The organism is Bacillus multifaciens, assembly GCF_030756675.1.
Classification (GTDB): domain Bacteria; phylum Bacillota; class Bacilli; order Bacillales; family Bacillaceae_G; genus Bacillus_A; species Bacillus_A multifaciens.
Genome location: NZ_JAVBXD010000004.1, coordinates 57,672 through 173,014 on the forward strand (window position 1 = coordinate 57,672; position 115,343 = coordinate 173,014).

Genomic DNA, 115,343 nt, shown 5'->3' on the forward strand with positions numbered 1-115,343 from the left:
GATAAATTTCTTTGAAATATCCTTCTGCTCTGCCTGCTACATAATTTTCTGGCTCTGGATACGTTGTAATCACACCTTCAAAGTTACGAAGAACAACTTTATCAGCGCTTTGTGAAATAATGTAGTTTGGCTGAACGGCAATTTTCCCGCCGCCGCCCGGTGCATCTACAACAAATGTTGGAACTGCATAACCAGATGTATGTCCGCGTAATCCTTCAATAATTTCAAGACCTTTTGATACTGGCGCACGGAAATGGCCAATTCCTTCTGATAAGTCACATTGATAAATATAGTAAGGACGCACACGAATTTTTACTAAATCGTGCATCAATTTTTTCATAATCGGTACGCTATCATTAATACCTGCTAAAATAACAGCTTGGTTTCCAAGCGGTACACCTGCATTTGCAAGCATTTCACATGCAAGTTTAGATTCTTCAGTAATCTCAATAGACGTATTAAAATGTGTATTTAACCAAACTGGATGATATTTCTTAATAATATTGCAAAGGTTTTCCGTAATACGCTGCGGAAATACAACAGGAGCTCTTGTTCCAATACGGATAATTTCCACATGTGGAATTGCACGTAAGTTCTTTAAAATATACTCTAAAATGTTATCGTTAATTAAAAGTCCGTCACCGCCAGAGATTAATACGTCACGAACTTGCGGCGTTTCGCGAATATAAGCAATCGCTTCGTCTAATTGCTTCTTCGGAACACCCATTCCAATTTGTCCACTAAAACGACGACGTGTACAGTAGCGGCAATACATAGAACATTGATTTGTTACTAGGAAAAGAACACGGTCTGGATAACGGTGTGTTAACCCTGGAACGGGTGAATCTTCATCTTCATGAAGCGGGTCTTCTAAATCATACTTCGTTTTATATAATTCCTCTGAAATCGGTACAGATTGCATGCGAATTGGGCAACGTGGATCATCTGGATTCATTAGGGATGCATAATATGGTGTAATGTTTAATGGGATTGTTTTTGTTGAAATTTTAACACCTTCTTCTTCTTCTGGTGTTAAATTAATGACTTTCTTTAAATCATCTAATGTTTTAATTGTATTTGTTAATTGCCAAATCCAATCGTTCCATTGCTCCTCTGTAACATCTTTCCATAGTTCAATCTCTTTCCAATGACGTTCTGGTTTATATACGTCGTGTAACATTGCCATTCCCCCTTTTTCAAACGCTCACTAATTATTAAAGCAATAATCATGCCAACTTTAACAGTTACATCTAAATTTTGATCCTCTTCTATTCGTACCACCTTGGCTATTACAAGCTTCTTTACTATAAAAATATCGTTTTATACGAAAATAAAATAAAAACACCTCTCAAAAAAAACAGAATTTTCTTTACTTTTATATATGTAAGCGCTCATTTATTGGTGCAAATGCACAAAATATGCCAATTATTCGGCATATTTTGTATATTTATTTAATTTATACTGCAAAGTTTGTCTTGGAATACATAACAACTTTGCAGCTTGCAAAACATTTCCTTTCGCTTCTAACATTGCCTGTTCAATCAACTCTTTTTCCGTTTTATACAGCGCCTCCCGAAGCGGTAATATCGACCTTTTCTGCAGATGCGGCGTTTGTCGAAACGAACGTGGTAAACAAGATAGCGTTAGCATTTTCCCTTCTGCTACAATGACCGCGTGTTCAATCATATGCTTTAATTCACGTACATTACCTGGCCAATTGTATTGAAGCAATTGCTGCTTTGCATCTTCGTCTATACCAATCACATTCTTTTTATATTCCTTGTTATAAGCCTTCAAAAAGTGCGGAGCTAACAATACAATATCTTCCTTTCGCTCACGAAGCGGCGGAATAAATAAAGAAAACACATTTAATCGATAATATAAATCAGTACGAATTTTATTTTCACGAAGGCACTCATCTGGAGGCTGATTCATCGCGGTAATCACACGCACATCAACTTTTCTCGTTTTATTATCACCGATGCGGCGAATAACACCATCTTCTAGTACGCGAAGCATTTTTGCTTGTAAATCTAACGGCATCGAATTCAGTTCATCTAAAAATAATGTACCACCGTCTGCAAGCTCAAATAAACCCGCGCGCTCTATTGCACCTGTATAGCTTCCTTTAGTCGTTCCAAACAGTAAACTTTCAAGTAATGATTCTGGCAAAGCAGCACAATTTTGAGCGATAAACGCGTTTTTTCTTCTTTTCGATGCCTCATGTATCGCTTGTACAAATAACTCTTTTCCCGTACCTGTTTCCCCGTAAATCAGTACGTTTGCATTCGTGGTTGCAACCTTTAGCGCCAATTGTTTCGTCTGTAAAAAACGCAAATCATTCGTTATAATCGTATCGAATGCTATATGTCTGTATGGTACTTTTTTCGGTGACGACCGCTTCATTTTCGACTGCAAGTCAGCAATTTTTTCCGTCAACTGCTGAATAGTAGAATAATCTTTCGCAATTTCAACAGCACCAGCAATGCGTCCTTCTATAAAAATCGGAAGCGTTGTATTCACCGTATATACATCTTCTCCCCTTTGATTTTGATATCGCTGCACTTGGTGTAGAATTGGCTTTTTCATTTGCAATACCTTTAACAATGTACTCGTTTCTGGCGTTAACGAAGGAAATGCTTCTAATAAATATTTACCAAGTACATCTTCTACATTCGATCCATCATGTTTTGCTGCTACTGAATTATAAAAAATCGTAACCCCATTTTCATCTACTGCATGAATGGCTTCATCAATGCTACTTAAAATCGCTTCAATCACTTCTTGTGTTGAAATCGCCAGCAACGCATTCCCCTCCTTCGCTCAAAAATCAGCAATTATGGTGCCAAATTTTGAGCACCTACGACTAAAACGAAACTCCCATCAGCGAAGATTTTTTCTTCTACGCTTATGGAAGTTAAACGAATTGATACTTAATGAATCATTATCTACTATATAAATACGAATTAAAAAACCGACATAAAACCATCTTTTTATAGGTGGGCGAGAGCATCTGTCCATGCATAGAAGCGGTCAGTTCCTTTTCCTGCCACATGAGAAGTGAAAACAAAGGGAGAAAGCGAGTGGAAGCTCCTTTTTTTCTGCATAGCAGCAATCTATATGCCGGAAAATCAAAATGAATTCATATAGATAAATCCTTCACCCAAACATTCATATCTTCTAACTTATCAAAAATATAACAGTTATTCGCAAGTCTTCCTGTGTACGTATACCCAAGCTGATAAAACGCTGCGTTCATACCAAATGATAGTGACCGTGCAATTGTATACGAACAAAAAACACCTCTCTCTTGCAGTTCTTCTTCTAACTTCATAAGTAAACTTTTCATAAAACCATGCTTACGATACTCTGGTAATGTAGCACAATTTGTTAATTCTGCATTTCCTTCTTTTACGTTTATTTCTGCTGAAGCAGTGCTTATAATCTTTCCTTCCGTTTCATACACGTAATAAATTGTATCTTCTTTCATCGTTTTCACAATGTAATCGAATTCATTTAAAGGTGTAGGATAAATCTCAAATACTTTTCCGAATACGTCTGCAAGCTGCTTTGCATCTTCTTCTGTTGCTTTTCGCAACACAAACTGTGCTGGTATCTCCTTTTCCACTACTTGCTTAGCAATTACACCACTCACAATCTCATCTTCCTTCACCCACTGCACACTATTCCGGCGCTCATCATCCCGATATTTCACCATAAAATACGCATCATGACCTTGAAAGTACTGTGGAATACTCGCTTCTAGCATATAACCAAGAGAAAGCCACGCCGAAACATGCTCTCTCTTTCCTTTTATAATTAATTTCGTGAAAGAATGAGAATTTGCGAGTTCTTCAACTCTATGCATTACTTGTTCGGCATTTCCCTTATAATGGTCAACTCGAATACGTTTATTAAAATAATCTAATGTACCTTCTACCGTATAGTACTTCGTCTGTTCTGCAAATTCTTCGTAATATCTCATTTGTCCACCTCGCACCAATCTAGCAGTGTGCATGCAATAATCTTTGCTGCTGCAATCATTTTATCAATTTCAATATATTCATTTGGATAATGTGCGACTTTCGTTTCACCTGGACCAAACACGATTGTTGGAATATTTGCGATCTGTGTAAATAATCCTCCATCTGTTCCCCACGGCGATGCCTCAATAATTGGCTCTGTACCTTCAATATGTACAAAATTGTCCTTTAACGTCGTGATAAGCGGATGGTTTTCTTCTAATTCACCTGGAACCCACCTTGCGCCAAACCATTCTACTTCTACTGGATGTTCTGTAAACCATGGATCTACCTGATTTAACTGTCCTACCCAATTTTCAAATTCTTTTTTTGCCTCTTCCATACTTTCATTTGGCGCTACCCCATATCTTCCTTCTAAAGTAAGAAAATCAGGTACAGAACTTGGCCAGCTGCCACCTTCAATTTTCCCAATATTAATCGGAATTGGAATTGGGATTCCTTTATATAATGGATCTGTGATCCGTTCATTTCGTTTTTCTTCTAACTTCCTTATATGCTCTATAGCAAACATACTTTTTTCAATAGCACTTACGCCTTCATAGCGTGTCCCACCATGCGCAGCTTTCCCTTTTACGAATAAACGAAACCACATTGAACCTTGTTGTTTCGAGAAAAATTTCATATTCGTCGGCTCTGGGATAATTACACCATCTGCCTCGTAGCCTCGTAAAAGTGTCGCAAGCGTACCTGCGCCGCCACTCTCTTCTTCTATTACACTTTGAAAATATACATCTCCCTTTAAAGAAATGCCTGTTGCTACAATGGCTTCTATCGCCAACATAAGCGATACATTACCACCTTTCATATCAGTTGTGCCGCGCCCGTATACACGATTCCCAATTTTTTCTCCTGCATATGGATTATGCTCCCACTGCTTTAAATCTCCTTCAGGCACAACATCAATATGACCATTTAAAATCATCGACTTTCCGCCGCCACTTCCCTTTAATGTTGCTACTATATTAGGACTATCGTTAAAACTTGTACGTGGTGAGACGAAATACGGATGATCTTTCATTTTCGTAAATGACGGTTCCCAAATATCTAAATCTAAACCAAGCTCACGCAACTTTTCAATTACAACTGCCTGTGCACCGCTTTCATCTCCACTCGTACTTTTTTCTTGAATTAAACGTTTTAATAATTTCACACTCATATTTTCATGACTTTCAATATATTCACATACATGTTTTTTATATTGCTCCAATTGTTACCTCTCCTTTCAGTCAATCACTAATAAAGACGGACTTACATGAAAAGCAGCTTCTGTACATTTTTTTACATCTTCTACTGTGTATGGACTCATTAATTCTTGCAGCACTAATCCTTCCGACGTTACTTCCATTACTGCCATATCTGTAATAATTACGTCTACACATCGTTTTGATGTAAGCGGAAGTGTACATTCTGAAACAATTTTTGATTTCCCGTATTTATCGACATGATTCATGACAACAACAACACGTTTTGCTTTTTGCGCTAAATCCATTGCGCCACCTATTCCTGGTACACGCTTACCTGGTACAATCCAGTTTGCTAAGTCACCTTTTGCACTTACTTGCAGTGACCCGAGAATAGTAATATCAAGTAATCCTTTTCGAATCATCCCAAATGCTGTGCTGCTATCAAAATAACTAGCTCCGGCAATAATTGATGTTGGCAGGCCAGCCGCATTACATAAATTTTCATCCTCTTCCCCTTTTACAGGTGTTGGTCCCATACCAACAATGCCGTTTTCCGCATGAAACATAACATGCATATCATCTGGCAAATGATTCGGAATTAGAGATGGGATACCGATTCCTAAATTCACAATCATTCCATTTTGAATTTCCTTTGCTGCGCGCTTTGCAATTTTGTTGCGAACATCTACTCCCATGCCCATTTCCAGTTCACTCCTTCCGATGGAACGATATAATCAACAAATACACCAGGCGTAATAATTTCTTCTGGATCGAGTTCCCCAAGAGGAACAATTTCTTCAGCCTCGACAATCGTGATATCACCAGCCATCGCGACATGTGGATTCATATTGCGCGCACTTTTATCAAACACAAGGTTTCCAAACGGGTCTGCTTGTTTCGCAAACACGATAGACACTTCTGCTGTTAATGCTGTTTCAACCAAATATGTTTTCCCGCTTATTTCAACAGTTCGTTTTCCTTCTTCTATAATCGTATCCATCCCAACATCAACAAGAACACCACCAAGTCCGACTCCTCCAGCTCGAATTCGTTCTGCTAATGTACCTTGAGGGGAAAATTCAATCTTCAATTTCCCTTCATTTAATTGCCGTCCTGCATTTGGATTTGAACCAATATGTGATGTAATTAACGACTTTACACGCTCGTTTGTTACAAGGCGACCAATTCCTACATCAGGAAAACCTGTATCATTTCCGATTAAATGTAAATCATGAATTCCTTTATCTAAGATCGCTTGAATTAAAGAGGGAGGAGAACCAATTCCTCCAAACCCTCCAAACATAAGTGTCATTCCATCATGAAAACATGGCATAACATCTTGTATTGTTTTTAATTTTCCAAATGTATTTGTAATAGTTGTCATGCGATACTATGCCCTCCTTTTTGCGTCATTTCCTCTACACTTTTCGCAAAAATATGAAGTAGTTCATCAAGCTCTGCATATGTAGTCGTAAGCGGAGGCGCAACTAACAATGCACTATCTTCCTTACCTGCTTGCCCTGATACAGCTTGGTATAAGAGAAGACCATTTTTCGCCGCAACCGAAATAAGTTCAGATGCCTTTGTAAACGGTTGCAATTCTATCCCAATTAGAAAACCTTTCCCGCGTACATCAGCAATAATTGTCGATTGTTGTTGCACCTTTTGCAAACCTGCAATTAAATATTCCCCTTTTTCAGCAGTTTCTTCTGGCAAACGGTGCTTCTCTGTATACTCAATTACTGCTAAAGCTGTTGCTGAAGAAAGTGGATTTGCACTCAATGTATGCCCACTCATCACAGAACGAGACCCTCTTAAAATCGGTTCCATCACACGATCGCTTACCATTGTTGCAGCAATTGGCGCATAACCAGCTGCTAACCCTTTTCCGAGCGTCATAATATCTGGCTGGACCCCCCAATGTTCCATCGCAAACCATGCTCCCGTGCGGCCAAGCCCTGTCATCACTTCATCAGCAATAAATAAAATATCATAATGCTCACAAATATCCTTAATCACCTTATAATAATCTTTCGGTGGTACAACTGCTCCCCCAGCTGCACCGATAATCGGCTCCGCAATAAACGCTGCAATATGCTCTGCTCCAATACGTTCAATGGATCGCTCTAACTCAGTTGCGCACGAAAGTTGACATGTCGGATACACCTTTTGTACTGGACAACGGAAACAATACGGTGCTGGTAATGTCGGATAATCTTCCAATATAGAAACAAAACGTTGTCTACGTAGCGGATGCCCAGACATGGATAATGCTCCCATTGTAATTCCGTGATAACTCATCCAACGCGATAAAATTTTATGTTTCCCTTGGATACCACGCTCTTGAAAATGTTGAATTGCTATTTTCATTGCCGTTTCATTTGCCTCTGTACCACTATTCACGAAAAAGCTCCAATTTAAATCTCCCATATTTAAATCGCTCAGCTTCTTTGCGAGCTTCTCTGCCGGTTCACTCGTAAACTGCGAACGATATACAAAAGCAATTTCCTCTGCTTGCTGCTTAATAACTTCTGCAATCTCCATTACGCCATGACCAATACTTGCTGTTATCGCTCCTGACGAACCATCAAAATATTTATTACCATTTTGATCATATAAATAAACACCTTTCCCATGTGAAATCATCGGATACGGTTGACCAACAAGTGGCTTAATTAAGTAATCGCGCATGACGTTCCCCCCGTTTCTTCAACTCATATATAAATATGTAGAAAACCAATTCTTCTTTCATAAAAAAAAGAACTCTCCGCCTAAGCAGTGAATCTATTAAAAGCCATTATTATAAAATATAAAAATAAGTGCATAAAAATAAAATAGAAAGAAATTTCAGAAATAGCAATTTGCAATTTAACTACTCTCTCTACATCCCTCCCTATCTAAACGAAAACAGTAACTAAAAATTTCCTTACTCCTCTCTTCACATATATCATTTGAGGTGAAAACATGTTGCTAATGTGTAAACTTCGACAACACTCCAGGGATATTCCTTCTTGCTTCTTCATTTTATTTCATATACTTTCAAACAAATTTAGACAAATTTTTCACAAAAAGAAACTCGTCCTATGATAAGACGAGTTTCTTCTATTATATATTATCCCTCTACAACTTCTTCTCTTTTTTCTATTTTCGTTGTTAAGTATTCCACAATATTACGAGCAATATGAACACCGCATGCGCTTGCTTGTGCGAGACCGCGTGTGACTCCAGCACCGTCTCCTCCTAAGTATAATCCGGAAATTTCAGATTCAAAATGTTCATTTAGCTTTGGTCTTGCGGAATAGAATTTCGCTTCTACACCGTAAAATAATGTATGTTCAGATGCAATACCTGGTGTGACGTGATTTAATGCTTCTGTCATTTCAATTAAGCTTTTCATTGTATTGTATGGCAATACAAGACCTAAGTCTCCTGGTACTGCTTCTTTTAATGTCGGCTCAAGAAACCCTTCTTGAATACGCTTCGGCGTAGAACGGCGGCCTTTTAAAATGTCTCCATACTTTTGTACCGTAACACCTCCCATTGAAATACGATTTGCTAAGCGTGATACTTCATGTGCGTATTCGTTCGGCTGATCAAACGGTTCAGAAAATTGGTGTGATACTAAGAGCGCAAAGTTCGTATTATCACTTCCTAGTGCAGGGTCTTTGTATGCATGACCATTCGCTGTCATAATACCAGAATGATTTTCAACAACAACATGACCAGACGGGTTACTACAGAATGTGCGTACTCGCGTTCCTACAGATGTATTGAATACAAATTTACCTTCATAGAGATGCTTATTTATTTCTTCCATCACGATATTTGAAGTTTCAACGCGAACACCGATGTCTACTTGATTCGTGCTCATTTTCAAACGACGTTTTTTCATAATTTTTGTGAGCCAAACAGACCCATCACGACCTGGTACAATGACTACTTTTTTCGCAGATAGCATTGTTCCATCTTTTAAAACAATTCCGCGTACAGTATGCTCATTCTCTGCCTTTTCAGTAACAATGTCCTCTACTTCCACTTTAAATTTCATGTCAATTTTTTCTTTTAAATATTCAAAAATACTTTTTAAAATTTCTAAGTTTTGTTCTGTTCCTAAGTGACGAACTTGTGCACGCAATAGTTTTAATCCCGCTGCATAAGCACATTTTTCAATATCACGAACTTCATCCGTTAACGGATCTGTAATTGATGTAGTTGCGCCATGTGCTAAGTTAATTTCATCTACATATTTGATTAAGTCCATTACTGTCGATGGAGATAGATAATCTGTCATCCAACCACCGAATTCACTTGTAATGTTAAATTTACCATCTGAATATGCACCTGCTCCGCCAAAGCCATTTGTGATTGAGCATGCTGGTAAACATCCTGCAAACTCTTTCTTTCCAGCAGCAGGCGGACATTTCGTTATTTTCTTCTGAAGAATCGGACAATTACGCCGATAAATATCATGTCCTTTATCAATTAAAAGCACTTTTGCATCTGGCATTTTACCAATTGTTTCATAGCAAGCAAAAATTCCCGCAGGACCCGCACCTACAACAATTACATCATAGTTCGTATTCATATATTCATTCCCCCATTGCATTCCTTAGAAAATCCTTACTAAAGGTATCATGTTCCATTTGGAATGTCAACAGATTACACGAATTATATAGACCGATAAGCTTATAATGTTCGTGAAAATCGATATTACTTTATATTTTTTGGTTCAAAAAGGGTTTCTCACAAGAAAGAACCGATTAATCTATGATTAACCGGTTCACCATGACGCTCTTTCTGAATAACTAGAAGCGTACGCAAGTAGCTCCAATAATAATTAATAAAATAAATAACACAACGACAATCGCAAAGCCATATCCACAGCCTCCAGCGCCATAACCACCGTAGCCATATCCACAGCCTCCAGCGCCATAACCTGGATATCCTCCACCGTAACCCCACATAGTTTTTCACTCCTTACATCCATTTAAAATAGTTTACATTGACAAAATATGTCGGACAAACATCTTTTTGTATGTGTGTTTGCCTAGAAATAAAAAAAATCTCCATTTTATCTAGAGATTCCATCTCCTTAAAAGATCAGCAAGACTTTTTTTGCATATCTTCTCTTTGTACATGCATATAGTTGTAATAATGATAATAGAGGAGGCAAATCAATGAATACATCAGAAGTAGGAAAATATGTGCAGAAAGCTGCAATATATGAGCAACTTGCTTGTTATTACAAATATACAAATCCGCAAAAATATATAGAAGCATACTTAAAACACTATGAGGCGATGAAACAATTTGTACAAGCTTATGAGAATAGCCGTGTATCACCACCACATTCAAGTGAGCAATCCTTACCTTCTTACGTTCGAATCTTACACGGTTCTCCTGATTCATCTGCTGTAGATATCGTTATAAATGGTCAAAAAGTAGTAAAGAACATTTCATTTAAGCAATATAGTCCATATCTTTCACTTACACAAGGGCAATACCGCGTTGATATCGTACCTGCTGGCGGAGAAACTCCTATCTTTTCAACTCTCGTTCCTATAATGGGAAATCATGCATATACTCTTGCTGCAATTGGTAATGCTGATAAACTGCAACTGTTAACTTTAACTGATAATACACCGCTTCCATTTGGACAAGCAAAAATACGATTCGTTCAATTATCACCTGATGCACCTCAAGTAGATGTATCTTTAAAGGATGGGGAAAAACTGTTTGAAAAGGTTTCATTCAAACAAGCAACAGATTATTTACAAGTGAGTTCTGGCGTAGCAGATATTGAAATAACTGCTACTGGAACAAAAAACGTTATATTAACAATACCTGAAGTAAAAATTGAAGCAAATAAAATTTATACGATTGTTGCACTTGGTTATGTAAATAAATCTCCAAAACTGGAGAGTTTATTTGTGACAAATTAAATTTTTCTCAAACAAAAAACAGAATAGAAAAAATATTTAGTTTTGTTTATAATTATAGATGAATCTATATTTTCCCAGGAGGTTACACATGACTCAATTCGAAGAAAACTTAAAAAAATACGCGCAATTAGCTATACAAGTTGGGATTAATATTCAAGAAGGACAAACTCTCGTTATCTTTGCACCTATTACATCTTCTCGCCTAGTTCGTGAATTATCAAAGCAGGCCTATCAATCTGGAGCAAAAAATGTCCATGTTGAATACTCAGATGAGGAATTAACGCTAATTAAATACTTACATTCACCATTAGAAGGGTTGAAGGAATTCCCTCATTGGAAAGCAAAAGGACTTGTTGAATTAGCAAAAAACAATGCTGCTTTTTTATATATTGATGCGTCTAACCCTACACTTCTTCAAGATATTGATGCCGAAAGACTTGCAATTGCGATGAAAACAAATGTCTCGGGTATGAAGGAACTTACCGAATACCGAGTTAATAGTCAATGTAGCTGGTCAATTATCTCTGTCCCAACCATTGAATGGGCCTCACAAATCTTTCCTGAACTGGATGCTATAGAATGTGTCAATAAGCTATGGGAACTTATCTTTAAAATGACAAGAATAACTGATGATAACCCAATAGAGGCATGGAAAAATCATATTCAATTATTAAATAGTAAAGCACATCATTTAAATGAGAGAAATTATAAAAAGCTATATTATAAATCTGACAAAACAGATTTAACGATTGAACTTCCAGATAACCACAAATGGTTAAGTGCACAATTTCAAAATAAATTACATACACCGTTTATACCGAACATGCCTACAGAAGAAGTATTTACTGTCCCATTAAAAACAGGGGTAAACGGTGTTGTAGGAAGTACAAAACCCTTAAATTATGGCGGTACATTAATCAATAATTTCTCTCTGACTTTCCGTGAAGGAAAAATTGTTAATTATTCAGCTGAAACTGGCTATGAAAATTTGAAAAAATTGTTAGAAACAGATGAAGGAGCACTTCATTTAGGTGAAGTTGCTCTTGTTCCGCACAATTCCCCTATTTCTAATACTAACGTTGTCTTTTTCAACACATTATTTGATGAAAATGCATCCTGTCATCTTGCATTAGGCAGCGCACTCCCAATGTGTATTCAAGATGGTATTCATATGAGTAAAGAAGATCTTCAAAAAAGTGGATTAAATGATAGTATTACACATGTTGACTTTATGATTGGATCTGCCAACCTTGATATTGATGGTGAAACATCGGATGGAAAACTTGAGCCTATTTTTAGAAAAGGGAACTGGGCATTTTAATTTTTGTTTCAAAACATGAATTCTTTCATAAAAAACACACCGTTCAAAATGAGAACGGTGTGTTTTAAAATTTAACAGACGATCACACTCTGCTACTTCATAAAAAAATATATGAATTCATTTTAATTTTCCGACATACAAATCACTGCTACGCATGGCCAAATACTCTCGCCCTCTTAAATGAAAGACGTTTTACTTTTTATTATCATCGATACAATTATCCACAACTCTACTATTATTTCATTGTATTCTATATTCCTTTTTCAAATGAAATATGAAATTCTGTCCATTCTTCTGTTGACTTACATGTAATAGACCCTTTATGCTTTTCCACAATTTGTTTACAAACAAACAAACCAATTCCAGTTCCTAACTTCTTTGTAGTTACAAATGGTTCAAATATTGTTTCTATATTTTCTGCTGGAATCATCGGTCCATTATTTTTAATAAAAATATGTATTAATTCTTCATCTTCACACACATCAATAACAATTCTCTTACTTTCTTCCATTCCTTCAAGTGCGTCAATTGAGTTCATTAAAATATTTAAAAACACTTGCCTAACTTCACTTCGATACCCCGTAAACGATATTGGATGCGGCAAATTTTTCTCAATAGAAACATTTGCATTTACTAAACTCGGATATAGGAAGTGAATAATATCATGAAATAAATCATTCACCCAAAATCTCTCTGCTTCATTCCATATTTCTTTTTTTGAAACAAGTAAAAATTGAGAAATTCTAAAATTTAATTGATCAAGCTCATGTGAAATAATATCTAAATACGGGAGATGCGGCTGATCTGATTTTAACAACTTTACAAATCCCATAATAGATGTTAATGGATTACGAAATTCATGAACGAAACTTGCTGACATTTGACCTAATATTGTCAATCTCTCTTTATGTGTTTCGTTAATGAATTTTTGCTTTTCTTCCAAATTTTCCGATATAATTTCTGAGTATTTCAAAACCGTATAATAAATTAAACGATCAAAACAAATATGTATCTTTCCCATAATTGGTTTTAGTTCACGAGCACTTACATCTAATTCACACATTGCTTCAAATAATTCATTCCGTCCTACATTCGCATTATAGACAAAATCGCCAATATTTGCGTCCGTCCCCGCACGTTCAATAGCAATTTTTTCACATAATGGTCTAATGAGTTCAATATCTTCCTCACTCATAATAAGCTTAATCATTAAAGATAACAATTTTTCTCCGTTCTCAAAAATTTCTTGTTTAAAAGGATCATTTTCTGAAATAATAATTTTGTTTTTCCAGTTCTCTACAAATTGCTGATTATTCTTTTCTAAATACGTGCAAAACATTTTACTAATATCTTTATCGATCGGAAAAACCCCCATTCCCTCCATCTCCATACGAAAAATACCCTATATATTTTGAATATTAACACAAAAAACATTTTTCGTTAAGAGATTATTGTCACATTTTGTTATTTCATGTTGATAAAATTTTTCAATAAAGTATGTGAAATTATTTTTTTGCATACTTTTTATTTTTTTCATACAATAGAAACAGGAAAGGTGTGAAAAAAATGACAAATAAAAATGTGGAAGACTACCTTCAAGAAGGCATTCACGGACAAAAACAAAACAAACCTGAAGAGCGTAACATGTTTTTAAGCACATTGCGTGAACGTGTGGAAATTGCGTTAACGATTGGACAAGTCATGCAAACGAACGTATATCCAGAAATAAAAAAATCAATGAGTTCTTCTCAAGGGTTAACATTGTATGTGAACGGAAACATCGCTTACCCACATTTATCCAAATACATTAAATTAGCAAATGAAAAACAAGTACCTTTTACAATTGTACAAAATAAAGATGCACATACACCAATTGGACTTGTTCTCGCACATGATACAGCGGTAGAAGCAGAACATATTTATGTAGAAGATGAAATTTACAAGCAAGAGATGAACTGACAAAATACGCCCGACCTCTAAACGGGCGTATTTTTGTGAATTCTTTACGATAAAATGGACATTCCATCAACGGATTCCCTCTCTGAATCTTGAGGTGGGACAAATAGCGGGATAAACTAAACCGTTAAGGTAAAGGTTATGAACTAACTTGTTCTTGAAATGAAACCGGTTGTTCTACTACTTCTACAGGCTGGATTGCAGGTTGCTTTGTCACTTCAATTTGTTTAATATAATGTCCATCTAATTCAACAATACGAAACTTATAATTTTCAATATCAATACTATCACCTTGTTCAATTTCCAGATGTTCTGTTAAAATCCAACCCCCAATTGTATCAACGTCTTCATCGTCAATTGAAAGTCCTAATAATGCATTAACTTCACTTACAAGCACTTTTCCTTCTAAAATTGTTTTTGTTTCACTAATGCGCTGAATTTCTGGCTTTTCATCCGTATCAAATTCATCTTGAATGTCACCAACAATTTCTTCTAATATATCTTCAACTGTTACAAGTCCAGACGTTCCGCCGTACTCATTCACTAAAATTGCCATATGTGTACGCTCCCGTTGCATTTTTACAAATAAATCATGGATAGCGATGGATTCAATAATTTGAATAACCGGACGGGCATACTGTGCGACAGTTTCTTTTTTTGTGCCATCATGTTTCACAAAATCTGTGAAAATATCTTTAAAGTTTACAAAACCAATAACATGATCTTTATCACCGTCAATGACAGGATATCGCGTATATTTCTCATTTGACATCATTTTCATTGCTTCCATTACAGATTGCTCTTTCTCTAAAATTACCATTTCTGTACGTGGAACCATTATTTCTTTCGCAATTCGATCGTCAAATTCGAAAATGTTATTCACATATTTATATTCTGATTGATTAATTTCACCGTTTTTGTAACTTTCTGATACAAGTATACGTAACTCTTCTTCTGAATGTACTGCTTCATGCTTTTGCATTGGTTTTAAGCCAAACATTCTCGTAACAATGCGTGCTGAACCATTCAATGTCCAAATAAGAGGATACGCAAGTCGATAGAAAAAGATAAGCGGTCTTGCAACTGATAAGCTAATCCATTCCGCCTTCTGAATCGCCAATGTTTTCGGAGCTAGTTCGCCTACGACAACGTGAAGAAAGGTAATGAACATAAAAGCTAGAAAAACAGATAAAATGGATGTCACCGAGGGAGGCACTTCCAATTTTGTAAAAATCGGATCCAGCATACGTTTCACTGTCGGTTCTCCTAACCATCCAAGGCCGAGCGCTGTCACTGTAATCCCTAACTGACATGCTGATAAATACTCGTCTAAGTTTGTAATGACTGTTTTCGCGGCAGTTGCACGTTTGTTTCCTTCTGCAATTAAATAATCGATGCGTGAGCTCCTAACCTTAACAATTGCAAATTCAGACGCAACGAAAAAAGCAGTTAAGGCAATTAAAACAATCACCATACTTATACTAAATATGTCCAAATACATTTCCTTACCCACTTCGTAAGTAAGGAAGCCACCTCCTAATTATTTTATTCTAAAAACAGCTTCTCTAACAATCTTACAAGTTTCTACACTAGTAATTCCCTTTTATACATTATATGCATACATCAAAAAGATATTTACGTTTAATGATAACGAAACTTATACTCTCCGTCAAATAAGAGAAACGACTGGATTTAGACAACTTTTTTTCATTTTCGCGATGTTTTTTACGAAAAAAATATTTTTGTCAAAAAGCACTTTCTTTGCCGATTTCTCACTTCTTTTGTCAGTCATGCAGGGAACGAACGAGTTATCACGAAACCTTCTAACTAATGAGACATAGGAGGGGTTATTGTGGAGTATAAAACGCCGATGATTGCTAAAACGTTAGGTATTAGTCCAAAAGCTGTTATCCGTCTTGCACAACAAATCGGATTAGAATTGAAAAAAAATAAATTGGGCCACTATGTTTTTTACGAAAATGATTTACAACAACTGCTTGAGTTTCAACGCTCTGCACCAAGTCAAAAACATGAATCATCTTCCTATCATGCTGCTGAAGCAGCACCGCCAAATGAAATGCAGCAATTTATTAAAGAATTACAACAAGTTTCCTTACGCTTAGATCGGCTAGAAGAAAAGCTACAAGACAAAGCAGATGACGTCGTAAGTTATCAGTTGTTACAACACCGTAATGAAATGGAAGAAATGCACGCAAAAATTGCCCAATTAGAAACAGCACTTAAACGAAAAGAATCCATCTATATTACACCAGAAGTAGCGGCAGCAAAACAAGAAGAAAAACCAAAGCGTCGTAAAATGATTTTAAGCATTTTTGGATTTTAATATATGTAATGAAAAAGGTGATGTTCATCGAACATCACCTTTTTCATTATGATAACATCGCTTTCATATCTTCTGCTGCTGTTGTAATGAGTTGTAAACGAAATGCGTCTTGTAACACCTGTAGTACACCTGGTGATATAAACTCTGGTGCTTTCGGACCGATACGAATATCTTGAATACCAAGACTAAATAATCCAAGTAAAATAGCTACAGCCTTTTGCTCAAACCAAGACAATACAATGCTGACTGGTAGCTCATTCACTTCACATTGAAATGCTTCCGCTAAAGCGGCTGCAATTTTCACTGTTGAAATCGAATTATTACATTGACCGAGATCAATATAACGCGGTATATTCGTTCCTGGCACAACGCCATAATCTACGTCATTAAAGCGGAATTTCCCGCAAGACGTCGTGAGAATAACTGTTTCTGGTGGTAAAGATGTTGCTAATTCCCGATAATATTCTCCGCCCTTTCCAGGTGCATCACAACCAGCGATGACAAAGAAACGTTGAATTTTACCAGCTTTTACCGCATCAATAATTTCTGGTGCAAGCGATAATACGGTTTCATGGTGAAATCCTGTTGTTAACTGTTCTTCTGATTCCATTTGGACATCTGGAAGCTCCAACGCCGTTTCAATAAGCGATGTAAAATCATTATTTTCAATTTTACGTACTCCCTCTAGTCCTGCAACATCATAGGAAAAGAAACGATTTGCATATGTTCCTTTAATTGGCATCACACAATTTGTCGTTGCTAATATAGCCCCTGAAAATTTTTCGAATAAACGGCGCTGATCATACCAAGCCTTTCCGATATTCCCCTTTAAATGCACATATTTTTTTAACTGCGGATAACCATGTGCTGGCAGCATTTCAGAATGTGTATAAATATTGATACCTGTTCCTTCTGTTTGCTTTAATAACTCTTCTAGTGCAAATAAATTATGTCCTGTAACAACAATTGCTTTTCCATAAGCACGATTTTGTGTAATTTGTACTGGCTCCGGCACTCCGAAATGATCAGTATGTGCCTTATCAAGTAATTCCATCACGCGAATCGCGGCTTTCCCAACTTTCATTGCCATTTCTAAGTGTTCTTGTTCATTAAAGTTTGAATTTGTTAACGTCATATATAACGCTTCATGCGTTACTGCATCTACAAAAGGGTCTGTATATCCAAGCTGCGCTGCATGAGTACGATATGCAGCAATTCCTTTTAAAGCAAAGACAATAATATCTTGTAAGCTTGCAATGCTTTCATCTTTTCCACAAACTCCGATAATTTTACATCCTCCGGTAGGCGTTTGTTCACATTGATGACAAAACATCATTCCCATCCCCTCTCTAGCGATTTTTATAGTGTAAGCGTAATACAAATCACTATTGAAAGATGTGATGATAATCACATGGAATGATGCAATTTTGTGACAACATTCATCTTGTTAACATAATGTTTTTACTGCTTTCTTTAATCAATGTTTGTGCATGTGCATTTCCTTGAATCACATCACGAAATTCTTTCAAAGAATACATATGTGTCAATCCTTTCATAACATGAATACAAACTGGTACACCTTGTAGTGCATCATTAACAGCAAATGCATCATCGATAGGCTCTATTGGGAACCCTAATGAACGTAAGTACATATACATACGCTTTGTTACAACTGCAATATACCACTCTGCTTTTACTTCTAATGCATGTATAAATAAAATCGTCGCTAGTTGCTTAAATTGTCCTCGACCGCGAGATGTTTTTGCAATACTTAACTTTCCAATTTCATATACGTTTTTTAATCCTTTTATATATTCATTTTCAGAAAACGGATAAAAAAACTCGGAATTTGATTGTTCAGGTGCTAAATAATGTATGCATTCAACAGTTCCGATATAATGATTATCCTCTATCAATAAAAATCTTGAAGGTGTTAAATTTCGTTCTACAAACATTATGTTTCGTTCTTCACAAAAATCTCCCCATAATTGCTCGAACCAAAAATGTTCTTCCTTTGTTTGAACACGTTGGAACATACTTCCCCGCCTTTCCTATCACCCTTTACTTATTTGTTAGCGCTTTCATCATCTATCATATAAAAAGAAAACTTGCTATGCAAGAAAAACTATTTTACTAATTCATAATTCCTGTATTACTTTTATATTTATACAAAAAAAATCCAAAAAAACATGACAATATTTACAAAAAATCGTTACATTTTGAAAATTTTCTCTTCATCTCAAAATTTTAAAAACACAAGAAGAAAAATATGAAACCCCCATTGATGGAAGTTTCACTTTATCCCTGCTAACCAGTGCTGTAAAATATTTATTAATTCTTTTTTTCCTGCCACCCTCTCTTCTCCTTTTTTTGTTTTATACGGGTACAATTGTAAAAATACACCGCAACCTGCTTCAATTTTTTTAGCATGCATATTACTACCTGGATATACACATATAACTTCATAAATTGCTCGGCGGTGAAATAGGCATTTTCCATTTTTCTCTTCTACATATTTAATTGACCAATATTTGTACATCTGCTCGGTTGCTTTCGTATTCCCAACTGGTTGAAAAATGTTATACATCGGACTATATTTCACCTCAACTATAATAGATGATTGATATTTATAAGCAGTTTCCTCTCGCTTATAACAATCAATACGAATATCCGGTTTTTTTGTATCCTCTCCATTATAAAAATGACTTTGTTTACTGAGCGCAATAAGCGGGTGCGTTTCAATTAAATCATTAAATACTACATGCAACTGCAAATCTTTGTCTTCCAACACAATTGTTGTACCATCTTGTAAACCATCTAAATAAAAATACGATTGAATTTGCTCTGCAATTGACAGATAATCATTAAAACCAAGTTCTTGTAAAATTGCCACAACAGTAAAATAGGCATAATACTCATAAATTAAAAATGTCGGCTTATAAACAAATAAAAATAATGGTTCTAATTCATTGTGCTGCACCGAAAATTCAAGCTGATGTAATAATTGATGGTAAACAGGAGGCAACGAATGTGTCGTAAGTGTACTTTCTTCCCGAACCTCCCTCAAAAACGGTGTATATAAAAGGCTTGAAAAATACGTTAGTGTACTTTGCAAAATTGTATAAAGTACCTTATATTCTTGAATTTTCATAGCCATTTTGCGTAAGTCTGTGTCTTTTAACAAGTGAATGTTACGATATTTTTGTTTGTCTCGCTCCGTTACAGAACCATTTCGCTCAATCGTTTGTAAAATCGTATGCACTGCTTTTTTCTCGTCTCTTCGCGTTTGCTGTGCCCTCTCTAATTTCTGAATCGTTTCGCGCAAAAATAAATCAATTTCTAATAGCTGATTATAAAACAACTTCGTTTTATATTTTACATAGCCGTTCACTTTATCATTCTTTTTCTCCGTAAAACGGCGATTATACCACTTTTCATACGGTTTTTTCTCGCGTATAATGGTGCTTTTTCTTCCCTGCTTTCTCTCTCGCATTTCCCATATATATTCCACTTCAAAATTTACTTTTTGCTGCACTTCATAATATAACTGCTTTATTTTTTTCATTTTTTGCGGCAACATCCGGAGCATACGCATATATGAATAATCTTCAATATCTGCAAATGTAACAAATGTCTTTTTATAGTATCCTCGATCTAAAATGATCCCACTTAGCACAGACTTTACATATTGCTGAATTAACTCTAATTGATCATCAAAAAAATTTTTCGGAACAATTTGAAATGCGCCGTAAAACAACTCTTCTCCAATCTGCACTTCAAAATGATATACACCACAGCGCCATGGATATAAATAATCCGTTTTCCCATGCTCATACAGTAAAATAGTACGTTGTTTTTCATGCAGTTCATATTTCCATTCCATATGTTGCTTTTGTCCTTCATATACTTTATTCCAAGTAAACGTAATCTTTATTGGATATTGTGATTGTATATGTAGCCGAAGCGGTTTTAATTCTTGTACTTTGTACACACACGACGAAATCGTAACAGGTGATACGCAAAGTTTATTTAATACAATATGTTCACCCTTCTCTTCTGCTCCTACTATCAATTTCAATACAAACGGAAGCCTCTCTCCTGTTTCTATAATTTCTGTCTCATACATACTTTCATTTGACATAACCGTATAACTCCAATTCCCGCCGTTTTTGTTTCAAATACAACAACGAGTGCTCAAAAGTTGATACACGATTTGCAAATGATGATTGTAATAATTGTACAAGAGACACTTCTTTTTTCCCCTCTTCCCGAAGCAATGTCCCTATTGTAGCTTCTGTACCACGTAACTTCGTTAAAATACGTTGTTTGATTTGTAAGTCAAATGCTTCTTCACGGCTTATTAATAAAGTTCCCTCTTCATCGCATGGTATATTTTGCAAATAACAAGCGATTCCTGACGCAACGCGAAAAGAAATTCCTTTTGACGCATCGTGAAGAAATAACAGCTGATGCATTTTATCTAACAACTCCACTTCTTCTTCTGTAAACACATTAAGCATTGCCTTATGATGAACCCAGTTTATTCGAAATTCTAGAGCTGGAATAGAAAATGCAAACGGACGAGGTAGCACTTTTCTCTCAATCATACTCATCTCACAAAATGGAATTTTTTGAAGGAATACAACATTTACACGATCCAATAAACGGTCGGATAACTCTTTTGTTGTTTCATCAAAATTAACTGTACCAACAAAAATAATATTATCACCAATTTCTATTTGTGATGGCACATCCTGTTCTTTTCCATTATCCGCTGCATACAAAGATAAAATACGATTTTTCCGCTCCAACTGTAAGAGTGATAAAAAAGGAGTAAACCAATGTTCAATATATGACAAGTTCATTTCATCGAATGCAATAATATATAATTGATTTGGATTTTCATATGCTTCTAAAAGCGTTCGAACAAGTTTTGTTTCACTTTCCATATATGTTCCGTTTGAATGGAGATAACCTAGCACATCATGCGGTTCTTGATAGGACGGTGAGACTGGAACCCAAATGAACTCTTTCCCAAATGCTAATCCGAGTGCTTCCGCATAGGCTTGCACAAACTGTGATTTCCCGATTCCAGGCATACCACCTACTATTGTTAATAAATTTGTCTTTACACAAATATGAAAATTGTAAATATCGCTTTCATCAATATATAATTCTTTTTCTGCGAGAATTTGCTTCACATATTGTATAAAAGAATATTCACGTTCATTCCATTCCTTTTCTTTTTCTTGTCTGCTTGTATCGATAATTTCAATTGTTTTGCCGTTCTCTTTTATTTGTTTTTCTAATTGTTCATATACTTCTGTTCGAACAAAAAATAAGCTATTCTCAACATTCATATCGACATACTGCACCCAATCATCAATATCAAGGTAACGGGCATCCCTTCCCTGTTCTCGATATGCAATGGCACTAATAGAAGGCTTTAAAGTTACATTTCCATATATCCGTCCTTCATACCATAACAACTCTGGTGCACCCAAATCATGAGGGAATTTTGGTACTAGAAATGAAACATATCCTTTCCCAAGCTTTCTTTCAAATACTTCTCTTTCCTTTAAAACTGATAGTTTAGGTGAAGGAATCATTTTATAGGAATTTGCTATGTCTCGTTCTTCACAACGTATTAGTTCTGCATATAAATTGCCACTTGTATATGAAAGCCGGAATAATAACAATTGTTTCTCTCGGTTTCTTTCTTTTATACTCGCAAAAAATTTTTCATTTTGTTTATTTTTATTTAGACCCTCAAAGATATTACAACCTTCTCCAAAAGCTGCCTCAATTATATTTGGAATTGGTGAAAGACAAACGACAAAAAATGATCCCTCCTTCTGTTCTTCTGCGAATTTTCCGACAAAACGCATATGCTGCAATCTCTTTACAAAACTTGGATGAAGAGGTTTCTCTAATTTCATCTTTTTCACCTTCTTTTTCCGATGCTTTTATCATTGTATGAATTATAAAAGTAAACTAGAAACAAAAAACCTGACACATATTGTCAGGTTAAATGAAAGCCCTCTTTTTCTTGAGAAATTGCATTATGTGCAATCTTCATTTTCGTTAGGACATAACGTAATGTATCTTCTGCATTCTCATCTTCTTGGATATGCATATTAGCTAAAACTTCTACAGAACATGCTAAATTTTCTACCGCTCCACGTAGTTCGGGATGTCGATTAAAGAACGATTCTTGCACTAATAATTTTCGGACGTCTTTTGCTAATTCTACAATTCGCATTAATTTTTCCTGTTCTTCCATAACAATCCCCTCCTACATACCTTATACATTTAAATATTCTGCTAATTATTAGAAATACCTGCTAACGCTTTATATATTAACAAGTAAAATATTTTGCACATCAATAAAAAAGGATTTATGCTCATATTTTCGCATAAATCCTTTTTTGTATATTAATATCTTTACATCCCAATATTTCCAGAAACTAACATATAAATAGAAGTAGCGGCTGCAAGTAAGATAATTATCATCACATACCGTTCAGCACGAGTAAAGCAGCGATTTCCTTTCTCTTTTCTTGCTGCTACATAAACGATTAGACCGATGCCATATACTAAAGAAACAAGTAATAAATTTTTCAATCCAGCTGCATACACAAGCCAAACACCATATACAGCTGCCATTAGAGCAAGTATCCCATCTTTCCATCTGTTTCCTTCATATGCTTCTGTAATCACTAATTTCAACTGATATAGTGCTGAAAATACATATGGGAGTAAAATTGATGTTGATGCTATAAAATACATGATCTGATATGTTGATTCTGAAAATAACACAATAATAAATAATGTTTGGGCAACACAATTTGAAATCCATAACGCTGCATGCGGCGTATGATTTTTGTTCGTTTTTGTAAATATTTTCGGAAACACACCGTCTTTTCCAGCAACGTGAGAAATTTCCGAAACAAGTAAGAACCAACCAATTAAGGTACCAATAAGCGAGACGATTAACCCTAAGTTAATAATATATGCTCCCCATGAACCAACGACATGTTCTAATACATGTCCCATTGACGGCGTTTCAAGTGCCGCTAATTCCTCTCGTGGCATCGCTCCTAGCGATAAAACAGAAATTAGTATATAAACACTCATTACTAACAGTAAACCAAATACAGTTGCTTTTCCAACATCACGACTACGTTTTGCTCGTCCTGATAAAACGACGGCTCCTTCTACGCCAATAAATACCCAAAGCGTAACAAGCATCGTGTTCTTCACTTGTCCAAATACAGAAGATAATGAGACCGTACCTTTTCCCCAAAAGTCATGCGTAAATGTATCCCAACGAAACGCCGCAATCATAATTACAATAAACAGCATAATTGGAACAAACTTACCAATTGTCGCGATAAAATTCATAATAGAGGCTTCACGAATTCCAAGTAAAATAAGAAAATGAAGCGTCCACAATACAAGTGATGCACCAATGATAGCCGGGACATTATTACCGCCTTTAAAAATTGGAAAAAAGTATGCTAATGAATTAAATAACATCATAATTGTTGCAACGTTGCCTAATATTCCAGCAATCCAATATCCCCATGCACTGTTAAATCCAATATATTCCCCAAACCCAGCGCGTGCGTAGCTATAAATACCCCCCTCAAGTTCAGGCTTTCGATATGCCAACGATTGATATACGAGAGTAAGCGGAATCATTCCTAGTCCTGTAATACACCAACCAATTAAAATAGCACCGCTGTTTGCCCCTGCTGCTAAATCGTGCGGTAAACTAAATACACCGCCTCCAACCATTGTTCCTACTACAAGTGCGATTAATGGAAAAAATCCTAGTTTCTTTTCTATTGGTATCACCCCGTCTGCAATTTCTTGATGTGCTCATTCCGTTCTACCAGGCATTCATATTATTTGTAATGTATATATAAAATACGTACCTCGAAAATAACGAACTGTTTCACTTTATATTCTTTCAGAAAAACATTACTTATTCTAAAAGAAAACGAACAAAAATGGAATACTTTTTCGAAAAAAAGTATAAGTATGCATAAAAAAAGGTCGTTTATTTTGATATAAACGACCTTTTTTATGCATTTGTAAATGAATTCTATTTTAATAATCCTTCTTTTTCTAAAAACTCTCTTGCTACTTTCTCTGCTTTTTCCCCTTCTACGTTCACTTCATAATTCATTTTTCGCATTTCTTCGTCAGTAATTTTCCCCGCAAGTTTATTTAATATTTTTTCAATTTCTGGATATTTCTTCAATGTTTCTTCCCGTAATAATGGTGCTCCTTGATATGGTGGAAACAGCCCTTTATCATCTTCTAGTACTTGCAGACCGTATTGCTGTAATTCACTATCTGTTGAATAGGCATCAATGAGATTCACATCGCCAGATTGAATGGCGCTATATCTAAGCTTCGGTTCCATCGTTTTTAAATTAGGAAACTGTATATGATATAGTGTTTGTATTCCTTTATATCCATCTTCACGATCTCCAAATTCAAGTGTAAATCCCGCTTTTATATGAGAAGAAACATTTTTCAAATCAGAAATTGTTTTGATGTTATACTGCTGCGCTATTTGTTTTGGTACTGCTAATGCGTACGTGTTGTTATACTGCATTGGCTTTAACAGCTTCATATTAAATTTCTGCTCCATCCCAATTCGTGCCTGCTCATATACTTCTTGACGATCTGTACTTTTTGGCGCTTCCTTTACAAAAGTCGATAATGCCGTTCCTGAAAATTCTGGATAAATATCGATTTCTTTAGATTTTAACGCTTCAAATACAAAAGATGTTTTTCCGAATCCTGGTTTTACCTCTACTTTTAAATCGGTATCCTGTTCGATTAACTGTTTATACATCTGAATTAAAATTTCCGGTTCTGAACCAAGCTTACCCGCAATAATAATATCTTTCTTTTGCGTACTCCAAAGAAATGGTGCGATGATGATTCCAACTACAACGACAATTGTAACAATCGTTCGCTTTGGTGAACGTCTTACATGCAAGGTCATACGCAGCACACCATCAAAAAATAATGCTAATAATGCAGCTGGAATAGCACCTAACAAAATAAGAGCATGGTCATTTCGATCAATCCCAAGCAGAATAAGCTTTCCTAACCCTCCTGCTCCAATTAAAGCAGCCAATGTCGCTGTACCAACAATTAGTACCATTGCCGTTCGAATCCCTGCCATAATAATAGGCCAAGCAAGTGGTATTTCTACCTTCCATAAACGTCTCCAATTGTTCATCCCCATCGCTTTTGCTGCTTCAATAAGCGATGGATCTAGTTCACGAATCCCTGTGTATGTATTTCTTAAAATAGGAAGCAGTGCATAAATCACAAGGGCAATTATAGCTGGGACCTTCCCGATACCAACTAACGGAATTAATAACCCAAGAAGCGCCAAAGAAGGAATTGTCTGCATCACAGCAGAAGTACCAATTACCCATTCAGCAATACGTTCTTTTCTTGTTAACAAAATTCCAAGCGGCACTGCGATAAGAATTGCAAAAAGTAAAGCAATCAATGAAATTTGCAAATGTTCCAAAAGGGCACTTAACAATTCTTGTTTACGCTCTTGCATCGTTTGTAAAAAGGTTGTCACTTTCTATGCCCTCACTTTCATTTGCTCTACTATGTATTGAACGATATGCTCACTTGTTAAAGTACCGATATATGTACCATTTTCTTCGATAGGTATTTCTTTTTCCTGTTCTAAACGAAGTAAAGCATCATAAAGGGCAACTTCAGTCGAAAGTGGATGACCATCACCTTGTTTTTCTTCTTGTGCTAATATTGATACTATATCTTCTACTTTTCTATGATCATACCAAGATAATCGCGGACTCCCAATAAATTCTTCTACAAATCTATTTGCAGGATTTTGTAAAATGACTTCTGGCGTATCAAGTTGGACAACTTTTCCATCTTTCATTATACAAATACGATCACCAAGCGCTAACGCTTCTTGCATATCATGGGTTACGAAAACAATTGTTTTTTGAATCTTTTTTTGCAAGTCTACTAAATCACGCTGCAGCTGTTCACGGCTTAAAGGGTCCAGCGCACTAAACGGTTCATCCATTAAAACAATTTTCGGATTGGCAGCAAGTGCCCGCACAACACCAACTCGTTGCTTTTGGCCGCCAGATAATTCATCTGGCATACGTCCCCTATATATATGAGGATCCAAACCAACCATTTCTAATAATTCATCAACACGCTTTTCGATTTTTGCTTTACTCCATTTACGCATTTCTGGTACAATCGCAATGTTTTCTGCAATTGTCATATGCGGAAATAGCGCAATTTGTTGCAAAACATACCCAATATCCCATCGTAATTCATGAATGTTATAATCCCGAATGTTCTTCCCATCAATAAAAATTGAACCTTCTGTTGTTTCAATCAATCGATTGATCATTTTCATCGTTGTTGTTTTGCCACATCCACTCGGGCCAATCAGAACAAAAAATTCCCCTTTATGAATCTCTAGCTGCAAGGAATCTACCGCCTTTGTTTTATCATCAAACGTTTTTGAAACGTGTTCAAATCGAATCACATACACAACTCCTTTTTCATTCTTTCCTCTATTCTCATAGAAATTCGAGCTATTTTCAAATGATTTGTCCTCTCAAAATAAAAAGAGCTCTATTTTGAGCTCTAATAATCTTTTAAAATTGTCTTTATGATTGCCGCATACTCACGTATATATGCCTTTTTCCGCGAACGCTTTGGCGTCGGTGCAGCAAGTGCCTCCATCTTCATACCTAAGCGGTCTGCTATGATTTTCGTCCGGTATAAATGATAAGTGTTACTTACTACAACCGCATGCTTCACATCATATATCTCCTTAGAAAACTTTATATTTTCATATGTACTTGTAGAACGATCTTCAAGTAAAATTCTTTCTTTTCCTATACCGTTTTCCATTAAATATCGACTCATACTAAGAGCCTCTGAAATATCTTCATCGTCCCCTTGTCCACCAGATACAACTACTTTTACTTTTGGATGCGAATGTAAATAGCCTAGCGCTACATCTAATCGATTTTGTAGTGATAACGATGGTTTATCGCCAAATAGTTTTGCACCTAAAATTAAAACATACGGTGCTGTATGACTTACTTTTTCATTAGCAATTTTCTTCATGCAGTATGTCATATAAACAACATATACTGGCGGCATTAACAACAGTAATAATAACCATTTATTCATATAGCAGTTCTCTCCCTTTTTTATATTATATAAAAGAAAGGGATGCTACAGAAGTATTTTACCTACATTTGTTAAATTTCAAAAAAATAGCGAGGAGTCAATCCTCGCCACTTTCCCTATCCTTGACGCTGTCCTGCATTTTGAGCATTGCGTGCTTTCTTTGAAGACGTATGGTCTTGCGTTTGATTACCTTTATGCTTCGCTGAACCTAATGCTTTTGTTTTTCCCATATCTTTTCACACCTTTTTTAAATGTTACATTTATAGGATGTGTTTTAGATTCGTTACTATACAACCGTTTTATTGGTAATATGAATTCTTTCTTGCCGCTGCATTTTCACATATGAAAAACCAATACATGTTGCACCGATTAATAATAGGCTGAGTGCATAAAACGGAACCATAACACCGATTTGAGACACAAACGTTGTAAAGACAATAAGAAGAATAACTCTTACACCTGTTCCAACAAATCGAAATAGACTGTCAACACGCCCAATTATTTCATTTGGAACCCCTTCCATCATAAGCACACTTCGCGCAACACGTGTTCCAGCATTTCCCATCGCCATAAAAATAGCAAAGCCGTATATCAAGTAAACAGATGGTTGTATAACCATTACGGTAATTGAAATTGTATATATGAGCATCGTGAATACAATAGATACTTCCGTTTTTACATATTTCATAAGAATTGGAATACCAATTCCCGCAAACATTGCACCGATACCGTACATCATTCCTTGCGTACCATATACCGATCCATTAGCCTTCAATACGTCTGAAATGTACACGGGCATTAAGTAGTTCGTCATCATTACACCGATAAACGGCATATACGTTGCAAATAAAAACCAAAATAATTGCTTTCTTTTCTTCATAAAATGAACGCCTTCAAAAATTTGTTTTGCAAATGGTTGCTTTCCTAGTTTTGTTCTCTGTTTTGTATATGGAATAAACGATAGCAGTAAAAATGCACCGACATACGCTAACATATTAATAAATAAAATCCATTTGACAGCAACAATTGTAATCATAAAGCTAGCAACGGCACCAGCAATAACTTGTGTCAATTGTCCCTGTATTTCCATCGTTCCACTAAGTGATTTATAATGCTCTGGTGCAAACACTTCTTGGTTGAATGCGAAAATATTCGGATAAAATACTAAATAATAAAATGAACCTGCTATATACAGCACAATGTAATGGACTGTTTCATAGGAGTGACCTGTAAACCCCCAACATACCATAATAAAGACAGCGATTGCTCCGATGGCTTCATTCACTAAGAGTAACGTTTTACGAGAAAAGCGATCAATACAATGTCCGATAAACGGTGTACACAAAAACATAACAAGTGTAGACATAATCGAAATATAACCAAACGTTGCATTGCCACCAGGCGCCGTTACAAGCAGCCACGAAATTGTAATCATCGTAATCCCAGAGCCAATCGCTGATAGGCTATTGGCTCCAAGAATATAGTACAACCGAGAATCACGGTAAAGAGATGACATATTAATCAGCTCCTAACTGTTTTTTCAGTTCTGGAAAAATGCTCATGTACCCTCTCAATTCTTTTAACAAATCCGCAATTAGCGGTTTCGCATCTTCCCCTAATTCTCCGTTCTGTATATGGAGACTATCAATAACAACTTGTTTTGGAATCACATTTGCATATACTCCTCTCGCCACGAGGCGCATATTATTTAATGCATTTATACCACCTTTACCTCCGCCTGCAACTGCAAGAAGCCCAACTGGCTTATGCATAAACTCACTGCTTCCAAGAAAATCAAATGCATTTTTCAACGCCCCGCTCATCGCATTATGATATTCCGGCGTGCATAGTACTACACCATCTGCTTCTTTAACAAGTTTCTTTAATTTTGCTACTGCTTGTAATTCATATTGAGAATTTTCTCCGTTATATAATGGGAGTGCCTCAACAGCCAAATCATATAATTCTCCGCTATAAGTTTGTGCAATATGCTTTGCAATGACGCGAGTTTTACCAAATTTACGTGGTGTACCATTAACGACAACTAGTTTCATGAATATTTCTCTCCCTTGTTTGAATTTCTATATTAATCTTATCAGAAAATTCTCTCTTATAAACCGTAAGAAAGATGGAAACCGCTTGAAAAAATAGTATGAAAAAACAAAATAAAAACTCATACGAAAGTATGAGTTTCTATTTACTCTTCCTATACAACACCATGTTTCACAGCATACAAGGCTGCTTGCGTTCGATCTTCTACATGTAATTTAGCAAGGACATTTGAAACATGTGTTTTCACAGTTTGTTCTGTAATATGTAGCGCTACTGCAATTTCTTTATTACTTCTTCCTTTGGAAATTTCTCGCAACACTTCTTTTTCACGCTTCGTTAACATAGATAAATGATCTTGTTTTATCTCAGCAGTTGCTTGGCGCCCTAATAAAGCAGGCGTTACTTTCGGATGAAAATTCGCATTTCCTTGATAAACTGCAATAATGGAAGCTACAAGTTGATCCGGTTGTACTTCTTTTAATTGATATCCATCTGCACCTGCTTCGAGTGCTGGAAGAACATAACCTTGTTCTGAAAAACTGCTCAACATAAGTACCTTAATAGATGAATCATATTGTTTTATACGCTTCGTTGCTTCGATTCCATCCATTTTCGGCATCGATACATCCATTAATACAACATCAGGTCGTTCTGTTTTTATAAATTGAAGCGCTTCTTCTCCATCTCCCACCTCGCCAATAATATCAAATTCTTCTTTTGTTTTTAAAAAGAAAACAAGTCCTCTTCGGACAATATGATGATCTTCTACAAGCAGTAATTTAATTTTCAATACATGTCTCCCCTTTAAACCGGTAACAGAATCTCAATCTTTGTTCCTTCACCTAATTTAGTTTGAATATGAAACTTTCCTTTCAATAACTCAATACGTTCCTTCATATTTTTTAAACCAAGCGCACAATCTCTTACTTTCTCTTTCATAAATCCTACTCCGTTATCCTCAATTTGAAACTTCAACATATTGTTTTCTATTTTTAAATGTACACATACCTTTTCACACGAAGCATGTTTTTTACAATTATGAAGCGCTTCTTGACTAACACGCCAAAGCATTTCTTCTATTTCATCATCTATCGAAATTACCCCATCAATTCGCATAATTACATGAATTCCAAGGAGCTCCCCATAACTTTGAATCGCTTCAGCAAGCCCTTTTTCTAAACCTTCCGGCCGTAACTGCCAAATTAACAATGTCATCTCTTGCAGCGCCTCTTGTGATAACTCTCCTATATACGTTAACATCTCCTTTAATTCTGGATTTTTCGTCATATCCATTGTTCCTCTAGCTGTTAACATTATTGAAAAGAGAAGTTGCTTAACAGAATCATGTAAGTCACGTGCTAGTCGATTTCTTTCTGCAACGACTACATATTTCCGTTCCTTCTCCACTAGCCTAATCCGTTGAATCGTTGTTCCAATTTGAAAAGCAATCGCTTCTAATAAAGCTAATTCTTCTTCTGTAAAATGCGTTTTATAAGGAGAAGCAACATTTAATAATCCAAATTTTTCTTCTCCTGCCTGAAGCGGGATCGTCGCATGATGCGTAATGCCCTCTGTTTCTCCCCATTCATATTCAATCGCATCTTCTATTCGCTTGCACTCAATAATATTTGTTGCTTTTTGCAAACGTCCATCAACAAATCGATCAATGCACCAACAATCGCCTTCGCACATCGGTTTTTTTTCTTCCCATGTAAGAGCTGGTGGTAAATTCGTATCAACAAGCATTTGGTGGGTTCCTTTTTCATCAATAAAGAATATCCAGCCTGTCTGTAAATTCATCACTTGTAAGAGAGTATGTAGAACTTTTTCTAACATTTGCTGCAAATCTATTGCTTCATTTAATAACTCTGCAATTTCTTTTAACGCTTGCAATCGATGCATTTGTCTTTCATTTTCATTCATGTTCATCACCATTTCCTATTATAACATTATGAAATTTCTAAATACTACAAATGAAGCAAAAGAAGATATAGAAACATTACTAAAAGAAACTGGATTTAGAAACATAGTATTTCATGAGTATAAAGGGGCAATTTGTATAATTGTAAGAAAATGATGAAACCGCCAGAATTTCTATTTTTCTGGCGGTTTTTTCTTCTTACTTTACTGCAGCTTGTAGACAAGACTTTACATGCTGCAGTGCAAACTCATGCCCTTGTTCATTAAATGATGCAACTGCTTTTTCGTATACTACAATGCGAAACCCTTTATTATAAGCATCGATTGCCGTATGTAACACACAAATGTCCGTACAAACTCCAACAAGATGCACTTCTTGTATTCCTCTTTCTCGAAGTTTAATTTCTAAATCTGTTCCAGCAAAGGCGCTGTACCTTGTTTTATCCATATAATAAACATTTTCATCATCTTTATGTGTATTATATAAAGTTTGTAATTCACCGTATAACTCTCTCCCGTTTGTTCCCGCTATATTATGAGGTGGATATAATTGTCTCTCTGGATGATAAAAATCATTTTCTACATGTTTATCAACAGCAAATACAACATAATCTCCATTTCCAATACACTGCTTCGTAATTTCTACAATGTTCTTTTCTATATCTTGCCCAGGTTTACCGCATGTTAAAGCCCCACCTTCTGCGACGAAATCATATGTATAATCAATATTTATAAGTGCTCGTTTCATCTTTTTCATCCCTTTCGTTTCACAGTAAACAATAGAAAACGCGTTATAACGACGTTTTCTTACATATTCGACATGTATAATGAAAATCCCTATAAAAAAAGAAACCTGCTTATAAAGCAGATTTCCTCTTACTGTGCTGGTTTATTTTCAAGCTGCGCCTGGACAAAGTTAATTACTTTTCCGTTTGGATCATTGTTTTCATACTGAATTGCTGTTACGGTATGGATACCAGGTTGTAGTGTCTCTTCTTTTAACGCGATTGTCGTTTGCGCTAATTTATTTACTTCATGTTTGTCTTCAAATTGCTTATCGACGTATACAAATATTTCTTTATCCTCTTGGAAATTTGCAACTTCAATTTCTACTTGTTGGATAAGCGTATCTTTTTTTATAAATACGACAGGTATATTCCCATTTTCCGATGTACCATCTGGTGTAACAACTTTGACTTTTCCTTCACCAACTGAAGTTACCCCTTCTGGGAATGAATATTTTATTTCTTGCTGTGCATTTACAGCTCGTTCTTGTTGCTTTTCTTCCTTGACGTTCTTTTCTTCTGTTACTCCACAACCTACTAACAACATAACAGATAATCCAGTGATTATGAATTTTTTCAAAATCCATTCCCCCTGTATCTCAATGTATAATTTATTATACAAGAATAATTCTTAAATATATACACATATTACTTTCAAAAATAAATTCACTCATTACACCATTAACTGTACCACACTTATTCCCTGTTTATCACCATTATTTCTTCAAGAAATTTTTAGTAAATTTTTTATTACTAAAAATTCCCATAAAAAATAATCTTAGCACTATAACTAAGATTATTTCAATCTTTCTCTCCTTACTTATGAAGAGATCATATTATCGAATAAATTTTGTAATTTCCGCTACTGCTTTTCGAGCTAGTTTTTTCGACTGTTCTTTCGGATGTCCTAATGCAATTACCATATTAACTTGTTTATCAGTTTCAATTTGTAAATAGTTTCTTAGCTCGTTTTGCGCTAATAACACCGGTCCTGTCATCGGGCATGTACCGAGACCTTTGGCATGAGCTGCAAGCATTAAGTTTTGTGAAGCTAAGCAACTACTTTTAATACCTTCTTCTTCCCAAACAGACTCTGGAACAAATTCAATTGGATCAAAAATCTTTTCCCGAAATTTAGATTGATATGGCGTTGCTAAGCAAATGATTAAAACTGGTGCATCTGAAAATGCTGTTGCATATGGTCCGAAAGAGCGTGTCAATAATTTCCCTGCTTTTTCCTCGCCTTTTTTTGCCGCTTCTTCAGCTCGCGTATGTAGCGCATTCCATGTCATTTCTTCTATATCTTTAATTTTGTCACGATTCATAATAACGACAAATTCCCATGTTTGTGAATTTGTATCACTCGGTGCATATCTCGCACAATCAATAATTTCTTCTATATCTTCTACAGAAACGTCTTGGTCTGTAAATTTCCGAACACTGCGACGGCCATGAATAATATCTTTAAATGCTTGATAATCCATATGATTCAAAATCCCCTTTTATAACGTTTTCAAAATCTCTACCTGACTGATTATATCATATAATGAAAAAAGCCGAAGTTATTCAGCCTTTTTCATATTTACTCGTTTGTAGTATCTTAAAAACCTAGTATTATTTTATCTCCACACTATACACACTCGTCTTATATGCCGCTTGTAGCTTTCTTGTAACTCGTTGTTCTCCTGTTTGATGCCAAGCTTCCCCAATTTGTGTCACGGGTACAATTTCAATTGGTGTAGCTGTAAAGAAGCATTCATCTGCTTCATATACCTCATGAAGAGAAAATTGACGTTCTTCTACCGGAATATGCAATTGTTTTGCTAAAGAAATAACATGATGGCGTGTAATGCCATACAAAATAAACTGGTTCGCAGGGTGTGTAATCAGAGTTCCATTTTTAACAATAAAAAAATTAGAATGACACCCTTCTGTTACAATGCCATTGCGAACTAAAATCGCTTCGTAATAACCTTCTTTTGCAATTTTATTTTTAATCATAATATTCGGAAGTAAATTTAGAGATTTTATATGACAAAAATGCCAACGTATATCCTCGGCAACTGTTGCTTTAATTCCGTTTTCTATTAAAGTATCTGGCCTTGGAAATGGTACAATATTTGCATAGTATGTGGGCTGAAGATTGGATTCAAACAAATGGTTTCTAGGTTGAACACCTCTTGAAACTTGAATATATACATTTCCATCCTCTTTAAATTGATTTTTCTCAATCAATTGCTGCAACTGAGAAATTAGTTCTTCCTTTGTAAAGGGCGGTTCTAATTCAATTGCTTTCATAGATTGGAAAAAACGATCTAAATGGAGATCTAATAAATGAGGTTTTCCATCATATAAACGAAATACTTCATATACTCCATCTCCAAACTGTAAGCCTCGCTCATCTAATGAAATCATTGGTTCTTTCTCTCTCGTATTTATAATACTTCCATTAAATAAAATCCAATCTTTATAAGCACTGTGCATTGTTACTCGCCTCCTCTTCATATATATTCCCATTGTACAACCTAATTTATTTAAAGAGAAACAATATTCTAACTTTTAAGCAACAAAAAATATTTTCTCCATCTCTTATCGGCTAACGCCACTTGAAGTGAGGGATTCTAGAACCCCTTGCTCCGATGCCAACAAGCTCTAGAACCTCCTCCGTTCAACAAGAAAAGTTCTCTATACCGCCAATCCGAAGTATCTATAGATGACCCATTTCTGCCCCTGCGCAAGCAGACAGAAAAAGGAGCAGCAAGAGCCCACATTCATCCCCTCCTTACCACAGGGCTCTGCCTTTCACCTGTTTGAAGAAGGGGGCTTCTGAGGTAAAATGATAAAAAACATCATACAAATTCGAAATTACTAGATTTTCTAATTTATCTACAGTGAATTTTGTTTTATAATAATATCGTTATGTTAAAATATTCAAAAGGAGAACCCATGTGCATATCCAAAATTTATCTATTCAAACAACCTATGACTGCTTAACTTATGAACAATTAGAATCAGAAGCGTCTAAGCTTCCAGCAAATATGCAGCAATTCTATATACATTCGATTACAACATTAAAGAGAGAATTGGCACCTAACGAATGCTTCTATTATTTATCGACAGGCGCATTTCGTCATACAGCAATTGGCTTTTTATTCTTTACGGATAGACAAATTATTATGGGGGAACAACAAGGTTTAAGCGTGAAATGTCATACCCTACACTACCGTGATTTTACAAGTTGCACCGCTCGTACTGGTCATATTTTAGGGATAAAAACAAATGTAATTTATCTCGAAGAACCTCTTTCTCCTTCAGTAAAAGAAGAGCGTGTTACCCATATTCCAGACGAACAATTTCAAATCATATATAAATTTGTACAAGATAAAATTACAATGAATTAAATTATTCCTACATACTAATAACCAATGTTATTAGTAATTAAATTCTTCAAAAAGACTTGCTCATATTGGATATAAAAGCATAAAATATTAGACGCAAACTATTGATGTTCATTGTTTTCCCTCTCCTAAAAGGAGGAAATAAGTTGGGGTTATTGGAAGGGTATAATAATTTCAGTGGAGCATTTTCTCCCCTAATAGTTCGTTCAATTCATTTTTATAGCCAGCGGTGGAAGAAAAAAGTTCACAAAAAACAACGCTTAATTCTGCGAACAAATAAAAGAAGACGGTATTTGCTGAAGAATTTGCCATAATGAAAAGTCACAAGAAAAAACTCTCTACCCCCAAAAAACACCTAGAGTTTCTTGCATTTTACAAGAAACTCTAGGTGTTTTTTATACGTCTCACTTCATTTTGCAATGTTAAAAACCAGAAGAATTCTTAGGATGCGGATTCTTTCCTTCTAGCTTAATATGAAATGTACTTAATATAAGAGAGGCGTTATAATAAACAAAAACCATTTTATGAAAGATGGTTTCCGTCATCTCGATTCAACCAATTTAAAATCAAAATATAACTTTGATAGTGGACATACCTCATACAAAATAGACCACATAAGATTCCCATTCCAATGCAGCTATATAGTAAACCAAATTTCAAGAAAATTTCAATGGTTGGTGGAAAAAATGTCACTTTTTGCAAAATATATAGCATAAGAAACAACATTAAAAATAGTGGAAAATACTGCAATTCATATGGTGTACGTCTGTTGCTTAATATTTTTCTTATAAAAAATTGAAAGATCTCTGCAAATAAAAAGCAACTAAGAACTACAATAAGCGCTAGTGTCATCCCCATACACCTACCACCTTATTTTAGGATATGTTGATAAAATAAAACATCTTGCCACTCATTAAACTTATAGCCAACTTCCCGAAAACATCCTACATATGTAAATCCCATCTGTTCATGCAGTTTCACACTAATATCATTTCCCTTTGTAATCCCAGCAATAATAGCGTGGTGCTCTGCTTCTTCTGCCAATTGAAGTATGCGTCCTATCAATTTCTTTGCTATCCCTTTCCCACGTGCATGTTGGTCCACATATACTGAAATTTCTACCGTTTTCTTATATGCTTCTTTCTCGCGAAATGGTGATAAAGAACAATACCCAAGTATGCTACCCTCTTCTTCTGCAACAATGACTGGATACATTTCATTATGTGCATCAAACCATACCTTCATTTCTGCTAACGTCTTTTCTTGTAAATCAAATGTAGCGGTTGTATGTATAACTGCATCATTATATATGTTTACAATACTTCTTACATCTTCTCTATTTGCATTGCGAATTTTCATTGCTTTGTCTCCCCTATTACAATTTCTTTATATAAACATCATTATTTTTTTGAAAACCGAGTTGTCCAAGAAACGATTCTATTCTTTCGTTTTTATCCATACATATAATTTGAATTTCCTTCATGTGTTCATTTTTTACTATTTCTTCAAACGTATAATAAGCATTCGTTCCATACCCGTATCCTTCATAATCATGGTGAATAAGAAGATACGATAATAGTGCTTTCTCGTGTTGCACAGTGTAATCAATGATACCTATATATGTATCATCTGCTTTTATACAATAGGCTACATCTCTAACTGGTAAATCATAAGAAGAAAACATTTCTTCTACTACTAACTTTGTTTCGTCTGTTACTTTTTCAAACGTTAACATATGTATGTCACTCCTTATTATTATTGTATCGGGCAGGACAAGTATTTATGAAAAAAACCTTAAGATAGTCATACTATCTTAAGGTTTCCTCTTTATCCCGCTATTAACGGGCAGTGGGGGGAACCCCCCACTGATTAAAGTTTCACTTTATACTAAGCTATAAGCGCGCTTTGTTTCTTCATGAAACGCATTTGTATCATATTTATGTTCAACAAAAATTTGGTGCCATACCATAAATGCTAGGACTGTCCAAATTTTACGGCTGTAATCGCCTTTATCTGCACAATGTGCTTCTAATAAGTCTAATACGTACTGCTTATCGATTAAATGCTCTGTTTTGCTTTCTTTAATGATGTTTACAGCCCAATCATGCATTTCATCTTTTAACCAGTGACGGATAGGTACTGGGAAGCCTAACTTTTTACGATCTAATACGTGATCCGGTACAATGCCGCGTACCGCTTCACGTAAAATCGCTTTTGTTGTACCATTTGCAATCTTTAATTCTGTTGGAATTTTAGATGCAACATCAAATACTTCTTTATCTAAAAACGGTACACGCAGTTCTAACGAATGTGCCATTGTCATTTTATCAGCTTTTAATAAAATGTCACCGCGTAGCCATGTAAACATATCGATGTATTGCATTTTACTTACATCATCATAGTTTTTGATATCATCGTACAATGGCTTCGTGATATCCATGTAATTTACACTTTCATTATAATGTTTCATAAGCGCTGCTTTTTCTTCTTCACGGAAGATTTTCGCATTTCCATAATAACGCTCTTCAATTGGTGTACAGCCGCGCTCTAAGAAGCTTTTCCCTTTGAATCCTTCTTTTAACGCACCACTTAACGCTTTTAATACACGTTTTCCTGGGCTAGGGATGTAAGAGAACATTTTTAAAGAGTTTGGCTCACGATAAATGTTATATCCGCCAAACAATTCATCTGAACCTTCACCAGAAAGAACAACTGTTACATGCTTACGCGCTTCTTTTGCAACGAAGTACAATGGTACAGCTGCTGGATCCGCTAACGGGTCATCCATATGCCACATAATTTTTGGGAATTCATCCATAAATTCTTGTGGTGTTACGAATACACTATAGTTTTTCACGTCTAATTTTTCTGCTGTTTCTTTCGCTACGTCGACTTCACTGAAACCACGACGTTCAAAACCTACAGAGAAAGTCAATAGATTTGGATTCATTTCTTTGGCGATAGATGCGATAATCGATGAATCGATACCACCAGATAAGAATGATCCTACTGGTACATCACTGCGCATATGCATTTTTACTGAATCGTATAATACGTCACGAATTGCTTGAATATGCTCTTCTTTCGTCGCATCAGATGCATTGAAATATGGTTGCCAATAACGACGGATTTCCATCTCTTTTCCAAGTTCTTTTACGAAGTAATGACCTGGCTCAATTTTGTTAATATCAACTGTTAACGTTTCAGGCTCTGGAGCATATTGATACGTAAAATAGTGTTGTAAAGAAGCTGGATTTACCCCTTTATCTTCCATCACATGTAAGATACTTTTCTTTTCAGATGCAAAAAATGTTGTATCCTCGTGCTGCGCAACGTAAAGTGGTTTAATACCGAAATGATCACGTGCACCGAAAAGCTTTTTCTCTTCACGATCCCAAATCATAAATGCAAACATACCGCGAAGGTAGTCTACACATTTTTCTTTCATATGAGCATATAATGCAATGATTACTTCTGTATCAGATTGTGTCGCAAATGTTGCCCCTTTTTCAAGAAGCATTTCGCGAAGTTCTACATAGTTATAAATTTCACCATTAAAAATAATTACATAACGATCGTTTTCATACGTTAACGGCTGATGTCCTGCCTCTAAGTCAATAATACTTAAACGGCGGAAGCCAAATTGTACATGTTCATCACGGAAGTACCCTTCATCGTCTGGACCACGGTGAAAGATAATCGTATTCATATTTTCAAATTGATGTTTTTCTTCTGCCGAAAACCCTCTAGGGTTTTCACATAAACATCCTACAAAACCACACATACTTTCTTACCCTCTTTCGGTTTTCATTCTGTTTCTATACTACTATATCAACCCTACTTATACTAGCATAATCATAACAATATGGCGACAAAAAGTACATAAATCCACTTTGTTTTTTCACCATTTTCATCACTGTTATGCAAAATAAAACATAATTTGTTTGTTTTTCCCCTTTCATTTTAAAAAATGTCTTTGACCGCTCCTATATATGGTCAGCTGCTCCCGCTCACCTAAAAAGAAAAGATATTTTTTGTCATTTTTTCAATTTTCATTTATATATAAATCAATTCTATTCTTATCCTTCATCAATTTTCAATTTTTTCCTTAACCGAAAAAACCATTTTCACATTTAGGCGTTTTTGTCATATGATATTTTAGATTTATCTTTAGGAGGAGAAATTATGAGTGATGAAAGAAAACCTTCACGTCCACAATTTCGAAGTTACTTAAAACAAATTGATGATTTTTTCGAACAAACTCCGCTTCGTGACGTTATTGCAGATATGAACCACTTTTTCCAAAAAGGAAACCGTCTCGTAACATTTCCCGTTGATTTGTTTGAAGTAGAAGATGACCTAATTATAAAAGCTGAACTTCCTGGTATCCAAAAAGAACAACTTCAAGTTGAAATACAAGGTGAATACTTAAAAATTGCCGTAAAAGAAGATATTTTAGGCGAAGAAGCAAATGAATCGCCTAATTATTACCGGCGCGAACGCACAATGTCGGAAGCTTCTCGCGTTATCAAATTACCTTATCCAATTAACAAAAAACAAGCAAAGGCTTCCTATCAAAATGGCATTTTAGAAATTCGTGCACCTAAACTACCGCAGCAACACGATATTTTATCGATTGAATAAGAAAAGGATGCTCGTTCGCATCCTTTTTTCATTGTGTTAAGCGCCTAATATCACGTAATATATCATCGTATGGTGTATTTTTCATACCGCTATATTCCTTCATCACTTTCCCATTTTGATCCACTAAGTAAAATTTTGTACCATGTATAACTTGATCCTGATTTTCTGGTTTATCAACTAACGTTTTAAAATTGTCTTTCGCAAATTTTTCAATTTCATCTTGCGAATAACCAGTTAACAAATTCCAATTCTTCGTATCATCTGTAAATTTCTGCACAAATTCTTTTAGCTTTTCCGGCTTATCTACCTCTGGATCAACACTAAATGATACAAATTGAACATCTAGTTTTTCTTCTTTCGCCATTCTTTGCAACTTCGCCAAATTCGCTGTCATCGGCGGACATACTGTTTGACAATTTGTAAATACAAGATCTGCGACCCACACTTTTCCTTTTAAATCTTTTGTACCAAATTTTTCGCCATTTTGATTTATGTATTGAAAACTTTGAACATCCCAATTTAACGGATCGCGAAGCTTTGATCCTGAACCGCACCCGGCTAAGACTAACAAACAAAAGGCAGTAAGAAGTCCCATCCATTTTTGAAATCGCTTCATTTTAAAACACCCTTCTCTCCTTCAAAATATAACCAACTCTTCTTTCCCATACTAATAGAAGATTCACTTTATTGTAACAAAGGTAAACACTATGAGAAAACCGTTTACTTCACTTGTTCACTAAATCGTACTAATTTTTCCAGCGCTTCTTCTTTATGAAATGTGCTAAACCATCTGCAATTTTCATCGTCTAAAATCCGATAATGTTGGCTAACAATATTTTGTTGTAAACAAAAATCTCCTCTTTTCTCAATTTCCTTCCACCATATATGTCCACCCATCGTTTTTTCTTTTTTATACTCCATTTTATGGTGAGCAATTGTTTGAACAACTTCAAGTGCAGACCCTCCAAATACAGACTCCAATACTTCGCTGCTTTGAAACAAGGCACATATCGCAACAACAGTCGTCCAAGAAGGCAAAATACGCTCTTTTTCAATTTGAACAAGCGTCTTTTTGGAAAGACCTAAAATCTCTGCCATTTCTTCTTGTGTATAATTATGTTCTGTTCGAACTAACTTCATTTTTTTCGCAATTATTTGTACTACTTCGTCTTTATTCATTTGAACACCCCTTCTTACTAAAAAAAATCATATCAAATTGTATTTTTACACTTTTTTAATACTTAGTCAATTCCACTTACTTCTTTCGTCGTTTCACAAATATTGGTAACACTTTTCAATCGATATTCCCCGCATATTAATTAAGTTTAAGGGCCTGAATGATTTATGAAAACACATCATATTTATCCAGCACAAAAAGAGCTACTTGAATATAATCAAGTAGCTCTTTTCTATTCTGCAAAATACGAAAACCCAATTGCTCCAGCACCCGTATGTGTACTTATAACAGGTGTTGTAAAGAAGATTTCTGATTGTGTAAATCCACTAATTTTTTCAACTGCTTCTTTCATTTTCTGCGCCAATGGTAATGCCTTTGCATGCGGAATCGCAACTGCTTTTACTGTTTTACCAGCTATATCCTCTTCAAATATTTTCATTAATGTTTTTACAATTTGTCCTTGGCTACGTACCTTTGCAATCGGATTGTAAACTCCGTCCTCAATACCAGCAATTGGCTTAATATTTAATAGAGATCCAATCATCGCTTTACCTTTACCAATACGACCGCCTTTCACAAGGTTTTCTAACGTATCAACAACAACGAATAGACGTGTGTTTTTTCTAACTTCTTCAAGACGTTTTAAAATTTCTTCTAAAGAAGAACCTTCTTGTACCATTTTCGCTGCTTCAATTACTTGATAAGCTAAAGCGTGACTAATAAATAAAGAATCCACAACTGTTACTTTGGTATCTGTCATTGTTGCTGCACTATTTGCCGTTGCTACTGATCCACTTAATCCATTCGTTAAGTGAATCGAAAGAACTTGACTGCCGTCCTCTCCTAAGCGATCATACATTTCTACAAATGAACCCACTGCTGGTTGCGATGTTTTCGGTAATTCTTCTGATTTTTGCATTTCTTCAATAAATTCATCTGGTTGCAAATCTACACGATCTAAGTAAGTTTGTCCATTCACAGAAATTGATAATGGAATAACATGAATATCATATTTCTCAATCACATCTGGTGATAAATCCGCCGTTGAGTCTGTGACAATTTTAATTTTTTGCATGGTTTATTTCTTCCCTTTCCACTACGCTCTCCCTGTTATTATACTAGTATTCCTACTCCTTTCAACAGTTTAAGGTAATTTTCTGACGAAATTATTGTTTTTTATGTCTAAAAAGAAAGCGGCAGAGCACTTTTGCTCTGCCGCGATTTTTTCCTATGCATTTTTTTCTAACGTATTTATTTCATATACATTTGAATAATCATTCCATTTCAAGCAACTCTGCAAATATTCTCGAAATGAGTACGAAAACCTTGGTTGTTTTTGTTTTTGAATTTTAGAAATAAAGAGCTGAAGACGCGACTGAATTTGAAACGCTAATGGGTGCTGTGTTTGTAGCACAGGGATTTCAACCACCTTTACGCATTTTCCTGTTGGATGAGTGAAATAAAAACTCTTCATTATCACGATATCAATCCTCTTTTTTTTTGATTTATAATGTTAGTATAAACCGACAAAGCCAAAAAGTTTGTCTAAATTTTGGAGAAGCATTATTTTTTTCTTCTTTATATTGTATACGCTTACACTAATAGTATAACAAAGAAATAAAAAAAGTGCCCGTCATAAAGAGGCACTTTTCGATGAAGATTGTAATTCTCGTTTTACCTTTCTTTTATATACAATTTTTGACATCGCAATACTTAATTCATAAATTACTAACAGTGGAATTGCTACGGAAAAATCCGAAATAAAGTCAGGTGGTGTAATACAAACCGCAATGACAATTAATATAAAGTACGCATATCTTCTAATCTTTTGTAGAGCTACTGGATTTAAAATCCCAATGCTCGTTAAAAACATTGTTACAACAGGTAATTCAAAAATCACAGCGAATGGTACAGTCATGTTCATAACAAAAGAAAAATACTTGTCTGTTGTAAACATCGTTTGAAACATTTCATCACCAAGACTAACTAAAAAATTCAGTACAAATGGTAGAATAATAAAATATCCAAAACATAGTCCACCAATAAATAATATAAATAATCCAGGTACGTATAAAAGCGTCATTTTCTGCTCATGCGGAAGCAACGCCGGCTTGACGAATAACCAAAGCTGCAGGGCAGCGATTGGAATGGTACATACAATTGAAAACACAGCCGCAATAACAAAATAAATCCACAAAATATCGCTCGGTCCAAGAACTGTTAATTTCATATGTAAATCTTTCACAATAAAACTATAAATCTCTTTCGTATAAGAAAAGCCAATAATAAGGAAAAATATAAATGCCATCGCTGTAATTATAAGTCGTTTTCGTAACTCACCAAGATGATCTACTATACTCATTTCCTGATCGTTCATATTCTCCCCCATTTCTCTCGTAACTGGAAAAAAGATGCAAGCTCCTCTTACACCTTTTTCCCCTCACAAACGGACGTAGACATCCGCTTAATTTAGCTAATAATAAACAGGAGCTTCTTCCTACTGATACATACTTCATTTTTTCTCATCTATATCATCATGCAAACCTTTTGCAGATTTTTTAAACTCTTTTAAGGTTTCTCCAAATGCTCGTCCAATTTCCGGTAATTTTTTTGGTCCAAAAATAATTAATGCTAAAATTAAAATTAAAATTAATCCTGGAAACCCAATATTCGGCATACTGCTTCCCCCTTATTTTCAATTAATTTCATTTTGTCAAAAAAGTTTGTAAACGTCAATGTATCCGCTGTCTTTTGTCAAAAAAATTTGAAAATACAATCTTTATACAATTTTCATTTCCTATTCCCGTTGTATATGATATGGTGATAGAAACTACACTCTTTATTTTACTTATGAGAAAGAGGTCGAAACATGACTCAAAAAATGACACGAATGACTCAGTTTGTTAAAGAAGAAATCGCAAATGCAATTACCCATGGCATCGGTGCCATTTTAAGCATTCCCGCGTTAATTATTTTAATTATTCACGCATCAAAACATGGAACTGCATCAGCAATTGTAGGATTTACTGTATATGGTGTGAGCATGTTTTTACTGTATTTATGTTCAACACTATTGCATAGCATCCATCATCCAAAAGTGGAAAAATTATTCACTATTTTAGATCACTCAGCCATCTATTTACTAATTGCTGGCACATATACACCGTTCTTACTTGTTACACTGCGCGGGCCACTTGGCTGGACATTACTTGCGATTATTTGGACACTTGCAATTGCAGGAATCATTTTTAAAATCTTTTTTGTACGTCGCTTTATTAAACTATCAACTTTATTTTACGTCCTGATGGGATGGCTCATTATTGTTGCCATTAAACCATTATATGAGAATTTAACAGGTAGCGGTTTCTCATTATTATTAATTGGCGGAATTTTATACTCTGTCGGTGCTATCTTCTTCCTATGGGAGAGGCTCCCATTTAACCATGCAATTTGGCACCTCTTTGTATTAGGCGGAAGCACGATGATGTTTTTCTGCGTTTTATTTTATGTATTACCTGTAGCATAAAGTGAAACTTCCATCAGCGGGGGCTTTATCCCCTGCTGATGGTTAGTTGAACCAATCGGGCTTTTACGGACAGTTATCCCCGGCCTATCTTCTTCGCTTTTCTCTGAATCTTGAGGTAGAGGAGCTTACTGCCCGTTAATGCGGGATAAAAAAGGTCTCAGCTTTTATATTAAAGCTGAGACCTTTTTTACTTATTTTTCTAACTGACTTACAATAATATCTTGCGTATATTTCGCTAATTCTTTAATATCCATATTTTCATATTGTTCTGCAGTAATTGGTTTCGAAATTGTGACTGTTGCATGCGCCGGCTTCATTCGATTACCGTTTGCTTCAAACATTTTATACGTTCCGTCCAATGTTACAGGTAAAATCGCTACACCTGCTTTTACAGCAAGATGGAAACTACCAGCCTTAAATTCTACCATTTCCCCCCCCTTACTACGAGTACCTTCAGGGAAAATCACGATAGAATGCCCTTGTTTTAACATTTCAATCCCATCTTTAATAGCTTGCAACGATTGACGTCGATTTTTACGATCCATAAATACACAATTCATCATTTCCATCCATGTTGATACAAGTGGAAACTTTTTAATTTCTGCTTTCGAAACAAAACCAATTGGCTTATTTAAATATCCTAGTAAAACAGGAATATCCATATCACTTTGATGATTACTTACAACTAGTACTGGCTTATCTTTTGGCACGTTCTCCAGTCCATTCACTTGTACTGTTGATCCAACTACCCGAATCATCTTCTTGCCAAACCAATTTGTTGTTTTATACACTAGCTGATCTTTTTCTTGTGCTGATAGTGTATGTATCTTTCGTTTTAAACGCCACATTCTTGGTGTAATACCAATTACAATTAAAATTAAGTACAAAATCTTAAAAAACGTCTGAATCATATAGAACCCCCACATATTGTCATTCCGTTCTTCATTATACTAGACAAACGAAGGAAAAAGAAGAAAAAATGTCCAAACGACAAGCGTTTGGACATTTTTCATACTATAATAGATTAAAATTGCTTTGCTAACTCTTGTGCTTTTTCAATAGCTCGTTCTTTAATTTCAGGTGCTTGTGCAGGATTTACACTCATACCTTCAACAGCAAGATATCCAACATCCGCTACACCCATAAAGCCTAACATTGCTTTTAAGTGGCTGCGTCCAAAGTCCACTTCTGCATACGGTCCTTCAGAATACACACCGCCTGTCGCTTGGATATGAAGTGCTTTTTTACCTTCTAATAAACCAATCGGACCATTTTCAGTATATTTAAATGTTTTACCTGCAATTGATAGGTTATCTAGGTATGCTTTTATAACTGGTGGATAGCTTAAATTCCACATTGGTGTTACAAATACATATTTATCTGCATGCATAAATGTTTCTAAGTTTCCGTTCATAGCTGCAATTTTTTGTTGTTGGCTTTCACTTAATGTTTCAAAGCCTTCTCCTGCCCCAAGTTTTCCCCAAGCAGCAAGCACTTCACCATCAATTGCAGGTACATTTGTATGGAATAAATCAATTATTAAAATTTCATCTTGTGGATTCGCTTGTTTGTATGCTTCAATAAATGCTTCTCCTACCGCCATACCGAATGATACTTCTGCTGGATTTGGATTTGCTGTAATAAATAATACTTTTGTCATGTTCATTTCTCTCCCTTATATATATCTTCAATTCGAGACTTTTAACGAAAAAGTAAATCGCTTACCTTATGTAAGTAATAATACCTAATTATTGTTTTATTGTCAATAAAAATAGCTACTGTTTTTTAGTAAGCAAATAACTATATAGAAAAGGAGCTATCTCGCTTATGAACGAGATAGCTCCTTTTCTATTATTTTTGAAATACATGCTTTACTTTCTCAGCTGGAATACTACTTCCGCCTCTTCCTTTTACATCTTCAATCATCATTGAGATAATCATATTTGGAGAATTTGCATCAAATGCTACAAACCATCCTAACTCTTTACCATCGGCTTCTTTTGATTCTTTTAATTCAGCTGTTCCTGTTTTTCCAGCAAGTGTAATACCATCTAATTTTGCAATCTTACCTGTTCCTTCTGAATCATTCACAACTTTTATTAGAGAGTTTTTCAAAATATCACCGTTCTCTTTGGATACCACTTTTTCTTTCCACGCTTTTATCAGTTTATCGTCTTTTAAAAGATGCGGAGATGGAATATTTCCTTCATTCACAATTGGCGCATACGATAATGCAACATGAAGTGATGACATTAAAACTTGCCCTTGACCATATCCAGTATCAGCAAGTTGAATATCACCTTTTATACCATCTTTTGCGATTTGCGACGTTGCAAATCCATATTCAATTGGTAACTTTTCACCTAGTCCGAATTTCTTCGCTTCTTCTGTAAATTTATCTTTACCAATTTTCAACGCTTCCTGCGCAAAATAAATGTTATCAGAATACATCATTGCTTTTTCAAAATCTACTGGATTTGCATCTTTAACACGCGTTACATAATAGTTACCCCAAGAAGAATCTTTTGCCCATTTTAAACCATCAATTTTAAGAGATTCTTTCGGATCAAGTGCTTTTGTTTCTAGACCAATTGCCCCTGTAATCGGTTTGAAAACAGAACCTGGTGCGTATACTTGCGTAAATCGATTTGTCATCGGCTTTTTCGGGTCATTATTCAAAGCCTCTCGCTCTGCTTTCGCTGACTCTCGCATCACAACATTCGGGTTGTATGATGGACTACTTACGAGCGCTAATGTTTCCCCTGTTTTCGGATGGACTGCTGCACTTGAACCTGCTTCATCCTTCATTTCTGCATAAATTTTTTGTTGCAAGTTCCCATCAATCGTTAATGTAACATTTTCTCCATCTTTCGCTTGTTTTTTCGCAAGCTCTTTTAATTCTTTTCCTTTTGCATCGGCAACATAAACACGTCCGCCTTTTTCACCGCGAAGTTTATCTTCAAAGACACTTTCAAGGCCTGTTCTTCCAATCGGCTCATCAGCCTTATATCCTTTTCCCTCTAATTTCTTCAAATCCTCTGCATTTACTTTTCCCATATAGCCAGTTAAATGAGCGGCAGCTTCTCCTAGAGGATATGTCCGAGCATTTACAGAGCTCGTTTTGACACCAGGCATAGAGATGTAATCATTTTCATTTGCACCTTCTGGTAAAGTAGAAAGTGGCACATAGTAACTTGGTTGTACCCACTTCGCTGTTAATTTTTTTTCGATATCTTCAACTGGCATTTGTAATAATTTTGCTAACGTTTCTTTCGTTTGCTGTGCCGATTCGCCTAACTTCCCAGGGACAACTCCAACTTCTGCCGCTTTCCCATTTGTCGCCAATCCGTTTCCATTCCTATCATAAATTTCACCGCGCTTTGGCGAAAATGATTGAACAAGTACTTTATCATCTTGTTTCATAGTTGGAAAAATAAATGATGGATTCCAATCAACTTTCCAGACGTCCTTATCTCCGTCCTTTTCTTTCACAAGTTTTGCTTCATTTTCAAACGAAATCTTTCCACCGATTGTATCCATACTTACTTTAAACGGTACATTCGCATTATTTTTTTCATCTTTTTTATCTTCTTTTTTCGTTTCTGCTGCTACTTTTAAATTTTTCACTGCAATTCCTGTATAAACGTTTTCATATTTCTTTACAAAATCATCTTTTGAAATCGACTGCTTTGCTTCTTTCGATAACTGCTCATACATTTTATCAAACTTTTTTTCGTTCCATGCTTTTACATATGTATCCATTGCTTGTTCTGGCTTCTCTTCTTTCCCACAGCCTACTACTAGTAGCAATGAAAAAACAAGAAGCATTCCCCATAACTTTTTCACATTTTTTCCTCCTTTATTTCTCGAATCTATCATACTATAAAAATCCAATTTCACAAAATTAATCCAATAAAAAAAACGACGCAATATGCGCCGTTCTTTTTATTATCATTATAACATTCAGAAAATTTTTATATAAGACTTTGATTTTATTTTTTCTATTAAGTGTTCCTTCTCCATTTCTTAGCATTATTGCTACCTTTTTGCTTGGCATTACCTTTAATCTAAGTGTTGTGTTGGCACAAATCTATATTCAACATTCATGCGAAGAGCAGTATTTAGGCCGGGTATTTGCGACGTGGACGTTACTCGCTGTTCTAGGCGGAGGAATAGGAGCTTATTTATCTGGACTGCTACATGATAAATTTGACTTAAAAACAGCCTTTTTTGTAACCGGACTCTGTATGCTGCTTCCTCTCTTTATCAATTTACTAATGACATTTCACCGCCGCCAACAGCAAAAGAAGATTGGTATGTAACACACCAATCTTCTCTCTTCTTACTTTCTTTTACCATACACATGATAAGCATATGTATATGGATTTTTCTCATCTGTCACGCCTTGTGTTACAGATATTTCTTCCCACTCATTGTCGTTTATTTCTGGGAAAAATGTGTCACCTTCAAATACCTCTTCGATTTGTGTAATATACAAGCGATCAGCAAAAGGAAGCACTTCTTTAAAAATTTCTGCACCGCCAATCACAAAGAGTTCTTCATTCATTTGCTCGTCCATTTTCTTCACATCATCAATAGAATGAATGACTTCACAGCCTTCCACTTCGTAATTTTGATTACGAGTTAAAATGATATTCGTTCTGCCGGGTAACGGTCTACCAATAGATTCAAACGTTTTTCTCCCCATAATAATCGGATGACCCATCGTTACTTTTTTAAAGTACGCCAAATCTGCCGGAAGATGCCATGGCAATTGATTGTCTTTACCAATTAATCGATTTTTATCCATTGCAACAAGTAATGAAATCATATATATATCCCCCTATTTTTATTTACACAGCTACTGGTGCTTTAATTGCTGGATGTGGATCGTATCCTTCTAACTCAAGATCATTCATTTCAAAATCAAAGATAGACTTCACATCTGTATTTAGTTTCAACGTCGGGAATGAACGTGGTTCACGTGCTAATTGCTTTTCCACTTGCTCAAAATGGTTCGTGTAAATATGAGCATCACCAATTGTATGAACGAACTCTCCTACTTCTAAGCCGCATTCATGGGCAATTAAATGTGTTAATAAAGAATAGCTTGCTATATTAAACGGAATACCTAGGAAAATGTCGCCGCTGCGTTGATATAACTGACAAGATAATTTTCCGTCTGCCACATAAAACTGGAATAACGTATGACAAGGCGGCAATGCCATACTTGGTATATCTTCTGGATTCCATGCAGACACAATAAGGCGGCGGGAATCAGGATTTTTCTTAATCATATCAATTACATCTTGTAATTGGTCAAGCGTTTCTCCAGCAGCCGTTTTCCATGCACGCCACTGCTTCCCATACACATCACCTAAATTACCGTAACGCTTCGCAAATTCATCATCTTCAAGCACCTTTGTTTTAAATAAATCCATTTGCTCATTGTATTGCTTATTAAACTCTTCATCTTGCTGGGAACGAAGTCCAAAATCCTTCATATCTGGACCTGTATATGCATCGCTCTCTACCCAGTTCTTAAACGCCCATTCGTTCCAAATATTATTATTATGCTGCAGCAAATAACGAATGTTTGTATCACCTTTCATAAACCAAAGAAGTTCGCTCGCTACTAAACGAAACGGCACACGTTTTGTCGTAAGTAACGGAAAACCTTGACTTAAATCAAAGCGCATTTGATACCCAAATACAGATACTGTTCCTGTACCAGTGCGGTCTTCTTTTCTCGTACCGTTTTCCATAACATGACGGCACATATTTAAATATTCATACTCTGCGTGTTTCATCAAGTAACCTTCTTTCACAATTGCTTTATGTAACATTATTTTTCCTATATGGAGTTTATCATATATGACTTAGAATTTCACATGACCTATTAAAAAATCTCTCCTATATTTAAAACACACGCAAAAACTCGGTATTTAAAAATTATTTAGTCTTTAATATCTGACATACTTTCGTCAATCTTTCTTCTAAAAAGAAAAAGGGATTTTCTACTTGTTTCAAGAAGCTATAATGCGGAAGTAAATAATATATGAGTGGAGGTTTTACTATGCAAAAAACTGAAATGCCTCTTACAAGTAAATTACATACGACAATCCAAAACATGATGAAAGATTTAAAGGTCCCTGGAGCGGCAGTAGCCATCGTAAAAAATGGAGAAGTAATACTCTCAGAAGGTTATGGGTACCGTGATACAAGAAATAAAAAACCCGTTACACCAAAAACATTATTTGCAATCGGTTCCGCAACAAAAGCATTTGGTACTTTTTCTTTAAGTTTACTTGATCAGCAGCAAAAATTTAATTGGGATACACAAGTACAATCGTATATTCCAACTTTTTCACTTCACGATCCACTAGCAAGCATACAAACAACAGCTCGCGACCTAGCATCTCACCGCACCGGTGTCAGTCGCCACGATTTACTATGGCGCGCAGACTCCTTAAGTAGAAAAAATATCGTGGAAAACATTCGCCACTTAGAACTAGATGCACCGTTCCGCTCCGCATTTTTATATAATAACTTAATGTATGCCACTATTAGCTCAATCGTCGAAAACATTACAAATGAAACATGGGAACAATATACAACAGAACAAATTTTAAACCCGCTTCAAATGGAACATACAAACTTCTCAGTTGCCACTTCACAAAAATCAAATGACCATGCACTTCCTTACATCGAGAAAGACGGAAACATAACAGAAGTACCTTTTTGCAACCTTACTACAATTGGTGCCGCTGGATGTATGAACTCTAATATTGAGGATATAGCAAAATGGGTGTTACTGCATTTAAATAAAGGAAAAGTTGGCGAAAATGAACTTCTTACGCAAAATCTGCTTGAGCAAATGTATACACCGCATATCCCGATTCCAGATGCACCAATGTTCACTATGCCAGAAACTCTAGTAAACAGTTACGGTCTTGGCTGGTTTATTACTGCCTATCGCGGCCATAAGGAAATCTATCACGGAGGGAATATCGATGGATTTTCAGCATTTGTCTCCTTTATGCCAGAACATAATATTGGTCTTGTCATATTAACGAACCGTGGTAACACGTTACTCCCTCCATATCTTGCACATCAAATTTATGATGAATTGCTTGAATTAGAACCAATTGACTGGCACAAACGTTCGATAGAAGATACGGAAAAGTTTCAAGAAATGATGAAAGAAATGAACAAACCGCTACCACAAGTAAAGGAAACTGTTCTTTCCCATCCGTTAAAAGATTATACAGGAACGTTCGAACACCCTGCTTATGGCACAATTGAAGTACACAAACGAAATGAATCATTAAATTTAAAATTTGCGTCATTCGACATTGAAATGAACCATCACCACTATGATATGTTCAATACGAAATGGAATGTTTTCCAAGTAGAAATGGACATATTAATTTCTTATGAAATGAATCCAGCAGGTGGACTGCACGAACTGAAAGTACACCTCCCAGCAACGTTAAGCACAAAGCCACTTCTGTTTACGAAAACTAAAAAATAGCGTTTTCATTAGTCAAGAAAACGCAGGGATTCCGAACCCCCTGCGTTTTTTATTACATGCTTTTCTTCTTTAACTTATATACCGTTAGTCGAAAACAAAAGTCTCATGTTATTCACTTACTTTCATTTCCTGTGCAAACCACAAGTTAACACTTTCGAAAAACTTTGCACCGTTTTCAATCATGCCCAAAGCATCATCTACCAAATTTTCATCTGGATAATATCTTTCAGCACACTTATAAAATTGAATCGCAAATTGTTTCATTTCTTCATCTGGTAATAGATGTATTGCTTCATTTTTTGGCATTTTCCATACCTCGACAGCATCTTGATTTACGACCGATAAGACGTGAAATATCGTTGGGGAAACTTGTGTACTGAGTAAACGAACAACTCTTGTTAATCTTTCTTTACCGTGGTCTAAAAGTGTAGAAAAATACTTCGGTACAGCTGTTATATTATGTAATCCTTTTATTGCGCTTTCTTTCAGTTGCTCACTAGTTGCCTCCTCGACCGGCAGCCTACCCGCTACAATTTGATAAGCACCAGGAATTGGGCCAACAAATCCCTCTGGTAAGTTTCTCCACTTAAATCCCTCCTCCCTTATTCCTATCAAATTTTAATTTCACTATATTCTGTATATTCCTCGTATGATTTCACCAATAATACCCTTCATTTGATGAACCTCTAAATCGGTATTTGTCATAATAACCACACCTGTTTCTAAATATGGATAAGCCACGAGCATACTTTGAAATCCGATTCCCCAGCCAAGTGAAGAAATTTCAACATCTTGTCCTGAACCATCAAGAAAAACCCCTAAACCAGCCCATTCTTTACAACCTTGCGAAGTAATGAGTTCTTTTGTCTTGCTTTCAGAAAGACCAATTTTACTTGCACCTTTTAACACATTCATGACTTCAATTACTAAAATTGCTAAATCGGTTGGTGTTGTCCAAAGTCCGGCAGCTGCTGGATATGGATAAATCGGATATTCACTCAAAACGACTTCTCCTTTCTTATTATGACCACAAGAAAATTTCACATTGCTTACTGGTAATGTTGTTTGTTCGAATGTACTGTTTTTCATTTGTAACGGTTCAAATATAAGCTCGTCCATTAACACTTCAAAAGGTTTACCACAAACATCTTCTAATACTTGCTGTATAATACAAAAACCTGCATCGGAATATTGAAAGTCACTTTCAGGTTCATATTTCACTTCAATACATTCTTTACAATACGGTGTTTTTCCTTCTAATAATTCAACCATTGTAGGTTTGCCTAGAGTGGAATTAAATTCGCAAAAACTCCCTTCAGTATCGATTATTCCAGATTGATGGCTAAGTAATGTTCGTAACGTAACTTTTTTATTTTGGGTATATTCATTTTCAGGAACCTTCCAAAATATAAGTCTATTATTTATATCCTCATCTAAATGAAGGATTTCTTGGTCGGCTAACTTTAAAACTAGCATTGCTGTTAAAAACTTACTAATCGAACAGGCATTAAAAATAGAATTACTGTTTACATTTCTATTCGTTCCCGCTTTCATGACACCAAATTCTTTTGTCATATGCACCTCACCATTTTCAATGAAAGCAATGCTTATACCAGATACATTATAATGCGCCATGCGTTCGGAAATATTTATATTCTTTAATTTCATATATAAGCCTCCATTCCCCCCCCCATTTACAGACGTAAGTCCTACTAATGGAAGTTTCGCTTTTTCTTTTATCCCATTTATCTACTTCACTCGTTTAATCAAAAAATAAAATCCTGTATTCATAATACATACAGGATTTTTATTAATTCTTTTACAACTTGTGTTACTAATTTAAAAATACTTGAATCATATTTTTAGAAATTCAATTTACATCTCCATATTCGGCGCATACACAACTTCTACTATGTAACCGTTTGGATCATAAAAATCTACCGTATAATATCCTTCCGAATACTCCTTCACTTCAATCGGTCCGCGAATGATTTCAGCTTGAACATTATGTAAAAAACTCGCCACTTCATCAACTACAGAACAATTCATTGCTTGATAACAAATATGTCTTGGGCCTAATGTTCGTACAAGTTCCGCATCAATCTCTTTAAAATATATCTCTGTATTTCCTGTACTAAAAGCTGTTTCATTGAGTTGTTTCCAGCCAATAATCGGAAATAATTGACGATAAAATTTAATTGACTCCTCTAAATTTCCTACCCAAAATTCAATATGATGAATACCTGGCTCAAACGTTTTCTCCAACATACTCCCCTTGCTCCCTTTCCCACTTCACATTATTGTGAATGTACAACACTTACAATCTCTTCTGGTACATTCACAATGTAGTTCGGTGATTCAGCCTGTACCGTTTCTATCACATCATATCCCCAGCTTACCCAAATCACTTCTACACCAATTTTTTTACAAGATACAATGTCTCGAAGTTCGTCTCCTACGTAAATCACATCGGAACTTTTTAGTTTCCTTTCTTTTAGAAATTTCTTTATCATTTTATCTTTTCCGAATATATTATGAGAACAAAACACCTCATGAATATAATCAATTTCATTCTGACGTAAAAATTCCCGAATATGCTCCTCAGCATTCGATGATACAATGACAATTTCATAGCCGCTCTCTTTTAGCGTCTGCAAAACATCTCTAATTCCATCAAACAAAGTAAGGCTTTGAATCGATGGCTGATATAATTTATAGAACTCTAGTGCGATCATAGGGATTTTATATAAAGGCACGTGAAGCAATTTACATCTCTCTGGAATTGATAACTTCCGCAATGCTTCAACATCCTCTTCTTTTACTTGTTTAAAACGGTGTTTCTCTGCTATTTCATTGAAAATAGGGATAAAAATGTCTTTAGAATCTACTAAGGTACCGTCAAAATCAAACATAACATATTTACTCATTGCCAATGCTCCTTGTTATCATTTTTCTTTATACTTAAGAATTCTCTTTCAATATAGATATAACCTTTTATTTACAAAAAAAGAACAAGGTATCTCTCCTTGTTCTCCTTTTTCTATGATAGCCATTGCGGCGGTGTATTCGTATTCCAATAAATATCCCCAAGCTCATAATGTGCTGTAAAGTCATCATCATAACGATGGTAATGAAAATTAAAATAATAGCCATCTTGCGGCGGATGATCTCGTCTTACGTGAAAACGGAGTAAGTCATCACCAGTTTTTGTATCATAAACATGAAAAATCTTTTCATGTTTCCCGCCGGCTGGTTTTTGTGATATTGCCAAAGACTGTAACGATTCTTCTGATGTATGATTCGCAAGATCCGCAAGCGCTTCTTCTATTTTCGGCAATATCACACCTTTAAACTCATCTTCAATTACCGGGCCAATTTTCGATCCGAATTTCTCCATCGATTGCCGCTCAGCTTCCTGCATCGCATAAGAAAGAAATACTTCTGAACCTATTTCATTTGACTTTTCATCCAGTGTATACGGCGGTTGCTCTAGATTTTGTTGTTTTGCAGGCTTGTCCGCTTTGGCAGAATCAAGCAGTACAGAAGGAGGTGTTACTAATCCAAATGTAAATACAGTAATTAACGTGACGAGTGTCTTTTTCATCCATTTTGGCATGTTGTATCCCTCCCTTTCTTTATATATATTTATAACTATTTCTTCTATTATACAAAATGATGCCAATTTTTGCACTTTACAAATTTATTAACATTAGCATGATTTGAATATGGAATAGTAAGATTTCATATAATAAGTATTATTCTTTGATTTGACTAGGAGGTTTTCCATTTGAACCTTGACCTTCTGTTTTCAGCCGTAAGCATTTGTGTTCTCGTCTATTTTATGTATGTGTCGATTACTGATTAACAAAAAAAAGAGCTATCCAGCTCTTTTTTTGTTAGAAATAAAGTGAAACTTCCATCAGTGGGGGTTTTCTTCATCCCCACTGACGGTTAGTTGAACGAATCGGGCTTTTACGGGCAGTTATCCCCCACCTTTCTTCTTAAGAAAAGCAGAAGTGGCTCGTTCAGAATGTGAGGGGGATGGAGCTTCTGACGTAGAGGTGCTTTTTACCTCGTAGGAAGAAGCGAAGCCACCGAACATTCTAGCCACTGGAGCTGGACAATGTTTCTCTCCCAATCTTGAGGTAGAGTTCTTACTGCCCGTTAATGCGGGATAAATAGAATCCACACTGTTAGTCCAATTGCAATCCCTGCACAAACTACAGCAGGAATCATATAAAAATGAGCTAGTACTGCAATGCCATATACACATAAAGCTGGTATAAGGAGATATGCTTTTGCTTTCTGTGACAGCCATATTTTCTTTCCTTCTGAACAATATAACTGTAAAAATAATTTCCCTGAAAAAACCTTCCATTTTCCGTTCGAATAACGATCTATTGCAAATAACGCAAACGAAATAACGATTGCAGCAATCCACCACGGCGCACGCCAAATAGCAATTGCGCTTACAATGATAATCTGAATGTAAAAACCACTCGCATCACCCGAGCGAAAATATTCCTTTAGAAAAGCTTCAATGATTCTAGCATCATTGCTCTTTCCTAATAATATACGTTTAGAACGCGGAAATAACCACGGCTTCGCTATGTTTGTAGGTTTTTGTACCTGTCCCCCAATTGTCATTATTTGCGTTGTCCATCTCATTGCTTCTCCTTTTTCTTTTTCAGTTTCTTTAAAGAAAAAGCGATGGTACTCCATTTTTTCTTTTACTAAGAAGAAACTTATGATAAAGAGAAGGACAAAAAACAAAATCGTATAAAAAGACTGTTGTAATATATACCTATATGTCATACTTACATATACAACGCCTACAAAAAAGAGAATATTTTTAATAATGATCACTTGCCACTGTTTATGAAACCGAACATCAATGTACCGTTGTAGCAAAGAAAGTGTGAAACGAAAGCAAGTCAAAAATACAAAGCAGAAAAAAGCTTGTATTCCTGTTCCATGTAAAACTTTCAAAAAGATGGGTAGGAATAGTATTGTTACAAATGCACTTGTGAAGCAAATACGACAAAAAGAATATATCATTCCATATTTCATCATTTGTTTAATCCGATTTGGAAATTGAATTAAAAACAAACTATCTGCTTGTTCCAAAAATGAACGTACACTTCTTGAAAACGTTGTGCTGTAAAAAACAAAAAGCCCGATAAACCAATAAATTATATCTTCATCTTTTGGTCCATTTTTCCAAAGTGAAGCATAGTATATCCAACTAAATACAAGTGCTGGAACAACTCCATATAATGCAATCGTCCAATCGACAACAGAACGCACTGCTTTCCATTTTCGTTTTAATTCATAAAATAGTCTCTTATAAAATAATTTTCTAATCATGTTGCTCCCGCCTTACAATCACATCAAAACAATCTAACAACGTCCCTTCTGGCATGTTAGCAAGCGTTTGAATACTACGTAAATCTCCATTTGCAAATAACGTTCCTTCTGAAATTAATAAGAAACGCTCACATATTCTTTCTGCTGTATCTAACACATGTGTGCAAAGTAAAATGCCAGCCCCGCGCTCCTTTTCTTTATACAAAAAGTTGAGAAAATCACGAGTTGCGGTCGGATCTAACCCAATAAACGGTTCATCAATAATATAAAAATCAGGCTCTGTTAAAAAAGCTAAAATAAGCATTGACTTTTGTTTCATTCCTTTTGAAAACTTCGACAGATATTCATGCTTATGCTTGTCCATCCGAAACGTACGCAACAACTCTTCCGCTTTTATTTCCCAGCTGCCTGATTTAACATCTCTAGCAGCCATCAAAAGTTCAATATGTTCCCATAATGTTAAATAATCGTAATACGTTGGATGTTCTGGTACATAGGCATACGGATTCTTTTTCTCTCCAAATGAGACTTCTCCGTCCATATGCGCCAATAATCCAAGAATCGCTTTTATCGTTGTACTCTTTCCTGCTCCGTTTGCGCCAATTAAAGCAACGAGTTCACCTTGTTCAATTGAAAAGGCAATGTTATGTATCGTTTGTTCTCCAGCATCGTATCCAGCTGAATTTATATTTACTTGCAGCAACTACATCCCTCTCTCTATATGTACTTACAATAAATCCCTATGAAAATAATAACATATTTTTCAATAAAACGACTTTTCAATCTATATAAATACAAATTAAAAAAACGACATAAAACCATCTTTTTTTAAGTGGGCGAGAGCATCTGTCCATGCATAGAAACGGTCAGTGCATTTTCCTGCCACATGCTAAGTTTAAACAAAGGGAGAAAGCGAGTGGAAGCTCCTTTTTTTCTGCATAGCAGCAATCTATATGTCGGAAAATCAAAATGGATTCATATGATACGTAGTGAAGATACCATTCATATGCAGGAAAATAATCTCAATAGTAGAATACTTTATATTCTGAGTTCAAAATATTTTTTTGTTATTCCATACACACCTTTTTATAAAACATTTCTAACAAACGACAAGAAAGGATATTTACTATGACAAATAAACGGAACATCGAAGCTATTTTCATCGACCGTGACGGTACAATCGGTGGCGATACGACGATTCATTATCCTGGAGAGTTTCAGTTATTCCCATTTACTGAGATGGCTCTACATAAACTCAAAAAACAAAACATACAACTATTTTCCTTTACAAACCAACCGGGCATTGCGGATGGCAAAGCAACAACTGAAGACTTTATTCAAGAATTAGAGGCATTTGGTTTTGACGACATCTATCTTTGTCCGCACCGACATAGTGATGGCTGCAATTGTCGTAAGCCAGAAACAGGAATGCTTCTTCAAGCAGCGAAAAAACATCATCTTGATTTAACAAAATGTGTGGTAATCGGCGATCGGTGGAGCGATATTGTTGCAGGTATACAAGTCGGTGCCACAACAATTTTAGTGCAAACAGGTGCTGGACACGATGCACTGCACACGTACCGTCATAAATGGGCGAGTATGAATGCTGATTATATTGCAAAAAACCTAGAGGATGCTGTTTCATGGCTCCTTTCACATGCTAAATAAAAATAAAACAGCAATGCCATGTAAAACGGCATTGCTGTTTAGTCATTCCACTCGCTTTGCATACCTCATCTGCATAAATACGAAAACTATCTCTTTATGAAAAGCCTGTCCTTACATATCCATATGTTATGAAACGATATTGCAATATGCTTGGATATATATCACTAGTTATATATGGATTTTTATAATGTTAATTCATAATGGAAATAGCGATCATCTCTTATATAACCATTCCCTACATATAAACGCTGTGCTGTTGCATTATCTACTTCCGTTTGGAGCTTTAATCCTTTTGCCCCTGTCTCGACTGCAAATTGCTTCGCCTTTTCTAACAACTCTTTCCCTACTCCAGTTCCTCTTGCCTCACTTCGTACAAATAAATCATTTAAAATCCATAGCTTTTTCATCGAAATAGAAGAAAAAGAAGGATACAGTTGCGTAAATCCAACGTATTTCCCATCTTTTATTGCTACAAAGATAATGGATTCTTTTCGTTCTATACGTTCACGTAAAAATTGCTCTGCTCCTTCCATATTAGAATCTTGTCTATAAAACATGCGGTACTCATTAAATAATGATGCTACTCCTTGTATGTCTTCCATAGTTGCTTGATATATTTTCACTTTTCTTCGCTTCCTTTCCAATAGTTCTTCATTAACTCCGTTGCCCAGTCTGGCTGCTTAATTTCTTCTTTTGGCAAAAATTCTTTCATAACTGGCTTCATATCTAAAATGGGGGTTCCATCAATCGCATCTAAACCTTGCACAACTAAGCGCTTTCCTTCTCTTCGTACTACTTTTACAATCGTAGCACCTAATCGATTCGGACGATTTTTCCCCCGCTGTGCAAAAATACCTACTTTCGGATACTCTTCATTATTTCGAGGATGTCTTGCTGTGTGCTGAATGTTCTCTTCTTTCACTCTATTAAAATAAAAAATCACTTCAATATGTGAAAATTGTTCAATCCCTTGCAAACTCTCTTCTGTATAAAAATCTGTCAACTCAATAACAGATTCAATTTCTCCCCACAAATCATCTTCTACATTGATTCGTTCATTATGTACAAAAGCGATTGGTTGTAACGAAAACATCGTATTCCCCCCTTTTTGTAACCACTTACATTATAATATATTTTCTGAATATTTTCCACGAATAATAATTTAGTTTACATAACAATATTATAAACAAAAAGAAGAGAGAACTTCCGCTCTCCTCTATCTTATCGTTATACGAGACCTGTTAAGCTATACATGCCAATTACAACAAATACAGCTGCCGTTTTAATAATTGTAATTGCAAAAATATCCCGATACGATTGTTTATGAGTTAACCCTGTTACAGCAAGTAATGTAATAACAGCTCCGTTATGCGGCAATGTATCCATCCCGCCTGATGCCATTGCAATAATACGATGCATCACTTCTAATGGAATATGAAATTGCTCTGCAGCTGCAATATACTTATCTGCCATTGCACTTAAGGCAATTCCCATGCCCCCAGATGCAGACCCTGTTATCCCCGCAAGTACATTTGTCGTAACTGCTCCGTTAATAAGTGGATTTGTAAAAGTTGTTGAAATACCATCACGAATTACGCTAAATCCTGGAAGAGATGCGATTACACCACCAAACCCATATTCTGCACCGGTATTCATTGCTGCTAGTAACGCTCCGCCAATACTTACATTTAATCCCGTTTGAAAATCTACAAATACACGCTTCCAATTTAAAAGGAGTGTTGCAATAATCCCCATGATAAGTGCTAATTCTACTGACCATATTCCAAGTACTCCAGACAATTCTACTTTCCCAAAACTTTTTAAACCAATTGACGCAAAATCAAACCCATTTGGATACCATTTTGGAATAGCAATTGTAAAAATCTTGTTCATGACACCAACTAAAATAAGCGGTACGAAGGCAAGCACTTGACGAAGTGGTGTAATTTCAGTCGTTGGGAATGGCTGTTTTACGCCTTGTTCCGCTTCGATAGATGCTGCCATTTCCGTATGTCCATTGTCAAATCCATAATACCCTTCCCCTTGCGCTTCTGCCCTGCGACGTCGACTTTCTAAATACACCATACCGACAATAAATATAAAAATTGCTCCTGTAACTCCTAGTAATGGTCCAGCATAAATATCTGTCTTGAAAAATGTTGTCGGAATAACATTTTGAATTTGCGGTGTTCCTGGAAGTGCATCCATTGTAAATGTAAGCACTCCAAGTGCAATTGTACCAGGAATGAGTCGTTTCGGTATATTTGCCTCACGAAACAAATTAGCTGCAAATGGAAAGATAGCAAATGCCACAACAAATACACTGACACCACTATATGTTAAAATCGCTCCCATTAATACAATCGCCAGTATCGTTCGTTTTACCCCAACAATTTGGATAATCGTTTTTGCGATAGATTCTGCGATTCCTGACATCTCAACTACCTTTCCAAAAATCGCTCCTAGTAAAAACACAGGGAAATATAATTTAATAAAGCCAACCATTTTCTCCATAAAAATATTTGAGAAAAAAGGTAATACATAAGTCGGCTCTGTTAATAAAACAGCAAACAGAGCACAAATAGGTGCAAACAAAATAACAGAAAATCCGCGATATGCTACAAACATTAGCATACTAAGTGCCAGTAAAATAATGACTAATTCCATGAGCTCATCCTTTCTAATTTCCAAGGAAATATTTAAAGAATTTTCAGTCTTTTTTGTAAAATTCCATTTTATAATTTAAATTCCTTTACCAATCTCAAAATATAGTAATTTTTTTACAACATTCCTATACAAAAAAAAGACAAGGTGACAACCTTATCTTTTCCGTCAATTATTTTTCTACCACATAATGAAACTTCTTTATATTTTCTACACCTTTAATAATATGAGTAGCTCCCGCCGCCGATAATTCTTCCTTACTACCGTACCCATACATGACTCCGATAGAATCGATACCAACTTGACGCGCGCCGATTATATCGTGCTCTCGATCACCTACCATAACTACATGTTCTTTCTCTAAATCGTCATATGTATGTAAAATATGCTGAATGATGTCCGCTTTGGCAATGCGTGTTCCATCTAAATTACTACCGACAATCTCTTCAAAATAATGTGCCATCTGAAAGTGTTCTAAAATTTGTTTTGCAAATACAGTTGGCTTTGATGTTGCCACAAATAGCCGCTTCCCTTCATCCTTTAGCTCTTGTAAAACATTAGGAATATCCTCATATACATGATTTTCAAACATCCCCTTCGTTTTAAAATATTCACGGTAATACGTTACTGCATCTGTTACTTGTTTTTCATTCATTCCATATATATTCGCAAATGAATATTGAAGCGGAGGACCGATAAAAGTAAGTAATTTGTTATGATCCTGCTCATCTATTCCCATTTTTCGCAGGGCATATACGACTGAATTTACAATACCTTCTTTTGGATCTGTTAATGTGCCATCTAAATCGAATAAAAAAGTTGTATACATATATTCTCCTCCACTCACTTTACTTTATATGTTACGATCCAAAAACATGTATTCATATGAATCTCTAAATCTACTGCAAATGGTTCAAAAATAGTTGTAAGTTCTTCTTTCGAGTAATAATTTTTTATAATTTCATATTGCTGCCCACTAGCTAATAAACGGATTTTATATGTATTTTCATCATTCGGCTTAGAAATAAGTGTTCCACCAATTCCTTCGTTATACATATTATCTACCATGCATACAATCGAACCTGATTCTAAAACCTCATGAAACTGTTCTAAAAAGGAAAAAATATTTTCTTTCGGAATATGAGAAAACCAAAAATTTGCGTATGCTCCATTAAATGTTTTTGCTAATTGATTTAATCTATACGCATTTCCTTGTACAAAAGAAACTTTAGATGGCAAAAGCTTCTTTTCTTTCGCTATCGCAAGTACTTCTTCCGAATAATCAATTGCAGTAATGTACTTAGCCGTTTCAGCAACATATTGCGTCCAGTATCCTGTACCACAAGCAACCTCAAGTACATTCCTTCCTATAAACTTTTCTTTCAAAAGATCTTCTATTTGTAACAGTTCTGCTTGTCTAATAGGTTCTTCTCGAAAATATACTTCTTCATAATTCTTCGCTCGGTTACTGTAATATGCTTTCATCCCCATCCCCCTTAAATTTCTAGCCACAACCTTCACTATTTTACAAAAGAATCATTCAAATGTAAATATTCAGTCAATAAGACGCTATAAGTCACCATCAAAACAAAATTCAAGATGTACAAAACCCTTCTCATCATGTATGATTAGATTTATTTTCCAATTTATAATAGATGGTGAATACACATGACAACAAAATTAATTTTCATAGTAGTTTTTACAATTATCATTCATGCTGTGGAAACAAGTTCCTATAGTATCCGACTTGCAGGAATTCGTTTAAAAAAGATTGCTGTTTCCTTATCTGTAGTTGGAATCGTGTTACTTGTTGCGAGAACATCTAATTTACTGCAAGCCTTTTTACTTGGCGGTATCGTCGATCAAGCAAAGCAAGACACTTCCATCAATTTAGAAGGAACGATTCGTCTAATTTTATTAGCGGCTTCCATCGGTACATTACTAGCCATCTTTTTATATCCGACTCTAACAAAACTATTTGGCTATGTGATTCAAAACTTTGAAACAGACGGTTCTTTCATTCGCATGATGAAAACAAATAACATTCAAAAACTAAAATACACAAAAAAATATGTCCGTTTCCCAAAATTGGAAATGATTCATCGAATACGAGTTGGCGGTATTCCAAAGCGAATTATGCTCATTAATATGTTTGCTACCGCTATTTACACAGCAGGCGTTCTTTCTGCTTTATACGCTTCTTTTTTAAATCCTGCTTACGCAACAAATGCAAGTACAGCTTCCGGTCTCGTTAATGGATTTGCGACAATTTTACTAACTGTCCTATTAGACCCACGAATCGCTCTCTTAACAGAACGAGCCCTCCAAAAAGAAAACGGTACAGAAACAATGGGGAAAATGTACGGATGGCTTATGATTTCTAGATTTTTAGGAACATTACTAGCTCAGCTTCTTTTTATGCCAGGAGCTCATTGGATATTGTGGATTATTTCGATTACGAATTGAAAATAGATTCTCATAACAAATCCCCGGTACACTTACCGGGGATTATTTCACTTTATCTCGCTATTCGTGGGCAGTAAGACCCGCACCTCAAGATTTAGAGAGAAGCGAAGAAGAGAGATGGAGGACAACTGCCCGTTTTCCATCAGTGGGGAATGAAGCCCTCCACTGATGAAAGTTTCACTTTACATTACGGTACTAACCTTGTACAGTCTCTCGGAAATGCGTTTGCTTCACGAACGTTCGATAAGTTTAAAAATTTATATACAAGTCGTTCTAACCCAATCGCGAACCCACCATGCGGCGGGCATCCATATCGGAACGTATCAATATACGATTGAAAGTTTTCTACATTCAATCTCTTTTCTTCAAAAGAACGAACTAACATACCGTAGTTATGAATACGCTGCGCCCCCGATGTAATTTCCAATCCCTTATACAATAAATCAAAAGAGTCTGTGATAGAAGGATTCTCTTGGTTTGGCATTGTATACATCGGACGTGTTTCTTTCGGATAATGAGTGATAAAGACAAAATTGCTATTGTATGTTTCTTTTACATACTTCCCAAGCAATTTTTCTCCTTCTGAATCTAAATCGCCTATCGGTGATTCTTTTCGATACTCTTTTTGTAAAATATTTTGTGCTTCCGTCACCGTTAGTTTTGGAATGTTTGTAATAACTGGAATTTCAATTTTGAGCAACTGTAACTCTTTTGCACAATATTGCTGTACTTTTTCAAACATATACCGAAGTACATCCGTTTCAAGCTTCATTACCTCATAAAAGTCTTCAATAAATGCAAGTTCGACGTCTAATGAAATGTATTCGTTTAAATGACGAGATGAATTGTGATGTTCAGCGCGGTACACAGGTGCCACTTCAAAAACACGTTCTAATCCACCCGCTACCATCATTTGTTTATAAAACTGCGGTGATTGTGCTAAATATGCTTCTTTTTCAAAATATTGAAACTGAAATACATTTGCTCCGCCTTCCGCCCCTTGTGAAACAATTTTCGGTGTGAAAATTCTTGTAAAACCATGCTGCAGTAAATACTCGCTAAAGGCATGTGCAAACATTGATTTAATTGTAAAAATCGCTTGCACTTGTTCATGCCGAAGTGATAACGTTCGTGAATGTAACATTTGATCTAAACCGACCTGCAGTTTCTTTTTATTCACTTCAAATGGAATTGGCTCAGCACCATTTATAAGCTGCATATCCTCTACTAATAACTCTACTCCAAGTTCTGTTTTTTCTGTTTCGATCACTTTTCCTGTAACTTGCACAACACTTTCTACTTCTACTTTATATCCAGACCATTCTTTTTCAAGTACACATTGCATGACGCCTGTTCGATCACGAAGTAATAAAAAGCTAATATTCCCTAAATGACGAATTTTCTTCACCCATCCTTGTAATACAACGGTTTCATGCGGTGTACATTCGCTAATAAGCGACCGCTTCATTTGTTGACTCATACATTCCGCCTCCTACTATTAATTGTATGATTGTAAATTTATCATTATCGTTGTCATCATCATCCACGGCCGCTCACCCCTTTCAAAGAATACAAAAATCCGCCCCTATAAAAGGGACGGATTTCACCGCGGTACCACCCAAATTGTCATATTGACCACTTTTCGCCTGATAACGGTAGGTTCCGTTTACTTTTACTAGTTCTTCACGTTCAAAATAACACTCACAGGTGTCTTTCCATCACGCTGTATCGCAATCTTCTCAGCTACCGATTGCTCTCTGTAGATCAGTTCACGATGTACTTTTCCTGCTCATCGCTTTTTATATTTACGGAATATTCTATCCTTTCGAACAACGAAATGCAAGTTATTTTTTAAATAATTCGGAAAGTTATTTCTCTTACTTCTTCAGTTCATCCGATATATATGAATTCATTTTGATTTTCCGACATATAGATTACTGCTATGCAGAAAAAAAGGAGCTTCCACTCGCTTTCTTCCTTTGTTTTCACTTCGCATGTGGCAGGAAAAGGCACTGACCGCTTCTATGCATAGACAGATACTCTCGCCCACCTATAAAAAGATGGTTTTATGTCGGTTTTTTAATTCGTATTTATATAGTTTTGCTATAAACTTTCCAAAATTCATCAAATATACTGCTTTACATATTTTTTAATACGTATTAGATCTGGGTCCTCTTCCATTAATTCTGCAAAATAGCCGCTTTCATCCTCTTGTAATACGCGCTCTAATTCAGTGGTCGCTTCTTCCTTTCGATTTAATACAGCTAAATAGCATGCTTTATTATACCTGGCATTCAAATGTGATTCATCCATCAATAACACATCATCCATGAGCTCCAACGCTCTTTTTGTATCACCGCTTAGATGATGGGAAACACCAAGACCGATATATAGTTCATCCTCTTCTGGATGATGCTCTAATCCTTTTTCCAATATAGCAATCGCTTCTCGGTAACGCTCTTGATTATTGTAATGAGCACCTAAATGTATAAAACTACCACTCATCATTGGAGCATCCTCTATTAAAGCACGGAGAATATCTTCTCCTTCTTCTTCCCTTTGTAAATCTAGTAATATCGTGCCTTGCAACATTCGAATCGATGCGTCCATCGGCCTTTCTTTCAAAATGTTCTCTGTTTCACGCAATGCTTCTTGCAGCCTTGCCTCATTGTCATCTGCATGTTCTAAAAGTAGCATAATTAACTGATGGGCGATTTCATAATTCCAATGTTTTTCAAGTGCCTTACGCAATGTTTCTATTGCATCATCATTAAGATCACCATTTACATAAAAGTGAGCAAATCGCTGTACCGCCGCACTGTTCTCTTGATTTAGCTGAATTGCCGTTTCATACAAATCAATAATAGATGTAATAGAAAGTACATCTTGCGCACGTTTTCGAATGCGGCGATACATTTTCGTGAAAAATGCTCCTGCTTGTTCTTCTTGCACCATCTGTTCCATAAATTTTTGTTCAAGTGCAGAAGCTGCATACATAAACGCATAGCTTTTTTCTTCGTTTGATATGCCTAAATTCTTCAAACCATCACTTATACTTTTTCTTCGCTTTCGCAACTCTTCTATATACGTTACATACACTTCTTCATTGTGAACATTTTGCATAATAAGCTTTTCAATAACATGTAAGCCCTCTTTTTCATGAAAAGCAAGTAATATTTTCGCATAATGATGTAATATCTCTTCATGATTATTTTCCTTTGCCAGCGCCTGTTCTATATAAGCACGTTCTTTCTGCCTCTCACCAGATGCCCCGTACACATACGCAAGACTATTTAAACGCCATACTTCAGAAATAATCCCTTTCTTTTTGTTTAAAGCTGCAATCAGTTCCTTATGACGCCCAACTTTTACTGATATATTCGCTAAATGTTCCATATTTACTAATAAAGGTGCATGTTTACAACCTGCAAACATGTGATGTTGTTCGTTTTCTAAATTTTCTTCCACAAAGTAAATTTCAGCCAATTTTAAATGTGCCATCGCAAAAGTAGAATCTCGTTTCACGCATTGTAAATAAGCTTTTTTTGCTTGTTCCCATTCTTCCAATGTTTTATACACTTCCCCGATCCTAAAATGCGGGAATGGATCTTCAGTGATCTGCACTGCTCGCTCATACAGTTGAATAGCTTTCATATAATTTCCAGCCGACTCCTGTAAAATACCTAAATAACATAAATAATCTATATTTCGATTATCTTTTTCAACTAAAGTACTTAAAAACGAAATTCCTCTTTGTAAAAATGGTGTATCTTCTAGTTGGGTTACATATATTTCTAATGCATCCCGGAAATTATTTTGTATACAAACGATTCCTTCTTCCATTATCGTTAGAGCTAATTCTAATTCTCTTTGTTCTATGTTTTGATCCATAGCAGCATTCCATAATATTTTCCCAGCATTAATAAGGAAGTCGCTATCTTCAGTAAACTGTTCTTTCAATCTAAAAATATATTGTTTTCCTGTTTCATAGCTTTTTTGTTTCATGTAAACTTCACTGATTCCTACATGACAGGATGCATCTTCCTCGTCATGTTGAAGCCCGACTTCATACATTTTCAGTGCTTTTTCATATTGCTCTCGTTCTAAATAAAAGTCACCTAATTTCGCATATAATGCAGCAGATTGGACATCATGTTGCATTCCTTCTAGTAAAACCTCTTCTGCTTTTCTTTCCTCGTCTAATTCTGCTTCATAAATATCTGCTAACATGATATATGGAAGCGGTAGTTGACGATCTAATTCCTTGCCAATTTGAAGTCCGCGAATTGCCGATCTTAACTTTCCTAATTTATGAGCACACCTAGCACGCTCACACCAGACATATCCGTCTCGTTTATATTGTTTTAACAACGTAGTAAACACTTCATATGCTTCTTCATTTTGGTCCGCATCCATTAAAATAAGGGCATGATTAACGAAAACAAAACGATCTTCGTGACGACTCGTTGCAATAGACGAATACTTTAGAGCCTGCTTCAAATCATCTAAATACATATATCCAATAGCCATATAACTCCAAGCTACTGGCTGATCAGGGTCTAACTGGAGCGACGCACGAAAACTAGCAATCATATCATCATAACGAGATTCATCGAACGCAATGCGTCCTTGCGTAAAATGATAGAATGGATTAACAACTTTATGATTTACTTGTTCTAATACTGTATATGCTTGTTCTAGTTCTTCGATACGCACAAAACATTGCGCTGCATGAAGTTTTACATAATCGGATTCCGGATAAGCATATAAAGCGCGCTTCGCACAGTTATATACAAACTCCTTTCCGTCTTGTAAATCTAAATGCTTAATCGCATATAGCCATGTATAAGGATTTTCTTTATGCTCGTGTAAAAGCCTTAATAAATTTTCCACATCGTCATGTTCAGCAAATTCCATTTCATCTGTTAACGAAAAGATGCACCGGAAATACAAATCATCTTCTTTACATAATGAAGAAAGAAGCTCACTTTTCTCGTTTGGAACAATTGCGATGGATAAATAATTCGTATTTACATACTGCTTTGCAAACTCTTCATATGTAACAAGAATGCGCTCTGCAAAATTTGGATCTTGAATATATAAAATTTGCAACTGATCATTATAACCAACTACCAATTGCACATGTGAAACATGATCTATATCGACACTAAGCAAAACTGGAACACCGGCATCGATAAATTTTTTATACATATCTACTGTACCTACAAAGAAACGACTTTTATAACCGATCGCTTCTACGTATTCAACTGTTTTCGATAACTTTGATCCTATTCCATCAAAAATGTGCTTGGCAATTTCATCTTGCGTTTTGTGCTTTCCAAAAAGCTTCAATATCATTTCTATACTTGCGGGTACGCAATAATTATCTTTCTGTACGACAGGTATAATTGAAAGCATCACTTCTTTTTTCTCAGCAAAATGCAGTGCGTTGTGATAAGGAGAATCTTTTAAACTATTCTCGTTTTCTAGCAATGTTTGTAGAGTAATCCAATCATCTTTCATATAATAGAATTCCGCCCAAATTTGCGAGAAATACGGTTGATAACTATGAAATGGCAACAAGTTTTGAACTTCATGTAAAACTTGGCTTAACTCATCATATGCTTTTTTATCATATAATCTTTTGATCTTTTCTAAGTAAAAGAATGGAACTTGTGGGAATTTCCTCATCGCTTCCGTAATGATTTGTAATGACTTTTCATGTTCCCCTTTCATAGAATACAACTCTGCTAATAAATATGTTGATGTATCTGCACATTCCTCACAATTCATTCCTTTTCGCAGTACTTCTTCTGCCTTTAGCCAATCGCCTTTAAATAAATAGAAGTAGCCCCATTTATCAAAAATCGGAATCTCACTTAACTCTTCTGCTCTATTCATAAAAGTATAAGCTTCCTCATAACGACGCATTTCAAGTATGCAGCGTGCCAATACGAAATATGCCTTTGCAAGCTGCTCTTTTTTAACAGCATGACCTTCTTTTTGCAATGCCTCTTTTAACAGATCTTCTGCATCTAATGATTTTCGTTCATCAATTAAATCATCACAAAACCAAGTAAGCGTCCGAAAACTGTTAAAACGACGATGTGCATATCGCACCACAAATCTACTATAAGATGGCATCAGGCCTTCATCCAACAGTTGAATGAGTGTATAAAAATCTTCTTCTGAAGAAATTTCACCTAATCGTTCTTTCATATAGGAAAGGGAATTTTTTTCTCTTATTCCCTCAATTTCCTTTTGAATTTCCGATAAACCATTTAAAAATTCTTTCTTTTTTACATATACCCTTAATGTCTCAAAATCTCGCATCTTTTCACTCCATTCTTTTTTTCATAATTTTATATACTAGCTATAGAACTTACAATGTTTTTCACCGTTTTTTAAAAGAAAAAACAGAGCGTACACTCTGTTTTTCTTATCTTATATTTCGTTCGCTCTAAGATGAATCAATACCTGCTTATTTCCTACTTGGATTTGTTCTGCTTGTTGCATCGATTCCATGATAAATAATTGTTTCATCAGTAAGTTTTCTTGCAGTAATTCTTTATACTTCATCATTACATCCTTTAATTCCTCGTCGCATTCAATTTCAATGTCTACTCGCAAATTTACTGGCAAATTCAATTGTTTGCGATATTCCTGCACAGCGCGAATAAATTCTCGCGCCATTCCTTCCTGCAGCAATTCAACTGTCACATTCGTGTCCACCATAACGGTATATACCCCATTCGTAGCATCAGCAAATCCTGTTTTCGGTACTTTTTCAACAAACACATCTTCTAATGTTACTGTGATAACTTCTCCAGACGACAATTGACATGCTCCATTTTCATCCTTTAGAAACACTTTTACTTCTTCATTAGATAAATTTTGCAACCAATGATTGACCAAATTGATTTGTTTTCCAAACTTCGGTCCTGCCTGTTTAAAGTTTAGCTTTAACTGATATGACAAATACTCCGCTTCGCTATGTTCGATTGTCACTTCTTTTACATTCAGCTCATCCATTATAATTTCTTTATACGAATCCCAATCCATTTCTTCCTTCGTATTCTCAAATACAACAAGTTTTGCTAATGGTTGTTTTACTTTTAATGTGTGTTGATTTCGAATGCTACGTCCAAGCTCAACTACTTGTAAAACAGCTCCCATCTCTCTTTCAAGCTGTTTCTGAATTAGTGCTTCTTCACATACTGGATAATCCGTCAAATGAACACTGCTGCCTTCTAAATTGAAATGAATATCTTCAGCTAAAAATGGTGTAAACGGAGCAAGCAGCTTACTAATCGTAACAAGTACTTCGTAAAGTGTAGCGTATGCTGCCGCTTTTTCAGCATTCATACCAGATGCCCAAAAACGATTGCGTGAACGTCTTACATACCAATTACTTACTTCTTCAACTAATAACGCTATTTCACGTGCAGCTGTTGTAAATTGATAATCTTCTAAAGCTATACTTACCTTCTGAATCGTGCTATGCAACCTTGATAATACCCATTCATCCAGTTTTGTTTTCTTTGTACGATATTCCTGTTTTGGATTGTATCCATCTAAATCCGCATACAATACATAAAAGCTATATACATTTAACAACGTATCAACTAGTTTCGACTTTGCTTCTTGTACAGTTCTTTCTGAAAATCGTTTCGGATTCCACGGCGCACTATCTACAAGCAGCGCCCACCTCAAAGCATCCGCTCCAAATTTTTCTACTAAATCTACTGGGTCTAACGCATTCCCTTTACTTTTTGACATTTTTTGCCCATTTTCATCTAACACATGCCCAAGTGATAATACACGCTTATACGGGGCTCTTCCGGTGTACAGTGTAGACACCGCAAGTAAGCTATAAAACCATCCGCGCGTCTGATCAATTCCTTCAGCAATCACATCCGCCGGAAACTGTTCATCAAATAACTCTTTATTTTCAAATGGATAATGATACTGAGCAAACGGCATCGAGCCACTATCAAACCAAACATCAATTACTTCTGGCGTACGTTTCATTGTTTCACCGCATTCGGAACAACTGATTTTCACTTCATCTACATATGGTTTATGCAATTCAATATTTTCATCAACCATTCCAATTGCGTATTTTCTTAATTCTTCAATGCTTTTCGGTGCAAATTGATGGTAACAAGCTTCACACTCCCATACATTTAGCGGTGTACCCCAATATCGTTTCCGGCTAATGTTCCAATCTACCATGTTTTCTAAAAAGTTACCAAACCGGCCATGTTGAATATGTTCTGGATACCATGTTACTTCATTATTATTTTGTAAAAATTGCTCTTTTAACGCAGTTGTTCGAATGAACCAACTTTCATTTGCGTAATAAAGTAGCGGTGAATCACAGCGCCAACAATGCGGATAACTATGTTCATACTTCTCCTTATGATAAAGAAGACCGTGCTCAGCTAAATAGCGAACAATATCAACATCACATTCTTTTACAAATTTCCCTTGTAAAAAAGGAACATCAGATGTGTATTCTCCTTTCTCATTTACAACATTCACAAATGATAGTCCATGTTCTTGGACCACTTTATAATCATCTTCTCCGTATGCAGGTGCAATATGAACAATTCCTGTACCGCTATTGGCTGTGACAAAATCAGCATTTACAACAAAATAACCATTTGTGACTTCTACAAATTGAAATGGCGGTATATAAGAAAGACCTGTTAACTCGCTTCCCCTGTGAACAGATAACACTTTATACTCTTTCTGCAGGACATCTTTTGCTAACTCTTTCGCCACAATATAAACCGCATCCCCTTGCTGCACCCTCACATATTCTAGCTCTGGATGAACTGCTAACGCTACATTAGCTGGAAGCGTCCATGGCGTCGTTGTCCAGCCGAGAAGATACTCGTTTTCCCGATCTGTAAGCTGAAATTTAACTGTTGCACTTAAATCCTTCACTGTTTTATATCCTTGCGCCACCTCATGTGAGCTTAATGATGTTTGGCAGCTTGGGCAATAAGGAGAAACGCGGTGACCTTTATACAGCAATCCTTTTTCATGAATCGTCCCAAGAACATGCCAAACACTTTCAATATAGGAATTATCAAGCGTAATATACGGCGCATCCATATCAACCCAGTAACCAATACTCTCTGTAAACTCACGCCACTGCTTTTCATACGTAAATACACTCTCTTTACACTTTGCCAGAAAGGCTTCTACACCGTACTTTTCAATATCATGTTTACCAGAAATACCAAGATGCTTTTCAACGCCTAATTCCACCGGTAATCCATGTGTATCCCATCCAGCCTTACGCAGTACTTTATATCCTGTCATCGTTTTATATCTTGCAACCAAATCTTTAATGGTACGTCCTAGGGCATGCCCAACATGTGGAAGACCATTTGCGGTTGGCGGTCCTTCATAAAATACGAAAGATTGTGCACCTTCACGATTTCGAATCGATTGCACAAAGGCATTCTGTTCATTCCATTGCTTACGAATTCGAGCTTCTCTCCTTACTGCTAATTCTTTCACATCTACCTTCTTCATCTACAATCACTCCTTAAGAATTAATGAAAAGTACACAAAAAACCCGTCCCTATCATTAGGGACGGGTTTACCCGCGCTACCACCCTACTTCTATTGATCAATCGTTCATCAATAGCACTCAGCAACGTACAATCATACGCGTTCCTTGTAACGGTAGACAACCGTTCGAACTTACTAAGTTCAGTCCGACTCCTCGGAGATGATTTTCAAACATATACCGAACACCGGTTTTCAGCAAGGCACCGGCTCTCTGGGGAACAGTGATATATTTTACTCGTTCTCGTCATCAGATTTGTATACTTTTGTTAACAGTTATTTTATTCCAATGCAACTCCAATTGTCAATTGATTTAGAATATTTTTCTGATTTATATATATTTCATTTTTATCTTTGCTACCCTTATTTATTCTACTTCTTTAAGAACGTTACATGAATAACAGAATGTCGCATGGTTAAACTACTGAAAGAACCAAACATGTTTATTATCAGGAAAAAACGAAGTAATCTATACATCAATTACTAGATTTTAAAACAAAATGGTGGTGTTTTTATGTCAGATTTTTTAGAACCAATCGAGTATGAAACAGGTACAGCAATTCAGACTTTCAACATTATCGAAACGAACGCTACTACTGATGGATATGAAGTTCTCCTAAATATTGACTTAGACAGTGGTTACGAATTAGAAAATGTCAAAATGCATATTACCCTTGAAGAATTAGCAGGGTACGAAACGATTGATATTCATGAAGGTGTGAAGTATGCTTTAGGATTCTTTAATAATTAATTATTTAATGTTTACACTTTCTCCTTTGCCCCTTATGAATTGGGCCACCTACTAAAATTAGCGTTTTACTTGAAATTACCAATCAATGGGACATTTATAATGTAAAGAACCTTTCATAAGTAGATTATAGGATAAAAATGTATGTTTTTCTAAACAAAAAACCAATGCATCTTCACCTTTCATTGGGCTATGCCCTGTACATAAAAGGATGGAGATGCATTGGTTAAAAATGTTAAATCATACCCAATACTTTAATATGAAATTGCTCGTCTATTTTGAGTAGACCAATTGTTATAAAAATCAGACCAATACATAGAAGCGTTTTTCTCACCAGTCCAAGGATCGTTATAATAAAAATAGTTTTCATCATACCCTACAAGTGTAATAGCGTGAACTGTAAAACCATGCATAGTCATCCAAACTACGACAGGTTTCCCCGCGTCTAAATTACTTTTTATTTCTAAACCAGTTAGATTTATTGCACTACCTGTGTATTTACGTACTAAATCCATCAAAGCTGGAGGATATATAGTCCAACCTCTACCAAAAGGGTTTCCTACAAAACCTTGATTTGGATCAAAACTAGAATATGGCATTTCGTATGCAAGTTGAACTTTATCTACGTTCGCACCTGCATATTGTAACATCATAGTTACAGATGTTATCTCACAACCGGATACTAAATTTCTTGATGGAATATAAGGATCACGTTGACTAATAATCGGTACATCCAAATGTGGATAAGTAGAACCTTGAACAACTGCTCTACTATCTATCCAATTTAAATTACCTTTAGAGTTTTTAAAACCATACCATGTAACACCATTATAATTTACAGATAATTTTACATTTAAGTTCTTATTAGTAAAATCAGAAGCAGAGCCAATATAAGCTGCATTTTGCATACCATAAGGTCTTGACCATACAGTATGGCCCTGAGTATTTGATACATGATAAGTCTCATTCATTTCCACTATGTTAGATGCATTAGAAACTGCCTTAGAGTCAATCCAACCAACTTCTTTACCCTCTACTGTAAAATGATACCAAACTGTTTGTTCCGTTGTTAAACTACCAATTACTTTAATAGGTTTATTTACATAGTTATTTGCAGAACCTACATATTTAGCGTTCTTTTCACCATAAGGTAAAGTCCAAACATCATGACCGTATGTATCTCCTAATAATACCGTTTTATTTTCTTCATTAATCACAAGATTAGATAATGTTCTTGAATCAATCCAACCAAGTACCTTATCCCCTAATGTGATTTTACTCCACACAATATTATTTTTCTTTACTTTTTGGATCACTTTAACTTGTTTAAAGCTATAATCACTAACAGATGCAATCCAATGAGCACCGTATTCTCCATATGGTACACTCCAAATACCGTCAGAAGGTTTTGCAGAACCACCAATTAATGCTGAACTGTTTTCAACAGGCAAATTTTCCAGATCAGTTACAGCTTTATCACCATCTATCCAACCAACTACCCCTTTATCATTTTTAACTTGATACCAGTTTGTAACTCCCTTCTTAACCGTCTTTATTACTTGTACTGTTTGATAAGCATAATTATTAGTAGAACCTAAGTATTGAGCACCCATCACACCATAAGGTTTTGACCATATCCCGTTACCGTTTGTCGTTCCAATTGTTATAGAGAAATTAGCAGGTTTTGCCTCACCTTTGTCTAATGCCTTAGCGTCAACCCAACCGATTACTTTACCGTCCACACTAAATTTATACCAAGTTGTATCTCCAAAAGTTGCTTTTTCTATTAATTTAATGTTATCGTATGCATATTTATCTGAATTATCTACATAGTTTGCACCCTTAACGCCATACGGTAAAGACCAAATACCATTATTAAAAGTCGCACCCATTATAAAGTCTTGATTTATTTCTTGTATGTTCGATAATTTACTTAATACTTTACTATCTAACCAACCTATTGTTTTACCGTCTATACTAAATTGATACCAAGTTGCATTATTTACTACCATTTTTTGAATCAGTTGAACTTCTTTTCCTGCATGCTTATTTGTGGAATCAATATAGTTTGCACCTTGTAATCCATATGGCACAGACCAAATACCATTACCTTGTGAAAACTCAATAATTTGAGTCTCTTGTACATTTGTCGTGCTAGGTTGTGAGTTAGATGATTTAGTACCATCCTCTGATTTGACCTCATTACTTTGTATGTTAAATGATTTAGCACTGTTATTTTGTTGACTATTCGATTCTACATCTCTATCCTGTATATTTTCTGATTTAACATTACTATCTTGTGGGTTTTGTGAATTATTTGATTTAACTCCATTAGTTTGCGAGTTGTCTGTTTGTAAATTATCTGTTTTGAAACTATTATCTTGTGATTTATCTTGTAAATTATCACCAACTTGATTTTCTTGTACTTTTGTAATGTTAGATTGTAAGTTATCAGCTTTTATCAACGTTGGTTCTGATAAAAATAAACATGCCCCAGTTACCCCTAGCACCGCAACTGATTTACTACGTATCTTTAACTTATTACTTTTACTCATCATTCTTATCCCCTATTAAATTTAAATTGTAAGTTTAATTGATTTGTTTTTTTCTTATTCGCATACTTAGAGAGTATAAAATATTTTATGTAAATGAAAAAAGACGTAAAAAAACCTTTTCTTATGAGAATTGAGTTACCTCAAATAATTCACAGAAAAGAGGTCGTCCTATGAAACAGTTTACATTAAAAGTCATCAAAGCACTAGTCCAAAAACAATATATTACAAAAGCTTACCGTGAACAAAAGCAGTGAATACGCTACATGCAACATACTTAACAGCGTTTTTAGACTATACAAAATATGATTGTATTGGTTTCAAATTAGACCACTCACATAATGGTTCTTTTTCACGTACGCAACACACAGAGTACGGTGATGTAAACATACAAATCACATGTTATTGGAATAGGTAATTTTCCTGTTCTCAAGATTTCTCATATCCCCCGATTAGTATGACATATGTCATATACAACACTTCACAAATATTGTAATTTATTATGTATCATAAAAAATAGAAAGTATTTTATCTACAAACTAGCGTTTTGACGTATAACAGGACCTCATATGAGCACGTTGATAAGAAGTTTGTATATGATAACTATTAAAACTAACTATATTTGGAGGATTAATATGAAGTACGAAGTTATAATATTTGATGCAGACGAGACTTTATTTGATTTTAAAAAGTCTGAAAAACATGCGCTTAAAAATACAATGCTAGCGTGTAATATAGAGTATGATGAAAGCTACCATTTAAAAGTATACAAGGATATCAATACAGCTATCTGGAAAGAGCTTGAGGATGGACTTATTACTCAGAAAAACTTAAATGTTGAAAGATTTATACGGCTATCAAATAAATTAAATGCTGAATTTGATGAAGATGAATTTGCACAATTATATATGAAACATTTATCTTATGCATCTTTTTTATATGATCAGAGTATAGACCTTGTAGAAAGTCTGCATAAAGACTATAGACTTTCTATAATCACCAATGGTCTCAAAGATGTTCAAGATAATAGAATACGGAAATCTGTTATAGCAAAATATTTTGAAGATATAGTAGTCTCTGAGGATGTTAATGTATCGAAGCCAGATTCTAAAATATTTGAACACGCATTAAACAATATAAAACATACTGACAAGAGCAAGGTATTGATGGTAGGAGATAGCTTAACTTCTGATATACAAGGCGGAATCAATTTTGGTATCGATACGTGCTGGTTTAATCCTAATAAAATTGCAAATACATCAGAATTTAAACCTACTTATGAAATTTCTAATTTGCTGGAGCTTAAAAACATACTAAAAAAATAGATAAATGTTGAGAAGAGAAAGGAATTGATGAACACTCAATCCCTTTCTCTTTTACATCTGTTACATCTCCTCAGGTGCCTCTATCCCAAGTAAACGTAAACCTTCTTTTAGCACAACCGCCACCGCACATACGAGCGCAAGTCTACTTTCTCTCTCTACAGTTTCTTCTAAAATACGAACGTTACCGTAATATTTATTAAATGCTTGTGCTACGTCTAATATATATTTCGCAATATGAGATGGTTCATATTTAGCAAACGCTGTTTCAATGACTTGTGGAAAACGATGCAATAGTTTTATAACGGTCCAGCTTATATCGTCTGTTAACTGTAACTCTTGTTTTTCAATATCGATATCGCTTTTTTTCAATAGTGAACAAGTACGCGCATGTGTGTATTGTACGTATGGTCCCGTTTCCCCTTCGAATTTCAACATACTTTCAAGCGAAAATTCAATGTTATGCATGCGTTCATTTTTCAAGTCATGGAAAATAACTGCACCAACCCCGACTTGTCTTGCTACTTCATCTTTGTTCTTTAAGTTAGGATTCTTCTCTTCAATATTTTGCTTTGCTAGCGTAATTGCTTCTTCTAACACCTCTTCTAATAAAACAACTTTCCCTTTACGAGTAGACATTTTCTTACCATCTTTTAAAATAAGTCCGAATGGAACATGAGACATACCTTCTACCCACTGGAATCCTAATTTCTTTAGTACAGTGAAAAATTGCGAGAAATGTAAACTTTGTTCATCTCCAACGACATACAGTGCTTTATCAAATGTATACGTGTTTTGACGATATAATGCAGCCGTTAAATCACGCGTTGCATAGAGTGTTGCACCATCTGATTTTTTAATTAAACATGGTGGCATTCCTTCTGCCTCTAAATTAACAACTTGTGCCCCGTCTGATTCTTCTAGTAAATGATGTTCTTCGAGAAGCTGAACCAAATCATTCATCTTATCATTGTAAAATGCTTCTCCTTGAAAATTCGAGAATTCTACGCCAAGCAGTTCATAAATACGAGAGAACTCTTTTAACGATTCGTGACGGAACCAGTTCCATAAGTACACTGCTTCTTCGTTATTATCTTCTAATTTCTTAAACCAAGCACGCCCTTCTTCTTCAAGGTCTGGATACTCTTTTACGTCTTCATGGAAACGTACGTATAACTTAAATAACTCACGAATCGGATCTTCTCTAACAAGCTCTTCATCGCCCCATTTTTTATAGGCGGTAATCAGTTTTCCAAACTGAGTTCCCCAGTCACCAACGTAGTTAATGCCTACAACTTCATACCCACATTTTTCGCATATATGTTTTAATGCATTTCCAATCATTGTAGAACGTAAATGTCCCATCGAAAACGGCTTCGCTATATTAGGAGATGAATAGTCAATTACAACCGTTTTTTCTTGTCCAAAGTGCAACTGTCCGTATTCTTCTTTTTCGTCTAGTATTACATTTAATACTTCATTACTTACAGTTTGACGATCGAAGAACACATTTACATACGGTCCAACCGCTTCTACTTTTGTAAAAAATGGGTGAGATAATTTATCTGCTAATTCCTGCGCAATAACTGCCGGTGCTTTTTTATATTGTTTTGCTAATGTGAAGCAAGGAAAAGCAGCATCTCCAAACTCATCTTGCTTTGGCGTTTCAATTAAAGCTTCAATTTGTTGTAATGATAAACCTGGTTCTAATACATCGAATACATGCTGTGCAAACTTCATTTTATATTCCATCAGTATCTTCCTCCTTTTTATCAATAAAAAAACTCGCCTCTTTTCTAAAAAAGAGACGAGTTTACACCCGTGGTACCACCCTTGTTGTTCATTACGAACCACTTTCCCGTTTATAACGAGGTGAGGGGGCCCCGGCTTACTCTACTACACCATTCAAGCAGCATCTCCGAAGTGCGCTTCATTATTTTCTCAGCACTAGGCTTTCACCATCCCTAGCTCGCTATTGCTTCTGAAAATAATTACTCTCTTCATCCAAGATTTTCTATAAAATTTATTATAATCTATTATACATATTGTCTAATAATTAGCAAGTTTCAATTACACCAAAATGAAATTTTGCGCTTTTTCGTTTATAGACAAAGAAGTTATGTTTTTCAAAGCGCATACTGCGAAAATGATCCTTTAACACAACTCGTTTTCGCGCCACACGCTTAGCTTCTTTCATTGTCTCATCCGTAATATCATTGTATAGTGCAAAATGTTTTAAACCACGAATCCCATCTGATTCTAATACTGTTTCTTCAAACATTGGATCTAAATATACTACATCATAGCTATGATCTGCACATTGTTGCAAAAAAGCTAAATGCTCCGTATGCATTACAGTAATTCGCTGCATCGCTTCGTTAATTTCTATTAGACCTGCATCCCACCGCTTAAGACCTTTTTCAATCAAATATGCCATATAGCAATTACCTTCTAACCCAGTGACTTGTCCTGCTTCTCCTACAGCATAACTTGCCACAATGCTATCAGATGCCATACCAAGTGTACAATCTAACACCGTCATCCCTTCTTCTAGCTGCGCGGCTTGCAGAAACGGATCATGTTCACCACGCATTAATCGTTTCACGCGAAACATAGCTGAGTTTGGATGAAAAAAGAACGATTCTTCCGTTCCTTGCGGGTAAATCGCTAAGCGATTTTTCTGGGCAACAAGTACATCTTGTTTATATTGCTCATGTAATTCATAAATAGGACGATCATTCCTTACAAGAAAAGAACTTTGTAAATCCAGCGCTATTTTTTCAGCATATGCGGTCATTTCTTTATTTGTTCGTCCTGCTGTCGTTACAATCATTCTTTCACCTCATTAAAAAGAAAAAGGGAGAAAATCTCTCCCTTTTTAGCAATGCTTTTCAAAAGCTTGTTCTAAGTTTTGAATAATAGCGTCCATTGTTGCACCTTCAATTTCATGGCGGTGAATGAAGTGAACAACTTCTTTTCCTTTTAATAGTGCCATAGATGGTGAAGATGGCGGGATATCATCGAAGTAAGAGCGCATCATCGCTGTTGCTTCTTTATCTTGACCTGCAAACACAGTAACAAGATTGTTAGGCTGCTTCTCAGAACGTACTACCGCTTGACCAGCTGATGGACGCGCTAAACCTGCCGCACAGCCACAAACAGAGTTCACAACAACTAGTGTTGTTCCTTCTACATTTTCCATGAATTCTTGTACATCTTCTGCTGTTGTTAATTCTTTCAATCCAGCGCGCACTAATTCTTGGCGCATTGGAATTACCATTTGGCGCATGTATTCTTCATATGCATTTGTCATATTACCAATCTCTCCTTCAACTTTCATTCCAAATTCATCATATCACGCTCTAATACTAGACGCAAAAAAAACATCATGACTTTTTTATTTTTCCCTTCGGATTTCACAAACACCATTTTTACAATGTCCAACAGGGACAATTTCCCGTTTTGTTGCAATATAGTCATATAAGACATGACCAAATCCGAAAAGAATCGATAGTTTAATAAAAGGTACGATTGCCCAGTATGCAGGAATTACTTTCGTTAAGACATATATACTTTGAATCCCTTTATACCAGCGCGCATCTTTATAAATGTATAAATGTTTCTCCATGTTTTGCTGCATCTCTTCTGATAAACAATATTGCTGAACAATTTCTTCTTCACGAAAAGAAACAAAGGTTATTTCCCTCTTTTTATCTAGTTCCTTCGTTCGATTTGCAATCTTTGTACACATCGGACACCAGCTATCGTAAAAGGCAATCATAGCTATTATTCTCCTTTTCGGTACTCCGTCATTTGCTTCCAAACAGAACCCTTTGCTTCCTCTCCGCCTTCAATGCGTTCAAGTGCTAAACGTGCTTGCATTGCGACTTCAAATTCCGGATCCTCTTGTGCTACGCGAAGTGCTGGAATCGCACTTTCGTCACCAATTTCAAATAGAAACATTGCCGCGCGCCAGCGTACAAGTTTACTTGAATCTTTTAACGCTTTAATCATCACAAACATTGCAGCAGGGTCACCGATATCTGATAAGCAATCACCCGCTGTGCGGCGTACACTGACTGATTTATCTAATAACGCTTTATAGAGTAAAGGTAAGACACGATCCCCTTTGACCATTCCTAGATAAGCAGTTGCTAAACGGCGAATCGATACTTTTTCATCTTCTAACGCTTTCTCTAGTACAGGAATATCTTCTTCTGTTGGATCCATTTGTTCAAGCGCTGCATAGCGTTTTGTCCAATCAGAATCATTCATCATTTCCTCTGTTACTTTATATGGCTCACGCTTTGTAATCGTTACTTCTGTCTCTCCTGCTTGCTGTAATAATTCTTGAACAATCGCATCTACACGATCAGCTGGATATGCCGCAACAACCTCTTCCACAACTTCTTTTCCAATCTCTTCAAAGCTGCCATAACGCGTACTTTGCTCCATCCATTTCCGCTCTTTCACAACATTTGGAGCTGACATTTGCACTTTCATAATCGCTTCCTTGAAACGATCTGGTAATCCTACGCGTTCTTCAGTTGTACCATCGGTTAGTTTCACTTGCATTGGAATGGTAAAGAACATTTGAATAAACACTTTCACTTCCCCAAAGTGGGCATTTTGTTCTTGTTCGCTCCCTGTTACAACTTCTTCACCAAAAACTGCACGAACTTGCTGTAAAATATGTTTCCAGTCATATTTCGCATTACGCTCTACTGCTAAAAAGTCCGCTACATGATACACACCTTTTATACCTTCAATTTGCAAAATTTGCTGCACTCTCTCTGGAGCCTCATTTGCATTATCACGTGTATAATTGTTTCGTGCTCCTGCTGGTAATACTTCATTTAAAATAACTTTCATTGTATTTGGACTTGGTGTCGGTTCAATGCCTTTAATCTTCACGTATATTGTCTCTCCTTTATTGCTGTTCTTAGCTGTATTGTAACATGTTCTCAATTAAGACTCCTACTGAGGTGCTTGCTCTTTTTTCTTCTCTAAAAATGTAATTCTTTCAATCACAACTTCTGTCTTATATATTCTTTTGCCACTCTCATTATCGTATTGACTCGTATGAATATGTCCTGTTATACCAACAAGCTCTCCTTTTTTGCAGTACATCGTTACATTTTCCGCTGATTTCCGCCATATCATGCAATGAATAAAATCTGCTTGTTGCTCTCCTAAGCTGTTACGAAACCCTCTATTTACCGCAACACATATACGCGCATAGGCAATTCCTTGCTTTGTATAGAATAACTCTGGATCTTTTGTTAATCTGCCAATTAACGCAACTCGATTCATCATACGATTCATCTCACCTCTTCGTTTTTTCTTTATTGTAGAAAAAACGAAGCGTGTAGTAAAAAATGTAAAAAAAGATTTTTTTATACGAAAACATATCTTTATCTCTATAAAATTCCAAAAAGAAATCCTGCATGATACAAACATGCAGGATTTCAGTTCGTTAATCATTTTTTACAAAATAAGAAACGAAGCGTAAAATTTCTAGGTATAACCAAACTAAAGTCATCATTAAGCCCATCGCACCGTACCACTCCATATATTTTGGAGCGCCGCCGCGTGCACCGCCTTCAATGAAATCAAAGTCTAACATTAAGTTTAATGCAGCAACAACAATTACGACTGCGCTGACAATCATACCAATTGTTCCACCTTGATGTAAAAATGGCACTGGTACGCCAAATAGTTGTAAAACTAAAACGATTAAATACATAATCGCAATTCCAAACGTCGCTGCCATTACACCCGTACGAAACTTATCTGTCACCTTCACAACACGCGTTGCATATAACACTAACATTGCTAGTAAAATAGAAACTGTTAATAATACTGCGTGTAAAATAATATAATCACCAAACTTCATTGTATATACAGCAGAAATACTTCCTAATACAATCCCTTCGACTGCTGCATAAATCGGTGCTGTAATCGGTGAAATACGCGGTACGAATATCGATACAAATGCAATAACTGCCGCAATAATTAAAGCACCAATTAACACTGGCATTTGCATTTTATTTTGTATCATCTGCATATATGCGTACACAGACGTTCCCAATAACAATATGAGCATAATAAATGTTTTGGCAACTGCACCACCGACTGTCATCGCTGAAGTACTTACGCCTTCTTTACGAAACGCATCTTTCTTTAACATTGGATTAGATGTGCGCATGATTTCCCTCCTAAAATAGATTCTACTAATAGTGTAAAGATTTTTCCTTTACATTTCAACATATGCAGCTTGTTTTTACTTTAACCCCTCTACAATGTCAGATAATTCACTCCAACGCTCCATTGTTTGTTCTAACTCTTCTTCTGTTTGCTGCTGCTCATCAGAGAGTTGTTGTGCTTTCGTATAATCAGCACCGACTTTTTCTAATTCTTCTGTAATACTTTCAATTTTCGCTTCTAATTCTGCAATCTTATCTTCAATCGTCTCCCATTCACGTTGTTCATTATAGGAAAGCTTACGTTTCCTTTGTTGTTTTGGAGCTTCTTCTACTTTCTTTTCTTTCTGCACTTCTGCTTTTAATACTGCTTCTTGTGCTTTTTTCTCATCTAAATAATCACTATAGCTACCAAAGAAGATGCGAACGTTTCCGTTCCCTTCAAATACAAACAGTTCTTCTGCAATTTTATCAAGGAAGTATCGATCATGCGATACAGTAAGAACGACACCAGGAAACTCTTCTAAATAATCTTCAAGCACTGTTAATGTCTGCGTGTCTAAATCGTTAGTCGGCTCATCTAAAAGCAAAACATTCGGTTCTCCCATTAAAATACGCAATAAATATAGTCTTCTTCTTTCACCACCTGATAATTTACTAAGTGGTGTACCATGTGTATGCAGCTCGAATAAGAAACGTTCTAACATTTGCGAAGCACTAATCGTTTTTCCATCTGTCGTATGAATCACTTCAGCTGCTTCTTTAATATACTCAATCATCCGCTGATTTAAATTCATATCTTCATTTTCTTGCGTATAATATGCGATTTTTACCGTTTGTCCAACTTCAATCTCACCGCTGTCCGGTGTAATTTTACCAGCAAGCATGTTTAATAGAGAAGATTTCCCACTGCCATTCGCACCGATAATCCCAATGCGATCTCCCGGTTTCACAATATACCCAAAATTACGGAGAACAGTTTTATCACCGAATGTTTTTGTCACATCTTTTAATTCCAGTACTTTCTTTCCTAACCTGCTGCCTCCAAGAGCAATATCAACGCTTTGTTTTGCACTTGGACCTTCTTGCTTTTGCAATTCATCAAAGCGCTGAATACGTGCCTTTTGCTTCGTAGAACGCGCCTTTGCACCGCGGCGTATCCATGCAAGCTCGCGGCGATATAAGTTTTGACGCTTTGCTTCTTGCGCTATTTCTTGTTCTTCTCGAAGTGCTTTCGCTTCTAAAAAAGCACCGTAGTTCCCTTCATAGCTATATAACTTGCCATTATCTAATTCAAAAATACGATTCGTTACACGATTTAGAAAATAACGATCATGCGTAACAAGCAAAACAGAACCTGTATAACGTGATAAATATTCTTCTAGCCATTCTACTGTTTCATGGTCGAGATGGTTTGTCGGCTCGTCTAAAATTAATAAATCTGGTGTTTGAATGAAACATTGCGCCATCGCAATGCGTTTCTTTTGTCCGCCCGATAAATTTCCTACTTCCGCAGAGAAGTCAGTAATACCAAGCTTTGTTAATAATGATTTTGCATTTGCATTCGCTTCCCAAGCATTCATTGCATCCATGCGCTGCTGCACTGCAAATAATGATTCCTGTGCTTTCTCACTTGTTGGATTTTTTTCTAAGTTCAATAATGTTTGTTCATACTCACGAAGAAGACGAATTAGCGGTGTATCACCATGAAACACCTGCTCAAGTACAGTTAAATTTTCTTTAAAATCTGGTTGCTGTGATAAATAACTAATCGTATATCCACGTGTATGCGTCATTTCCCCTGTATCTGGAATTTCTGCGCCTGCAATAATTTTTAATAACGTTGATTTACCAGTTCCATTCACACCGATAATACCAGCGCGCTGCCCTTCGGCAATACTAAAAGATAGACCATTAAATAGTGGTTTATCCCCATATGATTTCGATACATTTTCGACTGTTAACATTCTCATATTTGTGCATTCCACTCTTTCATAAATTGATCAATAAATTGTTCCATATAGCGATGACGCTCTTCTGCCTCTGCCTTCGCTGCAACTGTATTCATTAAATCTTTTAATTTTAACAGTTTTTCATAAAAATGATTTAGCGATGGTTCATCCTTTTTTCGATATTCTTCCTTCGTCATCGTTTCACGTGGTGGAATGTTTGGGTCATACAGTAAACGGCCCTTGGCACCTCCATAAGCAAAAGTTCGTGCAATCCCGATTGCTCCAAGTGCATCAAGGCGATCTGCATCTTGAACAATTTTTCCTTCTAACGTTGCCACAGTTCCGCCGTGTCCACCCTTATAAGACATATTTGCGATAATATGCACAATATGCCGTGCGTCTTCTTGACTAACACCTAATTGCTCAAGCCAGTCTGTCACTTTCTTCATACCAGCTTCTTCACTCTCATTTAACTTCTCATCTGCAACGTCGTGAAGTAGTGCTGCCATTTCAATAACGAAGCGATTTCCACCTTCTTTTTCAAACAATGCAATCGCTAATTTATGTACACGTTCAATATGATACCAATCGTGACCACTTGCATCTTTTTCTAATATGTTTTTAACAAATGTAATCGTTTTTTCAATTTGTTCTTGTTTATTCATAATTATCTTCACCCAATTTAATATTGTAACACGCTCTCATTTATTCATCACATATTTTCTTGTCCGCCCATATTATATGTTGTACTAAGTATCATGAAGGAGGAAGAAAAATGTTTTATAACTCGCAACAGCTTTATCCGCAGCAACCTTATTATCAACCATACCCTGAACAACAACTATACTACCCGTACCATTATGATCCACGGTTCCCTCAAACCGGCCCTACAACGCCAACAGAACCAACTGAACAACAAATCCAACAATATGCTTCACAATTTCAACACTTAAAACAGCCCGTATTAAACCTCGTCAAACCTTGGGTAGAATACGGTGTAAAAGAGGCAAAGCATACATCCGTACCGCACGCCATGACGGAAATTGCGGCAATCACATACTTAATTGGAAAAGGTGTCAATCCAACAGTTGCTCATTATATTGTTGAATCCTGGGAGAAGAATGAGCAGTTTTAAATCTATTCATTTTGCAGCACATACAAACTATGAAAGTGCCAAAGGACCTTGATACAAAGGGATTTCGGCACTTTTCCCTTTCTATAATCTATTTTATCACAAAAATATTTTTGTATTATTCGTGGTCAAAATGATCGAAGAAAAAAGCCTTTATATCTGCACTATGGAAGGATTATGACGAAGAACATGTCATCCATATTAGTAAAGCGTTTATTTGTCGTAAGTGTAATAAGCGTACAATTAATGAAAATAAAGAAAAAACCCTTCTCATATAATCTGTACCCTTTGTAAAGGACAATTTGAAAAAAAGTTATGCAACCTTAAGAAGATGATTTCTGTATTCAACAGGGGTCACCCTCTTTAAATTCCATTAATATCCAGAATGATTATAGTACGTCATATATTGCTTAAATACTTAACTTCATTCCCCACATAATTTTTTATAAATTGTATACAGTTCCATATGGAATCGTTGAAAAAGACATTTCATATGGAGTAATATGATGCATTGGGTAATAATACTCCATAGATGAATAGTACGGTTGTATACTTTGTTGCATTTGTTGCGCCTGTTGCTGTGCTTGTAACGCTTGTTGAACAGCTTGAATTGTACTTTGCGCTGCACTATATGTTATACCACCATATCCAACAGGAATTCTCATTTGATTATTAAGATAAGGGTAAAACATTATTGTTCAACTCACTTTCATAAAAAAATGACTATTGAACATATTATGAGCATTAATTTTAAAGGGTACTAGATCATTATTAACTGTGTTAGCCTAACTTTTATCAGATTTCCTCTCTTCTATTCAAAAAACGATTTTATTACGCTTTGTTTAACTTCTTTAAATTAATTGCTGATTCTATCCGATAGCTCACGATGAATTCCACATTTACATTTTGCACTTGTTCCTTTGTATATTCATAAAAACCCACTGCTACACGTTTAGCGAATCTCTCTGCATATTCATCTTTTTTTACAGGAACAGAAACTATAAAACTCATGTGTTCGTTATATACATGATATTGATAACTCGTGTTAGGCATTTTCTTCTCCCTTTCTTCCAAATAAGGATTTTGTCTTAGTTTTTATTTTTAGCTTCAATTGCTATCAACGCTGCTTTGCAAATAGCCATTGGTGCCGTTTCCGCAAATACCACTTTTACGTCATAATCTAATTTCTTAACTATTTGCCATGCGTATTCTATTTTTACACTGTATGAAGGAATGCCGCTTCTACGCCCTTCTCGTACAATATTGTTATCTTTAACCTCGTAGCCTAATACTTTATTAGCGATTAACTTATCAATATCTCCTTGTTTCAATTTAGTCTCCCCTTTGTCACAAGATAACACTTTTATCACAATTTTATTTATTCATTTGAAAGTGGCACAGTCTCAAAATATTTATTTATAACTCTTTTTGCAGTATCTTCACATAAGGTGATAGTATATTCTATATCATCCCTAATAAATAAATCGAGACAATAATCCGTATCTTCCAATTCTTCTTTTGAATATTCATTTTTTAAGTATGAGAAGAATGAAACTCCCTCTGTCATATTTTATCACCATAACTCAGTAGTAAATCCTTCCTCAAAATATATCTATTTATCTGTTATACTAAATAACGTATTTACTTCAAGGGAGGACAACATAATGAAAAAGTTTTTTAAATTTGGATGTTTAGGTCTTATTGCAATCTTTGTAATCATTATCATTGCAGTAATCATAGACATGTCTAATGACGATCCAAAAGACAAATCATCTACTAAATCAAAACAAGTATCTACAACAGAACAACCTCAAAAAGAATCTGAGAATAAAATAGATACTACTGCAAAAGAAGCTGTTAAAACAATTAACTGGGAAGATAAAATAAAAGAAGTGGCATCAAGTAATAAAAGCGCAAATGAAAAATTTGATGCAATTAGTAAGTATGCACATGATTATAAACCTACTGACGATGAAGTGGAAAGATTCGGAAATGATATCATAAAAGAATATAAAGATAAAAATTATATTAAAGACTTATCTAATCATGAGTACATGCTTACAAATATTTTCAAATCTCAAGTAGTTGAGAAGAATGCGCAAGAAAAAGTAATACAGGATTTTGCATTCGACTTCTGGCAAAATTCAAAATATAACTATCGTGGTGTTGATAAAACAACAAGTGAAGCAACATTAGCAAACGAACGACAAATGGATAAATCATTAATTAAAATGCGTAAATAAAATCAAAACCCTGATCCTCTATTAAATAGAGGATCAGGGTTTTTAGTTAGTTGTCGAATCCACCTTACGTAAGACTCATTAAAATACATCTAACCTCCAACACCATCTTTGTATACATAAATCCAATCCTCGTATCTGAAATGGACATTCCAAGCTCCAATATACACTTTCCCTATAACCGGATCACCTTTTGATGCTACTTTGCGAAGGTTAATGTTTGTTCTCGATATCCAAACAACCCCTTTTGTTTTAAGGTAAGAAAAGGACCTGACCGTTTCTACGCTCGGCCAGATGCTCTCATCCCCACGAAAATGAAAGAGGTTTTTTATGTCGCTTTTTGCCTATACACATACAGAATCATTCATTACATCACCATAATATTTTTCAATAAGTTTAAAATGATGTTCTTCATGTATCGCTAAAAGTTGGATACCTTGAATTAAGTTAGGATAGTTCGCAAGCGGATCCAAAAATATAATATGTCCTGCAATATCCTCTTCAATATTCCCAACTAACTCTCTCAATCTATTTGTCTCATTTAACAGCATTTCTATTAACTCTTCTTGATTCAAAGTATAAATCACTTTTTTCGGCGGCACTAAAATAAAAGGCGCTTTCATCCCTTTTCCATGCTTTTCTTTATATTCAGCATATATATCATGAATTTGATTTTGAAATGGTTTCTTCCTTCTCATTTTTGCATAAGGAATTAGAACAAAAGAAAGTTTTGTCGCAACTTTGAGCATTCTTGTAATTAAATATAAATGATATAAATGCTCTCCAATCGACCATTTCCCTACTTTTTGCTGCCATAATTGCTCATTTGAAATACCTTGTACTTGTTGAAAGAAACAATGTCGCTGCTGTTGTAAAGTTTGAAAATGATGTGATATACTTTCAGATTTCATCTTATACTCCCTTCATTTTAACCCTAAATTTGATTCATATACATATATTGTAAAATTATACCACGATTATTTTTTGTAAACAAAACGAGCAAACATGTTTTATAACAAACAACCAAATGCTTCTGGAAACCCCTCTTTACACGCTGAGGACCTTGGCTATAGTCGTAAATTAGATAAAGAAGGTGACGGTATTGCCTGCGAAAAATAATAAACTTAATTTAAAATCATTTTTCAGCTCAATTCCATCAAATTTTTTCCATTACATATAATATTAATGGAAAATAATGAAAAACCCGATACCTTCCCGGCACCGGGTTTTTCATTATTTTTTTTCCTCTTTAATAGCTGTTTTGATTGTACCTGATTTTACTTTATTTCCATCATAGAAGCGTAACAAGTCACCTTGAATAATATTATCGGACATTTTCAATTCTGTTTGTGCACGATCAATAAGTGATTTTGCCTCTTGCTCTGGTACTTGTACGACTTGGCCATTTTGACGATTATAGAATGTGTTATTGTAGTAAATATATTTGTCTGTAATAAAACTTCCATCACGTTCTACAACAAATGGTTTACGTTCTGGTGAAAATAAATCATGACCAAACTCAATATCATTAGAAGTATCAACTCCTAATAAGTGAAGAATTGTTGGTTTTACGTCCACCTCACCAGCAGGAGCAGTCATTGTTTTCCCCTCTGTTTGACCTGGAACATGAATAAATAATGGTGTACGTTGCAGTTGCATGTGATCATATGGAGTAATTTCATTTTTCCCTAAGTATTGTGCCATCGCACGATTATGGTTGTCTGAAATACCGTAGTGATCACCGTAAAATACGATAACTGAGTTGTCATAAATGCCCGTTTCTTTTAAACGTTCAATAAAATGTTTTAAAGCTTCATCTTCGTAACGTGCTGTAACAAAATAGTTATCTAATGTTTCGTCACCTGAATTAAATGGTTCAATCATTTTAATGCTGTCATCATACGTAAACGGGAAATGATTCGTTAACGTAAGAAAACGAGTGTAGAACGGCTGTTGTATCTTTTGTAATTTGTCCACAGATTGATCAAAAAATTCTTTATCCTTTAATCCCCATCCTATTTTATTCTCTGGTGTAACTTTATAATCTAATTCATTGTAGAATCGATCGTACCCTAAAGACGGATACATCATATTACGATTCCAGAACGTAGCATTATTCGCATGGAATACCGCTGTATAATAGCCCTGCTGATGTAAAATTTCCGGAGTTGCTTCATACTCGTTTCCAGCATTCGTAAAGAATACAGAACCGCGGTCTAACGGATATAAAGAATTATCAATCATAAACTCAGCATCAGATGTTTTTCCTTGTCCTGTCTGATGATAAAAGTTTTCAAAATAATAACTTTCCTTTTTAAATTGGTTTAAAAACGGTGTAACTTCTTGTCCATTTACTTTAGAATCAATTAAAAAAGACTGCGTTGACTCTAAAGAGACCACAATGACATTCTTTCCTTTTGCCATTCCAAACATATTTGGATCAGGTTTTACATCCACCGTCTTCATATAATTTTCAGCTTCTTGAATTTTACTTCCATCCGCAAATACTTTTTGTGAGCTTGTCTTTACTTGCAAGCCAAGATCGTATACTTGATGAACATATATTCCAAGGTTTTTCACAAGCATCACACGGTCAAATGAACGAGTTAATAATTCAGGACGTTCTTTTTCCGCAAAACTAAGGTTTACCATAAAAATTGCGATACAGATTAAAAAGTACAATGACTTCATAGAGCCAGATACACGTTCTGTTTTTGCAAAGTTCGGCTTCTTTTTCGCAATGTAAAATAAAACGATAATATCTATAAACATTAATATGAATTTAATGTTTAACAACGCTTTGACACTAGATCCTAATCCATCCATATTTGACGTTTGCATTAAAACTGGAAGTGTAACAAAATCATTATAAAAACCATAAAACATCACATTACCAATTAAGATAATGGTCATAATAAGGTTAATAGCGATAGCTATATAATTCCGCTTTTGGCCCTTTGCAAATAATGCAAGTCCAACTAACACTAAAGAAGATGCTAATGGACTAATAAAAAGGATCCATTCCTGCATAGCAGATTCTAGCTTTAAGTCAAAACTAGTTCGCGTAACAATATATGTTTTTAACCAAATCAAAATAGCGACCAATAACAGAAAACGCATATTTTGAAATTGTTTTTTTAACGCTTCTTTCATTTTCCTCTCCCTCTCTGACTGAACAGTGGTAGTATAATACCTTTTCATTATATTTATGGCTTATTTCTCACCGACACATTGTATCGAATACGTTTGTATTCCGTGTGAACTTTTTCTTTTTTTTTATGTAAAATGAATACATAAAAAAGAAGCTCTTCTATACGAGCTTCTTTTTTACTATAGTTCCTTGAAATTCCACCCTTAAGAAAGCGAATACAATCATCCACACCGTGGAACCACCTTGCTTATTGCCCTTTATGTTCATTTTTCTTTGCTTCTATTTTTTCTTTTACTTTTTCAGCCTTATCTAAAGATTCCCCGATTTCTTTTTGTTTTTCTCTTATGTCATCAACGCTATCTACCGCTTTGATTGCTTTATCAATTCCTTGTTCTTCTATTTTCTTTCTCTTTTCTTCTCTCGTTATTTCCTTATTTTCTATATCTTTTGCCTTTTGTAATAGATCTTCGGCATTGGGCTTTACAACTTTTTCAAGTGACGCATCCTTTTTTATATTAATTACTTGATTTGAATCTTCCATCACTTGTTTATAATCTCCATCTTTTAACGCTGTCGCACCATGCTCCATCCATTTTGCAACTTTTATATATGTTTTTGTTTCATCTGAAGATTTTTCTTGGTCGGCTTTTTCAAACCACATAATCGCATCACTATACTTCTCATCTTTCAATGCCTTCATACCTGCTTCAACATGTGCATCATAATTACTAGCACTACAGCTAACTAACATAATCAATAAACATCCTATTGTAAAAATAAGTTTTTTCAAGCTATTTTCCTCCTACAACCTTATACTACTATATTATTTTCGATTGCTCTTATTATCAAATAGAAAATTTTTATGTGATCTATATAAATCGTTCCTATGCATGACCAGTCTACATAAAAAGAAGCTCTTCTAAATGAGCCTCTTCTTTCTATAGTATCTTTTCAATTTCCTTTTCTAACTGCTCTGGTTTCGTCTGCGGTGCAAAGCGATTCACTACTTTACCATCACGCCCTACTAAAAATTTTGTGAAATTCCACTTCACCGCTTTCATTCCTAATAATCCTGGTGCTTGCTCTGTTAAATAGTGAAATAATGGATGTGTATTATCGCCTTTTACATCAACTTTCATAAACATAGGGAACGTTACACCATAATTTAATTCACAAAAATTCGTAATTTCCTCTTCTGTTCCAGGCTCTTGCCCTCCAAATTGATTACAAGGGAAACCAAGTATTTCTAATCCTTGTTCTTTATATTTATCATACAAAGCTTGCAATCCTTTATATTGCGGTGTAAAACCGCATTTACTGGCAACATTCACAATTAATACTACTTTTCCTTCATATTCACGTAACGACTTTTCTTCTCCTTTTATTGTTTTTGCAGAAAAATCATAAATTGTCATATTATATCGACTGCTACTAAAAACATATACAAATGTATACTCTTAGAGTTTTCCTGCTTCTACGAACCCCATTTCGCTACTATCTTGCTACTTTGGTTTATATGGCTCTCCACAGGCGTTAATTCCGATGTAGCCCACCGTACATATATACCCTATGGTATATTCTTTTGCTTGTAAAAGGTTGATGGATGCGTTTAAATCTCTATCTATTTCATTTCCACACTCGCATGTGTATACTCTGTCAGACAGTTTTAAATCCACTTTCTTATGACCACAACAGGAACATAATTTAGAAGAAGGATAGAATCTGTCTACTTGGCGCAATTCAATGCTATATTCTTTACACTTTGCTAATAACCATGTTTGAAACGTATAAAAACATTGCTGTGCGACAGCTTTAGATAGATGCTTAGTCTTCATCATCCCTTTTATATTCAAATCTTCTATTGTGATATACGTTGGTTTGGTTTTCACTAACTTATTCACAACAGACTTTACATACTCTAATCTAATATTTACTAAACGAGCATGTAATTTTTGTACTCTAAGAATATTTTTGTCTACATTCGCTCTTTTGTTAGTAGCAGATGTTTCACCCCTCTTTTTTAAATTTTCATATTTACGTGATAAAGAGCGTTGTTCACGTTTTAATTTTCTTTCTAACTTTCTTACTTTTCCTGTTTTATTAATATTTCCGTGAATTTCCCTAGTGCTACAAATACCAAAATCTTTAATCCCTAAATCAATTCCTAACCCTTTATGATTTTTCCTTGTACTTTCTTAACCCGTATATACGACAGCCAAACACATATAGAATAGAGACAATATCTTGCACTAACTCTTCTTGCAGGGAAAGACTTTCATTATTTACAACTATAACTTCCACATTGAATATGGGTAAGAACCTTTCAAATCAATCGTGTCCAAACCGAATAAATCTCTCTATGAGTGCTAAAAATTGTACCTACTTCGTTTGAATCACAATCTTCTTGTGATAATATTGCACTACAATTGATTATACTTGTATACGTTTTTAACAACTAATTAACTCATCCTTAAGTTCATACACTCCCATATATCTATCATAAAATGTATGGTGTACATTGTCTAATGAGAATGTTTTATTTTTGTTCAAAAATTCGTCACATTTCACTAGACATTTTACTTGGAAAGTTTTACAATAAAAGTGTGAACAAAATGTGACGGTTTACTTTCTAAATTGTGACATTCAATTCCATTATTAAAAATAAGGATGGTGTTGATAATGAAAACTGCACAACGTGAAAAGCTTTCTAATCGCGAATTTTATTTCGTATTATACATGATGATGTTATTTGTTTTAGGTTGGTTTATGGATGTTAACGGTATTTTCTTAAGCAAATATTTCACACTCGCAGGAATGATTACTGTTCCAGCAATTGGTGGTCTTGTCGGCTACTTTATTATGTCACTTAGCAAACAACAAAAGAACTAATTGTATTACATAAAGGCAGAAAACGATTTTTCGTTTTCTGCCTTTTCTTTTATAATAAAGGAATAATAGACTACAAGGAGTGAGAAATTTGAAAAAAGTAGAAAAACTATCTTCACAGCTATATCTTATCGACGATTACGACTTACAACATGAACAACGTACAGGTACATATGTTTTACTTGGTGATGAAATTACGATAATTGAAACGTGCGCCTCACCATCTGTTCCTTATCTATTAGATGGATTACAACAGTTGAATATCCAACTGGCAGATGTAAAAAACATTATTGTTACACATGTTCATTTGGACCACGCTGGTGCTGCTGGCTTAATGATGGAAAAATGCCCTAATGCAACGCTGTTCGTTCATTCTAGAGGCGCTCGTCACATGATTGATCCAACGAAACTCATTCAAGGTGCAAAAGCTGTTTACGGTGATTCATTTGATAAACTCTTTCATCCCATTTTGCCTATTCCAGAAGAGCGTGTTCACATCGTACAAGATGGTGAAACATTGCAAATTGCCAATAACCAGACGCTGACATTCTACGATACACCAGGTCATGCAAAGCATCACATTAGTATTCATGATTCTTTAACAAACGGTATATTTACAGGCGATACGATTGGTATTTACTACCGTCAATTAGCCGAACTAGGTGTTGAACTTTATTTACCTACAACATCTCCTACACAGTTTCAACCCGAAGCGATGTTAGCTTCAAAAGACCGCATTCAAAATATGAATGTCGATTTTATTTATTTCGGTCATTACGGTGCTTCTTCTCATATTTCTGAAATTTGTACGCAGCTAGAACATTGGCTCCCAATATTTGTGGAAGCAGGAGAGCAAATTTTTGAACATGAACAAAAATTTGAAAAAGCAACCCAAGAACTGACCGATTTATTACTAAAAAAAGTTTCATTACATCTTACAAATCAAGGTGTCCCATCATCACATTCTATTTATGACTTGTTAAAACTCGATTTAGAAATTGGTGCTATGGGGATTATTGATTATTTGATAAAACGAGAACAAACAAAAACAACATCAAATTAAGAATTATCTTGTCTCTGTAGCAAAAAAGAGTCCATTTTCTTGTCATGGACTCTTTTTTGCAGTTTATTCGATATGTTACTTTTGTACTTTCTCGCTGACATAATTCATGAAATGATCTGCTTCTTGAAATTCTACTTTATATTTTTCAGGAACTTCATCTATCGTTATAGGTTCACTAGATTTCATTTTCGCTTGTATTTTTTCATATGTCATTTGAGCATGTATGTATTGCTTAAATTCTTCAGGAGTTAACACTTCCTTACTTGATTTCTCTCCATTTAACTTATCGAAATACGGTTGAATCACCATTGAAGCCTTCATCATTTCCTCTTGTTTCTCTTGAGAAAGTTGATCGTAATCAATATTCCCATTTGCATCTCCATACTTCATTTTTGTATCTAGTAGTCCTTTTAATAATGTTGTAAACTCTTTATACTCTTTTTCTCCCATTTCACCTTTCGCCTGAGATAACTTTGCATTTACATGCATATATCCTTGTAGTGTTGCATTCGAAAAATGTTTCTTTACATTATCAAATGATCCATACACACCATCGGCCACAAGTGATTGATACGCAAAAGCACTCGTTGGAATAAGTAATGTTGCTGCTAACACACCCGTTATAAGACGTTTTTTCATTGATTTCCCCCCATGTTTTACTTTCATTTGATTCATTACTTTTTCTTTCAATTCCGGTGATGGTACAATTCCTCTCGCCTCTTCTTGCAAAGATTCTCTTACTTTGTATTCAAGACTCATTATGCATCCCCCACTTCTTTTAAAAGAATATTTCCTTCTCGCTCTTTTTGCCGTAATTTCTTTAAGGCTGCATGAATTCTCGATTTAACCGTTCCAACTGGTACATCTAAAATATTTGCTACTTCTTCTTGAGAGTAATCATGTAAATATCGCAGGATGATGACTTGTTTTAATTTATAAGGTAACTTATGTATCAAAGTAACAAGTTCTTGATTGGACAGTTTATTAACAAGATCATTAGAAAAATCAAATTCAATTGGTTTTCGCTGCTCTTCTGCTTTTTTGATAATCCGTAGACGCATCCATCTCTTTCTTCTATAAGAATGAATTTGTCTTACAGCAAGACCGATTAACCATGGCCGAAAAGGACGATCTCGATTAAATTGACTAAGCGATTGATACAATTGCAAATATATTTCCTGAACAACATCATCTACATCCAACTTTTCCTCTATCAAAAAATGAGCCGTCTTATACACATCTTCAATTGTTTTATCGTATAGTTCACTGTATGCTTCCTGATTTCCTAATAACGTCTGCTTAATAAGATAACTATATTCAGCTTCTTTCTCCATCCTTACTCCCCTCCTCCCTTATGTCGTACACTATATATTGGCAAGAACAGAAAATTCCGTTCGATTTTTTTGAAATTAATTTTTCATAACGTTTTCTTATAACTCCTCATAACCATTATATAATTTTCCAAATTATGATGATCATTTAAAATAAACTATAGAATCTACTTTAGGAGGACAGATCATGAAAGCAATTGTTGTAACTGCCTTTGGAGGCCCTGAAATGATGAAATATACAGACGTAGCTATGCCATCTATTAACGCCAATCAAGTTTTAATTCGTGTTGTCGCAACAAGTGTGAACTTTGCTGATATTAAATCCCGATATGGCAAAAAAGGAACAGGAAATCTTCCTTTTATACCCGGTATAGATGCTGCTGGAATCGTAGAACAGGTCGGGGCTAACGTAACGAATATTAAAGTAGGACAGCGCGTGATTGCTTTTCCAAATAACGGATCGTATGCCGAGTACGTTATAGCAAATGAAGAGCTTACTTTTGCATTACCAGATGAAATTGATTTTGAAACTGCGGCAGCTTGTCCGATTGTTTCGTTTACAAACTATACACTGCTAGCAAATGTCGCACGATTACAGCAAGGCGAAACTGTACTTATCCATGCTGCTGCAGGAGGTATTGGTACAACCGCTATTCAACTCGCTAAAATTTTAGGTGCTAGAAAAGTCATTGGAACAGTTGGAAGTAATGCAAAAAAGAAAATTGCTTTAGAAGCCGGAGCAGATCATGTTATTTGTTATAAGGAAGAAGATTTTGCACAGAAGGTAAATGAGATTACAAATGGAGAAGGTGCAGACGTTATATTAGATTCTATTTCTGGTACCATATCAGAGCAAAGCTTGCAATGTCTTGCATTTTATGGACGCCTTATTCATTTTGGAAATGCAAGCGGTGATATCGGAACATTTCAGACTAAAGACTTACATGCAAGCTGCCGATCTATTCTTGGCTTTAGCTTTGGAACAACTCGAAAAAAACGACCTCATCTGCTTGGGCATACTGCAGAACAAATATTTCCTCTTTTGAGCAGTGGTCGTTTACAAATTAAAATCGGAAAACATTTTTCACTTGAGGATGCAGGGAAAGCACATGAATGGGTCGAAAGTAGACAAAGCACTGGAAAAGTTCTTTTAAATGTTCAGCCAACATAATACGGTTTTCAAGTGGGGGTACTACTCATGGGATCAAGAATTATGCATGCTATTATAGCGGATTTAGTTGCAAAAAAATTAAAGATTCAAGACAAAACCTCTGTCCTACTCGGAGGAATTGCGGCTGATGCAGTTCATTCAAGTGACGAAAAAGAAATATCGCACTTTTATACTGGCTCAGTAAAGACCTATACAAGAAGAATTGATTATGAAGCATTCCTACATAAATATAAGGCGTACAAAGATTCTCCTTTCATATTAGGATATTACACACACCTCATTGCTGATGATATATGGTTGCAGGGATTCTATCTCCCTTGGCTCAAAAATCGAATAGAGCATGATCCTAATCTTCTTTCTTTATACCATCACGACTTTAAGCTTTTAAACGGAAAACTGCTTCAATATTATGATTGTGATAAGAGCCTATTTAATACTTTAAATATGAATGCGAATTTGGTATGTATTGATGAAGTATCAGAAGAAAACATACATTCTTTCAAAACATTAGTTTTTGAAGATATGATGTACCCACAGCAAGATTTATTTGAATCACTACAAGTATTTACAATGAATCAAATTATTGGTTATATAGAAACCTCTCTTTATAAAAGTGTGTTCCATTTAGAACAGCTGCGTATTTCCTGATAAAAAAGCCGTGGCTACGTAATATTCGTAGCTACGGCCTTTCAATTTATCTAGGTTTTTTCTTCCCATTGAATGCTGGTTTCTTTTTCTTTGGCGCTTTCGGTTTCGATTCAACAAACGATCCTTTAAACATTTCTTGTTTCTTGAACTGAATGCCTAGCTTCTTCGCAAATTGAAGTAACTTTTTCTCTTCTTGCGCTGTTACAAGTGAAACGACCGTTCCTTCTTTCCCCATACGACCTGTACGTCCCGAACGATGAATATATTGATCAAGCGTATCTGGCAATTCTAAATGAATAACGTGTGTTAAGTCATCAATATCTAATCCACGTGCTGCGATGTCAGTTGCTAATAAAATCTCTACTTTACCTTGACGGAATGCACGCATTGTTGCTTCACGTTCTTGTTTGCTTGCTTCCGCATGAAGAGCCGCTGCCTTCATTTTACGGAATTTTAATTTCTCAGCAATTTCATCTAAACGGAACGGATCGTTTAAGAAAGCAACTACTTTTACATTGCCAGTATGCATAATTCTTCTCACGTAATCGTTTTTTTCACGTCGTTCACAAACAATATACGTATGTTCAACAAGACTCTTTGTTTCTGTTCGTTTCACACGAATCAATTGCGGCTGAACTGCAAAATCGCGCGCTACTTCTTCTGCATCTTTTGTCATTGTTGCCGAGAAAAATACGACTTGACGATCACGCATTGTCGATTTAATAACATCGGATACGGCATCAATCATCTTTTGTTTTACAATTTGATCAAACTCATCAAATACAATTGTTTTCACTTCATGCATTTTCAATTTCTTCATACGGATTAGTTCTAAAATTCGTCCAGGTGACCCAACGATCACTCGCGGATGCTTCTTTAACTTCTCTACTTGACGCTTAATGTCTGCACCACCAATTAAAGATGCACCTGAAATCTCAGTACCTGCAGTAAACTTTTGTACTTCTTCATGAATTTGCATCACAAGTTCGCGCGTTGGTGCTAAAATGACCACTTGAGGTTGTTTTACTTCAGGGTTAATTTTATGTAAAAGTGGTAATAAATACGCTAATGTTTTACCTGTTCCTGTTGGAGATTCAGCAATAACGTCTTGTCCTTCTAAAATTGTTGGAATAGCTTGCTTTTGAATTTCAGTAAACTCTTTAAAACCAGCCTTCTCCCAAGCTTGTTGCAAAAATGGTTGCATTTCTTTTATCATGTCTTTTTCTCCTTTATCTCTATTTTTGAAGAAATTGTTGTATGATTCGCATCGTTTCTATCATGTGAGAAATTACAATTACTAAGTCATCAACATGATCTTCTGTAATCGCTTTTTGAAATAAGATATCTACTTTATTATGATATGAAATCGCTTGCTTATTATATTCGTATGAAATTTGTTGGGTAATCATTCGTTCTTTTCCCCATATGGATTGTAGCAACGCTTCGATTTCTTGGCAATCTTTTTCTGGATGCCCAATAGGAAATGCAAAGAAAAGTTTCATTTCACAACCAGGAACAAAATTTGGTACTTCTAGTATCTCACCTGATAAATTCTTTGCATTAACTGATAATAAAAACGTCGCTTCCACTAATGGCTCTGTATATTCTGTAAGCTGAAACAAAATGGTATATGTACGACTAAGTGATGCCAAATCCATTATATCTTTTCGATTCGTTACAATGATGTCACCATGTAAATCAAAATCATATACAGCTCCTTCAACGACAACTTTTAAATTTTCAAAAGCAGTTGGATCAAACATATATTCCTCCAAAAAACAAGCGCCTTTCCATCGAAAGGCGCCGGATGATGTACGTATAGTTTACCGATAAAAGAGAAGAAATACAACCTTTTAGAATAAACCTACTGCTTTTCCATCTTCATTTACATCCATTTGCAGAGCAGCTGGTTTTTTTGGAAGGCCTGGCATTGTTAACATTGTTCCAGTTAACGCTACAATAAAGCCAGCACCAATAGATGGTTTTAATTCACGAATTGTCACAACAAAGTCTGTTGGACGTCCTAATTTTGTTGCATCATCAGAAAGAGAGTACTGTGTTTTTGCCATACAGATCGGTAAGTTGCCCCAACCTTCTTCAGCAAATTGCGTTAATTGCTTACGAGCTTTTGGCGCAAATTCAATATCTTTTGCACCGTATACTTTTTGAGCAATTGTACGGATTTTTTCTTCTAATGAAAGTTCTAAATCATATAAAGGCGCGTATGTATTTTCACCTTTTTCAATTACTTTTAATACTTTCTCTGCAAGGTCAACACCGCCTTGACCGCCTTTTTCCCATACTTCTGTTAAAGATACTTCGTAACCGCGCTCATTGCACCACTCTTGTAAGTATGCAACTTCTTTATCTGTATCTGTAATGAATTTGTTAATTGCAATAACAAATGGAACACCAAATGCTTGAATTGTTTCAACATGTTTTTGTAAGTTTTCCATACCTTTTGCTAACGCATCAACATTTTCTTCTTTTAATCCATCTTTTGCTACACCGCCATGCATTTTTAGAGCACGAATTGTTGCAACAATAACAACTGCTTCTGGTTTAATGCCTGCTGCTCGTGCTTTAATATCTAAAAATTTCTCAGCGCCTAAATCTGCACCGAAACCAGACTCCGTAATCACATAATCACCAAGTTTTGCTGCCATTGTCGTTGCGATTACACTGTTACAGCCATGTGCAATGTTAGCAAATGGGCCACCGTGAATGATTGCTGGTGTATTTTCTAACGTTTGTACTAAATTTGGTTTTAATGCATCTTTCAATAATAGTGTTAATGCACCTTCTACACCTAAATCTTTTACTATTACAGGTTCATTATCCATGTTATAAGCAACAACAATGCGTGCTAAACGTCCTTTTAAGTCCTGTACATCTGTCGCTAAGCAGAATACAGCCATAATTTCAGATGCAACCGTAATATCAAATCCGTCCTCACGCGGCACACCTTGTACTGGTCCACCAAGGCCGATTACAACATTACGAAGCGCACGATCATTTAAATCTACACAACGTTTCCATACGATTTTACGCGTATCAATGCGCAGATCATTTCCTTGTTGAATGTGATTGTCAATAAATGCTGCAAGTGCATTATTTGCAGTTGTAATCGCATGAATGTCACCTGTAAAGTGAAGGTTAATATCTTCCATTGGTACAACTTGCGAGTAACCTCCGCCTGCTGCACCGCCTTTTAATCCCATAGTTGGTCCAAGAGAAGGTTCACGAAGCGCAATTACTGCTTTTTTACCAATTTTATTAAACGCTTGTCCTAAACCAACTGTTACCGTTGATTTTCCTTCCCCTGCTGGAGTAGGGTTAATTGCTGTAACTAGTACAACTTTTCCATCTTCTTTGCCTTGTAAGCGCTTAAAAATATCAAGAGATAACTTCCCTTTATAATGACCGTACGGCTCTAATTCTTCTTCTAAAATGTTTAATTCTGTTGCGATCTCTTGAATTTTCTTCATACTTGCTTCTTGCGCAATTTCAATGTCAGATTTTACTGTAGTTGTTGCTGTCATATTCCCTAATCCCCCTTTAATTGTTACTAAAAATATTGTATCAGTTTTTTGTATTTTCTGCACTTATAATCCAACTTTAAAATAAAACTTCCATAAATACAGATTTACTACCCGTTTTAAGCAAGAGTAGTTACTTTTTTTGAAACATAAATACCCAAATAAATGTTAAAGATTGCTGCAATTCAAGCGGAAGTTGTCCAATCATCTTTTCATTTACTCCACGTTTATATACTCCCATTCCATCAACCAAATATAACCCTTGCTCCTGTGCAAGTTTTTGAAACTCCCATGGCATCATTGTGTTACAAATAACATTTTTTCCATACAAACGCGGATAGCTATTCTCACGCGGTTTTGCAGTTGGTCCTAAAATAGCAATACAAGCAAAACCTTCATTTTTTAACACTCGTTTTATTTCTTGCAATGCTTGAAGAGGTGCTTCGGTCCATTCCAATGAATTTACCGCTAAAACAGATGCAAACTCCTCATCTTGAAACGGCAATGAAGTAAGATCACCCACTATAAACGATAAATGAGAATGCTGACCTCGCTGTTTCCCCTTTTCAATCATTTGCTCCGATAAATCAACACCACAAGCTTTATAACCAGCTTCACTTAGTTTGTATGTACCATATCCGTCCCCGCATCCTACATCAAGAACAGTTTCTCCGCTTTGTACGTACTTTTGGAAAAACGGAATAATTGTACTGCGGCTACCAGTATCCCACATTTCTTGACTATTTTGACTCCAAAAATCCGCATTATCATCCCATTTTTGCTGTGCTGCTTCGTGCCAATTAAACTTTGTCATTCATCTCCCACCTTTCCATTTTACATCTAAGTAAAAGTCATTCTACATCATTTTACATTTTTCCTGTTTATTCTTAAGAAGAGATGGATAATATAGCAACAGATCATTATTTCTCCATTTTTTTCTTTGTTTGTATATAAATAATAAGCATGTTTTCTTATTTAATAAAAAATACTAAGTATACCCTAATTCGAAAGAGAGGGATATTCCTTGCCGAAAAAACGAACACATCATTTAAAAAGCGGAGAAAAACAAGAAGAATATGCAATAGAAATTACCCCTCAGCGACTTCCAATTAGACGTCGTCGTAAAGAAATTCACAAAGAAGAAGAGCGGACAGACATCGGTGTAATTGTTGGATATGTTGCATTATTTCTATCTTTATTTTCAATTGCTTTCTATCCCATTACACTTGGATCCCTTTCCATTTTAACTGGACTTCTTGCTGTTCATTACGAAGCAAAAACACTCGGATATACAGCTATAGGCTTTGGGGGGTTTTCTTTACTTTTTAGTTTATTATATCCATTCTTCTTATCAGCACTTTAAAAAACACTTGTTTGATGCAAACTATTATATAAGATATTTACACAATGGGAAAAAAGGAGTGAGTCTATCACTCCTTTTTCTCATATACACCTTATATATTCATATTTCATTTCAAAGCTGACAGTTTGTCCATTTCAAAATTAATTAGAGTACATATACTATGCAAAAAGGAGCTTCCACTCACCTTCTCCCTTTGTTTAAACTTCGCATGTAACAGTAAAAAGCCCTGACCGCTTCTATGCATGGCCAGATGCTCTCGCCCACCTAAAAAAGATGGTTTTATGTCGTTTTTTTAATTTGGATTTATATATAACGAAAAAACTTCATCTATTTCTTCGCAATTTCACGTAAGATTTCCTTTCTCACACATAAGGGGTGCAACCATTGTTACATCCCTTTGTGCCAGGTGCTAATTAACGAAATAACATCACATAACCGCAGCTACTACAATGATAGGCAGTAATTTCTTGAAACACTGGATAGTTCTCCTCATTTCGCTGTTCAATGAATACTTTTTCAAAGCGATACATATTCGGTGCATATGCCCAGTCTTGTTTTGTACGAGCATATAAGGTCGACGAAAAAAAGTCTGCTCCCCCGCAAATCATGCAAATCTTATTCAATATAACTCCCCCCTATGCTTGTCTTACATTAACTATATGAAAGAGAGTACAAAAAAAAGACCTTCAAAATTAGAAAGTCTTTTCAGAGAAACATGCCAAACACTCCAATTGCGCTATACGTCTTCTTTTTCTCTGTTTCTGTTTGAAACGTCTGCTCTATCTTTATAAAAAACACACCATTTCGAACATCCTTACTAACAAACTCCAATTTCTCTTCCTTGCCTTCTTTTTCCTGCGTACAATTAAAATCCACTTCATTACATACAATTGAATATTTGTCTTCTAAATGCTTTTGGAAGTCTGCTTCGTTCGGGCATGTTAATAACATGATTGCGACAAGTACGATACTACTAATACCTACTATTATAAAATTCTTCTCCATTTTGTCTCCTTTCAAAAAAGAAAGAAAACTTGACTCATACCGTCAAGTTCTCTTAATCCATTATCCACTGCCACTCTTGTTCTTTCTTCTCAAAGATAAGCCACCCTGTTTTAGAAGCCTCACTTTTCAAATCTTCTAAACCATCTAAAACTTCATCTGAACTTTCATATGAGCCGATGACATAAACAGGAATCTCTAAACCGCGTCTTGATTCTACTTTTCCTGCTAAGTCTAAGTATAAACCATCTTCCATAAATGGCAGAAGTTCAAGAATAACCTCTTTTGAAATCGCTGGATAAATTTTCGATTTTTGAAAGAATGCAAATCGTTTCTTTCCAAATGAGCCAAGTTTATAAGGAATTACCTTACTAAGCATACCTACAAAGTCCTGCATTCTACGGTAATATACTTTATTATACCAGCCATCATCGTGAGAAAGATAAACAAATCTATTTTTCAAAAGCGGGAAAAAAGGCTTTCCAAGTGGTTCCTTTTTGTGTGCCAAATAAAGCAATTCTGCAATTTCTTTTGGCTCCAATTCATCCAAGTCATTTACATCATCAAAATCAATCCAGCAAAATTCTTCAAACTCCTCGACATCTGCTGAAATTAATTTATGCATATTCTCTTCTTCTACATATTCGAATAAAGTATGATAATGAAAATCCGTCCATTCAAAACCATGCTTTAAAAGCAGCATTTGATGAAGCGGTGAAGGAATATTACTTGCAAACTCCTCAAACGTAATTCCAGATGTGATAAAACAATGATTGCGACGATTACCATTAATATAAATCATATTTTTGATTTGGTCAGATCCTCCAGACAAAGCACCTAGCCACCTTCGTTTTATATGTTTCAATACTATAGGATATTTTATCACGAAAATTTTTAGAAATATAGAAAAAACTACAAAAACTATTTACAGTTTCATGAGTTTTATTACATCTCTATTACAAGAAAAAATGCCTGTTTAAAAACAGGCATTTTTCATGCGATTTCATCTGGATTTTTTGGATAATGCGAATGATCTTGCTTTTTATTATTTTGAAACATCGACTGAATTTTATCAATGGTTTGCGGTGCAAGTTCAATTACTTTCTCCGCTAGATGCGTTGCATTTTGTAAATGAAGAATATTTACACCATCTTTATTTACAACAAGAAAAGCAACCGGTGTAATAGAAACTCCACCTGCACTACCACCACCAAATGCTGGTGTAGCTTGTACCTTTTGTACATCATTTGTGGAAAAATCAGATCCACCTGCCCCAAAGCCAAATGCTACCTTTGATACAGTTAATACAATACCACCATCAGCTGTTTGAACAGGCTCACCGACAATTGTATTTACATCAACCATTTCTTTCAAATTCTCCATTGCTGCTTTCATCAGCCCTTGAATTGGATGATCCACCGTTCATAACCTCCTTTTTCATATCCTTCCTAGTTTTTCCTAAACATTTTGAACTAAACATAAATTTTTTGTTGATTTTCAAAATAACACGTACTAATATTTAGAAAATACAAAAAAGGGGGAAGCAAACATGATTCGCAAATTAACAGTACAAGATCATGAACAAGTAATTTCTTTCTTGAAGAAAGAAGCTGCATTTAATTTATTCTTAATTGGTGATATAGAGGCATTTGGATATGATCAAGATTTCCAAGAACTATGGGGACAATTTACGATAGAAAATGAATTACATGCTGTCTTATTGCGTTTCCATGATTCCTTTATTGCTTATGCTAGGGATTCATTCCAGCCAGAAGCATTCATTAATCAATTTCTTAACTATGACCATATTAAACTCTCTGGAAAATCAGAGGTTGTGGAGCGGTTTGAAAATCTCACTAACTTAAAGCTTGGTAAAAAAATGCAGACATACTTTTGTGAATGTACAACTGCAAAACAATTAATCAAAGATACAAACAAAGAGGACATAAAAATAGCAACTACCTTGGACGTAGATCGTATTATGTATTTACGAAAACAAATTACTGAATTTGCGTTGGCAGACAATAGCGGAAAACTCCTGCGCCAAGCAATTGAAACAAACACAGGCCGAACATATTACATAGAGAACAATGGTGAAATTCTCGCATGTGCGTCCACATCTGCTGAAAACTCGTTATCTGCTATGGTTGTAGGTGTATGTACACACCCAAACCATCGTGGAAAAGGATATGCTTCGCAAATCGTAAGTAATATGATTCAAGATTTTATCGCGGAAGGAAGAACGCTTTGTTTATTTTACAGCAACCCTGATGCTGGACGAATTTATAAACGTTTAGGTTTTGAGGATATTGGAACTTGGACGATGTACCGTTAAAATGAAATTGCCATCAGCATAGGATATTTTCATTCCCCACTGATGGCAGTTTCAATATATTCATGTTAAATTCTATCTCATTCTACATATTGAAAATGCTCTACAATTGGAAACGGATCATAAAAGTGGTGTAATCTTTTCTTCCATTCTTCATACTCACTCGATTTTCGAAATCCTTCCGTATGATCTTCTAACGTCTCCCAATTCACTAATAGAAGATATTTCCCCTGGGTTTCTATACATTTATGAAGTGTATGACCACGGTAACCTTTCATAGAAGAAATAATGTTAGAAGCCTCTTGGAAGGCATGTTCAAATTCGTTTTCCATTCCAAGTTTCACTTGGAGCATTGCTGCTTCTAATATCACCACTATCATCTCCTAACTTTTTATTACACGTCGAAATTTGCAAATTCCATTCTTCTCGTAAAAAAACCGTTATCCCTGTATCGTAATACTTTCTATATTACGCATATCCTTCTTAGATGTAATCTTTTATCCCCTGTTCAAATGCTTTTCTATCATTATTCCTTAACCCAAATAATGCTTCTTGCAAAGCAAACGTACTTCTATAAAAATTCATTCTATCCATCACTTGATCAAAATTTGGATACAGCGATGAAAATCCCTCTAAAAAATGACTTCCATAGCTAGATAATAACCCAGCAAAATCGTATGCCGGATCACCAATTCCCGCCCCGCCAAAGTCAATAATTCCTGAGATTCTCTTCTCCTTACCATCATATAAAATATTTGTCATTCCAAAATCTCCATGAATAAGACATGGCTGAAATGTAAAATGACTGTCATCACTTAAATAAGCTTCAAAAGATTGAGAAACATCTTGCCTTGCACTTTCTTTCATATAAGAAAACAATTTCTCTTTCAATTGAAAATATAAATTTTCTATTTCACTATATATATCAGCAGTATTTCCTTTTAGAAGTGGACTAATTTCCAACACCGGTATACTATGCAATTCTTTTAAAAAATTAGCTAGTTGCGCTGCACCTGTACTTTGTTCTTCTTCGTAAAGCTGAAGAAATGTTGTATTCCAAAATGGCTCCCCATTAATTATGTTATAATCAGAAAATACTTTCCCAGGCTCCATTGGTTGAAAATGTTGATAGCTTGGACAAGGGATAGAAAGTGAAACATAGTTTTGTATTTTCTCTAACAGTTTTGTCTCAGCAATGAGTTTTGCAATTCCTTCTTCATATTTTGGAAAACGGAACACGATATTTTCATTTACAATTAGTACATCGTTATTTTGACCAATATCATTTACATAAGCAGTCTGCACATCAAGATTCGGGTAAACCTTTTCCAAGTATTGAACGTACTCATTTTCTCTTACCATTTCTTCACCTTCTTGACCCTAATATTGCAAAATTCTACTTTTCTTCCCATTTTATTTAATCTCACGTTTCAAACTCATAACAATTTGCCTCTCAACGAATCCCATTTCTTTATACAACTCTTTCGCAAAATTCCCTGCAAATACATTCAAACGAATTTCTGAATACCCTAACTTATTGAGTTCATCAACTGCCGCTCGCATAAGCTGGCGTGAAAGACCTTGTCCACGATAAGATGATAATACATACAATTCATAAATAAAACCTAGTTCTTCTCCAGAAAAATAGTCCTTATTGCTTCCGATTAATACCCATCCCTTTAAAATATTACCTTGTTTACTAACAAGATAATACGCTCCTTTTTCTAAAAGTGGCATCGTAATTTCTAATACTTTTTCTTGCGTAAACTTACTCGTTTTCATTGTCCCTTCATATAACGAATCAGCTGCATGAGCTAAAATCTTTTCCGTATCCCCTTCGGTTGCTCTTTGGATCATAAGAACCTCCTCCCTCTATTAAACATGCAATACCATTCTTAAAGTTTTCAGCATATGCCCATCAAAATCTTCTTCAAACGCATCTACCACTGCAAATCCTTTTGCGGTATAAAATGTTTTTCCGGTTTTATTCTCTGACTCTACGTTAATATAAATCTTCTTAACACCTTTTAACATTGTAATTCCTTTATGTAATAACGCTGTTCCTATGCCACTCCCCTGATATGTGGGCAATAAATATATCGCCCCTAACTCAGCTTCATCTTGATGCTTGATTGGCGAAAAGTTGGCAAACCCTATAACTTTTCCATCTACTTCTCCTACAAATAAATGTGAATGTTGTAAACGCTGCTTCATCATGTCACTAGAATAAGCATGCCCTAAAAATTTCTCTTGTACTGGTGCTGGAATAATGTCTTTATATGTATCGTTCCATGAAGTCTTGGCCACGTATTGTACAGATGGAATATCTTCTTCTTTCATCTCACGAATCACAAAATCCATAGAGGTTCCTCCTACTTCTTTATATTTATCTTGCAAATCATTCATAGTCAGTGCAAATGGCTTATTTCCTCGCTGTTTTCATTTCTTCCCATTCCTCACGGATCATTCCCATCCGAATTGAATCATAATACTCCCCATTATAATAACGACATTTTCTCATTCTTCCTTCTAACTGCATACCGATTTTCTCAGCTACTTTCATCATACGATTATTTCCTGACCATGTCGTCAAACCGACCCTTCCGATCGTCATATGCTTGAATAGAAAATCAATATACATATTTAAAGCTTCCGTACCATAGCCTCCATTCCAATATGCTGGATTGTAAATCGTAATGCCAATCTCTAGCCAACGTGACGGCTCATGTTCCCAGTAATACGTTACAATTCCTATAATTTCACCATCTTTTTCAATAAGAAACTTTGAATATGGGTCTTTCATTAATTTAGAACGTAGTCCTTCTTGAAAAGTTGCAAACTCTTGTCTTACGAACGGAAAATACGGCGCATCCCATTTTTTCCACTCTGGATGTTCTTCTCTAAAAACTTCCTGCCATAGCGGGTACAAATCCTCGTCTTCTATTGTTCGAATAACTACTTTTTCACCTTCTAAATACGTTTGTGTCATAGAATCCTCCTATAAACTCTTTCTTATCTTTTAGATGAACTTGATAATCATTATATTTTTTACTAGTTTTATTTATTATAATATTTTTTCTGAAAAATCAAAACAAATAGCTAATTATTTTGTATAATATTGTAAAAATGTGTTTTTGGAGGGGTTTTATGTTAAGGAAGCTATGGAAATCTTTTATACACCTACTAATCGTTTTCAGTACGTTACTTATTCTATTAAACATCCCAACTCTATTTATAAACGAAAGCGGAAACATTTCATTTCAACCAAGCCAATTCATACAAGCCATCACTAAAATGGGAAAACAAATTTTTTCTTTACAATCGCTTACTTTTCAAACTCCTGCACCTACAGGTAACTTGAAAACAGTTCCCTTGTTTCCTAGTGTATTAGAACCATACACTTATTCATTTACTATTTTATTTGCTGCCCTATTTCTTTCTATATTTGTTGCAGTAAGTATTGCTTATTTTTATTTTTTATCATCAAAGTGGATTAAAAATATGATTCAGCGCACTGTTTTCGTATTGGAGGCCATCCCTGATGTAATGATTATGATTTGTATACAAATGTTTTTTATGTGGTACTTTCGTCAAACTGGTGAATTACCGGTACATATTATGACATTCAACGAAAACAAAGCTTACATTCTCCCTATTCTTTGTTTGTCGGTACTTCCTACAATTCAAATGTTTCGCATGATGATATTGTACATAGAGGAAGAGCGTATAAAACCGTATGTGGAAGTTGCCTATGGGAAAGGCCTTTCACCAAGTTATATCATTCGTAAACATTTATTTAAGAATATTTTCATTCATCTATTCCATCATTCAAAAATGATTTTTGTCTTTTTGCTTTCCAATTTATTTGTACTAGAATGCGTATTTAACATATCAGGTATTATTCAATTCCTTATTCGCACAAATCATTTTTCAACATCTATTACATGTATTATACTTTTCATTATTGTTATGCCTTTTTACCTTTTGTTTCAAATTTGTTCTTATTTTATGAAGAAATGGCAAACTCAAATGAATGGAGAGATTATATGAAGGCTATTTGGAAATCAAAACGTTTTGTTTTCGGATTAACGTATATCGTCGTACTTGTCATCTCTAGTTTTATTTACGGCTTTTATTTCAAAGAAGATACTTTAAAGCCAATGAGACTGTTATACAATGAGGACGGCGAGTTAATTGCCGCTTCACCATTTTCACCAACACAAATGCCGCCGCTTGGTTCAGATCGTTTTGGCGAATCCATTTTCTTTCAAATTTTAGATGGTGCAAAGTTTACGATTTTATTCGCGATTGGAATAAGTTTATTTCGTGTTTTACTCGGTACAATGCTTGGTGTGTTATTAAGCTTATATGCAACGCGATTAAAATCTTTTGTAAAAACATGTACAGAAGTATTTTATTATTTACCAACCGTTTTCGTAGCATATATATTAATGCAGCCCATGAACAAAATGATTTTTTCAAACTTAGATAATAAACTCTACGTGAACTTTTCTCTTCTATCTTATCAAGCGATCATCCTCGTCCTAGTTGTTTTACCTACTATAACAACATATGTCTCTTCTGAAATTGATGAATTTATGAAGCAAGAATATATTTTAAGTTCACAACTAATGGGTGCTAGCCGCATACACATTGTTCGTACACATTTACGCGTTTTACTTAAAGATCGCCTCTTCGTATTGTTTATGTAGCATATTATCCAAACCCTTCTTTTAGTTATCCATCTTGCTCTGGTGAAGCAATTTATCGGAGGGGTACAAAAGAAAAGTGCAGATATAGGAGAAGATAAGTTCATTTCACTTTCTAACGACTGGGCAGGACTTATCGGCCTCAACTATTTTGAACTAAATGTATCTATGTGGATTGTTTTTAGCACACTTGTAGCTCTATTTCTAACTATCCTCATACTGAAGCTAATGACAACAGGAATTCAAGATGCTTTAGCCAAACAAGAATATTCTATTAAAAAGATTGAAAGAAAAAAAGAAACATCTCAATACAAAAAGGATAAGCACTCCTTCACCTTCGCACAAAAAGAAGAACACCCTTATCGTTCTCCTGCAAATATGTAGAAAGAAGGGATTAGCATGAAAAATAAGTTCGGTTTAATTTTGCTATCTATCATTATTACCGTAAACATCATCCAATACTTTTTCTTACCGACTGAAGTTGTCACAAAGTGGGATTTCAATGAAAATCCCACTTCCACTTTAACGAAAGGAACACATGTAACAATTGCTATTATTTTGTCATGCTTTATCACTTTTTTATTTGAAGGTTTGTCACAATCTGCCCCTGTTCATTAATCGTAACTCTCCATTTAGAAAGATCAGGGGCAGTCAAAACAACTCCTTTTCCAAACTGTAATTCTACATCACCATATAATATTCCCCCAGCTGTCGACAACCAAGCAGCACCGTTTAGCATAGAAGATCTTGCAAAAATCCGATTCATTCGAAAACGTTTATGATCCTGTATATATCCGCTTACTGTAATTCTCACTTTATATAACATGTTTGCTTTTACATGCGTTAAAACTATATCACCTACATTAAATTGTACATCTTTTGCTACAAACCATTTTCCAGTTGTACTTTGCAAATATTCAATTCGAATATTCTTCGGGGCTTCCTTCCAGCCAAAGTATATTCCAAAGCAATTCAACATTTGAATTGGATTTTTTGAAAAGTCTAATTCAATTACAACTGGTGTTGTTTCTGGAACATCTATATAGTTTATACTTTGTTCATCTATTAAATTAAAGCAATTGTTAATATTCCCACCATATGGTGCTTTTCCTGCAATTTGTTTCACTGTATAACGCAAATGAGCGTTTACTAAAATGTCATCTTGATTCCCTATCATATGGGGTTTAT

General features: G+C 35.4%; 116 protein-coding genes, 4 pseudogenes and 3 other annotated features (2 of these 123 cut by a window edge). Of the genes and pseudogenes, 26 read left to right on the top strand and 94 right to left on the bottom strand.

Translation table 11 applies throughout. The annotated features are described in order from the left end of the window. From kamA to yjcZ, 9 genes are all read right to left on the bottom strand, one after another. Window positions 1-1,180, bottom strand: the 5' portion of a protein-coding gene (gene kamA, locus Q9306_RS04340) for a lysine 2,3-aminomutase (protein ID WP_020060661.1). Its footprint begins 239 nt before the window's first position; 1,180 of the gene's 1,419 nt are visible here — the first part of the coding sequence; the start codon lies at window positions 1,178-1,180; its stop codon lies beyond the left edge, outside the window. A 245-nt stretch (window positions 1,181-1,425) separates the two neighbouring features. Beyond that, the gene (locus Q9306_RS04345; protein WP_306195658.1) at window positions 1,426-2,805 is read right to left on the bottom strand and encodes a sigma-54 interaction domain-containing protein; all 1,380 of its coding nucleotides are present in this window, start codon (window positions 2,803-2,805) and stop codon (window positions 1,426-1,428) included. A gap of 337 nt (window positions 2,806-3,142) precedes the next feature. After that, window positions 3,143-3,985: a putative beta-lysine N-acetyltransferase gene (ablB, locus tag Q9306_RS04350; RefSeq protein WP_306195660.1), complete on the bottom strand. Its 843-nt coding sequence runs from the start codon at window positions 3,983-3,985 to the stop codon at window positions 3,143-3,145. Continuing rightward, entirely contained in the window at window positions 3,982-5,250 is a 1,269-nt protein-coding gene (locus Q9306_RS04355) for a peptidase (protein WP_306195663.1), read from the bottom strand. The genes ablB and Q9306_RS04355 overlap by 4 nt, the downstream gene beginning before the upstream one ends. Window positions 5,251-5,265: 15 nt before the next feature. After that, window positions 5,266-5,928, bottom strand: a complete 663-nt coding sequence (locus tag Q9306_RS04360; protein ID WP_306195665.1) for a CoA transferase subunit B — start codon at window positions 5,926-5,928, stop codon at window positions 5,266-5,268. After that, on the bottom strand, window positions 5,913-6,611 hold the full coding sequence (locus Q9306_RS04365) for a CoA transferase subunit A (protein WP_306195667.1): 699 nt from the start codon (window positions 6,609-6,611) through the stop codon (window positions 5,913-5,915). Before Q9306_RS04365 ends, Q9306_RS04360 begins: the two co-directional genes overlap by 16 nt. Continuing rightward, window positions 6,608-7,918 (bottom strand): aspartate aminotransferase family protein, encoded by a 1,311-nt coding sequence (locus Q9306_RS04370; RefSeq protein WP_306195669.1) that lies wholly within the window; start codon window positions 7,916-7,918, stop codon window positions 6,608-6,610. Before Q9306_RS04370 ends, Q9306_RS04365 begins: the two co-directional genes overlap by 4 nt. A gap of 421 nt (window positions 7,919-8,339) precedes the next feature. Next, window positions 8,340-9,812, bottom strand: coding sequence for an NAD(P)/FAD-dependent oxidoreductase (locus Q9306_RS04375; RefSeq protein ID WP_306195671.1), 1,473 nt, complete (start codon window positions 9,810-9,812; stop codon window positions 8,340-8,342). A gap of 220 nt (window positions 9,813-10,032) precedes the next feature. Beyond that, window positions 10,033-10,191, bottom strand: a complete 159-nt coding sequence (gene yjcZ, locus Q9306_RS04380) for a sporulation protein YjcZ (RefSeq protein WP_098918304.1) — start codon at window positions 10,189-10,191, stop codon at window positions 10,033-10,035. A gap of 213 nt (window positions 10,192-10,404) precedes the next feature. Between yjcZ and Q9306_RS04385 the strand changes: the two genes are divergently transcribed. Together Q9306_RS04385 and Q9306_RS04390 are read left to right on the top strand one after the other, a co-directional pair. Continuing rightward, the gene (locus tag Q9306_RS04385) at window positions 10,405-11,169 is read left to right on the top strand and encodes a DUF4397 domain-containing protein (RefSeq protein WP_306195675.1); all 765 of its coding nucleotides are present in this window, start codon (window positions 10,405-10,407) and stop codon (window positions 11,167-11,169) included. 88 nt (window positions 11,170-11,257) lie between these two features. Continuing rightward, a complete protein-coding gene (locus Q9306_RS04390) occupies window positions 11,258-12,490 on the top strand; it encodes an aminopeptidase (protein WP_306195678.1) in 1,233 nt (410 codons plus the stop codon). Between the two features lie 250 nt (window positions 12,491-12,740). Here Q9306_RS04390 and Q9306_RS04395 read toward each other — a convergent pair whose 3' ends face one another. Continuing rightward, window positions 12,741-13,880: a BA2291 family sporulation histidine kinase gene (locus tag Q9306_RS04395; protein WP_306195680.1), complete on the bottom strand. Its 1,140-nt coding sequence runs from the start codon at window positions 13,878-13,880 to the stop codon at window positions 12,741-12,743. 176 nt (window positions 13,881-14,056) lie between these two features. Here Q9306_RS04395 and Q9306_RS04400 point away from each other — a divergent pair, with 176 nt between their 5' ends. Continuing rightward, on the top strand, window positions 14,057-14,449 hold the full coding sequence (locus tag Q9306_RS04400) for a YueI family protein (RefSeq protein WP_306195683.1): 393 nt from the start codon (window positions 14,057-14,059) through the stop codon (window positions 14,447-14,449). Between the two features lie 136 nt (window positions 14,450-14,585). Here Q9306_RS04400 and Q9306_RS04405 read toward each other — a convergent pair whose 3' ends face one another. After that, a complete protein-coding gene (locus Q9306_RS04405) occupies window positions 14,586-15,941 on the bottom strand; it encodes a hemolysin family protein (RefSeq protein ID WP_306195946.1) in 1,356 nt (451 codons plus the stop codon). Window positions 15,942-16,298: 357 nt separating this feature from the next. Here Q9306_RS04405 and Q9306_RS04410 point away from each other — a divergent pair, with 357 nt between their 5' ends. Next, entirely contained in the window at window positions 16,299-16,790 is a 492-nt protein-coding gene (locus tag Q9306_RS04410) for a chromosome segregation protein (protein ID WP_306195685.1), read from the top strand. Window positions 16,791-16,836: 46 nt separating this feature from the next. Here the strand turns inward: Q9306_RS04410 and hcp are convergent, their stop codons facing one another. The 17 genes from hcp to dat form a co-directional block, all read right to left on the bottom strand. After that, a complete protein-coding gene (gene hcp / locus Q9306_RS04415; RefSeq protein ID WP_306195687.1) occupies window positions 16,837-18,123 on the bottom strand; it encodes a hydroxylamine reductase in 1,287 nt (428 codons plus the stop codon). A 106-nt stretch (window positions 18,124-18,229) separates the two neighbouring features. Then, window positions 18,230-18,826 carry a hypothetical protein gene (locus tag Q9306_RS04420; protein ID WP_306195691.1) on the bottom strand — a complete coding sequence of 199 codons (597 nt, stop codon included), beginning with the start codon at window positions 18,824-18,826 and terminating at the stop codon, window positions 18,230-18,232. A 257-nt stretch (window positions 18,827-19,083) separates the two neighbouring features. Beyond that, entirely contained in the window at window positions 19,084-20,931 is a 1,848-nt protein-coding gene (locus Q9306_RS04425; RefSeq protein ID WP_306195695.1) for a hypothetical protein, read from the bottom strand. Next, entirely contained in the window at window positions 20,921-22,729 is a 1,809-nt protein-coding gene (locus Q9306_RS04430) for a DUF8727 domain-containing protein (RefSeq protein WP_306195697.1), read from the bottom strand. Before Q9306_RS04430 ends, Q9306_RS04425 begins: the two co-directional genes overlap by 11 nt. An 83-nt stretch (window positions 22,730-22,812) precedes the next feature. Next, on the bottom strand, window positions 22,813-23,073 hold the full coding sequence (locus Q9306_RS04435) for a LemA domain protein (protein WP_306195699.1): 261 nt from the start codon (window positions 23,071-23,073) through the stop codon (window positions 22,813-22,815). A gap of 161 nt (window positions 23,074-23,234) precedes the next feature. Next, window positions 23,235-24,662, bottom strand: a complete 1,428-nt coding sequence (gene arcD, locus Q9306_RS04440) for an arginine-ornithine antiporter (RefSeq protein WP_306195948.1) — start codon at window positions 24,660-24,662, stop codon at window positions 23,235-23,237. A gap of 238 nt (window positions 24,663-24,900) precedes the next feature. Beyond that, entirely contained in the window at window positions 24,901-26,412 is a 1,512-nt protein-coding gene (locus Q9306_RS04445) for an ABC transporter permease/substrate-binding protein (RefSeq protein ID WP_306195701.1), read from the bottom strand. Window positions 26,413-26,415: 3 nt separating this feature from the next. Continuing rightward, window positions 26,416-27,369 carry an ABC transporter ATP-binding protein gene (locus Q9306_RS04450; RefSeq protein ID WP_306195703.1) on the bottom strand — a complete coding sequence of 318 codons (954 nt, stop codon included), beginning with the start codon at window positions 27,367-27,369 and terminating at the stop codon, window positions 26,416-26,418. A 101-nt stretch (window positions 27,370-27,470) separates the two neighbouring features. Then, window positions 27,471-28,025: a YdcF family protein gene (locus Q9306_RS04455; RefSeq protein ID WP_306195705.1), complete on the bottom strand. Its 555-nt coding sequence runs from the start codon at window positions 28,023-28,025 to the stop codon at window positions 27,471-27,473. A 286-nt stretch (window positions 28,026-28,311) separates the two neighbouring features. Beyond that, window positions 28,312-29,541 (bottom strand): MFS transporter, encoded by a 1,230-nt coding sequence (locus Q9306_RS04460; protein ID WP_306195707.1) that lies wholly within the window; start codon window positions 29,539-29,541, stop codon window positions 28,312-28,314. 1 nt (window position 29,542) lies between these two features. Beyond that, window positions 29,543-30,079, bottom strand: coding sequence for an NADPH-dependent FMN reductase (locus Q9306_RS04465; RefSeq protein WP_306195709.1), 537 nt, complete (start codon window positions 30,077-30,079; stop codon window positions 29,543-29,545). Between the two features lie 152 nt (window positions 30,080-30,231). Further along, window positions 30,232-30,867: a response regulator gene (locus Q9306_RS04470; protein WP_306195711.1), complete on the bottom strand. Its 636-nt coding sequence runs from the start codon at window positions 30,865-30,867 to the stop codon at window positions 30,232-30,234. Between the two features lie 14 nt (window positions 30,868-30,881). Further along, complete coding sequence (locus Q9306_RS04475) at window positions 30,882-32,000, bottom strand: GAF domain-containing sensor histidine kinase (RefSeq protein ID WP_306195713.1); 1,119 nt, start codon at window positions 31,998-32,000, stop codon at window positions 30,882-30,884. Between the two features lie 196 nt (window positions 32,001-32,196). Continuing rightward, the gene (locus Q9306_RS04480) at window positions 32,197-32,745 is read right to left on the bottom strand and encodes a cysteine hydrolase family protein (RefSeq protein WP_306195715.1); all 549 of its coding nucleotides are present in this window, start codon (window positions 32,743-32,745) and stop codon (window positions 32,197-32,199) included. A gap of 128 nt (window positions 32,746-32,873) precedes the next feature. Further along, a complete protein-coding gene (locus tag Q9306_RS04485; RefSeq protein ID WP_306195717.1) occupies window positions 32,874-33,362 on the bottom strand; it encodes a hypothetical protein in 489 nt (162 codons plus the stop codon). A gap of 256 nt (window positions 33,363-33,618) precedes the next feature. Beyond that, a complete protein-coding gene (locus tag Q9306_RS04490; RefSeq protein ID WP_306195719.1) occupies window positions 33,619-34,266 on the bottom strand; it encodes a nitroreductase family protein in 648 nt (215 codons plus the stop codon). Window positions 34,267-34,396: 130 nt separating this feature from the next. Beyond that, window positions 34,397-35,266: a D-amino-acid transaminase gene (dat, locus tag Q9306_RS04495; protein WP_306195721.1), complete on the bottom strand. Its 870-nt coding sequence runs from the start codon at window positions 35,264-35,266 to the stop codon at window positions 34,397-34,399. A 464-nt stretch (window positions 35,267-35,730) separates the two neighbouring features. Between dat and Q9306_RS04500 the strand changes: the two genes are divergently transcribed. Continuing rightward, window positions 35,731-36,183, top strand: a complete 453-nt coding sequence (locus Q9306_RS04500; protein ID WP_306195723.1) for a hypothetical protein — start codon at window positions 35,731-35,733, stop codon at window positions 36,181-36,183. Window positions 36,184-36,702: 519 nt separating this feature from the next. Here Q9306_RS04500 and Q9306_RS04505 read toward each other — a convergent pair. The 4 genes from Q9306_RS04505 to asnB all read right to left on the bottom strand — a co-directional run bounded on the left by Q9306_RS04505 (window position 36,703) and on the right by asnB (window position 39,964). After that, on the bottom strand, window positions 36,703-37,038 hold the full coding sequence (locus Q9306_RS04505) for a hypothetical protein (RefSeq protein WP_306195725.1): 336 nt from the start codon (window positions 37,036-37,038) through the stop codon (window positions 36,703-36,705). Window positions 37,039-37,050: 12 nt separating this feature from the next. Continuing rightward, a complete protein-coding gene (locus tag Q9306_RS04510; RefSeq protein ID WP_306195727.1) occupies window positions 37,051-37,539 on the bottom strand; it encodes a GNAT family N-acetyltransferase in 489 nt (162 codons plus the stop codon). 16 nt (window positions 37,540-37,555) lie between these two features. After that, window positions 37,556-37,915, bottom strand: coding sequence for a GNAT family N-acetyltransferase (locus tag Q9306_RS04515; protein ID WP_306195729.1), 360 nt, complete (start codon window positions 37,913-37,915; stop codon window positions 37,556-37,558). A gap of 147 nt (window positions 37,916-38,062) precedes the next feature. Beyond that, window positions 38,063-39,964 (bottom strand): asparagine synthase (glutamine-hydrolyzing), encoded by a 1,902-nt coding sequence (gene asnB / locus Q9306_RS04520; protein WP_306195731.1) that lies wholly within the window; start codon window positions 39,962-39,964, stop codon window positions 38,063-38,065. A gap of 401 nt (window positions 39,965-40,365) precedes the next feature. On the opposite strand from asnB, the gene Q9306_RS04525 reads away from it, so the two are divergent. Beyond that, a complete protein-coding gene (locus Q9306_RS04525) occupies window positions 40,366-40,824 on the top strand; it encodes an Hsp20/alpha crystallin family protein (protein ID WP_306195732.1) in 459 nt (152 codons plus the stop codon). A gap of 28 nt (window positions 40,825-40,852) precedes the next feature. Here Q9306_RS04525 and Q9306_RS04530 read toward each other — a convergent pair whose 3' ends face one another. From Q9306_RS04530 to tatA, 6 genes are all read right to left on the bottom strand, one after another. Beyond that, on the bottom strand, window positions 40,853-41,440 hold the full coding sequence (locus tag Q9306_RS04530; protein ID WP_306195733.1) for an SCO family protein: 588 nt from the start codon (window positions 41,438-41,440) through the stop codon (window positions 40,853-40,855). Window positions 41,441-41,544: 104 nt separating this feature from the next. Then, window positions 41,545-42,003 (bottom strand): helix-turn-helix transcriptional regulator, encoded by a 459-nt coding sequence (locus Q9306_RS04535; protein ID WP_306195736.1) that lies wholly within the window; start codon window positions 42,001-42,003, stop codon window positions 41,545-41,547. A 230-nt stretch (window positions 42,004-42,233) separates the two neighbouring features. Next, a complete protein-coding gene (locus tag Q9306_RS04540; RefSeq protein ID WP_306195739.1) occupies window positions 42,234-43,076 on the bottom strand; it encodes a DegV family protein in 843 nt (280 codons plus the stop codon). A 153-nt stretch (window positions 43,077-43,229) separates the two neighbouring features. Beyond that, window positions 43,230-43,481: a DUF2535 family protein gene (locus tag Q9306_RS04545; RefSeq protein WP_020060705.1), complete on the bottom strand. Its 252-nt coding sequence runs from the start codon at window positions 43,479-43,481 to the stop codon at window positions 43,230-43,232. Window positions 43,482-43,634: 153 nt separating this feature from the next. Then, window positions 43,635-44,390 (bottom strand): twin-arginine translocase subunit TatC, encoded by a 756-nt coding sequence (gene tatC, locus Q9306_RS04550; protein ID WP_306195743.1) that lies wholly within the window; start codon window positions 44,388-44,390, stop codon window positions 43,635-43,637. A gap of 123 nt (window positions 44,391-44,513) precedes the next feature. Further along, window positions 44,514-44,678, bottom strand: a complete 165-nt coding sequence (gene tatA / locus Q9306_RS04555) for a twin-arginine translocase TatA/TatE family subunit (protein WP_035430399.1) — start codon at window positions 44,676-44,678, stop codon at window positions 44,514-44,516. Between the two features lie 192 nt (window positions 44,679-44,870). On the opposite strand from tatA, the gene trhA reads away from it, so the two are divergent. Then, window positions 44,871-45,527: a PAQR family membrane homeostasis protein TrhA gene (trhA, locus tag Q9306_RS04560; protein WP_306195745.1), complete on the top strand. Its 657-nt coding sequence runs from the start codon at window positions 44,871-44,873 to the stop codon at window positions 45,525-45,527. Window positions 45,528-45,718: 191 nt separating this feature from the next. Here trhA and Q9306_RS04565 read toward each other — a convergent pair whose 3' ends face one another. From Q9306_RS04565 to Q9306_RS04575, 3 genes are all read right to left on the bottom strand, one after another. Next, window positions 45,719-46,438 carry a lysophospholipid acyltransferase family protein gene (locus Q9306_RS04565; RefSeq protein WP_306195747.1) on the bottom strand — a complete coding sequence of 240 codons (720 nt, stop codon included), beginning with the start codon at window positions 46,436-46,438 and terminating at the stop codon, window positions 45,719-45,721. 113 nt (window positions 46,439-46,551) lie between these two features. After that, window positions 46,552-47,187, bottom strand: coding sequence for an FMN-dependent NADH-azoreductase (locus tag Q9306_RS04570; protein WP_306195749.1), 636 nt, complete (start codon window positions 47,185-47,187; stop codon window positions 46,552-46,554). Between the two features lie 191 nt (window positions 47,188-47,378). Next, window positions 47,379-49,373 carry a penicillin-binding transpeptidase domain-containing protein gene (locus Q9306_RS04575; RefSeq protein WP_306195751.1) on the bottom strand — a complete coding sequence of 665 codons (1,995 nt, stop codon included), beginning with the start codon at window positions 49,371-49,373 and terminating at the stop codon, window positions 47,379-47,381. 140 nt (window positions 49,374-49,513) lie between these two features. Here Q9306_RS04575 and Q9306_RS04580 point away from each other — a divergent pair, with 140 nt between their 5' ends. Then, on the top strand, window positions 49,514-49,849 hold the full coding sequence (locus tag Q9306_RS04580) for an MFS transporter (protein ID WP_371932315.1): 336 nt from the start codon (window positions 49,514-49,516) through the stop codon (window positions 49,847-49,849). A gap of 20 nt (window positions 49,850-49,869) precedes the next feature. Here the strand turns inward: Q9306_RS04580 and Q9306_RS04585 are convergent, their stop codons facing one another. Both Q9306_RS04585 and Q9306_RS04590 read right to left on the bottom strand, forming a co-directional pair. Next, complete coding sequence (locus Q9306_RS04585; protein ID WP_306195758.1) at window positions 49,870-50,358, bottom strand: dihydrofolate reductase; 489 nt, start codon at window positions 50,356-50,358, stop codon at window positions 49,870-49,872. Between the two features lie 22 nt (window positions 50,359-50,380). After that, window positions 50,381-51,337: a thymidylate synthase gene (locus tag Q9306_RS04590; protein ID WP_306195762.1), complete on the bottom strand. Its 957-nt coding sequence runs from the start codon at window positions 51,335-51,337 to the stop codon at window positions 50,381-50,383. Window positions 51,338-51,603: 266 nt separating this feature from the next. Between Q9306_RS04590 and Q9306_RS04595 the strand changes: the two genes are divergently transcribed. Then, the gene (locus tag Q9306_RS04595) at window positions 51,604-53,061 is read left to right on the top strand and encodes a serine hydrolase (RefSeq protein WP_306195764.1); all 1,458 of its coding nucleotides are present in this window, start codon (window positions 51,604-51,606) and stop codon (window positions 53,059-53,061) included. 108 nt (window positions 53,062-53,169) lie between these two features. Here the strand turns inward: Q9306_RS04595 and Q9306_RS04600 are convergent, their stop codons facing one another. The 7 genes from Q9306_RS04600 to Q9306_RS04630 all read right to left on the bottom strand — a co-directional run bounded on the left by Q9306_RS04600 (window position 53,170) and on the right by Q9306_RS04630 (window position 59,131). Next, window positions 53,170-53,676 carry a hypothetical protein gene (locus Q9306_RS04600; protein WP_306195766.1) on the bottom strand — a complete coding sequence of 169 codons (507 nt, stop codon included), beginning with the start codon at window positions 53,674-53,676 and terminating at the stop codon, window positions 53,170-53,172. 12 nt (window positions 53,677-53,688) lie between these two features. Then, the gene (locus Q9306_RS04605; RefSeq protein ID WP_306195768.1) at window positions 53,689-54,729 is read right to left on the bottom strand and encodes a serine hydrolase domain-containing protein; all 1,041 of its coding nucleotides are present in this window, start codon (window positions 54,727-54,729) and stop codon (window positions 53,689-53,691) included. Window positions 54,730-54,936: 207 nt separating this feature from the next. After that, entirely contained in the window at window positions 54,937-55,326 is a 390-nt protein-coding gene (locus Q9306_RS04610) for a VOC family protein (RefSeq protein ID WP_306195776.1), read from the bottom strand. A gap of 32 nt (window positions 55,327-55,358) precedes the next feature. Continuing rightward, window positions 55,359-55,988 carry an HAD-IIIA family hydrolase gene (locus Q9306_RS04615; RefSeq protein ID WP_306195778.1) on the bottom strand — a complete coding sequence of 210 codons (630 nt, stop codon included), beginning with the start codon at window positions 55,986-55,988 and terminating at the stop codon, window positions 55,359-55,361. A 113-nt stretch (window positions 55,989-56,101) separates the two neighbouring features. Continuing rightward, window positions 56,102-56,677 carry a YpjP family protein gene (locus tag Q9306_RS04620; RefSeq protein WP_306195784.1) on the bottom strand — a complete coding sequence of 192 codons (576 nt, stop codon included), beginning with the start codon at window positions 56,675-56,677 and terminating at the stop codon, window positions 56,102-56,104. 548 nt (window positions 56,678-57,225) lie between these two features. Further along, complete coding sequence (locus Q9306_RS04625; RefSeq protein WP_306195790.1) at window positions 57,226-58,428, bottom strand: ABC transporter permease; 1,203 nt, start codon at window positions 58,426-58,428, stop codon at window positions 57,226-57,228. After that, window positions 58,421-59,131, bottom strand: a complete 711-nt coding sequence (locus Q9306_RS04630) for an ABC transporter ATP-binding protein (protein WP_306195794.1) — start codon at window positions 59,129-59,131, stop codon at window positions 58,421-58,423. Before Q9306_RS04630 ends, Q9306_RS04625 begins: the two co-directional genes overlap by 8 nt. A 425-nt stretch (window positions 59,132-59,556) precedes the next feature. Here Q9306_RS04630 and Q9306_RS04635 point away from each other — a divergent pair, with 425 nt between their 5' ends. Next, complete coding sequence (locus Q9306_RS04635) at window positions 59,557-60,096, top strand: HAD-IIIA family hydrolase (RefSeq protein WP_306195797.1); 540 nt, start codon at window positions 59,557-59,559, stop codon at window positions 60,094-60,096. A gap of 182 nt (window positions 60,097-60,278) precedes the next feature. On the opposite strand, the gene Q9306_RS04640 is transcribed toward Q9306_RS04635, so the two are convergent. From Q9306_RS04640 to Q9306_RS04660, 5 genes are all read right to left on the bottom strand, one after another. Further along, window positions 60,279-60,719, bottom strand: coding sequence for a GNAT family N-acetyltransferase (locus Q9306_RS04640; RefSeq protein ID WP_306195799.1), 441 nt, complete (start codon window positions 60,717-60,719; stop codon window positions 60,279-60,281). Next, window positions 60,716-61,189, bottom strand: coding sequence for a tRNA (N6-threonylcarbamoyladenosine(37)-N6)-methyltransferase TrmO (gene tsaA, locus Q9306_RS04645; protein ID WP_306195801.1), 474 nt, complete (start codon window positions 61,187-61,189; stop codon window positions 60,716-60,718). The genes Q9306_RS04640 and tsaA overlap by 4 nt, the downstream gene beginning before the upstream one ends. Window positions 61,190-61,323: 134 nt before the next feature. Then, complete coding sequence (locus Q9306_RS04650) at window positions 61,324-62,763, bottom strand: GntP family permease (RefSeq protein WP_306195803.1); 1,440 nt, start codon at window positions 62,761-62,763, stop codon at window positions 61,324-61,326. A 169-nt stretch (window positions 62,764-62,932) separates the two neighbouring features. Next, window positions 62,933-63,589 (bottom strand): HAD family hydrolase, encoded by a 657-nt coding sequence (locus Q9306_RS04655; protein ID WP_306195809.1) that lies wholly within the window; start codon window positions 63,587-63,589, stop codon window positions 62,933-62,935. Window positions 63,590-63,603: 14 nt separating this feature from the next. Beyond that, window positions 63,604-64,245: a class I SAM-dependent methyltransferase gene (locus Q9306_RS04660; protein WP_306195813.1), complete on the bottom strand. Its 642-nt coding sequence runs from the start codon at window positions 64,243-64,245 to the stop codon at window positions 63,604-63,606. 183 nt (window positions 64,246-64,428) lie between these two features. Here Q9306_RS04660 and Q9306_RS04665 point away from each other — a divergent pair, with 183 nt between their 5' ends. Then, window positions 64,429-65,226 carry a lipid II flippase Amj family protein gene (locus Q9306_RS04665; protein WP_306195815.1) on the top strand — a complete coding sequence of 266 codons (798 nt, stop codon included), beginning with the start codon at window positions 64,429-64,431 and terminating at the stop codon, window positions 65,224-65,226. Between the two features lie 187 nt (window positions 65,227-65,413). Here Q9306_RS04665 and aspS read toward each other — a convergent pair whose 3' ends face one another. From aspS to ileS, 3 genes are all read right to left on the bottom strand, one after another. Then, window positions 65,414-66,706 carry an aspartate--tRNA(Asn) ligase gene (aspS, locus tag Q9306_RS04670; protein WP_306195817.1) on the bottom strand — a complete coding sequence of 431 codons (1,293 nt, stop codon included), beginning with the start codon at window positions 66,704-66,706 and terminating at the stop codon, window positions 65,414-65,416. Between the two features lie 109 nt (window positions 66,707-66,815). Further along, window positions 66,816-67,028 (bottom strand) — a binding site (T-box leader). A gap of 322 nt (window positions 67,029-67,350) precedes the next feature. Continuing rightward, entirely contained in the window at window positions 67,351-71,559 is a 4,209-nt protein-coding gene (locus Q9306_RS04675; RefSeq protein ID WP_306195819.1) for a tetratricopeptide repeat protein, read from the bottom strand. Window positions 71,560-71,670: 111 nt separating this feature from the next. Further along, complete coding sequence (ileS, locus tag Q9306_RS04680; protein ID WP_306195821.1) at window positions 71,671-74,775, bottom strand: isoleucine--tRNA ligase; 3,105 nt, start codon at window positions 74,773-74,775, stop codon at window positions 71,671-71,673. A gap of 54 nt (window positions 74,776-74,829) precedes the next feature. Further along, window positions 74,830-75,071, bottom strand: a binding site (T-box leader). A 254-nt stretch (window positions 75,072-75,325) separates the two neighbouring features. Here ileS and Q9306_RS04685 point away from each other — a divergent pair. Continuing rightward, a complete protein-coding gene (locus tag Q9306_RS04685) occupies window positions 75,326-75,562 on the top strand; it encodes a hypothetical protein (protein WP_306195823.1) in 237 nt (78 codons plus the stop codon). 251 nt (window positions 75,563-75,813) lie between these two features. On the opposite strand, the gene Q9306_RS04690 is transcribed toward Q9306_RS04685, so the two are convergent. Further along, window positions 75,814-78,114 (bottom strand): GW domain-containing glycosaminoglycan-binding protein, encoded by a 2,301-nt coding sequence (locus Q9306_RS04690; RefSeq protein ID WP_306195825.1) that lies wholly within the window; start codon window positions 78,112-78,114, stop codon window positions 75,814-75,816. Window positions 78,115-78,284: 170 nt separating this feature from the next. Here Q9306_RS04690 and Q9306_RS04695 point away from each other — a divergent pair. Together Q9306_RS04695 and Q9306_RS04700 are read left to right on the top strand one after the other, a co-directional pair. Next, window positions 78,285-78,508: pseudogene (locus Q9306_RS04695) on the top strand (IS256 family transposase); the annotation flags it as partial. A gap of 238 nt (window positions 78,509-78,746) precedes the next feature. Beyond that, entirely contained in the window at window positions 78,747-79,436 is a 690-nt protein-coding gene (locus tag Q9306_RS04700; RefSeq protein ID WP_306195827.1) for a YjjG family noncanonical pyrimidine nucleotidase, read from the top strand. A gap of 60 nt (window positions 79,437-79,496) precedes the next feature. Here the strand turns inward: Q9306_RS04700 and argS are convergent, their stop codons facing one another. The 9 genes from argS to Q9306_RS04745 form a co-directional block, all read right to left on the bottom strand. After that, window positions 79,497-81,185, bottom strand: a complete 1,689-nt coding sequence (gene argS / locus Q9306_RS04705; protein ID WP_306195829.1) for an arginine--tRNA ligase — start codon at window positions 81,183-81,185, stop codon at window positions 79,497-79,499. A 48-nt stretch (window positions 81,186-81,233) separates the two neighbouring features. Next, window positions 81,234-81,449: a binding site (T-box leader), on the bottom strand. Between the two features lie 40 nt (window positions 81,450-81,489). Then, complete coding sequence (locus tag Q9306_RS04710) at window positions 81,490-82,266, bottom strand: class I SAM-dependent methyltransferase (RefSeq protein ID WP_306195831.1); 777 nt, start codon at window positions 82,264-82,266, stop codon at window positions 81,490-81,492. Window positions 82,267-82,311: 45 nt separating this feature from the next. Next, a complete protein-coding gene (locus Q9306_RS04715) occupies window positions 82,312-82,746 on the bottom strand; it encodes a BrxA/BrxB family bacilliredoxin (protein WP_306195953.1) in 435 nt (144 codons plus the stop codon). Between the two features lie 84 nt (window positions 82,747-82,830). Continuing rightward, a complete protein-coding gene (locus Q9306_RS04720) occupies window positions 82,831-83,214 on the bottom strand; it encodes a DCC1-like thiol-disulfide oxidoreductase family protein (RefSeq protein ID WP_306195833.1) in 384 nt (127 codons plus the stop codon). Between the two features lie 5 nt (window positions 83,215-83,219). Next, complete coding sequence (locus Q9306_RS04725; protein WP_306195835.1) at window positions 83,220-84,347, bottom strand: conserved virulence factor C family protein; 1,128 nt, start codon at window positions 84,345-84,347, stop codon at window positions 83,220-83,222. Between the two features lie 63 nt (window positions 84,348-84,410). Further along, window positions 84,411-84,749: a single-stranded DNA-binding protein gene (locus Q9306_RS04730; RefSeq protein WP_028411180.1), complete on the bottom strand. Its 339-nt coding sequence runs from the start codon at window positions 84,747-84,749 to the stop codon at window positions 84,411-84,413. 160 nt (window positions 84,750-84,909) lie between these two features. Next, on the bottom strand, window positions 84,910-85,641 hold the full coding sequence (locus Q9306_RS04735; RefSeq protein WP_306195837.1) for a Bax inhibitor-1/YccA family protein: 732 nt from the start codon (window positions 85,639-85,641) through the stop codon (window positions 84,910-84,912). A 75-nt stretch (window positions 85,642-85,716) separates the two neighbouring features. Next, entirely contained in the window at window positions 85,717-87,609 is a 1,893-nt protein-coding gene (locus tag Q9306_RS04740; protein WP_306195839.1) for an ABC-F family ATP-binding cassette domain-containing protein, read from the bottom strand. Further along, on the bottom strand, window positions 87,606-88,253 hold the full coding sequence (locus Q9306_RS04745; RefSeq protein WP_306195842.1) for an HD domain-containing protein: 648 nt from the start codon (window positions 88,251-88,253) through the stop codon (window positions 87,606-87,608). The genes Q9306_RS04740 and Q9306_RS04745 overlap by 4 nt, the downstream gene beginning before the upstream one ends. 110 nt (window positions 88,254-88,363) lie before the next feature. Between Q9306_RS04745 and Q9306_RS04750 the strand changes: the two genes are divergently transcribed. Then, window positions 88,364-88,723 carry a hypothetical protein gene (locus Q9306_RS04750; protein WP_371932316.1) on the top strand — a complete coding sequence of 120 codons (360 nt, stop codon included), beginning with the start codon at window positions 88,364-88,366 and terminating at the stop codon, window positions 88,721-88,723. 440 nt (window positions 88,724-89,163) lie between these two features. Here Q9306_RS04750 and Q9306_RS04760 read toward each other — a convergent pair whose 3' ends face one another. The 4 genes from Q9306_RS04760 to Q9306_RS04775 form a co-directional block, all read right to left on the bottom strand. Further along, entirely contained in the window at window positions 89,164-89,412 is a 249-nt protein-coding gene (locus Q9306_RS04760) for a DUF3947 family protein (protein ID WP_306195844.1), read from the bottom strand. 139 nt (window positions 89,413-89,551) lie between these two features. After that, on the bottom strand, window positions 89,552-89,773 hold the full coding sequence (locus Q9306_RS04765; protein ID WP_306195846.1) for a hypothetical protein: 222 nt from the start codon (window positions 89,771-89,773) through the stop codon (window positions 89,552-89,554). A 35-nt stretch (window positions 89,774-89,808) separates the two neighbouring features. Continuing rightward, complete coding sequence (locus tag Q9306_RS04770) at window positions 89,809-90,051, bottom strand: hypothetical protein (protein WP_306195848.1); 243 nt, start codon at window positions 90,049-90,051, stop codon at window positions 89,809-89,811. Between the two features lie 47 nt (window positions 90,052-90,098). Further along, window positions 90,099-90,287 carry a hypothetical protein gene (locus Q9306_RS04775; RefSeq protein ID WP_306195850.1) on the bottom strand — a complete coding sequence of 63 codons (189 nt, stop codon included), beginning with the start codon at window positions 90,285-90,287 and terminating at the stop codon, window positions 90,099-90,101. Window positions 90,288-90,384: 97 nt separating this feature from the next. On the opposite strand from Q9306_RS04775, the gene Q9306_RS04780 reads away from it, so the two are divergent. Continuing rightward, window positions 90,385-90,963 (top strand): hypothetical protein, encoded by a 579-nt coding sequence (locus tag Q9306_RS04780; RefSeq protein WP_306195852.1) that lies wholly within the window; start codon window positions 90,385-90,387, stop codon window positions 90,961-90,963. A gap of 341 nt (window positions 90,964-91,304) precedes the next feature. On the opposite strand, the gene Q9306_RS04785 is transcribed toward Q9306_RS04780, so the two are convergent. Further along, window positions 91,305-91,871, bottom strand: coding sequence for a DinB family protein (locus Q9306_RS04785; protein ID WP_306195854.1), 567 nt, complete (start codon window positions 91,869-91,871; stop codon window positions 91,305-91,307). A gap of 94 nt (window positions 91,872-91,965) precedes the next feature. On the opposite strand from Q9306_RS04785, the gene Q9306_RS24560 reads away from it, so the two are divergent. Continuing rightward, the gene (locus Q9306_RS24560; protein ID WP_371932318.1) at window positions 91,966-92,079 is read left to right on the top strand and encodes an excalibur calcium-binding domain-containing protein; all 114 of its coding nucleotides are present in this window, start codon (window positions 91,966-91,968) and stop codon (window positions 92,077-92,079) included. Window positions 92,080-92,193: 114 nt separating this feature from the next. Here Q9306_RS24560 and Q9306_RS04790 read toward each other — a convergent pair whose 3' ends face one another. The 5 genes and pseudogenes from Q9306_RS04790 to Q9306_RS04810 form a co-directional block, all read right to left on the bottom strand. Further along, window positions 92,194-94,113, bottom strand: a complete 1,920-nt coding sequence (locus Q9306_RS04790; protein ID WP_306195856.1) for an LTA synthase family protein — start codon at window positions 94,111-94,113, stop codon at window positions 92,194-92,196. A gap of 245 nt (window positions 94,114-94,358) precedes the next feature. Beyond that, complete coding sequence (locus Q9306_RS04795; protein WP_306195956.1) at window positions 94,359-94,862, bottom strand: hypothetical protein; 504 nt, start codon at window positions 94,860-94,862, stop codon at window positions 94,359-94,361. A 187-nt stretch (window positions 94,863-95,049) separates the two neighbouring features. Then, complete coding sequence (locus tag Q9306_RS04800) at window positions 95,050-95,526, bottom strand: glutathione peroxidase (RefSeq protein ID WP_306195858.1); 477 nt, start codon at window positions 95,524-95,526, stop codon at window positions 95,050-95,052. 153 nt (window positions 95,527-95,679) lie between these two features. Then, window positions 95,680-96,291 (bottom strand): annotated as a pseudogene (locus Q9306_RS04805) (RNA-guided endonuclease InsQ/TnpB family protein); the annotation flags it as partial. Further along, window positions 96,290-96,515, bottom strand: a pseudogene (locus Q9306_RS04810) (IS607 family transposase); the annotation flags it as partial. The pseudogenes Q9306_RS04805 and Q9306_RS04810, both read right to left, overlap by 2 nt. A gap of 263 nt (window positions 96,516-96,778) precedes the next feature. Between Q9306_RS04810 and Q9306_RS04815 the strand changes: the two are divergent. Continuing rightward, window positions 96,779-97,000, top strand: a complete 222-nt coding sequence (locus Q9306_RS04815) for a DUF3925 family protein (protein WP_306195860.1) — start codon at window positions 96,779-96,781, stop codon at window positions 96,998-97,000. A gap of 88 nt (window positions 97,001-97,088) precedes the next feature. Then, window positions 97,089-98,060, top strand: coding sequence for an MBL fold metallo-hydrolase (locus Q9306_RS04820; RefSeq protein WP_306195862.1), 972 nt, complete (start codon window positions 97,089-97,091; stop codon window positions 98,058-98,060). Between the two features lie 75 nt (window positions 98,061-98,135). On the opposite strand, the gene Q9306_RS04825 is transcribed toward Q9306_RS04820, so the two are convergent. Both Q9306_RS04825 and Q9306_RS04830 read right to left on the bottom strand, forming a co-directional pair. After that, the gene (locus Q9306_RS04825; protein ID WP_306195864.1) at window positions 98,136-98,819 is read right to left on the bottom strand and encodes a DUF3600 domain-containing protein; all 684 of its coding nucleotides are present in this window, start codon (window positions 98,817-98,819) and stop codon (window positions 98,136-98,138) included. Beyond that, complete coding sequence (locus Q9306_RS04830; RefSeq protein ID WP_306195866.1) at window positions 98,819-99,394, bottom strand: sigma-70 family RNA polymerase sigma factor; 576 nt, start codon at window positions 99,392-99,394, stop codon at window positions 98,819-98,821. The genes Q9306_RS04825 and Q9306_RS04830 overlap by 1 nt, the downstream gene beginning before the upstream one ends. Window positions 99,395-99,578: 184 nt before the next feature. Here Q9306_RS04830 and Q9306_RS04835 point away from each other — a divergent pair, with 184 nt between their 5' ends. Next, a complete protein-coding gene (locus Q9306_RS04835) occupies window positions 99,579-100,562 on the top strand; it encodes a quinone oxidoreductase family protein (protein WP_306195868.1) in 984 nt (327 codons plus the stop codon). Window positions 100,563-100,589: 27 nt separating this feature from the next. Next, a complete protein-coding gene (locus Q9306_RS04840) occupies window positions 100,590-101,210 on the top strand; it encodes a hydrolase (RefSeq protein WP_306195870.1) in 621 nt (206 codons plus the stop codon). 46 nt (window positions 101,211-101,256) lie between these two features. Here Q9306_RS04840 and Q9306_RS04845 read toward each other — a convergent pair whose 3' ends face one another. The 4 genes from Q9306_RS04845 to Q9306_RS04860 all read right to left on the bottom strand — a co-directional run bounded on the left by Q9306_RS04845 (window position 101,257) and on the right by Q9306_RS04860 (window position 105,563). Then, on the bottom strand, window positions 101,257-102,426 hold the full coding sequence (locus Q9306_RS04845) for a DEAD/DEAH box helicase (RefSeq protein ID WP_306195873.1): 1,170 nt from the start codon (window positions 102,424-102,426) through the stop codon (window positions 101,257-101,259). Window positions 102,427-102,445: 19 nt separating this feature from the next. After that, window positions 102,446-102,973, bottom strand: coding sequence for a hypothetical protein (locus Q9306_RS04850; protein ID WP_306195875.1), 528 nt, complete (start codon window positions 102,971-102,973; stop codon window positions 102,446-102,448). A 90-nt stretch (window positions 102,974-103,063) separates the two neighbouring features. Next, a complete protein-coding gene (locus Q9306_RS04855) occupies window positions 103,064-104,752 on the bottom strand; it encodes a formate--tetrahydrofolate ligase (RefSeq protein WP_306195877.1) in 1,689 nt (562 codons plus the stop codon). A 130-nt stretch (window positions 104,753-104,882) separates the two neighbouring features. Continuing rightward, complete coding sequence (locus tag Q9306_RS04860) at window positions 104,883-105,563, bottom strand: class I SAM-dependent methyltransferase (protein WP_306195879.1); 681 nt, start codon at window positions 105,561-105,563, stop codon at window positions 104,883-104,885. Window positions 105,564-105,773: 210 nt separating this feature from the next. On the opposite strand from Q9306_RS04860, the gene Q9306_RS04865 reads away from it, so the two are divergent. Continuing rightward, entirely contained in the window at window positions 105,774-106,112 is a 339-nt protein-coding gene (locus Q9306_RS04865; protein ID WP_306195881.1) for a permease, read from the top strand. Window positions 106,113-106,525: 413 nt separating this feature from the next. On the opposite strand, the gene Q9306_RS04870 is transcribed toward Q9306_RS04865, so the two are convergent. The 4 genes from Q9306_RS04870 to ytfJ form a co-directional block, all read right to left on the bottom strand. Next, the gene (locus tag Q9306_RS04870; protein WP_306195883.1) at window positions 106,526-106,735 is read right to left on the bottom strand and encodes a hypothetical protein; all 210 of its coding nucleotides are present in this window, start codon (window positions 106,733-106,735) and stop codon (window positions 106,526-106,528) included. An 82-nt stretch (window positions 106,736-106,817) separates the two neighbouring features. Next, on the bottom strand, window positions 106,818-107,117 hold the full coding sequence (locus tag Q9306_RS04875) for a hypothetical protein (protein WP_306195885.1): 300 nt from the start codon (window positions 107,115-107,117) through the stop codon (window positions 106,818-106,820). A 52-nt stretch (window positions 107,118-107,169) separates the two neighbouring features. Beyond that, on the bottom strand, window positions 107,170-107,946 hold the full coding sequence (locus Q9306_RS04880; RefSeq protein ID WP_306195887.1) for an NUDIX hydrolase: 777 nt from the start codon (window positions 107,944-107,946) through the stop codon (window positions 107,170-107,172). 161 nt (window positions 107,947-108,107) lie between these two features. Continuing rightward, on the bottom strand, window positions 108,108-108,533 hold the full coding sequence (gene ytfJ / locus Q9306_RS04885; RefSeq protein WP_306195889.1) for a GerW family sporulation protein: 426 nt from the start codon (window positions 108,531-108,533) through the stop codon (window positions 108,108-108,110). 130 nt (window positions 108,534-108,663) lie between these two features. On the opposite strand from ytfJ, the gene Q9306_RS04890 reads away from it, so the two are divergent. Continuing rightward, a complete protein-coding gene (locus Q9306_RS04890; protein WP_306195891.1) occupies window positions 108,664-109,449 on the top strand; it encodes a GNAT family N-acetyltransferase in 786 nt (261 codons plus the stop codon). A gap of 77 nt (window positions 109,450-109,526) precedes the next feature. Here the strand turns inward: Q9306_RS04890 and Q9306_RS04895 are convergent, their stop codons facing one another. The 5 genes from Q9306_RS04895 to Q9306_RS04915 form a co-directional block, all read right to left on the bottom strand. Then, window positions 109,527-109,817 (bottom strand): antibiotic biosynthesis monooxygenase family protein, encoded by a 291-nt coding sequence (locus Q9306_RS04895; protein ID WP_306195893.1) that lies wholly within the window; start codon window positions 109,815-109,817, stop codon window positions 109,527-109,529. 112 nt (window positions 109,818-109,929) lie between these two features. Then, window positions 109,930-110,808, bottom strand: coding sequence for a phosphotransferase family protein (locus tag Q9306_RS04900; protein ID WP_306195895.1), 879 nt, complete (start codon window positions 110,806-110,808; stop codon window positions 109,930-109,932). A gap of 51 nt (window positions 110,809-110,859) precedes the next feature. Continuing rightward, a complete protein-coding gene (locus Q9306_RS04905) occupies window positions 110,860-111,303 on the bottom strand; it encodes a GNAT family N-acetyltransferase (protein ID WP_306195897.1) in 444 nt (147 codons plus the stop codon). A gap of 18 nt (window positions 111,304-111,321) precedes the next feature. Beyond that, on the bottom strand, window positions 111,322-111,807 hold the full coding sequence (locus Q9306_RS04910) for a GNAT family N-acetyltransferase (RefSeq protein ID WP_306195898.1): 486 nt from the start codon (window positions 111,805-111,807) through the stop codon (window positions 111,322-111,324). 61 nt (window positions 111,808-111,868) lie between these two features. After that, window positions 111,869-112,435 carry a GNAT family N-acetyltransferase gene (locus Q9306_RS04915; RefSeq protein WP_306195900.1) on the bottom strand — a complete coding sequence of 189 codons (567 nt, stop codon included), beginning with the start codon at window positions 112,433-112,435 and terminating at the stop codon, window positions 111,869-111,871. Between the two features lie 158 nt (window positions 112,436-112,593). Here Q9306_RS04915 and Q9306_RS04920 point away from each other — a divergent pair, with 158 nt between their 5' ends. From Q9306_RS04920 to Q9306_RS04930, 3 genes and pseudogenes are all read left to right on the top strand, one after another. Continuing rightward, window positions 112,594-113,496, top strand: coding sequence for an ABC transporter permease subunit (locus Q9306_RS04920; RefSeq protein WP_306195902.1), 903 nt, complete (start codon window positions 112,594-112,596; stop codon window positions 113,494-113,496). Continuing rightward, window positions 113,493-114,539 (top strand): annotated as a pseudogene (locus Q9306_RS04925) (ABC transporter permease subunit). Before Q9306_RS04920 ends, Q9306_RS04925 begins: the two are co-directional and overlap by 4 nt. A 15-nt stretch (window positions 114,540-114,554) precedes the next feature. Next, the gene (locus tag Q9306_RS04930) at window positions 114,555-114,773 is read left to right on the top strand and encodes a hypothetical protein (protein WP_306195904.1); all 219 of its coding nucleotides are present in this window, start codon (window positions 114,555-114,557) and stop codon (window positions 114,771-114,773) included. Here the strand turns inward: Q9306_RS04930 and Q9306_RS04935 are convergent. Beyond that, a protein-coding gene (locus Q9306_RS04935) for a glycoside hydrolase family protein (protein ID WP_306195906.1) crosses the window boundary here: on the bottom strand, window positions 114,727-115,343 show its end. Its footprint extends 928 nt past the window's final position; the window shows 617 of its 1,545 coding nt (coding positions 929-1,545); its start codon lies off the right edge, out of view — the gene reads right to left on this strand; its stop codon occupies window positions 114,727-114,729. The genes Q9306_RS04930 and Q9306_RS04935 overlap by 47 nt on opposite strands.

Bases quoted from the DNA above. Each gene is read 5' to 3' on its own strand.
- Q9306_RS04730 (WP_028411180.1), bottom strand. From the start codon at position 84,749: ATGATGAATCGAGTTGCGTTAATTGGCAGATTAACAAAAGATCCAGAG.
- Q9306_RS04650 (WP_306195803.1), bottom strand. From the start codon at position 62,763: ATGGAATTAGTCATTATTTTACTGGCACTTAGTATGCTAATGTTTGTA.
- Q9306_RS04370 (WP_306195669.1), bottom strand. From the start codon at position 7,918: ATGCGCGATTACTTAATTAAGCCACTTGTTGGTCAACCGTATCCGATG.
- Q9306_RS04860 (WP_306195879.1), bottom strand. From the start codon at position 105,563: ATGACAAAGTTTAATTGGCACGAAGCAGCACAGCAAAAATGGGATGAT.
- Q9306_RS04790 (WP_306195856.1), bottom strand. From the start codon at position 94,113: ATGAAAGAAGCGTTAAAAAAACAATTTCAAAATATGCGTTTTCTGTTA.
- Q9306_RS04625 (WP_306195790.1), bottom strand. From the start codon at position 58,428: ATGATTAGAAAATTATTTTATAAGAGACTATTTTATGAATTAAAACGA.
- Q9306_RS04435 (WP_306195699.1), bottom strand. From the start codon at position 23,073: ATGGAAGAACAGGAAAAATTAATGCGAATTGTAGAATTAGCAAAAGAC.
- Q9306_RS04605 (WP_306195768.1), bottom strand. From the start codon at position 54,729: ATGAAATTAAAGAATATAAATATTTCCGAACGCATGGCGCATTATAAT.
- tatC (WP_306195743.1), bottom strand. From the start codon at position 44,390: ATGGGGGAGAATATGAACGATCAGGAAATGAGTATAGTAGATCATCTT.
- Q9306_RS04910 (WP_306195898.1), bottom strand. From the start codon at position 111,807: ATGGATTTTGTGATTCGTGAGATGAAAGAAGAAGATATTCCATCTGTA.
- Q9306_RS04620 (WP_306195784.1), bottom strand. From the start codon at position 56,677: ATGCCAAAATGGATGAAAAAGACACTCGTCACGTTAATTACTGTATTT.
- aspS (WP_306195817.1), bottom strand. From the start codon at position 66,706: ATGAGTCAACAAATGAAGCGGTCGCTTATTAGCGAATGTACACCGCAT.
- Q9306_RS04480 (WP_306195715.1), bottom strand. From the start codon at position 32,745: ATGAAACGAGCACTTATAAATATTGATTATACATATGATTTCGTCGCA.
- Q9306_RS04825 (WP_306195864.1), bottom strand. From the start codon at position 98,819: ATGAGTCTTGAATACAAAGTAAGAGAATCTTTGCAAGAAGAGGCGAGA.
- Q9306_RS04785 (WP_306195854.1), bottom strand. From the start codon at position 91,871: ATGAAATCTGAAAGTATATCACATCATTTTCAAACTTTACAACAGCAG.
- Q9306_RS04400 (WP_306195683.1), top strand. From the start codon at position 14,057: ATGACAAATAAAAATGTGGAAGACTACCTTCAAGAAGGCATTCACGGA.
- argS (WP_306195829.1), bottom strand. From the start codon at position 81,185: ATGGAATATAAAATGAAGTTTGCACAGCATGTATTCGATGTATTAGAA.
- Q9306_RS04590 (WP_306195762.1), bottom strand. From the start codon at position 51,337: ATGAAACACGCAGAGTATGAATATTTAAATATGTGCCGTCATGTTATG.
- Q9306_RS04375 (WP_306195671.1), bottom strand. From the start codon at position 9,812: ATGAATACGAACTATGATGTAATTGTTGTAGGTGCGGGTCCTGCGGGA.
- Q9306_RS04460 (WP_306195707.1), bottom strand. From the start codon at position 29,541: ATGTCATCTCTTTACCGTGATTCTCGGTTGTACTATATTCTTGGAGCC.
- Q9306_RS04475 (WP_306195713.1), bottom strand. From the start codon at position 32,000: ATGAATGAAAATGAAAGACAAATGCATCGATTGCAAGCGTTAAAAGAA.
- Q9306_RS04525 (WP_306195732.1), top strand. From the start codon at position 40,366: ATGAGTGATGAAAGAAAACCTTCACGTCCACAATTTCGAAGTTACTTA.
- Q9306_RS04365 (WP_306195667.1), bottom strand. From the start codon at position 6,611: ATGACAACTATTACAAATACATTTGGAAAATTAAAAACAATACAAGAT.
- Q9306_RS04515 (WP_306195729.1), bottom strand. From the start codon at position 37,915: ATGTTAACGTTTGAAAAAGTAACAGACGAAACAAAGTTAGTAGTAGAA.
- tsaA (WP_306195801.1), bottom strand. From the start codon at position 61,189: ATGTTTTCGTTACAACCAATCGCTTTTGTACATAATGAACGAATCAAT.
- Q9306_RS04780 (WP_306195852.1), top strand. From the start codon at position 90,385: ATGAAAAAGTTTTTTAAATTTGGATGTTTAGGTCTTATTGCAATCTTT.
- dat (WP_306195721.1), bottom strand. From the start codon at position 35,266: ATGCACAGTGCTTATAAAGATTGGATTTTATTTAATGGAAGTATTATA.
- Q9306_RS04845 (WP_306195873.1), bottom strand. From the start codon at position 102,426: ATGATAAAAGAAATGCAACCATTTTTGCAACAAGCTTGGGAGAAGGCT.
- Q9306_RS04455 (WP_306195705.1), bottom strand. From the start codon at position 28,025: ATGAATAAATGGTTATTATTACTGTTGTTAATGCCGCCAGTATATGTT.
- Q9306_RS04530 (WP_306195733.1), bottom strand. From the start codon at position 41,440: ATGAAGCGATTTCAAAAATGGATGGGACTTCTTACTGCCTTTTGTTTG.
- Q9306_RS04715 (WP_306195953.1), bottom strand. From the start codon at position 82,746: ATGACAAATGCATATGAAGAATACATGCGCCAAATGGTAATTCCAATG.
- tatA (WP_035430399.1), bottom strand. From the start codon at position 44,678: ATGCCGAATATTGGGTTTCCAGGATTAATTTTAATTTTAATTTTAGCA.
- Q9306_RS04835 (WP_306195868.1), top strand. From the start codon at position 99,579: ATGAAAGCAATTGTTGTAACTGCCTTTGGAGGCCCTGAAATGATGAAA.
- Q9306_RS04765 (WP_306195846.1), bottom strand. From the start codon at position 89,773: ATGCCTAACACGAGTTATCAATATCATGTATATAACGAACACATGAGT.
- Q9306_RS04850 (WP_306195875.1), bottom strand. From the start codon at position 102,973: ATGTTTGATCCAACTGCTTTTGAAAATTTAAAAGTTGTCGTTGAAGGA.
- Q9306_RS04930 (WP_306195904.1), top strand. From the start codon at position 114,555: ATGAAAAATAAGTTCGGTTTAATTTTGCTATCTATCATTATTACCGTA.
- Q9306_RS04745 (WP_306195842.1), bottom strand. From the start codon at position 88,253: ATGAATAAACAAGAACAAATTGAAAAAACGATTACATTTGTTAAAAAC.
- ileS (WP_306195821.1), bottom strand. From the start codon at position 74,775: ATGAAGAAGGTAGATGTGAAAGAATTAGCAGTAAGGAGAGAAGCTCGA.
- Q9306_RS04840 (WP_306195870.1), top strand. From the start codon at position 100,590: ATGGGATCAAGAATTATGCATGCTATTATAGCGGATTTAGTTGCAAAA.
- Q9306_RS04800 (WP_306195858.1), bottom strand. From the start codon at position 95,526: ATGACAATTTATGATTTTTCTGCAAAAACAATAAAAGGAGAAGAAAAG.
- hcp (WP_306195687.1), bottom strand. From the start codon at position 18,123: ATGTTTTGTCATCAATGTGAACAAACGCCTACCGGAGGATGTAAAATT.
- Q9306_RS04750 (WP_371932316.1), top strand. From the start codon at position 88,364: ATGTTTTATAACTCGCAACAGCTTTATCCGCAGCAACCTTATTATCAA.
- Q9306_RS04465 (WP_306195709.1), bottom strand. From the start codon at position 30,079: ATGAAACTAGTTGTCGTTAATGGTACACCACGTAAATTTGGTAAAACT.
- Q9306_RS04855 (WP_306195877.1), bottom strand. From the start codon at position 104,752: ATGACAGCAACAACTACAGTAAAATCTGACATTGAAATTGCGCAAGAA.
- Q9306_RS04505 (WP_306195725.1), bottom strand. From the start codon at position 37,038: ATGGGGATGACACTAGCGCTTATTGTAGTTCTTAGTTGCTTTTTATTT.
- Q9306_RS04595 (WP_306195764.1), top strand. From the start codon at position 51,604: ATGCAAAAAACTGAAATGCCTCTTACAAGTAAATTACATACGACAATC.
- Q9306_RS04430 (WP_306195697.1), bottom strand. From the start codon at position 22,729: ATGAAATTAGAGAAACCTCTTCATCCAAGTTTTGTAAAGAGATTGCAG.
- Q9306_RS04570 (WP_306195749.1), bottom strand. From the start codon at position 47,187: ATGACAAAAGTATTATTTATTACAGCAAATCCAAATCCAGCAGAAGTA.
- Q9306_RS04710 (WP_306195831.1), bottom strand. From the start codon at position 82,266: ATGATTGTAACGACAGCAGGACGAACAAATAAAGAAATGACCGCATAT.
- Q9306_RS04540 (WP_306195739.1), bottom strand. From the start codon at position 43,076: ATGCAAAAAATTAAAATTGTCACAGACTCAACGGCGGATTTATCACCA.
- Q9306_RS04685 (WP_306195823.1), top strand. From the start codon at position 75,326: ATGTCAGATTTTTTAGAACCAATCGAGTATGAAACAGGTACAGCAATT.
- Q9306_RS04665 (WP_306195815.1), top strand. From the start codon at position 64,429: ATGACAACAAAATTAATTTTCATAGTAGTTTTTACAATTATCATTCAT.
- Q9306_RS04700 (WP_306195827.1), top strand. From the start codon at position 78,747: ATGAAGTACGAAGTTATAATATTTGATGCAGACGAGACTTTATTTGAT.
- ablB (WP_306195660.1), bottom strand. From the start codon at position 3,985: ATGAGATATTACGAAGAATTTGCAGAACAGACGAAGTACTATACGGTA.
- Q9306_RS24560 (WP_371932318.1), top strand. From the start codon at position 91,966: ATGTTTTATAACAAACAACCAAATGCTTCTGGAAACCCCTCTTTACAC.
- Q9306_RS04900 (WP_306195895.1), bottom strand. From the start codon at position 110,808: ATGGTAAGAGAAAATGAGTACGTTCAATACTTGGAAAAGGTTTACCCG.
- Q9306_RS04585 (WP_306195758.1), bottom strand. From the start codon at position 50,358: ATGATTTCATTACTTGTTGCAATGGATAAAAATCGATTAATTGGTAAA.
- Q9306_RS04420 (WP_306195691.1), bottom strand. From the start codon at position 18,826: ATGTTCCAACGTGTTCAAACAAAGGAAGAACATTTTTGGTTCGAGCAA.
- Q9306_RS04875 (WP_306195885.1), bottom strand. From the start codon at position 107,117: ATGGAGAAGAATTTTATAATAGTAGGTATTAGTAGTATCGTACTTGTC.
- Q9306_RS04660 (WP_306195813.1), bottom strand. From the start codon at position 64,245: ATGAAAGCATATTACAGTAACCGAGCGAAGAATTATGAAGAAGTATAT.
- Q9306_RS04490 (WP_306195719.1), bottom strand. From the start codon at position 34,266: ATGGATTATCAAGCATTTAAAGATATTATTCATGGCCGTCGCAGTGTT.
- Q9306_RS04775 (WP_306195850.1), bottom strand. From the start codon at position 90,287: ATGACAGAGGGAGTTTCATTCTTCTCATACTTAAAAAATGAATATTCA.
- Q9306_RS04915 (WP_306195900.1), bottom strand. From the start codon at position 112,435: ATGACACAAACGTATTTAGAAGGTGAAAAAGTAGTTATTCGAACAATA.
- Q9306_RS04635 (WP_306195797.1), top strand. From the start codon at position 59,557: ATGACAAATAAACGGAACATCGAAGCTATTTTCATCGACCGTGACGGT.
- Q9306_RS04565 (WP_306195747.1), bottom strand. From the start codon at position 46,438: ATGATTCAGACGTTTTTTAAGATTTTGTACTTAATTTTAATTGTAATT.
- yjcZ (WP_098918304.1), bottom strand. From the start codon at position 10,191: ATGTGGGGTTACGGTGGAGGATATCCAGGTTATGGCGCTGGAGGCTGT.
- Q9306_RS04905 (WP_306195897.1), bottom strand. From the start codon at position 111,303: ATGATCCAAAGAGCAACCGAAGGGGATACGGAAAAGATTTTAGCTCAT.
- Q9306_RS04690 (WP_306195825.1), bottom strand. From the start codon at position 78,114: ATGAGTAAAAGTAATAAGTTAAAGATACGTAGTAAATCAGTTGCGGTG.
- Q9306_RS04425 (WP_306195695.1), bottom strand. From the start codon at position 20,931: ATGTCAAATGAAAGTATGTATGAGACAGAAATTATAGAAACAGGAGAG.
- Q9306_RS04760 (WP_306195844.1), bottom strand. From the start codon at position 89,412: ATGTTTTACCCTTATCTTAATAATCAAATGAGAATTCCTGTTGGATAT.
- Q9306_RS04535 (WP_306195736.1), bottom strand. From the start codon at position 42,003: ATGAATAAAGACGAAGTAGTACAAATAATTGCGAAAAAAATGAAGTTA.
- Q9306_RS04815 (WP_306195860.1), top strand. From the start codon at position 96,779: ATGGTGTTGATAATGAAAACTGCACAACGTGAAAAGCTTTCTAATCGC.
- asnB (WP_306195731.1), bottom strand. From the start codon at position 39,964: ATGTGTGGTTTTGTAGGATGTTTATGTGAAAACCCTAGAGGGTTTTCG.
- Q9306_RS04360 (WP_306195665.1), bottom strand. From the start codon at position 5,928: ATGGGCATGGGAGTAGATGTTCGCAACAAAATTGCAAAGCGCGCAGCA.
- Q9306_RS04385 (WP_306195675.1), top strand. From the start codon at position 10,405: ATGAATACATCAGAAGTAGGAAAATATGTGCAGAAAGCTGCAATATAT.
- Q9306_RS04675 (WP_306195819.1), bottom strand. From the start codon at position 71,559: ATGCGAGATTTTGAGACATTAAGGGTATATGTAAAAAAGAAAGAATTT.
- trhA (WP_306195745.1), top strand. From the start codon at position 44,871: ATGACTCAAAAAATGACACGAATGACTCAGTTTGTTAAAGAAGAAATC.
- Q9306_RS04510 (WP_306195727.1), bottom strand. From the start codon at position 37,539: ATGAAAATTCGCAATGCAAATAGAGAAGATGTAAGAAGTATTGTAAAC.
- Q9306_RS04720 (WP_306195833.1), bottom strand. From the start codon at position 83,214: ATGATTGCCTTTTACGATAGCTGGTGTCCGATGTGTACAAAGATTGCA.
- Q9306_RS04390 (WP_306195678.1), top strand. From the start codon at position 11,258: ATGACTCAATTCGAAGAAAACTTAAAAAAATACGCGCAATTAGCTATA.
- Q9306_RS04740 (WP_306195839.1), bottom strand. From the start codon at position 87,609: ATGAGAATGTTAACAGTCGAAAATGTATCGAAATCATATGGGGATAAA.
- Q9306_RS04920 (WP_306195902.1), top strand. From the start codon at position 112,594: ATGTTAAGGAAGCTATGGAAATCTTTTATACACCTACTAATCGTTTTC.
- Q9306_RS04735 (WP_306195837.1), bottom strand. From the start codon at position 85,641: ATGCGCACATCTAATCCAATGTTAAAGAAAGATGCGTTTCGTAAAGAA.
- Q9306_RS04655 (WP_306195809.1), bottom strand. From the start codon at position 63,589: ATGTATACAACTTTTTTATTCGATTTAGATGGCACATTAACAGATCCA.
- Q9306_RS04830 (WP_306195866.1), bottom strand. From the start codon at position 99,394: ATGGAGAAAGAAGCTGAATATAGTTATCTTATTAAGCAGACGTTATTA.
- Q9306_RS04890 (WP_306195891.1), top strand. From the start codon at position 108,664: ATGATTCGCAAATTAACAGTACAAGATCATGAACAAGTAATTTCTTTC.
- Q9306_RS04395 (WP_306195680.1), bottom strand. From the start codon at position 13,880: ATGGAGATGGAGGGAATGGGGGTTTTTCCGATCGATAAAGATATTAGT.
- Q9306_RS04615 (WP_306195778.1), bottom strand. From the start codon at position 55,988: ATGAGTAAATATGTTATGTTTGATTTTGACGGTACCTTAGTAGATTCT.
- Q9306_RS04795 (WP_306195956.1), bottom strand. From the start codon at position 94,862: ATGTTAGTTAGCTGTAGTGCTAGTAATTATGATGCACATGTTGAAGCA.